Below are 113,923 nucleotides of genomic sequence, written 5' to 3'. Positions count from 1 at the left end.
ACGACACCTCGGGGCAGTCGGTCAGCACCGAGCAGGCGTCGAAGCCCGTGGTGATCGAGTCCCCGACGGCGGCGAGCGAGGCCGGGCGCACGTTCCACAGAGGGGTCGCGGAGGGTGACGGGCTCCGCGGCGCGGGCGTGCTCCGCCCGGCCCCGTCCGGGCCGGCGGTGCAGCCGGCCAGCGCGGCCGCGCCGACGAGCGCCGCCGCGCCGGACGCCACGGCGGCGCTGCGGATACGACGGCGTGACGCACGCTCAGGCATGCGGGTCTCCCCTCCGGTCGCCCAGGTGATGGTGCCTCCGGCACACCCCGGCACCCCCAGGTGGCGGGCCCGTGCTCCCTGGCGGGTGAATGATGAGCGAATCAAAGGCCCGGGACCGACGGTACGTCACACACCCGGCCCCGGCGCACGGTAGCTTTTCCCCGTCGACCCAGTGGCGAACTGTCCGGCCCGCGCATCCAGAAGGGTTCCGGTAAGTTACCTCTCGTCACATACTGTCCTTTTTCAGGAGATTCACTCCCGATGCTGTTTACTGATGACAACCTCGGGATGCGACCGGAACGAGGCGAGACGGGCGCGAGGCCGCTGGGGAAGGCGAACCTCGTCCCACACTGGAGGTCCCGGTGACGACACGTGGAGTCCTGTACGTTCACTCCGCACCGCGCGCGCTCTGCCCGCACGTCGAGTGGGCGGTGGGGGGTGTGCTCGGTGTGCGGGTCCAGCTCGACTGGATCAGACAGCCGGCCGCACCCGGCACCTGGCGGTCCGAATTCTCCTGGAAGGGCCGTGCGGGCACGGCCTCCGAGCTGGCCTCGGCGCTCCGCGGCTGGGACATGCTGCGCTTCGAGGTGACGGCCGAACCCTGCCCCCAGGCGGAGGGCGAGCGTTACAGCTCCACGCCCGGCCTCGGCATCTTCCACGCCGTCACGGGCATGCACGGCGACATCCTGGTCCCCGAGGACCGGCTGCGGGCCGCGCTGGCGCGCTCCGCACAGGGGGAGACGGACCTGGAGGCGGAGATCGCCAAGCTCCTGGGCAAGCCCTGGGACGACGAACTGGAGTCCTTCCGCCACGCCGGCGAGGGCGCCCCCGTGCGGTGGCTCCACCAGGTGGTGTGAACCGGGCCGTGCCCGGCACGGCCGTGCGAAAGGCCCGCCTCCCGATCGGGAAGCGGGCCTCCGGTACGTCCGGGACGTGCGGATCAGACGGACCGGAACGCCAGCACGACGTTGTGGCCGCCGAAGCCGAACGAGTTGTTGATCGCGGCGATCGGGCCCTCCGGCAGCGGACGGGGCTCGCCGCGCACGACGTCGGCGTCCACCGCGTCGTCGAGCTCGTCGACGTTGATGGTGGGCGGCGCCATCCGGTTGTACAGCGCCAGCACCGTCGCCACGGTCTCGATACCGCCCGCACCGCCCAGCAGGTGACCCGTCATCGACTTCGTGGCCGAGATGGCGACGTGGTCGAGGTCGTCGCCGAGCACCGCGCGCAGTGCCTTGATCTCCGCCACGTCACCCTGGGGGGTGGAGGTGGCGTGCGCGTTCAGGTGCACGACCTCCGACGGCTTGAGGTCCGTGGAGTCCAGCAGGTTCTGCATGGCGGCGGCGATCCCGCGCCCGGTGGGCTCGGGCTGCGCGATGTGGTGGGCGTCCGCGGACAGCCCCTGGCCGAGCACCTCGCAGTAGACCCTGGCGCCACGGGCGGCCGCGTGCTCCGCGGACTCCAGGATGACGACGCCGGCCCCCTCACCGAGGACGAAGCCGTCACGGGCGGTGTCGTACGGACGCGAGGCCTTCTCGGGCTCCTCGTTGCTCTTGGACATCGCCATCATGTTGGCGAACGCGGCGATGGGCAGCGGGTGGATGGCCGCCTCGGTGCCACCGGCGACGACGACGTCGGCACGGCCGGTGCGGATCATCTCGACGGCGTACCCGATGGCCTCCGCGCCCGAGGCGCAGGCCGAGACGGGGGTGTGGACACCCGCCTGGGCGTTGACCTCCAGGCCGACGTTGGCCGCCGGGCCGTTGGGCATGAGCATGGGAACGGTGTGCGGGGAGACGCGGCGTACGCCCTTCTCCTTCAGCACGTCGTACTGGTCGAGCAGGGTGATCACGCCGCCGATGCCGGAGGCGATGACCGAGCCCAGACGCTCGGGTTGGATCTTCTCGTCCTCACCGGCCTTGCCGGTGAAGCCCGCGTCGGCCCACGCCTCACGGGCCGCGATCAGCGCGAACTGCGCCGAACGGTCCAGCTTGCGGGCGAGGGGACGGGGCAGTACCTCGCCGGGGTCGACGGCCGCGAGGGCGGCGATCCGGACGGGCAGTTCGGCGAAACGTTCGCCCTCGAGAGGCTTGACGCCGGAGCGGCCGGCCATCAGACCTTCCCAGGTCGATGCGGAGTCGCCACCCAGCGGAGTGGTTGCGCCGATACCGGTGACGACCACGGTGCGATTGGTCGGGATCACTGGAAAATCTTCTCCACGTGTAGAGGGGCGTGAATCAGCGGCGCCACCGCCGGGTGGCGACACACGGACGGGCTGGGATCAGCCCTGGTGCTTCAGGATGTACTCGGCGGCGTCGCCCACCGTCTTGAGGTTCTTGACGTCCTCGTCGGGGATCTTGACGTCGAAGCGCTCCTCGGCGGCGACGACGACCTCGACCATGGACAGCGAGTCGACGTCCAGGTCGTCGGTGAAGGACTTGTCCACCTGGACGTCCTCGACGGGGATACCGGCAATCTCGTTGACGATCTCGGCGAGACCGGAGACGATCTCTTCCTGAGTGGCGGCCATGTTGGCGCTCCTTCGGTGTGTTTCTGCAGGGTTCGGGCGTACGGACCGGGAGGTCCGGGGTGCCTAGGGGAGGGTAACGACCGTCGCGGCGTAGACGAGACCCGCCCCGAAGCCGATGATGAGCGCCGTGTCGCCGCTCTTGGCCTGACCGGTCGCCAGGAGCCGCTCCATCGCGAGCGGGATCGAGGCGGCCGATGTGTTGCCGGTGGTTTCCACGTCACGCGCGACCGTGACGTGCTCCGGCAGCTTGAGCGTCTTCACCATCGAGTCGATGATCCGCATGTTGGCCTGGTGCGGAATGAAGACATCCAGGTCTTCCGGGGCGATCCCGGCCGCGTCCAGCGCCTGCTGGGCGACCTTCGCCATCTCGAAGACGGCCCAGCGGAAGACCGCCTGGCCCTCCTGCGTGATGGCCGGGAACTTGATCTCGCCGTTCTTGTCGAGCGGCAGTTTCGAGACGTCGCCGACGTGATAGTCGTTCCACGGCACGGTCTGCTTGATCGTGCCGGACTTGTCGCCCTCGGAGCCCCAGACCGTGGGACCGATGGCCGGCTCCTTGGCGGGGCCCACGACGACCGCGCCGGCGCCGTCGCCGAACAGGAAGGCCGTCGCGCGGTCCTCCAGGTCGGTGAGGTCGCTGAGCCGCTCGACGCCGATGACGAGGACGTACTCCGCCGAGCCCTCGACGACCATGCCCTTGGCGAGGGTCAGGCCGTAGCCGAAGCCCGCGCAGCCGGCCGAGATGTCGAAGGCGGCGGGCTTGCCCGCGCCGACCCGGTGGGCGATCTCGGTCGCGATGGCCGGGGTCTGCTGGAAGTGCGAGACGGTGGAGACGATGACTCCGCCGATCTGCTCGGGAGCGATCCCCGCGTCGGCGATCGCCTTGCCGGCGGCCTCCACGGACATCACGGCCACGGTCTCCTCGTCGGAGGCCCAGTGGCGGGTGGCGATGCCGGAGCGGGAGCGGATCCACTCGTCGGACGAGTCGATCGTTTCGAGGATCACCTCGTTGGGCACGACTCGGGTCGGCCGGTAGCCGCCGACCCCCATGATCCGTGCGTACGGGGCGCCCTTGCTGGGCTTGATCTTCGACATGCTCTCGGGCTCCTTAGGCGCCCGCGTGCTCGGAGATGAGCGCGCGGGCCGCGTCGAGGTCGTCGGGGGTCTTGAGCGCGAGGGTCTTCACGCCGGGCAGCGCACGCTTGGCGAGCCCGACCAGGGTGCCGCCCGGAGCCGCTTCGACGAGCGCCGTGACACCGAGCTCCTTGAAGGTCTCCATGCACAGGTCCCAGCGGACCGGGTTGGCGACCTGGCCGACGAGGCGCGTGATCACCTCGGCGCCGGTGGCGACCGTCTTCCCGTCGGCGTTCGAGACGTAGGTCACCGTGGGGTCGGCGACCTGGAGCTCTCCGGCGGCGGCGCGCAGCTTCTCCACGGCCGGAGCCATGTGGTGCGTGTGGAACGCGCCGGCGACCTTGAGCTCCACCACGCGGCGCACACCCTCGGGCATGTCCTGGGTCAGCGCGGCGATCTGCTCGGCGGTGCCCGCGGCGACGATCTGCCCGCTGCCGTTGACGTTCGCCGGGGTGAGCCCCAGCTTCTCCAGGTGCGCGACCGTCACCTCGGGATCGCCGCCCAGGAGCGCGGCCATGCCCGTGTCGGTGACCGCGGCGGCCTCGGCCATGCCGAGCCCCCGGGTGCGGACGAAGCGCAGCGCCGCCTCGTCGTCGAGGACGCCGGCGAGCGCGGCGGCGGTGATCTCACCGACGCTGTGGCCCGCGACGACGCCGGGCGAGGCGCCCAGCGCGGCGGCGGACAGGAGACCCGCGGCGACCAGCAGCGGCTGGGCCACCGCCGTGTCACGGATCTCGTCGGCGTCGGCCTTCGTGCCGTAGTGGGCAAGGTCGAGCCCGATGGCGTCGGACCAGGCCGCGATGCGGTCGGCGGCACCGGGGAGGTCGAGCCAGGGAGTCAGGAAGCCGGGCGTCTGAGCGCCTTGGCCGGGAGCGACGAGTACGAGCACCCTCACACTCTCTCTTGTGGACGGCTCCCGACGCCCGTGGGGACAGGGACGAAGAACCGTAGGGGGAATTGTTGAAGTCCGACAAAAGTCTAGGACCGAGTGTCCCCGGCGGCCAAGCGCCCCAGGATGAGGGCGATCCGCAGGGTGAACGCGGAGCGGACGTCGGAGGGTGACCAGCCGGTGACGTCGGTCACACGTCGCAGCCGGTAGCGCACGGTATTGGGGTGGACGAACAGCATCCTGGCCGCGCCCTCCAGGCTGCTCGCCTGTTCCAGGTAGACGCTCAGCGTCTCCAGGAGCGCCGAGCCCGCTTCCTCGAGTGGTCTGTAGATCTCCTCCACCAACTGATCACGCGCCGCCGGGTCTCCGGCCATCGCTCGTTCCGGAAGGAGATCGTCCGACAGGACGGGGCGCGGAGCGTCCTGCCACGCCGAGCAGGCCTTGAGTCCCGCCGCCGCGGCCTGCGCGGACCGGGTGGCCGCGAGGAGGTCGGGCACCACGGGCCCGGCGACGACGGGACCGGCCGCGTACGGGCCGATCAGCGACTTCGCGACGTTCAGCGGGTTGTCGCTGCCGCCCGCGATGACGACCAGGCGGTGCCCGAGCACTCCGGTCAGCACCTGGAGCTTGGCGTGCCGGGCAGCCCGCCGGATCGCCTCCACGGTGAGTTCGCTGTCCCCGTCAGGCGCGGTGCCGAGGACGACGCACACGTGCTCGGGGGAGTTCCAGCCGAGCGCCGCGGCCCGGGACACGGCCCCCTCGTCGGCCTCGCCGGACAGCACGGCGTTGACGACGAGCGACTCCAGCCGGGCGTCCCACGCGCCGCGGGCCTCGGCTGCCTGCGCGTACACCTGGGCGGTGGCGAAGGCGATCTCCCGAGCGTAGACGAGCAGGGCCTCCCGCAGCACCGACTCGTCGCCGGGCGCCGCGACCTCCTCGATCGCGGCCTCCATCACCTCGATCGTCGTCCGCACCATCTCGACGGTCTGGCGCAGCGTGATCGCCCGGGTCAGCTCGCGCGGCGCGGTCCCGAACACATCGGTCGAGATGGCCTGCGGGGTCTCCGGGTGCCGGAACCACTCGGTGAACGCGGCGATGCCGGCCTGGGCGACCAGGCCGATCCACGAACGGTTCTCCGGTGGCATCGCCCGGTACCACGGCAACGTCTCGTCCATGCGGGCGATGGCGTTGGCGGCCAGCCGGCCGGAGGACTGCTCCAGCCGCTTCAGGGTCGCGGCGTGGAGATGGGCGGCGTTCGCAGCGGGCTGCTCAGGATCGGGTCGGGACACGTACACAAGACTGCCTTATCGGAGCAGGTGCGCGGTGGGGTGGGGCCACGGCCGACCGCGCGGGGCTACCGTGGACGCGTGATGGACGTACGCCGCTCCGGGAGCCGCTTCCGCGGTGGGGACCCGGCCCCGGGTGTCTCCCCGGGCATCGAGACGCTGCACGCCTTCTCCTTCGGGCGCTTCTACGACCCGGACAATCTGCGTTTCGGGCCGATCCTTGCCTGCAACGAGGAGCGTCTCGCCCCGGGGGCCGGATTCGACGAGCACCCGCACAGCCACACCGAGATCGTCACCTGGGTGGTGGAGGGCGAGCTCACCCACCGGGACACGGCCGGTCACACCACCGTCGTACGGGCCGGGGACGTCCAGCACCTCAGTGCCGCGGGCGGAGTGCGCCACGTCGAACGCAACGACGGCGAAAGGCCGCTGACGTTCCTTCAGATGTGGCTGGCGCCGCTGTCGCCCGGCGGCGAGCCCTCGTACACCCACGTCGCCCGGATCGCCGACTCCACCCCGTACGCGCTCCCGGAGGCGGGCGCGACGCTTCACGTGCGGCGCCCGGAGGCGGGCGAGCGCACCGCCGTGCCGGACGCGGCGGGGGTGTACGTCCACGTGGTGCGGGGCGAGGTACGCATCGGCGGCGAGGAGCTGGGCGAGGGCGACTCGGTACGGATCACGGAGTCCCGGGGGCTGGGGCTGGAGGCGCTGCGGGACGCCGAGGTGCTGATGTGGGAGCTCGCCGCGGTGTGACACGGCGGCGTACGCGCGCCCCGGTGCCGGACCCGGTGTGCGCGCCGCCCCATCTCGGTCGCCCTTCCGCGGGGAGGGCCCGTTTCCCCTCCTGCCCGGCGTGTGGACGGCGAGCACGTCGCACACCGTGCCGGCCCCATCCCCCGGCCCCCGCGCGATCACCGAACCCGTGACGTCATCCCTCGTCCGGTCCCCTCAGGGTGTGGCTTCGTGGCCTGCTGTGACCTCGACCATGCAGGCGGCGCCCGCTCGGCCGGCGACGGCCGGGGGAGACCGTGTGGTTCGAGTGCGGTCAGCGGGAGGCGGCGAGTTCCGCCAGTACCGCGTCCGTGAACGGGGGCCACGCCTGCGTGGCCCAGGGGCCGAAGGCCCGGTCCGTCAGCGCCACGCAGGCCGCGCCCGCCGCCGGGTCGATCCACAGGAAGGTGCCGGACTGGCCGAAGTGACCGAAGGTCGCCGGGGAGGAGGACAGGCCCGTCCAGTGCGGTGACTTGGAGTCACGGATCTCGAAGCCGAGACCCCAGTCGTTGGGGTTCTGGTGGCCGTAACCGGGGAGTACGCCCTTGAGCCCGGGGTGGACGACGGTCTGGGCCTCCAGCACCGTGCGCGGGTCCAGCAGGCGCGGGGCCTGCACCTCCGCGGCGAACCGCACCAGGTCGTCCACGGTCGAGACGCCGTCCTTGGCGGGCGAGCCCTCGAGCGTCGTGGCCTCCATGCCCAGCGGCTCCAGGACCGCCTGGCGCACGTACTCCGGGAACGGGATCTCCGTCGCCTCGGCGATGTGGTCGCCGAGCACCTCGAAGCCCGCGTTCGAGTACAGCCTGCGGGTGCCGGGAGAGGCCGTGACCCGGTGCTCGTCGAAGGCCAGGCCGCTGGTGTGGGCGAGGAGGTGGCGGACCGTGGAGCCCTCGGGGCCGGCTGGCTCGTCCAGCTCCACGGCTCCCTCCTCGTACGCCACCAGCGCCGCGTAGGCCGCCAGCGGTTTGGTGACGGAGGCGAGGGGAAAGCGGTGTGCGGTCGGGCCGTGCGTACCGGCCACGCGGCCGTCCGCCCGTACGACCGCGGCCGCCGCGGTGGGGACGGGCCAGTTCTCGATCATCGCCAGGCTCTGCATGGGTACGAGCGTAAACGGAAGACGCCACCCGTTTGCGCTTGCTTGGAGTGCACTCCAAGGTTCTAGCGTGGAGGACATGACGGTGATGGAGAGCACTTCCGCACGGACGGACATCTGCGCGTCGGCTCCGCGGGCGCATCCGCGGCCCGCCGGGCAGGACCGCTACACCATCAGCGAGGTCGCCGCCTTCACCGGGCTCACCGCGCACACCCTGCGCTGGTACGAGCGGATCGGGCTGATGCCGCACGTGGACCGTTCGCACACGGGCCAGCGTCGCTTCACCAACCGCGACCTGGACTGGCTGGCCTTCGTGAGCAAGCTGCGGCTGACCGGCATGCCGGTCGCCGACATGGTGCGGTACGCGGAACTGCTCCGCGAGGGTGACCACACGTTCGAGGAACGGCAGCAGCTCCTGGAAGCGACCCGCCGGGACGTCCGGAACCGGATCGCGGAGCTGCAGGGCACCCTCGCCGTACTCGACTTCAAGATCGATTTTTATGCCGGCGCCCGCAGGACGCCGGAAAGGGGCCTGACGACATGAGCGAGAACACGCAGAAGATCGCGACCGTGGAGCTCGGCACGGGAGGCCCGCGGGTGGGGGTGCAGGGACTCGGCTGCATGGGAATCAGCGAGTTCTACGGCGACACCGACGAAACCGCGGCCCGGGACACCCTGGAAGCGGCACTGGAATGCGGCATCACCCTCTTCGACACCGCCGACGCCTACGGCCGCGGCGCCAACGAGAGGTTCCTGGCGCCGTTCGTCGGCGCCCACCGGGACGCGATCACGCTCGCCACCAAGTTCGGCATAGAGCGGACCGACGACCCGGGGTACCGGGGAGTGCGCAACGACCCCGCGTACATCCGGGAGGCCGTTGAGGCCAGCCTGCGGCGGCTGGACACCGACGTCATCGACCTGTACTACATGCACCGGCACGACCCGCGCGTCCCGCTCGCCGAGTCCGTCGGGGCGATGGCGGAACTGGTCGCGCAGGGCAAGGTCAAGCACCTCGGTCTGAGCGAGGTGACGGGCGCGGAGCTCCGTGAGGCGCACGCCGTGCACCCGATCGCCGCTCTGCAGTCCGAGTGGTCCCTCTTCAGCCGCGACGTCGAGCGCACCGCCGTTCCGGCGGCCGCCGAGCTCGGTGTGGCCCTCGTGCCGTACTCGCCGCTCGGCCGCGGCTTCCTGACCGGGGCCTTCCAGGACGCGGCCACGGACCTCGCCGAGGACGACTTCCGCCGGCACCAGCCGCGCTTCACGGGCGAGAACGCCAGGACGAACGCCGTCCTGCTGGAGCACATCCGGACGATCGCCGCGGCGCACGGGGCGTCGGCCGCCCAGGTGGCCCTGGCCTGGGTGCAGCAGCGGGCCCAGGTGCACGGGCTGACCGTGGTGCCGATCCCGGGCACCCGTAAGCGCGCCCGGGTGCTGGAGAACGTCGCGGCGACCCGGCTGACCCTGACCGACGACGAGCTCGCACAGCTGGAGCCCATCGCCGGACGGGTGGCGGGGGACCGGTACCCGGACATGAGCAGCACGTCGGCGGCGCGCGAGTAGGCGGTCGGCTCGAGCGGGGCGGCCGGCTCATGCGGGCCGCAGCGCGAAGACGGCGAACGCCGTCGCGAGGAGCCCGGCCGCGGCCCCGGCACGGCTGCCCTTCCCCCACGGAGCCTCGAACCTGCGGGCGTACCGGGAGATCAGTACCAGCAGGGCGGCGAACAACGGCATCCACGCCGGCCGGGCCAGGAGCCAGGCGGCCGAGTCCGGGCTCGTCGTCAGCCCGGGCACCGCACCGGCGAAGGACGCCGGTACGGCCGCGGCCAGCATCGCCGTCTGGTGCCAGCACAGGATCGTCATCGCCGACAGGTTGACCACCACCACCGGGGCCCACAGCGCGGGGCGGCGCAGCGTGCGGCCGATCCGGCCGTGCAGGAGGACCGCCGCGCCGCTCTGTGCCGAGGCCAGCGCGAGGACCAGCAGCGACGGCGGATGCGAGTTGGTCCGCGCCTCGCCGGGTACGCCGACCATCGACGCCGGGTAGTGCAGGACGAGCAGCAGCACGGCGAACAGGGCCGTGCCGCCGACGAGCAGCACGCGCGCGCCGCGCCGGGAAAGGCGTCCTTCGCCCCAGCTGACACCGAGCTGGTACGCGAAGAGCCAGCCCGGAAGGATGTTCAGCACCCCGAGCCACGACGGCACGGCCTCGGCGTACGGCCCGTAGCGCAGGAAGTCGACCACGGCTACCGAGCCGATCAGCGGTGCCGCCGCCCAGCCGCCGAGCCGTCGGGCCGCCCGCACGCACCAGGGCGTGAGGGCCGTGACCAGGGCGTACACCCCGACGAACCAGAGCGGCTGGATCACCAGCTTCGCCCCCGTACGCAGCGTGTCCCCGGGCACGCCGGCCGCGTACAGCACCGGGATCAACAGCGCCCACACGGCGGTCACGCCGAGCACCGGCCTGCCCAGGCGGACCATCCGCCCGCGCAGCCAGGCGCCGGTGGTGGACGTCCTGCGGTGGTAGGACAGCACGGAGGCGTAGCCGCCGACCAGGAAGAAGATCCCCAGCATCTGGAGCACCCAGCTCACCGGGGAGAACACGGCGAAGGTGGAGAGCGGGCTGGCGTTGTGCAGGGCCCCCGAACCGTCCAGGTGGAAACCGCCGAGCAGCCAGTGGCCGGCCGGGACGGCCACCAGGGCGAGGGCGCGCAGCCCGTCGACCGCGCGGTCGCGGTGCGCCGGGGTGCCCGCGTCGATCCGGGAGACCAGCCGCACCACGCTCATCGGGAGACCCCCTCGGCGATGGCGGCGAAGGCCCGGAGCGAGTCCGTGCCGGGAGCGAAGTACCCGGTGTGGCCCTCGGCGTCCCGCGCGGGCACCCGGCGCGCCCCGAACTCCTCGGCGGCCGGGTCGGGGCCGTGCCCCAGACCCGCCACCTCCACATGCGGTACGTCGTCGATCCAGTCGTCGGCGCCTTTGGCCGCCCAGACCCGGGCCCGGGTGTGCAGACCGGCCACGTCGTCGGCGCGCATCCCGGGAGAGCCGAGCACGACCAGGTCCGTGGCGCCGAGCCCGGAGGCCGCGAGCCCGCACACCACCGAGCCGTAGCTGTGGCAGAACACGACCGGCGCCGGGAGCCCGTCGGCCGTCAGCCCGGCGGTGAACCGGGTCAGCCGCTTCGCCCCCGCCTCGGCGAGACCGCCTCTCGCCGCGTCCAGGCCGAGACCCACCGGCGTGGTGTAACCGGCCCACGCGATCACGGCGTTGCCCGGGCCCGTCCCGGCGTACAGCGACCGCGCCATGCCCGCCGGGGTGCCGTACACGTCACCGCGCCGGTCGAAGGTCCCCGCGTCGATGTCCGACCCGGGCACCACCACGGACACGTGGCGCGCGGAGCGGAGGTCCCCGAACACCTCGGCGACCTGGCCGCGTCCTCGCGGGTCGAAGGCGAGGATCTGCCGTCCGGAGGCGGCGAGACGGGCGTACCGGGGGTCCGTGGAGGCGTGCAGCGCAAGGGAGTTGGCGCGGTAGCGGAGCTCCAGCGGCACGCCGTCCAGATTGCCGACCACCGACGGGTGCCGCTCCAGCAGTGCGTGCCGCTGATCCGCGCTCAACCCCCTGAAGAACCGGCCCACCTGCGCCGGTGTCGCGCGGCCGGGGTCGGGCAGAGCCCTGCCGAGCATTCCGTCGGCGCGCCAAGCGGCGCTGCCGGGCGGTGGTCCCGTCACCGCCCGCTGGGCGTCCCCGGACACCCAGCCGGCCGTCCCCGCCACCACTGCGGTGGCCAGTGCGAACCCGGCCAGCGTCCTCGCGAATCGGCGCATCGTGTCCTCCCCGTACGGCGTGCGCACACCGGCCGGTGTGCGGGGGAGGAAGGGAGGAAGACGGCGGCTTGCGGGGCGTCACCCTACGGAGCCAACCGTGGGCTGGTACCGGGGTAGGGGGTGTACGGGGGGACAGCTCTACGGCGCACCGGGGGCCAGCGGGGGACGGGGGGGAAGGGCGGGGTGGTACGGAGCAGCGGGGGAGCGGGTCCCGGGGCCGCGGGGGCGCGGAGAGGGCGCTGGGGGAGTGGAGAGTTGCTATCCGAGCCCGGGTGGCGGCGTGGAGGACGCGGGGCGGCCCCGCTTGCCGGGCGTGTGGGTGTCTGCGGGGCCAGGGCGTGTGAGGGCGAAGGTGGTGGTGAGGGTCGCGGACGCGGCGTAGCCCTACGCTTCTCCCGGGGCCACCAGTCCCGACTCGTACGCGAAGATCACGGCCTGCGCGCGGTCGCGCAGCCCGAGCTTGGCCAGCACCCTGCCGATGTGCGTCTTCACCGTCTGCTCGGCCAGCACCAGCCGCGCCGCGATCTCCTGGTTCGACAGGCCCCGGGCGATCAGTTCCAGGACCTCGGTCTCACGCGGCGTCAGGCCGCTCAGCCGCAGGGCCGGCCCGCCGGACGGTGCGGCCGGCCGCTGACGCGCGAAGTCCGCGATGAGCCGCCGCGTCACGGACGGCGCGAGCAACGCGTCCCCCGCCGCCACCACGCGCACCGCCGAGATCAGATCCGCCGGCGGGGCGTCCTTCAGGAGGAATCCGGACGCCCCGGCGCGCAGCGCCTCGTAGACGTAGTCGTCGACGTCGAAGGTGGTGAGCATCAGGACCTTCGGCCGGTGGACCACCCCCACCGCCGGACTCAGCAACTCGCGGGCGGCGGCCAGGCCGTCCATCTCCGGCATCCGGACGTCCATCAGGACCACATCCGGATGCACCGTCCTGCTCACCTCGACACCCCGGCGCCCGTCCGGGGCCTCGCCCACCACGTCGATGTCGCTCTGCGCCGCCAGCAGCGCGGCGAACCCGGCCCGCACCATGGCCTGGTCGTCGACGATGATCACACGGATGGTCACGGGTCCTCCGGGTTCACGGGTACCGGCGGCGGCTGGTCCGGCGGCAGCGGGAGCCGCGCGGCCACCCGGAAGCCCCCGTCCGGCAGGGGGCCGGTGTCGAGCGTGCCGCCGGTCAACCGTACGCGTTCGCGCATGCCGACCAGCCCGTGCCCCGTCCCCGACGCCTCCAGCGGTGAACCCGGCTCCCCCGCCTCGGCGTTGACGACCAGCACCGTCAGATGTCCGTCCCGCGCCGTGACGGACACCCGGGTCCGCGCACCCGGCGCGTGCCGTACGACATTGGCCAGCGCCTCCTGCACGATGCGGTACGCCGACAGGTCCACCGCCTGCGGCACACCGCCCCGCTCCACCGCCTCCCGTACGTCCGCCGCCAGCGACAGTTCCGCCGGGAGCCCGGCCCGGACCGTCGCCTCCACCAGCTGCTGCAGCCGGCCGAGACCGGGCTGGGGGGCCAGTTCCCCCCGGCTGCCGTCACTGCGCAGCACCGACAGCAGGCGGCGCATCTCGGCGAGCGACTCCCGGGCCCCGGCCGCGATCGACGCGAACTCCGCCCGCGCCTCGTCACCGAGTCCGTCGATCCGGTACGGAGCCGAGTCGGCCTGCACGGTGATCACCGACATGTGGTGCGCGACCACGTCGTGCAGCTCACGGGCGATCCGGGTGCGCTCCTCCAGCAGCGTCCGCCGCGCACGCTCGGCCTCACTGATCGTCTCCTGCTCGACGAGCAGACGCTGGGCCTCGCTCCGCTCCCGTACGGCGGCACCGATCACCAGCACCACCGCGCCGAGGACGGTCATCAGGAGCGCGCCGCCACCGCCGGCCTGCGACGGCACGAGGAGGTGCAGCAGCTGTCCGGCCACGCCCGTCACCAGCCACACGCCGATCAGGGTGCGCCTGCGCTCGCGCAGGCCGAGGGCGAGCAGCACGAAGAGGTAGCCGACCACGACCGGCGGGGGCCAGGGCCAGACGGCGTCCTCCCGCTCGGGCTGGACCAGCAGCGCGCCCAGGACATCGGAGGCGAAGACGATCCACCACGCCTGCAGCGGTCGGTGGGCCAGCATCAGCAGCGGCGCCGCCTGCCCGACGGCCAGCGCCCCGGCGACTCCGCCGGACACCCCGTAGTCGCCGGTCAGCACAGTGACGGTGACGGGGAGGAGGGCGGCGGTGAGGGCGACGACCGCCACGTAGGGCAGCGGCCGCAGCCAGCGCCTCGGGGAGTCGGCGAACAGCGGGGTCGGCGGATGGGATGCGTGCGTCAACCCGTGGGCGAGCTCGCGCAGATTGCGGTGGGCGGCGCTCAGCAGACCGTCGGCGGGCGGCGGGGGCCCGGCAGGAGAGGTGGCCATGATCGGGTCAGGGTAGGCGGGGGGCACCGTACCCGGCGTCATACCCAGGGACCGGTTCCCCGGCCCGTGCGCCGTACCGGGGTAGGGGGTGGCGGCGTCCGGCCGCCCCGGCTCCGGGCGCTCGCCCGCGGTGGTGGGCCGCCGTCCGCGGGGGTCGCCTACAGCTCCGCGAGCAGCTGGGCCTTCTTGGCGCTGTACTCGTCGTCCGTCACCAGACCGGCCTCGTGCAGCTCGCCGAGGTGCCGTATGCGCTCGGCGATCTCCGCCGGATGCGATCGCTGCGCACCCACGGCGACCGGCGCCGCCAGGACCGGTGCCGGCTGGGTCCTGCGTACGGCCTCCAGCACGGCGGCGGCGAAGGGCAGCGACTCGTGCACCGGCCCGTACCCCAGGCCGAAGACGACGGCGGCCGGGTCCTGGTCCGCCTGGGCGGGCCGTGCCGCCGGGCCGGCACTCGCCGTGTCCGCCCCGGGCGCACCCAAGCCGTCCGGGCCGGGCTCCGAGGCCGCCGAGCGCGGCACCAGACGCAGATAGCCCTCGAACGCCTCGGGAGAACGCCACTCGACCCCGCCGAGCTCCGCCACCGGGAACGTCTGGTCGCCCGCCTTCCACTTGGCGCTGGACGCACCTGTCCAGAACCACCGGAAGGAGACCCGGGTCCCGTCGAAGGCGGCCCGCCCGTCGTACGCCTTGAACTGCATCGGCGCGTCGGGGGCCGTGACCAGGAACCGGTCGGCAGGGAGGGAGGCGTCGGGTTCGAGTACGGCCCGCAGCTCTTCCGCGTAGTACTCGGCGAGCGTCCCGCGTTCGGCGGGGAGCACCAGGCGGTACGGGTCGCAGCTCTCCTTGAGCTGGCCCGCCGCGGCCTCCAGCAGCGGATCGGCGCCCGGTCTCGGCACCGCGCGCAGGACCACCGTGTCCCGCTTGCCCGGGGTCAGCGTCACCGACGACAACGCCGCGTACGGTATGCGGCGCTCCCGCAGGCTCTGGAAGAGCCTGGGCGTACGGATCCCCCGTTCGAAGCGGATGAGCACGGAGTCGGTGTCGAACTCCCAGGTGGCTTGATTTCCGACCAGCACATCACCCATGTACCTCATCGTATGCGGCACAGGCCCGCACGTCCCCCCTCGGTCACCGGCAATCCGGGTACGGCTGTTCGGCGTTCTCTACGCGCGTCGGCCTCTTCCTACGCCTGCCCGGCCGCCGGCTCGCCGGAGATCTCGCGGTGGCAGGCCTGGTCGGTGCTCGCACAGCTGACCGAGTCGTACGCTCCCACGCCGATGGCCGCGAAATTGCTGAGACTGCGTGTTCCCGGCTCGAAATAGCCGCTGTGCCCCATCGCCCCGCTCGCCGACAGAATGCGTGCGCCGAACCCCGGGTCGACCGGATCGGCACCGTGGCCGAGCCCGCCGACCGCCATGTTCGGCACGTCCTGGATCCAGTCGTCGCCGTCGCGCATCGCCCACACCCGGGCCCGGGTGTGCAGGGCGCCCACGCTGGCGGCCCGCATCCCGGGGCTTCCCGCGACCGCGATGTCGGAGACCCGGGAAGGCAGGTCGCGCGCGGCGAGGCCGCACAGCACGGAGCCGTAACTGTGGCAGAACAGCGTGACCGCCGACGTGCCGGGCAACGCGCCCACGAGGGCGTTGAGCCGCCCCGCCCCGACCGCCGCGAGCTTGCCCAGCGCGGCGTCCATCCCGATGCCGGCGGGCGCCGTGTAGTCGGCCCACGCGATGACCGCGGTGCGGGCGCCGGGACGGGCGGTGCGCTCGGCCCCGTACAGGGACCGCGCCATGCCGACGGGTGCCGCGTTCTCCTTGCTGCCGGTGCGCTCCAGGGTCAGCAGGCTCGTGTCGACGCCGGGGACGACGACCGAGATCCGCTGGGCCCGGTCCAGGTCACCGAAGACCTCGGCAGCGTGGCCCCGGCCGGCCGGATCGAAGGAGAGGATCTGCCGGTCACCGGCGAGCAGCGAACCGAAGCGCTGCACCCGTCGCAGGGCCTCCTCGCGGCCGTCGGGGGAGAGTCTCGCGTCTCCGCTCCGCGCGAGCTCCTCCGACTTCGCCCGCCGCAGTGCCTCCCGGTTGGCCCGGTAGCGCAGTGTCACGGGGGCACCGTTCAGATTGCCCACCACCAGCGGGTACTTGTCGGTGAGCGCGACCTGCTGCCCCGCCGTCAGCGTCCCGAAGAAGCGCGCGAGACGGTAGGCGGGAGCGTCCACATCCGGGAGCGCGTGACCGGCTATCCGGCCCTTCGCCCAGGAGGCGAGCGCGGTCTCGCGCGGTCCGGCGGAGTGCTGATGACGCACGGCGGTCCACCCGGTGGTCGCCAGCATCACGAACACGACCGCGATGGCGAGCACAGCGCGCCATGCGGTGAGCGTGGGGGAGGAGTCGAAGGAAGTCACTGCGCCCCACCCTAGGAGACGTCCGCGAGCCCCCGTCGCAGGGGTGACGCGGATCACCCGTCCGCAGGGAATCGGCCGTCGTTTTCTCACGCTGCGTGCACACCGCTCTCACGGTGAGCTGTGCCGACGCCCGGTCCGGCTGCCGGAAACCCGCCCCGGTGCCCGACTCGGGGCGAGATGCTGTGAGTTCGGCCATGACGGCACAGTGAGGCGTACGGCACAGCTGTGCGGTTCGCCTAAGCCGCGCGCCAGTTGCCCGACAGGGCAGGTCCGAGGTGGTCCAGGTGATGTTCGGTCAACTGGCGGAGCGCGTCGACACCGGCGTCCTGGCGTCGGCCCCAGAGCTGGCCGGCCAGCCGCATCACCCCGGAGAACGCGGCCACCGCCACCCTGGGCCGCGGATCGGCCTCCGGATCCAGCCCCTCACGCTCCGCGATCACCTGGGAGACCTGGAACTCGAGATCGACGCTGCGCCGCAGATGGGCGGCGAGCAGTGCGGGCGTCGATTCGATCATTCGGTAGGTACGCGCCTGGAGTTCGCCCGTGACGTCTCCCTCGGCGGCCTCGGCCATACTGTCCCAGGCGTGCAGCGCGGCCCGGCGCATGGCCTCGAAAGGGGGCTCGGCGGCGGGGCGTCGACGCAGCTCCGTGAGGAAACGCGTCTCCACCGACTCCTGGACGGCGAAGGCGACGGCTTCCTTGTTCGCGAAGTAGCGGAAGAAGGTGCGCTGGGAGACCTCGACGGCCTCGACGATCTCGTCGACCGTCGTCCGCTCGTACCCCTGGGCGGCGAACAGGTCGAGAGCGGCGTGCAGCAGGGCCTCGCGGGTGCGCTGCTTCCTGCGTTCACGCAATCCGGCGGGGGCCCCGCAGGGGAGCACCCCGGAAGTCTGCCTGCGCGTCACGTACCGGACCCCTTTCCGCCGCTTTGACCGGCTCAGCCTACCTGTGACCTACATGACAGTTACTGTCCTGTGAAATGGTTTGTTAACTGTCAGTGGCTGACACTAATCTCCAGCGCATGACTAGTCAGACCACTGTCGAGAAGGCGCCGCGGGAGCCCGAAGACACGCTCGTTCCCGCCCCGGTGAAAGGACTGCGCGGCCATCCCTGGCTGACGCTGTTCGCCGTAGCCATCGGCGTGATGATGGTGGCCCTCGACGGCACGATCGTCGCCATCGCCAACCCCGCCATCCAGCAGGACCTCAAGGCCTCGCTCGCCGACGTCCAGTGGATCACCAACGGCTACATGCTGGCCCTCGCGGTCTCCCTGATCACCGCGGGCAAGCTCGGTGACCGCTTCGGGCACCGCCAGACCTTCCTCATAGGCATCGCGGGGTTCGCCGCGGCCTCCGCGGCCATCGGCCTCTCCGACAGCGTCTTCCTGGTGATCGTCTTCCGGGTGCTCCAGGGCCTCTTCGGCGCCCTGCTGATGCCCGCGGCGCTCGGCCTGCTGCGGGCCACCTTCCCCGCCGAGAAACTGAACATGGCCATCGGTATCTGGGGCATGGTGATCGGCGCGTCGACCGCGGGCGGCCCCATCCTCGGCGGCGTGCTCGTCGAGCACGTCAGCTGGCAGTCCGTCTTCTTCATCAACGTGCCGGTCGGCGTGATCGCACTCGTCTTCGGTCTCGTGATCCTCAGGGACCACCGCGCCGAGAACGCGCCCAGGTCCTTCGACATCGGCGGCATCGTGCTGCTGTCGCAGGCGATGTTCTGTCTGATCTGGTCGCTGATCAAGGGATCCGAATGGGGCTGGGGCGACCCCAAGACCCTGGGCTTCCTCGGCGCCGCCCTGGTCCTCTTCGTCGTTTTCGCGCTCTCCCAGAAGAACGTCCGCGAACCGCTGATCCCGCTGGCGATGTTCCGCTCCGTGCCGCTCTCGGCCGGTGTGGTCCTGATGGTGCTGATGGCCTTCGCCTTCATGGGCGGCCTCTTCTTCGTCACCTTCTACCTGCAGAACGTGCACGGCATGAGCCCCGTCGACAGCGGTCTGCACCTGCTCCCGCTCACCGGGATGATGATCGTCGGCTCGCCGCTCGCCGGCGCCGCGATCACCCGCTTCGGTCCGCGGGTGCCGCTGGTCGGCGGCATGGTGTCCGTCGCGGTCGCCATGTTCGGCATGTCGCAGCTGACCATCGGTACCGGCACGCTCACCATGTCGCTCTGGTTCGCGCTGCTCGGCTTCGGCCTGGCGCCGGTCATGGTCGGTGCCACCGAGGTCATCGTGGGCAACGCCCCGATGGAGCTCTCCGGTGTCGCGGGCGGGCTCCAGCAGGCCGCCATGCAGGTCGGCGGCAGCCTCGGTACGGCCGTCCTCGGCGCGGTCATGGCCGCCCAGGTCGACGCGAAGCTCGACGACAACTGGAAGGCCGCGCAACTCCCGCCGGTCGACGCCGCGCAGCTGGACCAGGCGTCCTCCGCCATCAAGGTCGGCATGCCGCCGGTCGCGCCCGGCACCCCGCCCGAGGTCGCGGCGAAGATCGCGGGCGTCGCCCATGACACGTTCGTGTCGGGCATGAGCTCCGCCTTCATGGTCGCCGGAATCGTCGCGGTGGCCGCGGCCCTGGTGGCCACGCTCACCAAGCGTGGGGCGAACGCCGAGGCCGGCATGGGGGCCGGACACATCTGATCTCCCGCGCCCCGGAACGTGCGCCCCGGCGCACGCCCGGCGCACTATGCCACCGCAGCGTCAACACAGCGCACCCGACAGCCCCGCCTGACAGCACCGGCGGGGCTGTCGCCTATCAGGGTGGTCCGCCGGCCCGCCCCTTCCCGGCCCCCCGGTACGCAGGTCACAGTGCGGACATCGAAGTACTCGACCACGGGGGTAGATCCACCATGCGTACGACCGTTCTCGCCGCCACCCTGGCAGCCACCGCACTCGTCCCGGCCACCGCCCTGGCCGGCACCGCGCCCGAGGCCCACCACCGGCCCACCGCCGGGCAGGAGCGCCCCCGCAGCGCCCCGCACACCACCCCGGCGGGGCTCGCACCGTGCGGATCCGGGCAGCTCTGCCTCTGGGCGGAGCCCGACTTCACCGGGGCGGCACAGACCCACGAACTCTCCACCGTCGACATCGAGAGCTGCGTGCCCCTCGCCTCCGGCACCACCGCCCAGGCCCTCGTCAACCGCACCGGCCGGCCCGTCACCACCTTCCAGTCCGCCGAATGCGCGGAGACGGGCGAGTTCGAGACGTACCCCGGCGGCGGTACCTGGGTGCCGCGGTCCCCGTACACGGTGCGCGCCTTCAAGATCTGGGAGAGCTGAGCGGGCCGCAGGCGGCTGCGGAAAACGCCGAAGGGCGGCGGGACCGGTGAGGCCCGCCGCCCTTCGTGAGGAGCACCGCGTCGTTACGCGTCGCCCCCGGCCGCGCCCGGGTCGGCCGCGGCCACATCCAGGAGTGCGTACCGGTCGACGGCCGTCTTCAGCGCCGAACGATCGATCTTGCCCTCCTTGGCCAGCTCCGTGAGGACCGCCAGCACGATCGACTGCGCGTCGATGTGGAAGAAACGCCGGGCCGCCCCCCGGGTGTCCGCGAAACCGAAGCCGTCCGCGCCCAGCGACTGGTACGCGCCGGGCACCCAGCGCGCGATCTGGTCGGGCACCGCACGCATCCAGTCCGATACGGCCACGAACGGGCCCTCGGACCCGGAGAGCTTCCGCGTGACGTACGGCACGCGCTGCTCCTCCTCCGGGTGGAGCAGGTTGTACCGCTCCACCTCCACGGCCTCGCGGCGCAGCTCGTTCCAGGACGTGGCCGACCAGACGTCCGCCTTCACGTCCCACTCGTCGGCGAGGATCCGCTGCGCCTCGACCGCCCACGGCACCGCCACCCCGGACGCCATGATCTGGGCCGGGATGCTGCCCTTCTCGCCGCTGCGGTAGCGGTGGACACCCGCGAGGATGCCCTCCACGTCCACGTCGGCGGGCTCGGCCGGATGCTGGATCGGCTCGTTGTAGACGGTGAGGTAGTAGAAGACGTCCTCGTTCTCCTCGGGGGTCCCGCCGTACATCCTGCGCAGACCGTCCTTGACGATGTGCGCGATCTCGTAGCCGAACGCCGGGTCGTACGCGACGCAACCCGGATTCGTCGAGGCGAGCAGCTGCGAGTGGCCGTCCGCGTGCTGGAGGCCCTCACCGGTCAGCGTCGTACGGCCGGCGGTCGCCCCCAGGACGAAACCGCGGGCGAGCTGGTCGGCCATCTGCCAGAACTGGTCGCCGGTGCGCTGGAAACCGAACATCGAGTAGAAGACGTACACCGGGATCAGCGGCTCGCCGTGCGTGGCGTACGCGGAACCCGCGGCGATCAGCGATGCCGTGCAGCCCGCCTCGGAGATGCCGTCGTGCAGCATCTGCCCGGTCGGCGACTCCTTGTACGCGAGCAGCAGCTCACGGTCCACCGACTCGTACTGCTGCCCCAGAGGGTTGTAGATCTTCGCACTCGGGAAGAAGGCGTCCATGCCGAACGTGCGGTACTCGTCGGGCGCGATCAGCACGAAACGCTTGCCGATCTCCTTGTCCCGCATCAAGTCCTTCAGGACGCGGACGAACGCCATGGTGGTGGCGATCGACTGCTGACCGGATCCCTTCTTCGCGGTCGCGTACGCCTTCTCGTCCGGCAGTGGCAGAGGCTTCGCCCGCACGACGCGCGTCGGGACGTAACCGCCCAGACGCCGCCGCCGGTCGTGCATGTACTGGATCTCCTCCGAGTCGCGCCCCGGGTGGTAGTACGGCGGGTTGCCGTCCTCCAGCCGGTCGTCGGTGATGGGAAGGTGCAGCCGGTCGCGAAAGCGCTTGAGGTCCTCGGCCGTCAGCTTCTTCATCTGGTGCGTGGCGTTACGGCCCTCGAAGTTCGGGCCGAGGGTCCAGCCCTTGACCGTCTGCGCCAGGATCACCGTCGGCTGGCCCTTGTGGGCCTTGGCCGCCGCGTACGCCGCGTAGACCTTGCGGTGGTCGTGCCCGCCGCGGCCCAGGTGCAGGATCTGCTGGTCGGACATGTCCTTGACCATGTCGCGCAGCCGCGGGTCGTCACCGAAGAAGTGCTCGCGGATGTACGCGCCGGTCTCGGTCGCGTACGTCTGGAACTGGCCGTCCGGAGTGGTGTTCAGCTTGTTGACCAGGATGCCCGTGCGGTCCTGCGCGAGCAGCGGGTCCCAGGTGCGGTCCCAGACGAGCTTGATCACGTTCCAGCCGGCGCCCCGGAACTGCGACTCCAGCTCCTGGATGATCTTGCCGTTGCCCCGTACCGGGCCGTCGAGGCGCTGCAGGTTGCAGTTGACGACGAAGGTGAGGTTGTCCAGGCCCTCGCGCGCGGCGATGGAGAGCTGGCCGAGCGACTCGGGCTCGTCCATCTCGCCGTCGCCGAGATAGGCCCAGACGTGGGAATCGGAGGTGTCGGCGATGCCGCGCGCCTCCATGTAGCGGTTCATCCGCGCCTGGTAGATCGCGCCGAGCGGGCCCAGGCCCATCGACACCGTCGGGAACTCCCAGAAGTCCGGCATCGACCGCGGGTGCGGATAGCTGGACAGGGCGTGGGGCGCCTTGGACTTCTCCTGCCGGAAGCCGTCCAGCTGCGCCTCGCTCAGCCGGTCGAGCAGGAAGGCGCGGGCGTAGATGCCCGGGGACGCGTGGCCCTGGAAGAAGATCTGGTCGCCGCCGCGGCCGTCGTCCTTGCCGCGGAAGAAGTGGTTGAAGCCCACGTCGTACAGCGAGGCGGAGGACGCGAAGGTGGCGATGTGACCACCGACACCGATCCCGGGACGCTGGGCGCGCGAGACCATCACCGCCGCGTTCCAGCGGGTCGCGTTGAGGATCTTGCGCTCGATCTCCTCGTCGCCGGGGAAGAACGGTTCGTCCTTCGTGGCGATCGTGTTCACGTAGTCCGTGCTGCGCATCTCCGGCACGGCGACGCGCTTCTCCCGCGCGCGCTCGATGAGCCGGAGCATCAGGTAGCGGGCCCGCTCACGGCCTCGCTCGTCCACGGCGGCGTCGAGGGAGTCGAGCCATTCCTGGGTCTCTTCCGGGTCGAAGTCCGGGACCTGGCTGGGAAGGCCGCCAATGATGATCGGGGTGCGATCGGATCCGGAAGCCACGCTGTTCCTTCGCTGGTGGGTGATGCCCTGGGGCCTGTTTTTCGGGGAGCCTGCCCCCCGGGAGGGTGCTGTACGCCGCCTCCATCGTGTACCGCGAGGCCTTCGACGTCATCTCTACTGAGCGGTAACCACATGGTTCCCGGCCGCCCGATCCGGGCAAGGACAACAGCAGCGTGACGGCGCTCCGGCCCAAACCGCAACCATACGCCCAACCCGGCCAAGCGTTCCCAAAGGCTGTTCGACTCCGAATGGCGGACCGAAACGGCATAAGCTGAGGAAGGACCGTAAAGGGTCCGGACCCCGTTCCGGGCCCCCGTAGGAGACGTGCCGGAGCTTGCGGCGACGTGGCAGGGAACGTCACCGTATAGGCGGTCTCGGACACCGGGTACTTGCGCGATTCGCCGAGCCCGTGTGGACTACGGCCAGCGCCCCGCGTACGCGCGTGGCTGAAGCATTTTCCGAAACATGATCAGGAGGCAACCCGTGAGCGCGACCGCGGACCACGCGGAGGAACGGACCAACACGGCCGCAAGGCTTGGGTTCGAGCCCGGACAGGTGGTCCAGGAGATCGGCTACGACGACGACGTCGAGCAGGAGCTCCGTGAGGGCATTGAGGCCACAATCGGCCAGGAACTCGTCGACGAGGACTACGACGACGTCGCTGACGTCGTCCTGCTCTGGTTCCGCGACGAGGACGGCGACCTTACGGACGCGCTGGTGGATGCCATCGGTCTGATCGAGGACGGTGGGGCGGTCTGGCTGCTGACGCCCAAGACCGGCCGCGACGGATACGTCGAGCCGAGCGACATCAACGAGGCTGCCCAGACAGCTGGTCTCGCCCAGACCAAGAGCATCAGCGCGGGCAAGGACTGGACGGGCAGCCGTCTGGTCACCCCCAAGGGGGCCAAGGCCAAGCGCTGAACGATTCACCTCACCGAGGACCCCTGACGGCATCGCGCCGCCGGGGGTCCTCGCACGTCCGGGAGGCCCGGGTGGGCCTGCCCGGGCCTCCCGCCGGGCGCTGCGTAGGGTGGGTGACACCCGGACGGATCGGGCCGGGGAAGTGGTGACGTTTGCGAAGGGACGCGTTTTCATGGCGATCGAGGTAGGCACGCCGGCTCCGGATTTCGAACTGAAGGACAACCACGGACGCACCGTGAAGCTCTCCGACTTCCGCGACGGGAAGAACGTGGTGCTGCTCTTCTACCCGTTCGCTTTCACCGGAGTGTGCACGGGGGAACTCTGCGCGCTCCGCGACGAGCTGCCGCGGTTCGAGAACGACGACACGCAGCTGCTCGCCGTCTCCAACGACTCGATCCACACCCTGCGCGTCTTCGCCGAGCAGGAGGGCCTGGAGTACCCGCTCCTGTCCGACTTCTGGCCGCACGGCGAGGTGTCGCGGGCGTACGGCGTCTTCGACGAGGACAAGGGCTGCGCGGTCCGCGGCACCTTCGTCATCGACAAGCAGGGCGTGGTGCGCTGGAGCGTCGTCAACGGGCTGCCGGACGCCCGTGACCTCAACGACTACATCAAGGCCCTCGACTCGCTCTGACCGGATCCTCCGGACCGGGCCGCCCGGGAGCCCCCCCCCGGGGGCCGCCGTACAGCCGCGGCGGCCGTACGGGGATCTTCCGGTGCCGGTTCCGGGGGTCTCGCGGCGGCGCCCGGCCAAAAGCCTGTTTTGGTCGGGAACCGGTCACTAGGATCCAATCGTTGATCCGATGCCAACGCACGACGGGGGTGCTGGTGTCTGCCGGCCCTCTCAACACTTTTGGAGGACTCGTGGGAGTCAGCCTCAGCAAGGGCGGCAACGTCTCGCTGACCAAGGCCGCGCCGAACCTGACCGCGGTCATCGTCGGTCTGGGCTGGGACGCCCGCACCACCACCGGTGGTGACTTCGACCTCGACGCCAGCGCTCTGCTGACGAACGCCGAGGGCAAGGTGGGCAGCGACGGGAATTTCGTCTTCTTCAACAACCTCAAGAGCCCCGACGGCTCGGTCGAGCACACCGGCGACAACCTCACCGGTGAGGGCGAGGGCGACGACGAGGTCATCAAGGTCAACCTGGCCGCTGTCCCGGCCGACGTCGACAAGATCGTCTTCCCGGTCTCGATCTACGAGGCCGAGAGCCGCCAGCAGAGCTTCGGCCAGGTGCGCAACGCCTACATCCGCGTGGTGAACCAGGCGGACAACAGCGAGCTCGCGCGCTACGACCTGAGCGAGGACGCCTCGACGGAGACCGCCATGGTCTTCGGCGAGCTGTACCGCAACGGCGCGGAGTGGAAGTTCCGTGCCATCGGCCAGGGGTACGCCTCGGGTCTGCGCGGCATCGCGCAGGACTTCGGCGTCAACGTCTGACCACGAGGGACCGGGCGGTCGACCGCTCGACGGCCCCGCTCCACCGCGTCCGGCGCCGCACGACGTGCGGCGCCGGACGCGCACGCTCGAACGCACGTCCATCGAATCGGGGAGGACACACCATGGGCGTCACGCTCGCCAAGGGAGGCAACGTCTCCCTCTCCAAGGCCGCACCCAATCTCACCCAGGTGCTGGTCGGGCTCGGCTGGGACGCACGATCCACGACGGGAGCCGACTTCGACCTCGACGCCAGCGCACTGCTGTGCCAGTCGGGCCGGGTGCTCGGTGACGAATGGTTCGTGTTCTACAACAACCTCACCAGCCCCGACGGATCCGTCGAACACACGGGCGACAACCTCACCGGTGAGGGTGAGGGTGACGACGAGTCGATCATCGTCGACCTCCCCCAGGTGCCCGCGCACTGCGACAAGATCCTCTTCCCGGTCTCGATCCACGAGGCCGACAACCGCGGGCAGACCTTCGGCCAGGTCAGCAACGCCTTCATCCGTGTGGTGAACCAGGCGGACGGCCAGGAACTGGCGCGCTACGACCTCAGTGAGGACGCCTCCACGGAGACCGCGATGATCTTCGGCGAGCTGTACCGGTACGGCGGGGAGTGGAAGTTCCGCGCGGTCGGGCAGGGGTACGCGTCGGGGCTCCGGGGCATCGCTCTAGACTTCGGGGTCAACGTTTCGTAAAGCCGCGCACGGCGCGGGGGAGCCCCGTACTCAACCGGGGGAGACCCGTTACTTACACGATGGGGTAGCCAGTGCTTCTGAAAACCTTCGGCTGGTCGTTCGCGATTACCGCGCTCGGCCTGGTCGCAGCGGTGTTCTACGGGGGGTGGCAGGCATTCGGAGTCGTGGCGATCCTGTCGGTCCTCGAGATCTCGCTGTCCTTCGACAACGCGGTGATCAACGCCGGAATCCTGAAGAAGATGAGTGCCTTCTGGCAGAAGATCTTCCTCACCGTCGGCGTGCTCATCGCGGTCTTCGGTATGCGGCTGGTCTTCCCCGTCGTGATCGTGGCCGTCAGCGCGAAACTCGGACCCATCGAGGCGATCGATCTCTCCTTCAACAACCCCGACAGGTACAAGGAACTGGTGACGGACGCCCACCCGTCCATCGCCGCCTTCGGTGGCATGTTCCTGCTCATGATCTTCCTCGACTTCATCTTCGAGGACCGTGACATCCAGTGGCTGCGCTGGATCGAGCGCCCGCTCGCCAAGCTCGGCAAGGTCGACATGCTGTCGGTCTGCGTCGCGCTCATCGTCCTGCTGATCTCGGCCATGACGTTCGCCACCCAGGCGCACCAGCACGGCGGCGGCCACGCGGACAAGGCGGAGACCGTCCTCCTGTCGGGGATCGCCGGGCTGATCACGTACCTCGTGGTCGGCGGTCTCTCCGGGTTCTTCGAGAACAAGCTCGAGGAGGAGGAGGAGCGCGAGCACGAGGCCGAGGAAGAGGCCAGGAAGACCGGCAAGCCGGCCTCCGCGGTCGTCCTCGCGGGCAAGGCCGCGTTCTTCATGTTCCTCTACCTCGAGGTCCTCGACGCCTCCTTCTCGTTCGACGGTGTCATCGGCGCCTTCGCCATCACCAACGAGATCGTGCTGATGGCCCTCGGCCTCGGTATCGGCGCCATGTACGTCCGCTCGCTCACGGTGTACCTCGTCCGCCAGGGCACCCTGGACGACTACGTCTACCTGGAGCACGGCGCCCACTACGCGATCGGCGCCCTGTCGGTCATCCTGCTCGTCACCATCCAGTACGAGATCAACGAACTCATCACCGGCTCCGTCGGTGTCATCCTGATCGCCTGGTCCTTCTGGTCCTCGGTGCGGCGCAACAAGGCGATCGCCGCGGCCGGCGGCGACGGCGGCGACAGCTCGGACTCCAAGGCGGAAGTCCCTTCCGGGGTGTGACACGGCAGGTAATGAGGAACGCTCTCTCTGCGGGGCGGCCCACGGAGGCGGTTCCCCGGGAAGACCCGGTCCCGCCCCGTGGCCGCCCCGCTGGGGTCTGCGGGAGTCCGTGGGGCGGAATCGAGCGGTACCGAGGCGTGTGGGGGTTGGGATGGGCTTCTGGGACGGCCTGCGGCCGGGGCGGGCGGCACAGTTCGAGTCGGGTAACTCCGCGACGAGTTCCATCGTGCTCTCCCGGCGCAATGCCACGGTCTCACTCAAGAAGCAGGGGGCGCTGTCGGGAAACCTCCGCGTCAACCTGTCGTGGCGGATGCGCACCTCCGACATCGGGGGCAGGCCCCGGCAGAGCGGCCGGCTGCTGCGCCCGCTGAAGCTCTTCCAGCCCGACGTGGTGCAGGCCCACACCCAGGGGATGGTCAACGTCGACCTGGACCTGGGCTGCATGTACGAACTCACCGACGGCACCAAGGGCGTGGTGCAGCCGCTCGGCAACCTGATAGGGGACCTCCACGCGCCGCCGTACGTCCGGCTCAGCGGGGACGACCGCTTCGGTGCTCCGTCGGGCGAGACCGTCTATGTGAACCTCGACAAACGCGACGACATCAAACGGCTGCTGTTCTTCGTGTACATCTACGACCAGACCCCGGCGTTCGACCGTACGCACGCCAAGGTGACGCTCTACCCTGGCAACGGCCCCCGGATCGAGATCGAGTTGGACGAGCGCGCCCCGCAGGCCCGCTCCTGCGCGGTGTTCACCGTGGACAACTCCAAGGGCGAGATGGTCGTGCGGCGCGAGGTGAAGTTCGTGTACGGCTTCCAGTCGGAGTTGGACCGGATGTACGGCTTCGGTATGCAGTGGGGGCGCGGCTACAAGACACGGGCCTGAGTGACCGCCGTGAGGGCCGGCCGCGGCTCCGGCTCAGGACCGGAGGAACTGCGGACCCTGCGGGGGCAGCACGAAGTGCGGGTCGGCGGCCGGTGCCGCCGCGGCCGCGGGCTGCGGGTAGCCGTAGGCAGGCGGGGCCGGGGCGGGCTGCGGGTAGCCGTACGCGGGCTGCGGCGGCGAGGCGGGCTGCGGGTAGCCGTACGCGGGCTGCTGGTGCTGGATCGTGGCCTGCGTGTCCGGAGCCGGAACCGCGGCGGTGTCGGGTCCGGGCGCGGCCGCTGCGTCGGCCGGCGTGCCGGAGCCGGAGGTCTGTTCCTCCGTGGCCTCGGTCTCGTCGACGGAGATCCCGAACGCGGTGGCCAACCCGACCAGGCCGTTCGGATAGCCCTGTCCCACCGCGCGGAACTTCCAGCTGTCGCCGCGCCGGTAGAGCTCACCGCAGATGATGGCGCTCTCCTCGCCGGTCTCGGCCCTCACGTCGAAGACCGCGAGCGGTTCACCGTCCGCCGAGGCGGCGTCGTACAGCGATATGCGCAGGTCCCTGACGTGTTCGAAGGCCGCTTCGTCGCAGGAAGCGGCGATGACCACCTGATCCACGGAGGGGTCGAGCGCGGCGAGGTCCGCCTCGACGCCGTCCGTGAGCCCTTCGGGGGTGCTGCGCTTGGGCAGACGGCGCACCAGGCCCGACGGGTGCCGGGGCTGGTTGTAGAAGACGAAGTCCTCGTCGGAACGCACCCGGCCCGAGGCGTCGAGCAGCAGGGCGGAGGCGTCCACGTCCGGGACGCCGACGCCGGGTGTCCAGCGCAGCACGGCCCGTACGGCCATGGCGTCGAGAGGGACGTTCGAGCCCTTCAGCATCGCGTGCGTCATGCCGGTCATCCTGCCTGCTGGTGGGCCGCCCGGACAACGCGGGGGTCCGCATCAGTAGGCCAGGGGGGCGTCCGGGCGGGCACGCAGGCGCGCCGTGAACGGGGGGAGAAATGGCTGGGTCACCCGAAGTTCATACGGCCGGGGAACTACCGACACCTGTCCGTACGTACTATTACCGGCCATACGTTGTCCGGCCTCTCAGGCAGTACGGGGGAATCACATGCGTCATTTCGGGCACATCTCGCCCGACGCCCGGGAGGGTCTGTTCTTCGAGGAGCCGTGCGTATTCACCGCCGACTCCCCGGCCCGGGTGCTCTCGGTGGCCCTGGGTGCCACGCTCTACAGCCCCGCGACCCGGCCCCGACTGGCCGACGACGTGATCAAACTCGCCGGGCGGGGAGTGGTCTCCATGGTGCTCTGCCTGGAGGATTCCATCGACGACGCCGAAGTGGTGGGTGCCGAGGCGAATCTGGTCCAGCAGTTCGCCGAACTCGAGAGGCGGGCCGCCGCCGTGCCGCTGCTGTTCATCAGGGTGCGTGAGCCGGAGCAGATCACGGACCTCGTGAAGCGTCTCGGAAGTTCCGTCCAGTTGTTGTCCGGATTCGTACTTCCGAAATTCACGAGGGAGCGGGGAGAGCTCTTTCTGGAGGCCCTCACCACCGCCGAAATCGCGGGCGGTAGAAGGCTGTTCGCGATGCCGGTGCTGGAATCCCCCGAGCTGCTGCACCTGGAGAGCCGGCACGAAACCCTCCGGGGGATCGCCCGCACCGTCGACACGTACCGTGACCGGATCCTCGCGCTGAGGCTCGGCGTCACCGACTTCTGCTCGGCGTACGGTCTGCGCCGGGCCCCCGACATGACGGCCTACGACGTGCAGATCGTCGGCTCGGTCATCGGCGACGTCGTCAACGTCCTGGGACGGGCCGACGGCAGCGGGTACACCATCACCGGCCCCGTGTGGGAGTACTTCCGGCTCCAGGAGCGCATGTTCAAGCCCCAGCTGCGCCGCAGTCCCTTCATGGGCCGGGCCGAGGAACTGCGCACCGCCCTCATCGAGCACGACCTGGACGGGCTGCTGCGCGAGATCGAGCTCGACCGGGCCAACGGCCTGCTCGGCAAGACGTGCATCCACCCGTCCCACGTGATGCCCGTGCATGCGTTGTCCGTGGTCAGCCACGAGGAGTACAGCGACGCCCAGGACATCCTGCGGTCCGACCGGGACGGCGGCGGAGTGCTGCGGTCCGCGTACACGAACAAGATGAACGAGGTGAAACCGCACCGCGCGTGGGCCGAACGCACGCTGCAACGCGCCGAGGTCTTCGGCGTGGCGCGTGAGAACGTCGGCTTCGTCGAACTGTTGGCCGCGGGCCTGGCGGACTGAACGGGATCATGGGTGAGCACATTTCAGGCGTAATCAGCGAGAACGGCGAATCCGGTAATTCCGGCGTGGCCGGCGTGACCGGCGGCCCGGGTGTGCAGGGAGAAGAGGCAGTGGACGTGCAGTGGTCGGGTGACTGGGTCGCCGGGCGGCTCGGAGTGGAACTCGTCGGTGACGGGGAGCTCCGCGAACTGCTGGGCCTCGCCCTGCGCCGCAATCCCAAGCGGGCCCATCTGCTCGTGTCGAACGTGCTGGGCAAGCACGTACCGCAGCGGCCCTCCGTGGTCTACGGCGCGGGCTTCGAGCTCGGCGAGCGGGTACGGGACCTCCTGGGCGAGGCCGAGGCCCGCCGCGCGGTCGTCCTCGGGTACGCGGAGACGGCCACCGGCCTCGGGCACGCGGTCGCGGACGGCCTCGGAGTGGCCCCGTACCTCCACTCGACCCGCAGACCCGTCGACGGCGTCGCCCGGGCGGGCGGCTTCGAGGAGGCGCACTCGCACGCCACCTCGCACCTGCTGCTCCCCGAGGACCCCGGCCTGCTGGACGCCGCCGACCAGGCCACCCCGCTGGTACTGGTCGACGACGAGTTCTCCACCGGCAACACCGTGCTCAACACCATCCGCGCCCTCCACGGGCGCTACCCCCGGGACCGGTACGTCATCGTGGCCCTGGTGGACATGCGCTCCGAGGAGGACCGGGGCCGGCTCACCGGCTTCGCGCAGGAGATCGGCGCCCGGGTCGACCTGGTGGCCCGCGCGTCCGGCACCGTGCTCCTTCCGGACGGGGTCCTGGAGAAGGGCCGCGACCTGGTCGCAGCCCAGGAGTCGGCCCCGCCCGCCGCCGTGGAGGAACGGGCGCCCGAGGGCCCGCGCCCGGTGCCCGTACGCGTCGTACTGGACTGGCCGGCAGGTGTCCCCGACGGCGGGCGCCACGGCTTCACCCCCGTCCACCGCGCGGCCCTGGAGGCCGCCCTCCCGGCCATGGCGGGCAGGATCGCCGACGCGCTGGGTGACGCCCGGAGGGTGCTCGTCCTCGGCTTCGAGGAACTGATGTACGCGCCGCTGCGGCTCGGCACCGCCCTGGAGGACGCCACCACCGCCGAGGTGCGGTACTCCACCACCACCCGCTCGCCCGTGCTCGCCGTCGACGACCCCGGCTACGCCATACGCAGCCGCCTGGTCTTCCCCGCCCACGACGACCCCGCCGACGGGCCCGGCGAGCGGTACGCCTACAACGTCGCGGGCGCCGGATTCGACGCCGTCGTCGCCGTGGTCGACTCCACGGGCGACACGGCCGCCCTGCACGCCCCCGGCGGGCTGCTGGACCGGCTCCGCCCGCACACCGGCCGGGTACTGCTCGCCGTCGTCCCGTCGTACGTCCCGGAGCCCGCGCCTCCGCGCCATGGGCCTGCGGGCCCGTCCGTCGCGGAGCCCGTGCGCCCGTACGCCTCGCAACGCCGGTCCTCGTCCGCTCCCGGAAAGCAGAAAACCGCCATGCTGCCCGACCCCCTCAGGGGCCCCGCCTTCTCCTCCTACGCGGCGGACGACGTCGGCTGGCTGCTCCAGGACCTCTCGGACACCCCGCTGGAGGCCCCCACCGAGGAGCGCGAGGAAGCGATACAGAGCGGCGGGGCGCACTACGCCGAATCGCTGCCCGTCGAATACCAGCCCACCGCGCAGTACCAGGAGCTCTTCCGGGCAGCCCTGGACGCCTCGGCCGCCCGGATCGCCCGCGCCGTCGGCACGGTCACCGAGACGGTCCTCGCGGAACATCCCCGCGCCCGGCCCGGCTCGCACGGGGGAAGCCCCGACGCACGCCCCGTGCTGGTCTCCCTCGCCCGGGCGGGCACACCCGTCGGGGTCCTCATGCGCCGCTGGGCGCAGCGCCGCCACGGGCTCGACCTGCCGCACTACGCCGTCTCCATCGTCCGGGGGCGCGGTATCGACGCCAACGCCCTGCGCTGGCTGGCCGCCCACCACGATCCGGCGGACGTCGTCTTCGTCGACGGCTGGACCGGGAAGGGTGCCATCACCCGCGAACTGGCCGCCGCCCTGGCCGGGTTCGAAGGCTTCGACCCGGAGATCGCCGTACTGGCCGACCCCGGCGGCTGCGTACGGACCTACGGGACCCGCGAGGACTTCCTCATCCCGTCCGCCTGCCTCAACTCCACGGTGTCCGGGCTGATCTCCCGTACCGTGCTGCGCGCCGACCTGGTCGGGCCGAACGACTTCCACGGCGGGAAGTTCTACCGGGAACTCGCCGGCTCCGACGTCTCCGGTCTCTTCGTCGACACGGTCGCCGCCCGGTTCGACGAGGTCGCGGACGCGGTCGACGCCGAGGTCGGGAAACTGATCGCCTCCGACCGTTCTCCCACCTGGGAAGGGTGGGCCGCGGTCGAGCGCATCAGCGAGGAGTACGGCATCCATGACGTCAACCTCGTCAAGCCCGGCGTCGGCGAGACCACCCGGGTACTGCTGCGCCGGGTCCCCTGGAAGATCCTCGCCGACCGGCGGGCAGGCTCGGACCTCGACCACGTACGGCTGCTCGCCGAGCAGCGCGGTGTCCCCGTGGAGGAGGTCGACGGGCTCCCGTACACCTGTGTCGGGCTGATCCACCCGCAGTTCACCCGGGGTGCGACGGGCGCGGACGGCACGGCGGTGACGGGGAAGTGACCACGCCCGCCTTCCCGCCCGTGCCCGCGCGCCTCCCCGGGCAGACGCCTCCGGTGACGCTCGTCGCCAGCGACCTCGACCGCACCCTCATCTACTCGGCGGCGGCGCTCCAGCTGCCGATGCCGGACGAGCAGGCCCCCCGGCTGCTCTGCGTGGAGGTCTACGAGCACAAGCCGCTCTCCTACATGACCGAGCAGGCGGCCCGCCTGCTCGACGAGCTCGCCCGCACCACGGTCTTCGTACCGACCACGACGCGGACCCGGGAGCAGTACGGCCGCATCCACCTCCCCGGCCCCGCACCCCGGTACGCGATCTGCGCCAACGGCGGGCACCTCCTGGTCGACGGCGTGCCGGACCGGGACTGGCAGGGGCAGGTGGCGGCCAGGCTCGCCGACGAGTGCGCCTCGCTGGAGGAGGTACGGGCGCACCTGCTCGCGACGGCCGACCCGGCGTGGCTGCTCAAGGAGCGCGTCGCGGAGAACGTCTTCGCCTACCTGGTGGTCGACCGGCCCGCCCTGCCCGGGAGCTGGGTCAAGGAGCTCTCCGCCTGGGCGGAACCCCGCGGCTGGACCGTGTCCCTCCAGGGCCGCAAGATCTACGCCGTGCCCAAGCCGCTCACCAAGAGCGCCGCGATGTACGAGGTGGCCCGCCGCTGCGGCGCCACCACGACCCTGGCCGCGGGCGACTCGCTCCTCGACGCCGACCTGCTGACCGCCGCCGACCACGGCTGGCGCCCGGGCCACGGCGAACTCGCCGACAGCGGCTGGGGCGCACCCCACGTGGAGGTGCTCCGGCAGCGGGGTGTCGCTGCGGGCGAGGAGATCCTGCGCCGCTTCCTGCGTGCCGCCGACCCCGCGAGACCGGGACCTCCGGGGCCGGGGCGCTGAGCGGCCCGGCCCGGCGTCCGGGTCCGGGGTGCTGGGAGCCTTCCCGGGCCGAGGTGCTGCGGGACCGGGACGCAGCGGATCGGTGCGCAGCGGATCGGTGCGCCGAGGGGGTGGGTCAGCCGCAGCAGCCGCCTCCGCAGCAGCCCCCGCCACCGCCCGCCGCCGGTGCGGGGGCGGACACGGACGCGGCGGAGCCGCCCACGGCCACGGTGGAGAGCAGTTTCACGGTGTCGTCGTGCCCGGAGGGGCAGGAGGCCGGCGCGGAGGACTCGGCCATCGGACGGCTGACTTCGAACGTCTCGCCGCAGGGGCGGCAGCGGTACTCGTAACGAGGCATGGCGCCAGATTAATGCGGGCTCCCCCCGGCGTGCCCCCGGTCAGGGCCCCTTCCGCCGGACCTCCGGCATCTCCGGATACCTGCGGCGCTCCTCGAGCGCGACCTGTTCGGGGTGGCGGGCACGCCAGTACGGGTTGTCGTGGGGCAGGCCGCCACTGACCCGCCCGTACATGCCGAAGATCATCAGCATCAGCCCCACCACGAAGCTGAACAGCACGTTCTGCATGTGGAAGGCCAGGAAGTTGAGCCCGCTGTCCAGCAGCGCCAGATTCACGAAGCCGCTGACGAGGAAGGCGACGCCCAGCACCATGTTCAGTGTCGAGGCGAAGTTGCCGCCGATCACCATGCCGGCGAAGAGCAGCAGTCCGACGCAGATGGACAGGACGCTGAGCGCGCCGTTGGTGTTCAGGCCCGCCACCCTGTCGCCGCCGGTGTCGAAGAAGCCGATGTTGTCGGTCAGCCCCAGGATGCCGAAGGCGACGAGCACGAGCCCCATCAGGCCCGCCCCCGCGCGGTAGACCTGGCTGAGCCGGTGGTCCACGGGTAGGTGTTCGTCCAGGCGGGTGACCTCACGCCGCCAGCCCCTGGGCAGGCCGCGGGTGGCACGGCGGTCGGTCGGATGCCTGTCCGTGGGGCGCCTGTCCCCCGCATGCGTGGTGTGTGTGACGTGTGTGGCCATGCCGGCCTCCTCCGGCCGTGTCCGGCCGTATGTCATGCCTCGCGCCGGGCCGCGCCTGCGGCCGGCTCCCGAGCGGTGTGCCCGGCCTACGGCCGTGACCGGCGGCCTGGGCGCCTGGGTGCCTGGGTGCCTGGGTGCCAGCCTTCGCCGTCCTCCGGGCTGTCACCCACCTGAGCCTTGCGGCGGCGGCACCCGGCGGCGGCTGTAAGCCCCGCGTATGCGTATGCGTATGTCCAGGATCGGTTCATCGGGGGCGGGGTACAACCGGACGGCGGGCCTCCCGACCGGAGCAGCCTTCCGGTCGGGGTGCCCGCCTCGGCGGCGTGTGCCTGGCCGGCCGGCCGAGCCGACCGGCCGGTGTCCGGGTCTTCCGGTGGTGCTCGGCCATGCGGGGGTGCGCACGGCCGGTGCAGGCTGCCGAGGCCGGCGTACGGGTGTCCCCGCCGGTGACCGCGTATCGGGTCGGCGCCCGGGGCCGCATGTCGGCTCGGAGCCCGGACGGTCAGCCGGGCGAGGCTTCCTCGGCCTTGCCCGGCCTCTCGGCTCGTACGGCCCTTGCCCGGCCCTCTCGGCTCCTACCGCCGCGTTCGGCTCTCGGCTCGTACGGCGTTGCCCCGTCTGCCCGTACCCCCGCGTGCGCGGCCTCTCACGCACGTAGGCGGCCCTGATCGGTCTGCCTGCCCCTCCTGCGGTGCCCGGCTCCTCAACCGCCGCCGGCCCCCGCGCCACCGCCCAGGTCCTCACGGATCGCGGTGACCACGCGGGTCGCCGCCTGCCGCACCGCCTCGGTCTCGGTGAGGAAGTGCCAGTAGTCGGGATGCCGCCCCTCCAGTCCGGCGATCGCCCGGTCCAGCCGGGCGACCGAGTCGTCCAGCGGGCGGGCGTGGCGCGGATCGGGTGTGTTGCGGCCGGCCATGGCCAGCCGCTGGGCGTCCCGGATCGCGAACCGGGTGCGGTCGATCTCCGCCTGCGGGTCCTTGGCGACGGCGTCCAGGCGCCGCAGCCGGTCCCCGGCGGCGGACACCGCCTCGTCGGTCGCGTTGAGCAGGGCACGGACCGTGCTCAGCCGGGCCGTCGCATCGGCCCAGCGCTGCTCCGCCCGCGCTGCGGCGGCCTCGACCAGCTTCTCCTCGGCCTGCCGGACGTTGACGGCGGCCTGCTCGGGAACCGGCTGCAGGTCCTGCCAGCAGGCGGCCGAGAAGCGGCGCCGCAGCTCGCTGAGCACCGGCTCGACCTGCCCGGCCCGGGTCGTCAACGCCTGCGCCCGGGTACGCAGACTGACCAGCCTGCGGTCGATCTCGGCCGCCCGCTCCGGGAGCCGATCGGCTTCCGCGCGCACCGCCTCGGCGTCGCGCAGCACCAGGTCCGCGCGCTGCAGCGTCTCCGCCACGCCGTGGCGTCCCGCACCCTGGTTCAGCTTGGTCAGCTCGGGAGCCAGTGCAGCCAGCCGGGCCGCGAGATCTTCCGCGCGCAGTCCGGACGCCCTCACCGCGTCCAGGGCGTTGCTGGCCCCGAGCAGAGCCTGCCGGGCGCGCTCCACGGCGGGGGCGAGCCGTGCGAGCTGAGTCTCCGCGCTGCCGAGCAGCGGCCCGAGACCCTCGGCGAACCGGTCCAGCTCGCCCTTCACCCGCACGAGCTCGTCCTTCGCCCGCGTCAGCTCGGTCCTGGCACCGGCGGCCACCGACGGTTCCAGATCGTCCCGGTCCAGGTCGTGGGCGTCCACCGCGGTGATGTAGTTGTGGCTCACCTCGTCGATGCGCCGGCCGAGCGCGGCGAAGTCCTCCGCCGCGCGGCGGGCGCGGGGAGAACCGTCGACGGCGGTGATCGTCTCGACGGAGATCCTGAGATCGCGCTGGGCGGTGTCCAGCTCGTAGAAGGCCTCGGCCGCCGCGTCCTTCGCCGCCTGCGCGTCGGCCCGCTGGTTCTCACCGCGGCCCCCGAACCAGCGCCGCGTGCCCCCGCCGGCGAAGGCGGCAGGCAGCGCGGCGGCGACGATCAGCGGAACCGGGAGCAGCATCAGCACCACGACGTCCTTGACGGCGCGATTCCCACTCGCTTTCGCCCGCGGCCGCGCGTGTGTCGCCGTCACATCCCTCTCCCGTGCCGATTCGCCCTGCCCGGTTCATTCTCCCACCGGTAAGGACGAACACACGGGTCGATTAGTTCGCACTTCGGACAGTGACTTCGCCGTTGTCGCTGCGCGCCTTCACCACGCGCGGGCTGGTGTCGCTCCGCGGCACGTCCACGGATACGTCCCCGTTGTCGGCCGACGCGGACACCGCGTACGGTCCCGTGCCCGACGGCAGGTCGACCGTGACGCGCCCGTTGTCGCTGGAGGTGTCCACCAGCTTCGGTGCCCGGGTGAAGGAGAGGTCGATCGTCCCGTTGTCGGAGCGCGCGATCACGGAGGCCCCGGAGACCCGCTCGGCCACGACGGAGCCGTTGTCGCTCTCCAGATTCAGCGGCCCCTCCGAGTCGCGTACCCGCACCGCACCGTTGCTGGACGAGAGCGTCAGCGGGGTGGTGAACCCGGAAGCGGTGATCTCGCCGTTGTCGCCGTCGACGGAGAGGGAGAGGCCCCGGGGGACCTTCACCTGGTGGTGGGAGGCGCAGTTGTTGATCACCGCGCGGCACGTCACACGGAGCGTCAGCGTGTCGCCGTCGAGCGTCCACACGGGATCAGGACCACTGCCGAACACGACCCACCCGTCGACACGGCGGGTCACCTCGATCCGGTCCACATCGGCCGGCACGAGTTCCAGACTCGAGTTCTCGGAAGCGATCGTGAGCGTCTTCCCGCTGAAGGCGAACGACTTGTGCTCCCGGGGGGCGTCCTCCACATCGGCACTGCCGCAGCCGCTGAGCCCGGCGACGAGAAGGAGGGTGCCCCCGGCAGCCGCGAGTGCGGTGGTGCGGTTACGGATGGTCATGGTGATCGAGTCCCCCTGCTGTGACGCCGCCGATGAGTCCTCACCGTACGTACACCGCACCCCCGGAACGATCCGGCCGGCTACCGTCCCGGGGGTAGGGATATCCCCCGTATCCACGGGCCGAGCCCGGTGACCGCCCGCCCGGCGACCGGATTGCGGCGGGGGGTCGGGAGCCATGTAATCTGTTCCTTCATCCACGGGTGCGTAGCTCAGGGGTAGAGCGCTGCTCTTACAAAGCAGATGTCGGCGGTTCGAAACCGTCCGCGCCCACCAGCACAAAGACCCCCAGCCGATCATGGCCGGGGGTCTTTGACATCCACCTCTGACATCAACGGGCGCGGTCACCCACGGTCGGGCCGCTGCCGCTCCCACATGCGGTCGAGGTGACTCACGGCCTCGCGCTGCACGTCCTGGGCGACGTGGGCATAGATGTTCACCGTGACCGCGATCCGACGGCGCCCGGATCTCCGTCACGAGGCGGGCGGGACGTCTGCAGCGGTCAGCAGAGTCGCGCATCCGTGCCGGGCATCGTGCAGCCGGATCACGCGAAGCCCGGCCGTCCCTGCGGCACGGGTGAACGAGCGAGACCGCAGTTTCCCCGAGGCATTCCCGTGGTTCCGCTTCCTGCCGCAGAAGACGGTTCAGGAGTTCCTCGTCGAGTTCATGGAGACCGCACGCGCTGCCTCTGATGGCTCCAGCAAGCTGACCAGTCCGGAGGCGGGCGACTTCGGGGGCGTCGAGCCGCCGGAGGCACCTGCAGATTGAGCAAGAAGAGGGGGCCTCCGGGCGCTCGGCGACCTGGTCTTTCGCAGGGCGCGGTGCGGTCCGCCAGTCCTCGACGTCGCAACCTCGGGAGGCGTGGGCCGGTGAGGGCCGGGTAGTCGGCAGCGGAAGCCGAGCAATCGGGTCATCGAGAGAAAGCAGGGTGAGTGCCATGTCCTCCTCCCTCGTCGAGACCGTCGACATCAAGGCCCCGGTCGCCGTCACCTGGGCCCTGTGGAGCGATGTCACCCAATGGCCGAAGTTCCTGAGCCACGTCCGGCGGGTCGATCCGATGGACGAACGCCGTTTCTCCTGGCAGCTCTCGCTGCCGGGCGCGGAGAAGAGCTTCGTCGCCGAACTCACCGAGGTCGTCCCGCAGGAGAGGATCGCCTGGAAGACCATCGAGGGAGTCCACCACGCCGGTGTCGTGACCTTCCACCGGCTCGACGATGCGTCGAGCCGGATCGCCCTGCAGATCGAGTACGACCCGAAGGGGTTCGTGGAGCACGTGGGCGCGCTCACCAACCTGGACTCGACGCTGGCCAACTACGACCTGGGCGAGTTCAAGAAGCTGGCCGAGACCACGGCCGCCGGCGAAGACCCCAGGGGGCTTTGAGCCGCGGCCCCGGGGCCGCGCGAGGCGCGGGTCGCGGGTCGCGAGGCGTGCGGAGGTCCGTGCGAGCCGTACCCGGGATACCCGCGACGTTCGGCGCCCGCCTCCACGTTCCCCCCGCGAGGGCCTCGCGGCGTTCTGCGCTCGCCCCGGGTCCCCGCGAGGGCCTCGCGGCGTTCCGTGCCCGCCTCCGCGTTCCTCCGGCGTCCCCCCGGCGTTCCGTGCTCGCCCCCGGGGTCTCCCCGGCCGCTTCCGGGATGCGTCGCGGCAGGCGGCGGGAGAACGTGGAGGCATGGCCGAGCATCCCCCTGTGATCGTGCATCCACCCTCACCGACCGGTGGGCGGCGTGTGACCGTGCGTGGGCGGATCGTCGGGCTGGCCCACGGGCGGGGTGAGGTGGCGTCGCTCCTGCGGCGGGCGGGGCTGGCCGAGGGCGTCGAGGAGATCGACCTGGACCAGCCGGATCTGATCGAGTGGCGGGGCGGTGACCTCGACACCTGGGGGTGACGTCCATGAGCCGTCGTCGAGCGTCCCGGGACCCTGCCCCGCCCTCCGCGCGCCTGTCCTGGGGATGCTGCCCGGCCGGCCGGGGCGCCCCGGCGCGTCGCGGCGGACGCTGACGCGTTGATCCTCGACCGGGTCACAGGTCGGGCGTCCACCCTCGGTCGGCCGCCCACCCGGGGCGGGCGGAGTCCCGGCCGGAGGGCCGCGGCCTGCGGGTGCCGGCAGCCGGTCAGCCACCGACTGCACGCCTTCCTCACGGTCCTCTCCACCGTGGGCGGGGCGTCGTACGAGCGGGCTGTGCCATGACCTGGCGTGTCACCCGAACGGCCGCGTCCGGGTCGTGCCGGGGCGGCGCGTCGCGCAGGGTCGGTGTTGCCCGTCGACCCGCCGGGCGCTCGTCCGCCCGAGCGGAGGTTCCCATGGCTCAGTCAGCCCCCCGACCCGGTACCACCTCGCCGACCGGGGCCGGCCGCGACTCCCCGTGGGCGGTCGGCGGCACCATGTTCGCCGGTGTTCTGCTGCTCGTGGAGGGCGTCCTCGCCGTTTTCACGGGCATCGCGGGTATCGCCACCGGCACCGTGTACGCACGCGTCGGCGACTACACGTTCAAGTACAGCGTGTCCGGCTGGGGGTGGATCCACCTCGTCCTCGGTGTGATCCTGATCCTCGTCGGCCTGGGCATTCTCCGCGACGTCCCGGGCGCCCGCGTGGCGGGCGTCGGGCTGGCCGCGTTGAGCATCGTCGCCAACTTCGTCTGGCTTCCCTACCAGCCGGTGTGGGCAGTCGTCTCGATCGCCCTCGACACCTTCGTGATCTGGGCCCTGTGCACGGCGGACCGTTCGAAGGCTCCCCTCTGACGTGGGCGGCGGACGCGCCCGCCCGGGCCGCCCCGACACCTCGGCGGCGCTGGCCGCCGACGCGTACGTCTACGGGTCACCGCTGGTCCGGCAGCTGTCCGCGGTGCGGGCCTGCCTGCGGGAGGGCTGCGGAGGGCTGGGCCCCGCACCGTTCAACGACTTCGCCCACGCCGCCGGGCCCGCCACCCCCGGCACGGACGTCCCGTCAGCCGCGAGTGACGCCGTCGCCGCGCTCGCCCAGCTCGACCTCTCCGGCGGTCCCGTCCGCCTCCACGTACCGGACACCGGCGGGGCGTACTACGTCCTGCAGTTCGTGGACGCGTGGACCAACGCGTTCGCCTACATCGGCCGCCGCGCCACGGGCACGGGCGAGGGGGACTGGCTTGTCGTGCCGCCCGGCTGGTCCGGCACGGTGCCCGACCAGGTGTCCGGCGTGATCGACGCGCCCACCTCCGTGGTCTCCGTGGTGGGCCGCATCGCCTGCGACGGGCCCGCCGACCTGCCCCGGGTCCGGGCGCTCCAGCAGGAGTTCACGCTCACCCACCTGGGCGACCGGGCCCACCGCACCGGACTGCCCGCGCCCGATCCCGCCGTCCCCGCGGCCCTGCGATTCTTCGAGCAGCTGCGGATGTGGATGGCGGACTTCCCGGCGGCCGACGCCGACCGCGCCTACGAGGACCGCTTCCAGCCCCTGGGCCTCCTGGAGGAGGGCGTCTCCCCGTACGTGTCGGCCTCCCCCGGACTCGTCCGTACGCTGACGCGGGGCCTCTGGCTGGGCAGGGCGCGGGTGGCGGAGGCGGCCCGGCCGGCAGAGGGGACGGGCCGGGCGCCCGGTTCCTGGGCCATGCACCCGCACCTCTTCGACTACAACCTGGACCGCACCGGTGTGGGCACGCTCGCTTCGCCGGAGTGGAAGATCCCCGACCGGGAGTCGTCGTACCTGGTCCGGGCGATCGCGGCGCGGCAGGAGCTCTGGGGGGCGCACGGGTACGAGATGGTGTGCGCGCAGACGTACCGCGACGCACGGGGGCACCGGCTCGACGGGGCCCACCGTTACGCCCTGCGCTTCCGGCGGCCGCCACCGGTCGACGGCTTCTGGTCCGTGACGATGTACGACACCCCGGGGCACCGCCTCGTCGCCAACGAGGCGGACCGGTACGCCATCGGGGACCGCACACCCGGACTCGTCCACGACGCCGACGGCTCGCTGACGCTGTACCTCGGTGCGGAGCGGCCGACGGACCCCGCGCAGGCGGCGAACTGGCTGCCGGCGCCCCTCGGGGGCTTCCGGCCGGTGATCCGGCTCTACCAGCCCGGCCAGGCGGCTCTCGACGGCGGCTACGTCCTGCCGCCCGTCGAGCGCATCCGGTGAACCGGGGCTCCTCCGGCCGGCCTCGGCGACCCGGTGTCCGGGCGCGTTGTCGGTGGCGCGGGCCACACTGGAGGCATGTGCCGCAGCATCAAGACACTTCGCCCGCCAGTCATCCCCGAAGAGGCCACGGAGGAGGAGATGAGAGCCGCCGCCCTGCAGTACGTGCGCAAGGTGTCGGGCTTCCGTGCCCCCGCCGCGCACAACCAGGAGGTCTTCGACCGGGCCGTCGACGAGATCGCCGAGGCGACCCGGCGGCTGCTCGACGGCCTGGAGGTCCGGGGCGCCGCCCGGGTCAGGGAGGGGACCGGCTGAGGGAGAGCCGGGAGAGGCGCCGCGTCCGGGACCGCCCGGGGGACCTGCGGCCGGACGCCGCGGGTCCTCGGGCGGGCCGCCCTGGAGTCAGGTGCCCGCCGGGATCCCTGCGGGGGCCGGCTGCACGCCGGGGGAGGGCCGGCGGATGACGACCGCTGCCAGGGCGCCGGCCACGAACAGGGCGAGGACCGAGACGGCCGTACCCAGCCACGTGGCGCCGAGCCACTGGCCGCCGAAGTAGCCGAGGCCCACGCTGTACCCCGCCCAGGCAAGCCCCGCCAGGGCCGACCAGGGCAGGAAGTCCTTGGCCCTGCGGTGGGCCGCGCCCGCGCCCAGCGACACGACCGAGCGGCCGGCGGGGGCGAAACGGGCGATGACCACGAGCACGCCACCGCCGCGGCTCAGGGCCGCGCCGAGTCGCTCCTGCGCCGTGGTGAGGCGGCGTGAGCGGGCGATGGCCCGGTCCAGCCGCTCCCCACCACGCCAGGCGAGGCGGTACGCGACGAGGTCGCCCAGCACGGAGGCGGTGGCCGCGCAGAGCGTCAGCACGAGCAGGGAGGGCACTTCACGGGTGACCTGACCGGCAGCCGCCGTGACCGTCGTCGTGCTCGCCGCGGCGGCGGTGGCCGCCGTGATCACCAGCACCCCGCTGGGCAGGACGGGCAGGAAGACGTCCAGGAGCACCGAGAGGGCGACCACCGCGTAGATCCATGGGCTGCCTGTCAGCGCACCCACACTCTCCAGCACTTTCTACTCCCCGTTCCCGTGTCACCGTGTCAACGCCGCGACGTCGCAGGGGAGCGGCAGGAGCGGCAGGGCCAGCGGTCCAGAATACGCCTCCGGTCCACCGGGGATTCGCCCGATGGTGGGCGGTGTCGCGCAGGTCACGCGCGCCCCGGAACGCCGTACGCCCCGGTATCCGGGACGGCGTGCCGGGGCGTACGGGAGCGGGGGTGCTGGGCAGGTCAGGCCCGAACGGCGGGGGTCTGCCCGGGGGGCGGGCTTCGCCGCGGGACCGGGGTGCCGTCGGCGGGCTGGATCACGCGCCTACCGGCCGGCCGGGCGGAGCCTGCCGGTGAGCGCTCCTCCCGTTTGCAGCTTCCTGCACCGGGGGGAAGCCGCTCACCCGTTCCCGGTGAGCGTGCGCTCCAGAACCGTCTCCAGCTGCGCGCCCGCCGGCCCCTTCCTGGCCTGTACCAGGGTGAGCGCGGCTTTCCGGCCGTGGAGCGTGAGGGTCATCAGCTGGTTGCCGAACCAGGGGCCACCCGTCTTCCGCCAGTGCATCGCCGGGGCCCCGGCCCGCCCGTGCAGGGCCAGCACGCGCCCCAGCCACCGGCCCGCCCGGCTCCAGCCGAAGCGGAACCCGGCCCGGACGTACGCCGGGATGGAGTTGTGCACGGGAGAGCAGGTCAGCTGCAGGATGCGCGCGCCGGGAGCGCCGCCCGGGGCGGACGCGGGCCAGCGGGGCTCCGCGATGTAGGCGTGGTGCACGTCGCCCGACAGCACGCATATGGTCGCCGGTGCGTCCGGGGCGCACCCCGCCTCGCGCAGCAGTTCCGACAACTGCCGGAACGACGCGGGGAAGGCCGCCCAGTGTTCGAGGTCACCGGCGCGCCGCACCTTCTCCCCGACACGCGCCCAGCGGCCGTCGGGACCGCCCCGCTCGCCCCGGCACAGGGCGGCGTTCCAGGCCTCGGCGTCGTGGACGAGGGGTGGCAGCAGCCACGGCAGCGAGGTGCCGATCAGCAGGTGGTCGTAGGCGCCCGGGTCGCCCAGGACCTCCTCGCGCATCCACCGGGCCTCCTCGGCGTTGATCATCGCGCGACGCTGTTCGTCGAGGACGCGGGCCGCCCGGGTGTCCACCATCAGCAGCCGTACCCGGCCGAAGCCGCGCCGGTAGCTCCACCGCGTGTGCGTGGGGTCCGCATCCGCGGCGACGGCGTGCCGGCGCAGGGTCTCCGTGGCGTCCGGGGCGGCACGCACGGCGGCGTACAGCGGATCGGTGGCCAGGTCGTCGGGGGAGAGGTTGCCGAGGTGCTGGTAGACCCAGTACGACATCAGTCCGCTGACGATCCGCTCGTGCCACCACGGTGTGCGCCGCATGTCCGCGAGCCAGGCTCCGCTGGTGTTCCAGTCGTCGACCACGTCGTGGTCGTCGAAGATCATGCAACTGGGGACCGTGGAGAGCAGCCACCGCACGTCCGGGTCGCGCCAGGACTCGTCGTAGAGGTACGTGTACTCCTCGTAGTCCGCGACCTCCGCCCCCGGTGCCTCGGCCAGGTCACGGCGGGCCGCGAGCCGGTGCCGCGTGGCCTCCGACGTCTCGTCCGCGTACACCTGGTCGCCGAGCAGGAGGAGGACGTCGGGGCGTGCGGCGTCGGGGTCGGCGGCGAGCCGGGCGGCCAGGGTGTCCAGCGCGTCGGGGCCCACGGGGTCGTGCTCCCGGGCGGGCGGCGCCGCCCAGCGGCAGGAGCCGAAGGCGATCCGCACCGGACCGGCCGGCTCCGACCCCGGCGGGTCGGCCACGGCGGGGGTCGTGATCGTGCTCGCGGGGAAGCCGGAGTCCTCCGGCGGCCAGACCTGGAGACCGTCGAGCAGTACCTCGTAGGCCGTGGTCGAGCCGGGGGTCAGGCCCGTCACCACCACCAGCGCGTAGTGGTGCCCGCCGACCGCGAAGGTGGGCGAGGAGCCCGACGCCCCGTCCGCGCAGCGGACCTCGGCCGTGCAGGCGCGGCTCGTCTCCACCCAGACGGTCGCCCGGGAGCCGGACTCCCAGTCGACGTACCGCAGCAGTGGTCCCAGGCGCAGCCCAGCCATGTGTGCCCTCCTCGCGTCGCCGTGACCGGTGGTTCCGTAGGGTACGGAACGACGGAGGAGGGCGGGGCCTTCCGCCGGGCGGTCTCACCGTGCGGGCACGGGGTGGGCCGGGAGGCGGACGGGCGGGTCCCCGGCGGTCAGCAGCCGTTCAGCACGGACTGCAGCGCGCTCTTCTCGGTGGAGTCGACACTGAGGCCGTAGTAGTGCTTCACGTGCACCCAGGCGCGTGCGTACGTGCAGCGGTAGGCGGTGCGGGGCGGCAGCCACTCGCCCGGGTCCTGGTCGCTCTTGGCCTGGTTGACGTTGTCCGTGACCGCGATGAGCTGAGGGCGGGTCAGGTCGTTGGCGAAGGACTCGCGCCGGGCCGTGGTCCAGCCGCTCGCCCCGGATCGCCACGCCTCGGCGAGCGGGACCATGTGGTCGATGTCGAGGTCGGAGGCGGCCGTCCAGGTGGCGCCGTCGTACTGCGAGTACCAGCTTCCGCTGGTCGCGGCGCAGGCGGAGTCCTGGACGACGTTCGTACCGTCCCGCTTCAGCACCACCTCCCGGGTGTTGCAGGCGCCCGACTGCGTGATCCAGTGCGGGAACTTGTCGCGGCTGTAGCCGGTCGAGGAGCCCTCGGAGGAAACCGTGAGCTCCCCCAGATACGTACGGGCGGTCGCGGCGCTGACCGGCGTGGGCATCGCGGCCTGGGCGGTCGGGGCCGTGAGGAGCCCGGTGGTGGCTGCGAGGGCGGCGGAGGCGGCGACGACGGCTATGCGACGCGCGTAGATACCGGACATGCGAACTCCCTTGACGTGGGGGGAAGCCGAGCGGACGACCGGCGGCGGGGCCATCGTGTCGGCGCAGGGTTTCCGCCGCGTGGTCGTCAGGTAACAGAGTGGCGACATGCGCACGTCACTTCAAGAGGTGGGGCCATGGCTCTGACGTTCCGTCCGAAGTCCGTTCGCGCACACGAACTGACAAACCCACAGATTCATCCGCACGGAGGAGTCTGCGGTGACGCGGGGACGGTACGGGGCCGATCGGCTGGTTCCGTGTCGAACCAGGCTCACCCGAGCGGGAGTTCGGGGGCGCGAACGGCGGGTGGTGCGGCCCGGCGGGCCCCGCCGGGCCGTGCTGTGCGGGTGACGCTCGCCGGAACCCGGCGGCCGGTGGGTGTGGAGGCCGACGGGTTACCGGGACCGCTCGACCGGGACCGCTCGACCGGGACCGCTCGACCGGGACCGCTCGACCGGGGGTGCCCGGCCGGAGGGGGCCTGCGGCCTGCTGGTGACGGCCGGGACCCGGGTCGTGGGGTTCGTCGTCCTGGCCGGCGGAGGCGGTGGTGCGCTGTGACCGGCCGGAGGGGGCCGCGGCCTGCTGGCGGCCGGGACCGGGGTCGTGGGGTTCGTCGTGCTGGACGGGGAGGCCGGTGGGTCGCTGTGACCGTCCGGTCGGCGCGCCCGCCCGCCCGGCCGGAGGGGGCGACGTGCCGGTGCGGGGCCCGGTCGGGACCAGGTCTGCAGGTCCGGGTCCGCAGGGGGTCCAGGTCCGGCCTGGGGCGGGCTCAGGCCCGGGATCCGGTCCGGGCGGCGGTGTGTCATCCTGCCGGGCGCCTTCGCGGGCACGCTACCGGGCGGCGTCCCGCCTCTGGGGGTGGGGGTTGCCGGGCGGCTGTTCGTACCGGTGGCGCCGAATGCGGTGCGGACGTCGCGCCGGAGCCGAGGACTCGGGGGTGGGCCCGCGGTGGCGGTGCGGGCGCCCGGGTGCCGCTGCGGGCGGGAGCGGGGCGGGCCGCCCTCAGCGGCCGGCGACGTGGAGACGGAGCGAACCGTCCGCGAGGGCCTCCACCCGGAGCTGCGTCAGGTCGTCGACGTGGGCGTCGGGGGCGAGGGCTGCGGCGCGGGGGCCGACACCCACGATCCGCATGCCGGCCGCCCGGCCCGCGGCGATGCCGGCCTCGGAGTCCTCGAACACGACGCAGTCCGCCGGGTCGAAGCCCAGCTCGGCCGCGCCCTTGAGGAAGCCCTCGGGGTCCGGCTTGCTGGCACCGACCGACTCGGCGGTGACCCGTACCTCCGGCATCGGCAGCGCGGCGGCCGTCATCCTGGCCCGGGCGAGCGCCTCGTCGGCCGACGTCACCAGGGCGTGCGGGAGTGCGGCGATCGCGGCCATGAACGCGGCCGCGCCGCCGATGGGCACGACGCCCTCGGTGTCCGCCGTCTCCTCGGCGAGCAGCTCCCGGTTCTCCGCGTAGTTCTGCTCCATCGGGCGGTCCGGCAGCAGGACGGCCATCGTGGCGTACCCCTGGCGCCCGTGGACCACCTTCAGGGCCGCCTCGGGGTCCAGCCCGTGCCGCAGCGCCCACCGGCGCCAGCAGCGTTCCACCACCGCGTCGGAGTTGACGAGGGTGCCGTCCATGTCCAGCAGGAGGGCGCGGGTTTCGAGGACGGTGGCCGACATCGGCAGGCTCCAGGGCGCGGGGGAGTGCGTAGGGGCACACGGGTGCGCGCTGGGCGGCACGCGGTGCCGTTCCGGAAAGGGCGGCGCCCTCGGGAACAAGCAGCCCCGCCCGCCGGTCAGGGAGAACGGGCGGAGGCTACTTTGTTCCATCACGATACAAAAACGGGGGGCGGAACGCCAATCACGCAGGCCCGAGCCCCTTCCGTCCCTCTCGGAGCCGACGGATGGAGCCCCTCGGGGTGGACCCTCAGCCCCGAGGCCCGCTCCTTCCGGCCCTTCGGGTCGGGCCCCGGCCCCGGAGCGCACTCCCGGGCCGGGGAGCGGTCTCGCGCACCCGGTAGCCGGAACGGTCGCTCAGGACCGGCGCCCCGTTCCCGTCGTCCGTGCCTCCAGCGCCCGGCGCGTCTCGGGCCCGTAGACGCCCGGCGGATCGCTCCGGACCGAGACCCACTGCTGGAAGTCGGCCACGGCGTCCTCCACCCGGCCCGAGTACTCGGCGTCGGCGGGCCCCCGGTAGACCCAGATCTCCTGCATGCGGCGCTGGAGCTCGGCCACCTCGGGCCCGCTGTCACCGCGCCGCAGCGTGGTACCCGCTTCCGGGGCCGGCGGCGTGGGCGTCGCGGTCACGGCGAGCTCCGACGCGGAGGCGGTCGCCGAGGGCGGTGGCGACGGCGTCCCGGACGTGCCGGCCGAGGGTGACGCCGACGGGCTTCCCGACGGCGAAGGGGAGGCGGATGCCGACGCCGACACAGACGCGGAGGCCGACGGGGGTGCGGTGGGCGAGGGTGGGGCCGAGGGCGCCCCGGACGCGGACGGGGCCGGCCCGTCGCTCGCGTCCGGGATGCTGCTCGTGAGCTCGGGCAGGGCCTCGTCCTCCTGGTCCCCGTCGCCGAACAGGCCGCCCGCGAACGCCGCCGTCCCCACCACCACGGCCACGGCCGCCCCCACGGCGACGGCCGCGAACGGCCGCCGGCGGCGGGGCCGCACGGGGTCGGGTCCGGTGCCCGCGTAGACCGCCGCGGTAAGCCGCCGGGTCTCGTCCACGGCGGCGGGGCCGGCCGACGGGTCCCGCGCATCCGTCGCGCCACCACCACCCGCCGCCTTGTCCCCGCCCGGGGCGGGGGCGCCCAGGAAGAGCGGCATCGTCGTGGCCGCGTCGGGCAGGGGGTGGTCCGGCGCGTCGTCGCCCGCCAGCGTCACGTACGGCCTGATCCGCAGTGGGTCGAAGTCCTCCGCCGCGGCCGTCTCCGCCGACCGCGCGGCCCGGTACTCCTCACCGGCCGGGCGGTCCGCGCGACCCCCGCAGACGCACCCGGGCCCCGCCCCGGCCTCCGGTCTCGCACGCTGCTCGCCGCCGCACTCCGGGCACATATGTCCGGTCATCGTGGGTTCCCCTCCCCTTTGAACTGCCTGCGATTATGCAGGCCGCCGCGGGCGGCCCGACGCCCGCACCGCCACTCGGCAGGCCATAACCGGGCACAACCGCCAGGATAGGGGTGAAGCGGACCCGAGGAGATGCCCATGGCCCAGCAGCTGAGCCCTCCGCCCCTGGACCCGGGCGAGGGACGGTCCCGGCGGAGTGTCCTGGTGGCCATCGGCGCGCTGCTCCTCGGCATGCTGCTCGCCGCACTCGACCAGACCATCGTGTCCACCGCGCTGCCGACGATCGTCAGCGAACTGGGCGGACTGGACCATCTGTCCTGGGTGGTGACCGCGTACCTGCTGGCGGCCACCGCGGCGACCCCGCTCTGGGGCAAGCTCGGCGACCAGTACGGCCGCAAGAGGCTCTTCCAGACGGCCATCGTCATCTTCCTCATCGGCTCCGCCCTCTGCGGCATGGCCCAGAACATGCCGCAGCTCATCATCTTCCGCGCGGTCCAGGGGCTCGGCGGCGGCGGGCTGATGGTCCTGTCGATGGCGATCGTCGGCGACATCGTCAGCCCGCGCGAACGAGGCAAGTACCAAGGGCTGTTCGGCGCGGTGTTCGGCGTGACCAGCGTCCTGGGCCCGCTGCTCGGCGGCTTCTTCACCCAGCACCTCAGCTGGCGCTGGGTCTTCTACATCAACCTGCCGCTGGGCATCGTCGCCCTGCTCGTGATCGCCGCCGTCCTGCACATCCCGATCCGCCGCACCCGCCACACCATCGACTACCTCGGCACCTTCCTCATCGCCGCCGTCGCCACCTGTCTCGTCGTCGTCGCCTCGCTGGGCGGCACCACCTGGGCCTGGGGGTCCGCCCGGATCATCGGTCTCGCCGTGCTCGCGGCGGTCCTCCTCGCGGGGTTCGTCGCGGTCGAGCGGCGGGCCGCCGAACCCGTGCTGCCGCTGCCCCTGTTCCGGCTGCGGACCTTCAGCCTCGTCGCCGCCATCAGCTTCGTCATCGGCTTCGCGATGTTCGGCGCGATGACCTACCTGCCGACCTTCCTCCAGGTGGTGCACGGCATCACACCGACCCTGTCCGGTGTGCACATGCTGCCGATGGTGTTCGGCCTGCTCATCACGTCGACGGCCTCCGGCCAGATCGTCAGCAGGACGGGCCGCTGGAAGGTCTTCCCGATCGCCGGCACAGCCGTCACCACCATCGGTCTGCTGCTCCTGCACCGGCTCACGGAGACCAGCACCACCTGGGAGATGAGCGTCTGCTTCTTCGTCTTCGGCGCCGGTCTCGGCCTGGTGATGCAGGTCCTCGTGCTGATCGTCCAGAACGCCGTGAGTTACGAGAACCTCGGGGTCGCCACCTCGGGGGCGACCTTCTTCCGGTCCATCGGCGCCTCGTTCGGCGTGGCGGTCTTCGGCACGATCTTCACCAACCGGCTCACCGGCAAACTCGGCGAGGCCCTCGCCGGCCGGGCGCTCCCGCCCGGAGTCGACGCCGGGGCCCTGGCGGCGGACCCCCGGGCCGTCGGCCGGCTCCCGGCGGACCTGCGCTCCTCGGTCCTCGGCGCCTACTCCACCGCGATCACCGACGTGTTCCTGTACGCGTCCCCCGTCGTCCTCGTGGCCTTCCTCCTCGCCTGGTTCCTCAAGGAGGACCCGCTGCGCGGTTCGGTGACGGCGCCCGACCCGAGCGAGACCCTGGCGTCCAATCCGGTGCAGCGCTCCTCGTACGACGAGTGCGCCCGCGCCCTGTCCGTACTGGCCACGCGCGAGGGACGCCGGGACATCTACGTGAAGATCACCGCCCGGGCCGGGTACGACCTGCTGCCCGCGTCCAGCTGGCTGCTGCTGCGCATCAAGCGGCACGGCGCCGTGGAGCCCGCGCGACTGGCGGAGGTCGCCCCGGTTCCGCTGAGCAAGATCATCGCGGCGGCCCGCGAGGTGGAGGGGCGCGGTCTCGTCCGGCGCGAGGGCGTGCTGCTGGTGCTCACCGACCGGGGGGCCGAGGCCGTGGTGGAACTCGCCCACGCCCGCGAGGAGTCGCTGGCCGAGCTGCTGGGTGACTGGTGGGGCCCGGATCGGCCCACCGACCTGGTCCACCTCGTGACGGAGCTCACCGCGGAGGTGAGCGGGTCCAGCAAGGAGCGGCCCCATATGCCCGAACCGCGGCGCGACCACTCGGCCTGACCCCTGGGCAGCCCGGCACCCCGGCACGGGCTGCGGGACCCGCCCGAGGCGCGGCGGGAGCACGGCCCCGCGCGCCCGGACCCGCCCGGCTCACAGCTCCTTGGCGAACCAGTGGTCCGCGTACGGCCCCCGGTTGAACGCCGGCACCTCCTCGTACCCGTGCCTGGCGTACAGCCCCCGCGCCTCCACCAGGTCGTTGCGGGTGTCGAGTCGCAGGCGCCGCACGCCGAAGGCCCGCGCGGCGCTCTCGGCCGCCGCCAGCAGCAACCCGCCGCCCCCCGTGGCCCGGTACGCGGGGCGCACGAACACCCGGGTCAGCTCGGCGGTCGTCCCGTCGACCAGGAGCAGCCCCGCACAGCTCGCCGGCTTGCCGTCGTAGCGGCCGACGAAGAACTCCCCGGTGGGCGGGGTGAGCCGTTCGACGCCGTCACCGGCCAGCCCCTCGTCGATCTCCCGCGCGGTGGCGGGCCGTTCCCAGTAGCGGCTCGCCACCTCGTCGTAGTAGTCGCGACGCAGCAGCGCCGCGTCCGGGGTGTCGAAGTGTTCGGGGGCGACGGTCCACATCATCCGGCCATTCTGGTCCCGGCCCGATCGTGCGCCGAACGAATTGACGCAGGGTGCGCGGGCGGCAGCCACCAGGGCCACCCACCGCGGCCACGACACCCTCCGGGAGCGTGGAACCGCTGCGTCAGGTCCCGGCGCACACCCGGCCGGACCCCTGGACGGATCATCCGGTTGTCCGCCCGCCCGCCCGCGCGATACCGGCCGGGCGCCGGTGTCGCGCGGGCGGTCCCGTGCCGGAGCGGGGTGACAGTCAGGTGAAGAGGGGGTTGATTGTGTCTACCCCAAGGGGCAGTGCGAGGCTTCATCCGCACACCCCGGGTCGGAGGGACAGTGCACGGAACGGTGGGAGGGGCGGCGCGGCGTGACAGATGCGGAGCGCAGTGTGCGGGGGAACGTGGCGACGGACCCGGGGGCGAGGGCCGCGGCGGTCCGTGCCGCCCTGTGGGTGCTCGTGGCCGCACTGGCGGTACGGCAGGTGGCGGTGGTGCTGCGGCGGCCGCCCGGCGAACGCCTGACCGACCTGGAGACCTGGACCGGGGAGGACGGCTTCCTGCACGTCGCCGGGTCGCTGTACGACCCCGGCAGGTTCACCGGGTCACCGTTCGCCGGGCTGGTGCTGAAACCGCTGACGGCCTCGGCCGAGCAGGCGCTGGGCGTCGCGTGGACCTTCGGATCCCTGCTGCTCGTCGCCGTCCTCGGCTTCGTGGCCGTGCGGGCGCTGCCGGAGCCGGTGAGCCGGCGGACCACCTTCCTCGCGGCCCCCGTGGCGATCACCCTGCTGATGGTGTCGCTGCCCGTGCGCAACACCCTGCACCTGGGCCAGACGAGCATCCTGCCCGTCCTGCTGGTGCTTCTCGCCTGTTTCGTGGCGCGCGGTGAACGCCTTGCGGGCGTGCTGACCGGGATCGCGGCCGCCCTGCAGCCGACCATCCTGCTCTTCGCCCTCCTGCTGTGGCTCACCGGGAGACGCCGGGCCGCCGCGACGGGCGGAGCGGCCTTCGCCCTCTGCACGGCACTGGCCTGGGCGGCGATGCCACGCGACTCCTGGACGTACTGGATCCACCACGTGGCGGGCGCCGGTCTCGGCGCACGTCCGGACGCTCTCGCCAACCAGTCCCTGCACGGGGCGCTGCTCCGCCTCGGGCTCGAAGGGCCGGCCGAGATCGCGCTCTTCCTGGCGCTGGCCGTCACCGTCACCGTGCTCGGGCTGCGGCGGGCCGTACGCTACGCACGGGACGGGCAGCTTCTCCTCGCGGTCGCCGTCACCGGCTGCGTCGCCGTCGCCGTCTCGCCCACCGCCTGGCAGCACCAGTTGCTCTGGGTGCTCCTGGCGGTCGTCGGCCGGGTCGGCACCCGGGCCTCGGACCGGCCGGTCTGGCCGGCCGTCGTGGTGCTCGTGCTGACCCTGCCCGGGAAGATGCTGCTGCCGAACGTCGGCGCGCTCCTGCCCCTACGCGACAACGCGCTGCTCATCGTCGCCCTCGGCGCAGCCTGCGCGGTGCCGTTCCTGCCGCGTACCTCGCCGTACTGGCAGCAGCCGGTTCCGGCCGACCACGCCCGGCCGGTCGCGTCCCGCTTCGGCCGGGTGCCGTTGCTGCCGTTCTGGCGCCGGGTGCTCAGCCGCCCGAACCTGCTGCTGGAACTCCTGCTCATCAGGGTCGTCTACTCCGCGTACGCGAAGGTCCGTCTCGCGGCGACCGCCGGCCGCCCCACCGCCGAGGAGCACGGGCGGCAGGTCCACGGCCTCGAGCAGTGGCTGCACATCGACATCGAGCACTGGGTCAACCACACGGTCGTCGGCATCGGCTGGCTGCGCGAGTTCTTCGACTACTACTACTCGACGTTCCACTTCATCGTGCCGCTCGCCATTCTCGGCGTGCTGTACGTGCGGCGGCCGACGGACTACCGCTGGGCCCGCAGTTCCATCGGCTTCGCCACGATCCTCGCCCTCGTCGGCTTCTGGCTCTACCCGCTGGCCCCGCCGCGGCTCATGCCCGGTCTCGGCTTCATCGACACCGTGCACGGGGTCCAGGACTTCGCCAAGCCGGACTACGGGACCCTGACGACGGTGACCAACCAGTACGCGGCGATGCCCTCGCTGCACTTCGGCTGGTCCCTGTGGTGCGGGGTGGTGATCGTGCTGCTCGCGCCGAAGGGGTGGATGAAGGCGCTCGGCCTGCTGCACCCGCTGTTCACCGTCTCCGCCATCGTGGCGACGGGCAACCACTGGGTGCTGGACGCGGTCGGCGGGGCGGTGGTCGTCGGCCTGGGCTTCGGACTGACGTACGTCCTGTCCGGGCCCCGGAGGCTCCAGGTGGTGCTGGTGGCACAGCGGCCGGCCCCTCGCGAGGAGCGGCTGGGGAGCGCTGAGCCACGGGGCCACGCCGGGGAGCCGGCCGCGGAACCGGTGAGCCGGGCCTGACATCCGGGACGCGTCCCCGGGCGCCCTGGGCGGCCCCCGCCGCCGGATCCGCCGTGCCCGCCACTTGGAGGGCTCAGCCCGGGGAGGGGCCCAGGGCCCAGGCGGCCACGGACAGCGTGACCAGTGACACGACCGTGGACGCCACCACGGAGTCGCGGGCGAGCGTGGTGTCCAGGCCGTACTCGCGGGCGTAGAGGAACGCGTTCTGGGCGGTCGGCAGCGCCGAGCACAGGACCACCGCCAGGAGCTGGTGTCCGGGCAGGTCCATGAGCAGGGGGCCACCGACGGCGTAGACGACGGCCGGGTGCACCAGGGTCTTCAGGGCGACCACCGCACCCAGCTCCGCACGGCTGCCCGGCGCGGAGACCGTCCCGTCCGGGTCCGGGCTCCGGTGCAGCGACAGGCCGAGTGCGATCAGGGCCGTCGGCACGGCGGCGGCGCCCAGCAGGTCGCAGGTACGGCCGAGGGCGGCGGGCAGCCGCAGTCCGGCCGCCGAGACGGCGACCCCCAGCAGGGAGGCGAGGATCACGGGGTTGCGGACCGGCATGGTCAGCGTGCGGCGCAGCCCCACCCACCGGTGCGGGCGCCCCCGGTCCGTGCCGGTGTCCAGCAGGGTCAGGATCACCGGCGACATGACCAGCACCTGGAACAGGATGACCTGGGCGACGAACGACGCGTCGCCGAGGACCTGGACGGCGACGGGGACACCGAGGTTGGCGGAGTTCACATACCCCGAGGCCATCGATCCGATCGCCCCGTCAGCCCTCTTGCGGCCGAAGAAGCGCCGGACCACCAGCAGTCCCACCACCGAGACGAGGACCGATCCGGCGCCGAACGCGAGCAGCGAAGGATTCACGAAGGAGCGCAGGTCCGCCCGGGAAACCATCATGAACAGGGCCGCGGGCATGGCCACGTGGAAGACCAGCCGGCCGAGCACCGCCTCCGCCTGCTCCCCCAGCAGCCGCCCGCGCCCGGTCGCGTAACCGACGGCGGTCAGCGTCCAGATGGGGGCGAAAGCGGAGAGCAGGGCGTGCATGCGCCCCATGATCCCCGCGCCCCGGGGCCTCCGGCGGGCCGGGTACCGGAAGGGCCGGTGACCGGTCGGGCCGGTGACCGGTCGGGGCGTCAACGGGCCCCGGAGGCCTCCGAGGTGTCCGCAAGGGCTTCAGGGCCGGTCGCCGGGGCGTCCGCGGGGGCCTCGAAGGTGGCCCGGGCGTCGAAGGCGGCACGGCGGGTGGCCCGCCGCAGCGCCCTCAGCAGCGTCGGGGCGACGGCGAACGTCAGGACCACGGTGAGGACGGCACGGCCCAGGTCCCAGCCGAGCGAGGTGGTCGCGCAGTACGCCAGGAAGCGGACCAGGTTCTCGTGCAGCGGGTCACCCGCCACGAAGGAGATCCCGGAGCCCTGCCCCGGCACGAACGTCCAGCCGTAGAGGTTCATCACCGTGCCGTACGCGAACGCGGCCACGAAGCCGTACGCCCCGAGCATCATCAGTTCCCCCCGGCCGCGCAGCCTCTGCGCACCGGGGAGCAGCCCGGCGCCCATGGTGAACCAGCCCATCGACAGCATCTGGAACGGCATCCACGGCCCCACGCCGCCCGTGAGGAGCGCCGATGCCGACATCGTCACCGCGCCGAGCACGAAGCCGAATCCCGGCCCCAGGACCCGGCCGCTGAGGACCATCAGGAAGAACATCGGTTCCAGACCGGCCGTCCCCGCGCCCAGCGGGCGCAGTGCGGCGCCGACTGCGGCGAGGACGCCCAGCATGGCCACGGCCTTCGCGTCCAGGCCCGCATCGGCGATCGTCGCGACGACCACCCCGACGAGGAGCACGAGGAGGACGGCGAACAGCCACGGCGCGTCCTGGGCGTGATCGCGGCCGAAGTCGGCGTCGGCCAGCAGCGGCCAGCCGAAGGAGAGCACACCGACCACGCCGACCAGGACGAGCGCGGCGACGGCCCGGGGGCCGAGGCGCACGGGCCGGGCCGTCACGCGGGCACCTCCAGGGCGTCGCGCACCTGTCCCACGGTCAGCCACCCCTGCGGTGCGAGGATCTTCGCCGTCTGCGGGGCGAACGCGGGGGAGGAGACCACGACCTGACGGGTCGGGCCGTCGGCGACGACCTCGCCGTCGGCGAGGATCACCACCCGGTGGGCCAGTTCCGCCGCCAGTTCCACATCGTGCGTGGCCAGGACGACGGCACGGCCCTCGGCCGCCAGCCGCCGCAGCACACCGACGAGCCGTGCCTTCGCCGCGTAGTCGAGACCGCGCGTCGGCTCGTCCAGCAGCAGCAGCGGGGGCTGGGCGGTGAGCACCACGGCGAGGGCCAGGGCGAGGCGCTGGCCCTCGGAGAGGTCGCGGGGGTGGATGCCGTCCGGCACGCCGGGGAGCAGTTCCCCGGCCAGGGCCCGGCACCTGCCCGCCGGGACCCCCGCGTCGGCGTCGGCCGCCGCGCACTCGGCGGCGACCGTCTCCGCGTACAGCAGGTCGCGGGGCTCCTGCGGTACGAGCCCGACCCGGCGCACCATGGTGCGCGGCGGCGTACGCGACGGTTGCAGGCCGCCGACCAGGACGGAGCCGGTGGCCGGCTCGACCATCCCGACGAGAGCCGTCAGCAGGGTGGACTTACCGGCCCCGTTACGGCCCATCAGGGCCACGATCTCGCCCGGCGCGACGGACAGCGTCACCCCGCGCAGCGCCTCCACCCGGCCGCGCCGCACCCCGAGCCCCTCCGTCCGGGCCACGACACCGTCCGCCGGCACCGGCTCGGCCGCGGCCGGGCGGCGGCCGAAGAGCCGGCCGAGCAGGCCGGGACGGGCGGCTGCGGGAGCGGGGAGCGGGGCGAGGGCGCCCGCCGACGGCTCCCGGGCGGGCGGCTCGGTCCCGGCCAGGCGTTCGCGGAGGTCTCCCGCCCGGCGCCGGGCGTCCCGTACCGACAGCGGCAGGGGCTCCCAGCCCGCCAGGCGGCCCAGGGCCACCACCGGCGGGCGGACGGGCGACAGCGCCATGACGTCCGCCGGCGTGCCCATCACCGGGGCGGCGCCGGGCGACGGGAGCAGGAGGACCTGATCGGCGTACTGCACCACCCGCTCCAGCCGGTGCTCGGCCATGAGCACGGTGGTGCCCAGGTCGTGCACCAGTCGCTGGAGCACCGCCAGCACATCCTCGGCCGCGGCCGGGTCCAGGGCGGACGTCGGCTCGTCGAGGACCAGGACCTTGGGGTGCGGGGTGAGGACCGAGCCGATCGCGACGCGCTGCTGCTGGCCACCGGAGAGCGTGGAGATCGGCCGGTCCCGCAGCCCGGCCAGACCCAGCAGGTCCAGCGTCTCCTCGACGCGCCGCCGCATCACGTCGGGGGCGAGACCCAGCGACTCCATACCGTAGGCGAGTTCGTCCTCGACGGTGTCCGTGACGAAGTGGGAGAGCGGGTCCTGGCCCACCGTGCCGACGAGATCGGCGAGTTCGCGCGGTCTGTGGGTGCGGGTGTCCCGGCCGTCGACGGTGACCCTGCCGGTCAGCAGGCCGCCGGTGAAGTGCGGCACGAGGCCGGAGACGGCGTTCAGCAGAGTCGACTTGCCGACTCCGGACGGGCCGACGACGAGGACGAGCTCGCCCTCGGGAACCGTGAGGTCGACCCCGGACAGGGTGCGGCGGGCGGCGCCCTCGTACTGCACGGAGACCTGTTCGAACCGGATCACGTGGTCTCCTCGGAAGCGGATGTGGGAGCGGGAGTGGAAGGCGGGAGGGAAGGGGCGGCGGGCACGGGTGCCACCGCGGCGGGCAGCAGCCCGACCAGCACCGCGGCGGCCGGCCAGAGCGGCAGCACGGGCGCGGTCAGCGGCACCACTCCCGGGTGCAGGGCCCCCGGGTCGACACCGGCCGCCCGGATCATCGCCGCCGCGACGGCCACCCCCGAGCCCGCGACGAGCCAGGCGCGTGCCCCCCACCGGTCGGGGCGGTAGCGGGTGCGGACCGAGCGGCGGCCGCCCAGCCTGAGCCCGGCCAGGGCCGCGGCCAGGCCCGCCAGCAGCAGCGGCAGCCCGTACAGCGCCCCTCGCGCCGCCAGCAGACCGTACGTCCCCACGCACACGCCCAGCAGGCCGCCGAGCGTCAGGACGGCCGTGGTGTGCCGGACGGCGGGCGGCACCGGGGCCGTACGCCCGTACCCGCGGGCGTCCATCGAGGCCGCCACCGCGACCGACCGCTCCAGCGCGCCCTCGATCACCGGCAGACCGATGCGGAGCACCGCGCCGATGCCGCCGGTCGGACGGCCGCGCAGCCGGCGGGCCGTCCGCAGCCGCAGCACGTCGGCGACCAGGTGGGGGGCGAACGTCATCGCGACGACGACCGCGACCCCCGCCTCGTACAGGGCGCCCGGCAGGGACTTCAGCAGACGGGCCGGGTCGGCCAGGGAGTTCGCCGCACCGACGCAGATGAGGAGCGTGGCCAGCTTCGCCCCGTCGTACACGGCGAAGACCACCTGCTCGGCAGTGACCCGGCCGCCGATCCGGATGCCCTGCGCCCAGCCGGGCAGTGGCAGTTCGGGGAGCGTGAGCAGGAGGTGCGTACCCGGCACCGGTGAGCCGAGGACGACGGAGAAGACCAGCCGCACGCCGACGACGAACAGCCCCAGTTTGACGAACGCCCCGTACGAACGGGCCCACGGCGCGTCCGTACGGCGCGCGGCCACCACGTAGCCGGCCACGCCCACCAGCAGGCCGAGCAGCAGCGGGTTGGTCGTCCGGGAGGCGGCGGTGGCGAGGCCGAGCGCCCACAGCCACCAGGCCCCGGCGGGCAGGGCGTTGGTGCGGGTGGCCTCGGGTGCGCGCAGCGCGCGGTGCGGCCGGGCCGGGCCGGTGGAGCGGGTCATCGGCGGCGGCGGGCCCGCACCACTGCGGCGACGCCGAGGAGGAGCACCGCACCGATCCCGGTGAGCACCCCGGCCGACGGGCCGACGCCCTCGTCACCGGAGTGCTGCGCGGAGGCGGAACCCCGGCCGGAAGCGGCGTCCCCGGGTCCGGGGTCCCCGGAGGCGGCGACGGACCCGCCGGACCCGGAGTCGCCCGCGACCTGCTCGCCGCACCCCGAGGTGGGATAGCCGGATATCGCGCAGAGCATCGCCGAACTGTCGTACCGCAGCGGTTTCGCCACCGCGGCCAGCGCCTCGGCCGTACTCGCCTGCGGCGCCACCCGCGCGCAGGCCGTGCGCGGCGCCGGCGGCCGCTCGCCGTCCGGGGCGTCTGCCGCGGTGCCGGCGTCGATGACCAGCGCGACCCGCTTGAGGCCGTCCTTCGCCGGGGTGCCCGCGCAGATCTCCCCGAAGGCCGGGGCGTGCCGCGGGCGGGCGGCGTCCTCGGAGTCCTGGCTCACGGAGAAGCGGAAGCCCTGCACGGACCCGTCGTCCGGCCGGAACAGGGACGGGCCCTGCGTGGCGTACGTCCAGCCCCGTCCGCCGTCGCCCTCCCAGAACGACCAGTAGCGGTACCCGGCCGCCTGCGCGTTGCCGGCCACCAGCACCGTCAGGAGGGCGGCGCCCAGGACGGCGCTCAGGAACCCCGCACCCGGTGGACGCCTCACAGCTGCTGGTTCTTCCGGCGCCCGCTGAGCAGGAAGCCGATGCCCGCGCCGAAGGCCAGGCCGATGCCGACGAGCCACCAGACGCCCAGCCCGCCGTCGTCGCTGGTGGTGTCCCGCGGCTTCTGCTCCGTCGCGGTCGGCGAGGGCACGGCGGTGGCGGCGGGCGCGGGACCCGTCGCGTTCAGCTGCCCGACGAGGTCCACCCCGCCGAAGTCACGGGCGTCGTTGCCGGTCGCGTGCGCGGCGAGCACCAGCTGAGCGGTGGCGGCCGGGCCGCCCGCCGCGGCCCAGGTCTTCGCGTTCTTCTCCAGGTACGCGACGGCTCCGGCCGCCTTGTCCTTGTGGCCCGACGCCGCCAGCGCGACGACCGCGTCGGCGGTGTTGCCGAAGTCCGGCTGCGGCGCGGTGTCCTCGGCGCCCGGCATCGGCGGCAGGTCCAGGTGCCCCGTCCCGGCGAGCGCGCCCGCGAGGTAGGAGGCGCCGTTCTGCGCGGACTGCTCGGCGGTGAGGTCGCCGCCCTTCACACAGGTGGGGTCCTTCACCGCGTTGGAGTTCCCGGCGGCCATGCCCTTGCCCATCGCGCCGAGCACCGCCGCGGCGGTGGCGTCCGCGTTGGCGGTGAGCTTGCCGTCCTTGTCCGGCTGGTACGCGAACGCACCGCCGTCCTTCCCCCCGCAGGGCAGTGCGAAGGTCTGCAGCGCGGTGTACGGCGTCCTGCCGTCCTCGGTGGTGACCTCGGCGACCGGTACGCCGGCACGGGCCAGTGCCCCGATCACGACGGCGGTGGAGTTGGCGTCGCTCGGGCCGCCCGGGTTGTAGCTCCAGCCGCCGTCCTCGTTCTGCACGGACTTCAGCCAGCTGACGGCGTTGGCGACGGTCTCGCCGCGCCCGCCCAGCTCGACCAGCGCCTGGACGGCGGCGGCGGTGGCGTTCGTGTCGGCCACCGTCTTCGCGTCACAGGGGACGGACGCGTCGCGGTACGAGGGGAAGGCGCCGCTGTCGCACTGCTGGCCCACGAGCCAGTCCACCGATTTCGCGGCGGGGGTGACGAGTTCGATCTTCTGCGCGAGGAAGGCGAGCGACTGGCGCCACACGCCGTCGTACGTCGGGTCCGCGGTGCCGTAGAGGCCGGGCGGAAGGGCCGCCGGGGAGGACGGGGGCGGGCTCGGCGCGGCGACCGCCGCGGGGGCGGCGGCCGTGGCTGAGAGCACGGCGGTGATCGCGAGCGCTGCCGCGCGGCGGCGTACGGTCATGGCGGGCTGGGCCTCTCCTGCGAGGACCGGGCACGGGCACACGGATGCACCGGGCTCCGGCCCCGTATACCTCGACGGTGCCGGCCGCCGGGGCTCCGGCGGCACGAGCCGGTCACGCTCACGCACGGGGCATTCCGGCTCGTCACCTACGTGGTGACTCACGGCTGCGGGCCAGCGCCGGATTCGCACCGGCTTCCCCCCGTACGGGCATGATGACGACCCGCCCACTCTACCGGGGCGCTCCCGGCCCTCCCGTGGCGGACGGCCCGCCGCATCGACGGGAGGGCTTCCCAGCAGGTCAGAGCCGTGCCAAACTCCGGCGGGGAGCACACGGGCACCCGCCCGTGGAGAGGGACGAGCCGGGCGGAAAGCAAGCTGTGCGCAGAAGTGGGACGGCGGCCGCGACCGCCGTGGCGAGTGTGTTCGTGACGGTGACCACGGTGGCGGGCTGCGGCCTCGCCGACGGGAGCGGGGCCGCGCCGGGGCCCTCGCCGTCGCCCTCGGCGCCGTATACCAGGGAGACGGCGGCCGCGGAGATAGCGTCCGTCACCGAGGCCTCCGGACTCCGCGGCGGTGACACCTCCACCGCGGGCGCGCCCAGGGGCTCGTGGCGCGCGTGCGTCGCCCCGTGGACGGCCCAGGCTCCGGCCGCGTACGCCGCCGAGGCGTTCGAGGCGACGGTGAAGAGGCTTCGCCAGCACGACTGGGAGATCGTCTCCAGCCACGCGGAGCGGGACGTCACCTTCCGCACCCTCGTCAAGCGGAACTGGAAGGTGTACGCCCGGCACTACGCACCGCCGGGCCCGGACGGGGAGCAGACCGTGGCCTTCACCGCCGTGGAGGACGGCTGCGCGCTGCCCGGGCCCGTACGGGGCGCCTACACGGATCCGGCCTGACAGCCCGAGTCGGCGATCACGAAGTACCCCGCCGGTGACTCCCGGAGCGTGTGGGTGACGAACACGTTGTACAGGCCCATGTTCTGCCCGGACCCGTTCGCGTAGACGTAACCGCCCGAGGTCCGGGCCCGCCCCGCCGTCACGTGCGCGTAGTTCGTCGCGGTGAAGCACGCGGCGGGGGCCGTCCCGCCCGACGTCGTCGCGGTCACGGCGGGGGAGAGGGCCCCGGCCGTGCCGGAGGAGTCCGCCGCCGCGACGGTGTAGCGGTAGGAGGTCCCCGCGCCGAGCCCGGTGTCGGTGAACGCCGTGGAGGTCGTGGACGCCACCTTCGCGCCGTCGCGGTAGACGCTGTACGACGCCGCCTGCCCGACCGCGTTCCACGCCAGTGAGACGCTGCCCGACGTGACCCCGGTGACCGCCAGACCGGAGGGGGCGGGTAGTCCGCCGCCCGGAGTGCCCCGGTCCAGACCCCAGAACACGCCCGTGTGGTAGGTCGAGCAGATGGTGTCCAGGAAGTACGCGGCCGTCGAACCGCACTGCCCCGTACCCGATCCCGGGTCTACGGGCAGGCCGTGACCCATGCCGGAGACCGTGTACGTCTCCACCGCGGGCCGGCCGGAGGCGTCGTCGTAGACGCTCCGCGTGGTGTTGCCGGGCAGGCTGCTCGTGCTGGACGGGGTCTGCCCGATGCCCCAGACGTCGGTCCACTGGTCGCGCAGTGCCGTGGCGTTGGCCGGGTACACCGTGTAGTCGGAGGTGCCCTGCCAGATCGCGACCCGGGGCCAGGGGCCGGTCCACCCCGGGTAGGAGTTCCGCACCTTGTCGCCCCACTGGGACGGCGACAGCTTCTGCGGGCCCGTCTGGCAGCCCGAGGCGGCGGCCTGGCTGGTGGCGCACTGTGCCGGCAGGCCGGAGGCCACCGACCCGCCCGCGAACACGTCCGGATAGGCGGCGAGCAGATCGGCGGTCATCCCGCCGCCGGCCGACAGCCCGGTGACGTACACGCGGCGGCCGTCGGAGCCGTACGTCTGCTTCGCGTACTCGACCATCTGCACGACGGACGCCGCCTCGCCCCTGCCGCGGGTGTCCTCGGCCGGGTCGAACCAGCTGAAGCACGACAGGGAGTTGTTCGCCGACGTGGTCTGCGGGAAGACGACGTCGAAGCCCCACAGGTCGGCGTACCCGGCCCAGCCCGAGTGCGCGTAGTACGCGTCGGCGGTCTGGGTGCAGCCGTGCAGCGCCACGACGAGGGGCGCGCCCGCCGGCAGGCCGTCGGGCGTGTACGCGAACATCTGCAGGTTGCCCGGGTTGGTCCCGAAGTCCGTCACCTGCCGCAGGCCGGTGGCGGCCGGGGCCGCCTGAGCGGCGGTGGCGGTGACGGGACGCGCGGCGAGCAGGGCGAGCAGGCCGCAGACGGCTACGGAGGCGACGCGCCTGAACAGGCGTCGCAGGATCGGTGGGCGCACGGTGGGGCCTCCCTCGTGGACGTGCGTGACTGCTGCCGGAACCTACGAGTCCGGGCAGGAGCCGCCCATGTGCCGGGCGGACATCCGCCGCGAGCCGCTGTGTGCGGCGCTCCTCTTGCGCCCTCCCCGGGGCCCCGGCCGCGCCGGGAGCCGTCCGGCCGCCACCATGTACGCCACCACCACACCGGGGCCCCCGGGTGTGTGCACCGGCCCCGTGTGATGTGGGCGGTGACGTCCTTACGGTGACGCCCATGGAGACTTCCGGTACCCCCCAGCACGTACCACTCGCCCCCTCCGCCCTCGCCGGACGCACCGCCCTGGTCACCGGGGCGGCGAGCGGCATCGGCCTGGCCTGCGCCGAGGCGCTGGCGGCCGCCGGCGCCCACGTGCAGGTGGTGGACAAGGCGGGCGACGCCGCCAGGAGCCTGGCCGAACGGATCGGCGGAACCGCGTGGGTGGCCGACCTCTCCGTCGCGGAAGCGGTCGACCAACTGCCCTGCGACGCGGACATCGTGGTCAACAACGCGGGGCTGCAGCACGTGGCTCCCGTGCACGCGTTCCCCCCGGACCGCTTCGCACTGATCCACCGCGTCATGGTGGAAGCACCCTTCCGCATCTTGCGCCGCACACTGCCGGGCATGTACGAACGCGGCTGGGGCCGCGTCGTCAACATCTCGTCCGTGCACGGGCTGCGCGCGAGCCCCTACAAGTCGGCCTACGTCTCGGCCAAGCACGCACTGGAGGGGCTCAGCAAAGTGGTCGCACTCGAAGCGGCACCGCACGGGGTGACGAGCAACTGCGTCAGCCCCGGCTACGTCCGCACCCCCTTGGTCGAGAACCAGATCGCCGACCAGGCCCGCAGCCACGGCATCTCCGAGCAGGAGGTGGTGGGCCGGGTGCTGCTGGAACGCAGCGCCGTGAAGTCGCTGATCGAGCCCGGCGACGTCGCCGGGGCCGTCCTGTGGCTGTGCGGCCCGGGCGCGGCCCACGTCACCGGCAGTTCCGTCGTGATGGACGGCGGCTGGACCGCCCACTGACCTCCCCACCCGCTCCCGGAAGAATCGCTGGCCGCCATGTCCCCACCGCCCCCGTCCGCCGCGCCCCTGCTGGCCCGCCTCCTCGACCTGCTCGCCGACGACGCCCCCGCCGAGGACCTGGGGGCCGTCACCTCGGAGGCCAGGGCCGCCGGAGTGCCCGCCGCCGAACTGGCCGAGGTGGAGAGGGCGGCCGCCACCGCCCTGCGGATCAGGGGCGCCCTGCGCCAGCACCGGCGCAGGGAACTCCAGCTCACCGCCCTCTTCGACACGGCCGGAGACCTGGCGGCCTCCCGGGACCTGGACGACGTGCTGAAGGCGATCGTGCGGCGGGCCAGGATGCTGCTGGGGACCGACACCGCCTACCTCACACTCCCCGACGAGGAGGCCGGGGACACCTACATGCGGGTGACCGACGGCTCGGTGTCCGTCCTGTTCCAGCGGCTGCGGCTCGAACTGGGCGAAGGGCTCGGGGGATTGGTGGCGCAGACCGCGAGCCCGTACGCGACCCCCGACTACCGCACGGACGAGCGCTTCCGCCACACCCGCAACATCAACGCCGGGGTGCTGGACGAAGGCCTCGTCGCCATCCTGGGCGTCCCCCTCCTCCTCGGCTCCAGCCGGGGCGGCACCGGGAAGGTCATCGGCGTCCTCTTCGCCGCCGACCGCGCCGCACGCGTCTTCAGCCCGGACGAGGTGGCGCTGCTCTGCTCGCTCGCCGCGCACGCCGCGATCGCGATCGACACCGCCCGGGCCCTGGACGACACCCGTAGCGCCCTCGCGGAACTCGCCTCGGCCAACGCGGAACTCGCCGGGGCCAACGCCGCCGTACGCGCCCACTCCGCCGCCATGCAGCGCGCCGAGGAGGCCCACGACCGGCTCACCGACCTGGTGCTGCGCGGCGGGGACGTGAAGGACGTCGCCGTGTCCGTCGCCGGGCTGCTCGACAGCCCCCTGACCATCCACGACCCGGGCGGGCGCCCGCTGGCCGCCGTACGGCCCGACGCCTCCGGGTTCGCCGCCGACAGCATGGACGCCGGATGGCTCGCCGGGACCGCCGAGGAGTCCCGCCACGGGGCCCGCGCCGTCCACCGGGACGGCCGCTGGATCTGCGCGGTGCTCGCCGGCCAGGAACTCCTCGCCAGCCTGGTCCTGCACCGGCCGGACCGGCTGGACGACTCCGACCGGCGGCTCTTCGAGCGCGCCGCCGTGGTCACCGGACTGCTCCTGCTGCTGCGCCGCACGGTCGCCGAGACCGAGAACCGGATCCGCGGCGAGCTCATCGGCGACCTGCTCGGCGACCCGGAACGCGATCCTGCCGGGCTCGCCGAGCGGGGCCGCCGACTGGGCATCGACCTGGACCGCCCGCACCTGCTGCTCGTGGCGGAGGCGGCGGCCCGGGAGAAGCTCGGAGGCGCCGCCCTGCGCTACCTGTTCGGCGGGGACATCCGCGGGGTGAGCGCCGAGCACGCGGGCACCGTCGTGCTGCTGATCGACTGCGACGGCCGCTCCCCGGCGTCCGCCGACGCCGCGGGAGACGCCGCGCGCGCCGCGGCCGTCCAGCTCGGTCACCTCGTCCAGACGCCCGTCACCGTCGCCGGCACGGGGCCGGCCGCCGGGGTGCGCGCACTCGCCGCCGCCTACGAGGAGGCCGCCCGCTGCCTGCGCGCCATGCGGGTGCTGGGACGGGAGGGTCAGGGGGCCTGCGTCGGCGAACTCGGCTTCCTCGGCGTGGTGCTGGGCAACGCCAAGGACGTGGACGGCTTCGTGAACGCCGTGCTGGGACCGCTGCTGCGCTACGACGAACGGCGGGGCACGCACCTGGTGCGGACCCTGCGGGCGTACTTCGGGGCGGGGGGCAGTCTGATACGGGCCAAGGACGACCTGCACGTGCACGTGAACACGGTGGTGCAGCGCCTGGACCGGGTCCAGGTGCTGCTGGGCCGCGACTGGAACGCACCCGACCGTGCGCTGGAGCTCCAACTCGCGCTCCGTCTGCACCTGTTGTCCGAAGGCCGGGCGGGTGGGCGGGAGGACGGCCGGGTGGGCTGAGCCCGGCCGGCCGCTCCCGTCAGCGAGCCGCCGCCCGCAGCACCGCGCGGGCGACCTCGCCGGCCCCCGTGTCGCCCGTCAGCACGGTGTAGTGGTTGACGTCCTCCACGCACACCGCCCGGACCGCCGTGCCGGGCAGGCCGGCCGCCGCCAGCCGGGACTCGTCGTACAGGCCCTGCTCCTCGTTCATCAGGCCCCGCCGGGCCCACAGCAGCTCCGTCCCTTCGGGGAGTCCGCGTACCGCCGAGAGCACCTCCGCACCGAACAGGCCGACTCCGTCCGTCCGGACCGCCTCCAGCCGGCAGCCGGAGCGCAGTGCGGGCTCCTCGCCCGTCAGATCGCGCTGGATGTAGGCGTCCACCTCGGCCGACCAGGCGTCACCCCCGAACGCCGGGTGGGCCCGCCAGAACGAGCGGTACGCGTCCCGGTCGGCGAACGTCATCGACAGCCGGTCCATCGCCGGGCCGATCACGGCCGTCATCAGTTCGTCCGCCGACAGGTGCGTGGGTGCCGGGAAGCCGAACCCGCCGTCCACCAGCACCGGCGGCCCGAAGCGTCCCGGATGCCGTACGGCCGCGAGCGCCGCCACGAAGGCCCCCATCGAGTGGCCCGCCAGCACCACCCGTTCCCGGCCGAGCGCCCCGGCGAGCGCGGCCGTGTCGTCCGCGTGGGCGGTGATGCCGTACGGGCCGGGCAGTGCCGCGCTGTCGGCCCGTCCGCGCAGGTCCGGGGCGACCAGGGTGATCCGGCCGTCCAGCATCCGGGCCACCGGGCCCCAGGAGAGCGCGTTGGCGGTGATGCCGTGCAGGGCCACGGCGACGGGGGCGTCCGGATCGGCGGCGGGCCAGCGCAGCGCGGCCAGTTCGCCGCCGGCGACGGGGACGCGTATCTCCTCGTACGGGGTCATCGGTTCTCCTCACGGATCCTGCGCAGGCGGGAGGGCAGGCGGGCCAGGCCGCCGGGCAGCAGGTGTACCACGGCGACGAACAGCACACCGAGCAGGAACAGCGGCTGGGAGAGCGGCACCCGCAGGACGGCCGGCAGGCCGGCGACCGCGCCCGACCCGGCGAGGTCGCCGAGCCGGTGGTCGGCCCAGGTGTACAGGATGCCGCCCACCATGGGGCCCCAGCGGGTGCCGGAGCCGCCCAGGACCACCATGACCAGCAGGGACAGGGTGAAGTCCGAGGTCGTCGTCTGCGGGGTGGAGCCGCCGGTGAGGAGCAGGTGGACGAGCCCGCCCACCGCCGCCAGCGCCCCGGCCAGGACGAAGGCCGTCAGTTTGAAGCCGTACGGTCTCAGGCCGAGCACCTCGACCCGGCGTTCGTTCTCCTTGATGCCCTCCCAGACCCGGCCGGTGGGGGAGCGGACCGCCCATCGGACGACGCCGAGGGTGAGGACGAGGTAGGCCAGGGCGATCCAGTACAGGTTCGCGGTGTGGTCGATGCCGACCAGCCAGGACGGCAGCGCCTCGGCGGGCGCCGCCCTGCCCTCCTCGCCGCCGGTCCATCCGCCCGGGTTGCGGGAGACCAGGAGGGAGCCGGCCTGGGCGAAGGCGAGCGTCACCATGGAGAAGCCGATACCGGTGACCCGCAGGCTCACCGACCCCAGCAGGAGGGCCAGTACGGTCCCGGAGCACAGCCCGAGGACGGCGGCGACGGCGAACGGCAGGCCCGCCTCCAGGAGGAACACGTTGGTCGCGTAGCTGCCCGCCGCGAAGTACAGGGCGTGCCCGAAGGAGAGCAGCCCCGTCCGGCCCAGCAGCAGGTCGTACCCGGTGGCCAGGGCTCCGAACATCAGGCAGGTGGCGAGGAGTTGCAGGCTCCCCGGACTGCCGACCGGGCCGTCCAGGAGGCCGGGCAGGGGGAGGGCGCTGTAGGGGGCGACGGCCAGCAGCAGGAGGACGGGGGCGGGCCACCAGCGCAGCAGCCGGCTCCCGGTGCCCGGTGCGGGGGCCGTAGCGGCGGCGGGTGTGCCGTCCGTGCGGCCGGGTGTCCGAGTGGCGGTGCTCACGCGAGCCTCCCTGTCAGTCCGCGCGGCCGGACGAGCAGCAGCACGGCGAGCAGGACGACGACGGCCAGGTCGCCGAGGCCCGCTGCGGTGTAGTAGTTGGCGAACTGCTGGACCAGGCCGATGACGACGGCCGCGACCGCGGCGCCGGTCACCGAGCCCATGCCGCCGGTGACCACGACGACGAACGCGAAGATCAGCAGCGAGGTGCCCTGCCGGGGGTCGACCGAGCCGAAGTACAGCCCGCCGAGTGCCCCGCCCAGGGCGGCGGCGCAGCCACCGATCGCGAAGACGAGCGTGAACGCCGTGCGGACGTCGATACCGAGTGCCGTCACCATCGCCCGGTCCTCCACGCCGGCCCGGACGACCAGCCCGTGCCGGGTCCGGCCGAGGAAGAGGCGCAGGGCCAGCAGGACGACGGCCGCCGCGACGATCAGTACGAGCCGGTTGACGGGCACGTCGGCGCCCAGCAGCCCGAAGGTGCCGGAGAGGGCCTCGGGCCCGGGGAACGTCCGGGCGTCCGAACCCCAGACGCCCGACAGCAGGGCGGGCACCGCGAGCCCCACCCCGACGGTGGCGAGCACCTGCTCGCGGGGCCGGGTGTAGAGCGGGCGTACGACGGCCAGTTCCAGCACCACGGCGGCCAGCGTGCCCACCGCCGTACCGAACAGCACGGCCAGGACGAAGCCCCCGCCGCCCGGGCCCGCGCCGGGCAGGTTCCCGGACGCCGCCCACCAGGTGCCGTACGCGCCGATGGAGAGCAGTGCCCCGTGCGCGAAGTTGAGCACGTCCATCAGCCCGAAGATCAGGGAGAGTCCGGACGCGATGAGGAAGTAGAGCGCCCCCAGACCGAGACCGGTCATGGTGAGCAGCACGATGGTGGACATCAGGAATCCGCCTCCGCGGTGTGTGGGGCGAGCGGGCCCTGGCCCACGCCGAGCAGCCCGCGGGTCGCCTCCGCGTCGTCCAGCAGCCCGCCCGCCGGTCCCTGGTGGGCGGTGCGGCCGTCGGCGAGCACCACGCAGTGGGTGGCGAGCCGGCGTACGACGGCGAGGTTCTGCTCGACGAGGAGCACGGGGACCGCCTCGGCGGCCCGTTCGAGGACCTGGGCGACCTCGGTGACGACCCTGGGGGCCAGGCCCTTGGTGGGTTCGTCGGCGATGATCAGCCGGTTGCTGTTCAGCAGGGTGCGGCCGATGGCCACCATCTGCTGCTGGCCGCCGGAGAGGGTGCCCGCCACCTGCCGGGCCCGCTGCTTCAGTTCGGGGAAGAGCTCGTGGACCAGGGCGTAGGAGGGCGTGCCCGCGCCGGGGCGTTCGGCCAGCCGCAGGTTCTCCGCCACCGTCAGGCCCGCGAAGATCCCGCGGTCCTCGGGGGCGTAGCCGATGCCGCGCCGGACCAGGGCGTGGGTGGGCAGCGCCACGGTCTCCTCGCCGTCGAGCCGCACGCTGCCCGCGCGCGGGACGAGCCCGAGGACGCCGCGTACGGTCGTGGTCTTGCCGGCCCCGTTGCGGCCGAGCAGCGCCGTCACCCCGTGCGGGGCGACGTCCAGGTCCACTCCGTGCAGGATGTGCCGGCCACCGATGAGGACCCGCAGGTCCCGCACGGCGAGCAGGGCGTGCGGCGGTGTCACAGTCCCTCCCCGAGGTAGGCCTGCTGGACGACGGGGTCGGCGGTCACCGCGGCGGGGGTGTCCAGGGCGAGCAGCCGGCCGTGGTGCATCACGGCGAGCCGGTCGGCCAGTCCCAGCAGGACGTCCATGTGGTGCTCGACCATGAGGACCGTGCGGCCCTCGTCGCGGTGCAGCGTGCGGATGAGTTCGGTGAGCGCGGGGACCTCCTCGGCGCTCACCCCGGCCATCGGCTCGTCCAGCAGCATCACCCGGGGCTCGGTGACCAGCAGCACCGCGAGCTCCAGCTTGCGTTTCTCGCCGTGGGAGAGCTCCGCGGCCCTGGCCGCGGCCCGGTGGCCGAGTCCGGTGCGCTCCAGCACGCCGTCGACCTCGGCGGTGTAGGGGGCGGCGCGCCGCCACAGCCGGTACGAGCCGCCGCCGCACGCCTGCGCGGCCAGCCGGACGTGTTCGGCGACGGTCATCTCCGGCCAGAGGCTGGAGGTCTGGAACGTCCGGCCGATGCCGAGCCGGGCGCGGGTGTGCACGGGCAGCGCCGTCAGGTCCGTGCCGTCCAGGGCGAGGGTGCCCTCGGAGGCCGGGACGATCCCGCTGATCAGGTTGAACAGGGACGTCTTGCCCGCCCCGTTGGGTCCGATGAAGGCCAGGAACTCGCCCTCGCGCACGCCGAGGGTGACGTCCCGCAGGATGGACGCCCCGCCGACGCGCCAGCCGAGCCCGTCGAGCCGCAGCACGGGTGCCCCCGTCCGCGCTCCCTCGTCCCGCGTGGTGGTGGTGCCGGATGTGCTCACCGGTCAGCCCGCCGAGGGCTTCGCGGGCGGCGCCACCTTGTCCATGGGCAGGCTGTCCACCAGCTCGGGCCGGGCGGTGGCCCCCCTGCCGTTCAGCCGGGCCACGAACATCGGCTGGATCAGGGCGTGGTCCTCGGCCCGGACCTGCGTCTCGCCCTTCACCCCGTCGAACGTCCAGCCCTCCAGGGCCTTCACCATGGCGGCGGTGTCGGTGGCGCTGCCCTCCTCGACGGCGCGCACGATCATCTGCGCCGCGGTGAAGCCGTCCACGGTGAACAGGTCGGGCGTGCCGCCGGCCTCGCGGACGCCGTCGAGCATCGCCTTCTCCACCGCGTTGCCGCCGCCCGCGCCGGGGAAGTAGTGGGCGAGGAAGGAGACCTTCGCGCCGGCGGCCCCGAAGACCGGGTACGAAGCCGTCCCGGCCAGCCCGGTGACGACCTTGCCCGCCGTCAGCACGCCCTGCTGGTCCAGCGCGGTCCACAGCGCGGGGGCGGTGGCGCCGGCCCAGGCGACGAAGACCAGGTCGGGCGCGCCCGCCTTGACCTGCCGGGCGAAGGGGGTCAGGTCCGTGGCGCTGGGCGGAGCGAGCACGGACCCGACGGTGGCGCCCCGGGCGCCCAGGACCGCCTTGACCGCGGCCACGTTGGCCTGGCCGAAGGTGGAGTCCTGTGCGAGGACGGTGACCTTCTTCCCGGCGGCGTCGCCGAGCATGGCGCCCGCGGTGAGGATGTCCTGGTAGGACTGCCGGCCCGAGCGGAAGGTGTAGGTGTTGATCCCGGTCACCGCGTCCGTGGCGGCCGGGCCGTCGACGTACAGCACCTTGTTCTGGGCGGCCAGCGGCGCCATCTGGAGGGCGACGCCGGAGTCGGTGGTGCCCGCGAGCACCTTGTAGCCCTTGCCGATCAGGTTCTTCGCGGCGGCGACGGCCTTGCCGGGGTCGCCCGCGTCGTCCTGCTCGGTGACCTCGATCGGGTGGCCGCCCGCCTTGCCGGTGCCCTTCGTCGCGTGGTCGAGGCCCGCCATGAAGCCGTCGCGGTACTGCTTCCCGTACGCGGCGAGCAGGCCCGTGCGGGAGTAGACCAGGCCCACCTTGACGGCCTGGTCCTCGCCGGACGCCGGGTCGCCGCCGGCCTGCCCGGCGGCGGTGCATCCCGCCAGGAACAGGCCGGCGGCGGCCAGCACGGCCGCTGTCGTGAGTCTGTGCTGGACGGTGCCTACGGCTCTGCGACGCATGGTGACCGGCTCCTCGGCGTGGTTCGGGGATGTCGGCCGAACCGTACGAACACCGCCGCACCCTCGACATGGTGCAGGGCACCTCACCTGCGCCGGTGCCGGTGTGGGCGCCGCACATGGGCACCCCTCAGCCGGTGCCGGCGGGCCGCGGGCCGATCAGCCCGCACACCGTCTCGATGTCCCGTCCCACCTGCGCGATCGACTCGCGTCCCGAGAGCCAGGTGATGAGCGCCGAGTGCCAGGTGTGCTCGATGACGCGCACCACGGACAACTGCTCCTGCGTGGGCTCGGCCAGCCCCATGGCGTCCAGCACGATCTTCGTCGTCAGCCGCGAGACGGCCTCCACCTCGGCGCTCGCGCCGCGGTCGGCGAAGGTCAGCGCGCGCACCATGGCGTCCGCCAGGTGGGGGTCGCGCTGGAGCGCCCGGAAGGCCCGCATGAGGGTCTCGGCGACCCGCCCGGCGGCGTCGTCTCCGGTGGGCGGGTGCCTGCGGAGCGCCCGGCGCAGGTCCTGGAGCTGGTCCTCCATGAGCGCGACCAGCAGGTGGATCTTGGAGGGGAAGTAGCGGTACAGCGTGCCGAGTGCGACCCCGGCGGCCTCCGCCACCTCGCGCATCTGCACGGCCTCGAACCCGCCCCGGCAGGCGAGTTGGGCAGCGGCCCGCAGAATGCGGCGGCGGCGAGCCTCCTGACGTTCCGTCAGGGGGGGCTCGGCCCGTCTGGCTTCGGCTGTCATCCGTCCCATCCAAGGCTTCCGGCCCCCGGCGCCGGGGAGTCCGTGACGTCCGCGCCGGGAATCCGTGCGGATCCATGCGGAGGCGTCCGTCCGCCGGGCTCCGCGCCGGCGGGACGGGAACGGGTTCCCTGTCCGGTGGGCGGGCGGCCCCCGGGCGTACGGAGTGCGGCAGGGCGCCCCCGTGGCGCGAATCACCTGATCCGGCCGTCACACCGACGCTACCTGCCGGTAGATTCGGTGGTTGTTGAACGCACCAGTCTGAAACTTGTTCCAGATTAGCGCGACCGGTTACGCTCCGGCGAAAACGCAGTGAGAAGGGGGCCGAGTGTGACCGCTGAGGCCATAGAGACGGGCCCCTTCGCGGGCGGCGGCGCGCCGGAGACCGTCGGGGAACGGCCGTTGCGGATCGCGCTGCTGACGTACAAGGGGAACCCCTTCTGCGGCGGCCAGGGCGTCTACATACGCCACCTCGGCCGCGAGCTGGCCCGGCTGGGCCACCGCGTCGAGGTGATCGGCGCCCAGCCCTACCCCGTACTCGACGAGGGCGTCCCGCTCACCGAACTGCCCAGTCTCGACCTGTACCGCCAGCCCGACCCGTTCCGGACCCCGGGACGCGGCGAGTACCGCGACTGGATCGACCTCGCCGAGGTCGCCACCATGCGCACCGGCGGCTTCCCCGAGCCCCTGACCTTCAGCCTGCGGGCCCGCCGCCATCTCCAGGCCCGGCGCGGGGACTTCGACGTCGTCCACGACAACCAGACGCTCGGCTACGGACTCCTCGGCGACCTGGGCGCCCCCCTCGTCACCACCATCCACCACCCCATCACCGTCGACCGGCAGCTCGACCTCGCCGCCGCCGCGACCAGGGCCCGGCGGCTGTCCGTACGCCGCTGGTACGCCTTCACCCGCATGCAGAAGCGGGTCGCGCGCCGGCTGCCGTCCGTCCTCACCGTCTCCGGCTCCTCCCGGCAGGAGATCGTCGAGCACCTCGGGGTACGCCCCGAACGCGTCCGGGTCGTCCACATCGGGGCCGACACCGACCTCTGGTCACCCGACCCCTCGGTCGCCGAGGTGCCCGGCCGGATCGTCACCACGTCCAGCGCCGACGTGCCGCTCAAGGGCCTCGTCCACCTCGTGGAGGCGCTGGCCGAGGTCCGTACCGAGGTACCCGGGGCACATCTCGTGGTCGTCGGGAAGCGGGCCGAGGACGGACCCGTCGCCCGGGCCGTCGAACGTCACGGACTCCACGGCGCCGTCCAGTTCGTCAAGGGCATCAGCGACGCCGAGCTCGTCGACCTGGTCCGCAGCGCCCAGATCGCCTGCGTCCCCTCGCTGTACGAGGGCTTCTCGCTGCCCGCGGCCGAGGCCATGGCCACCGGGACCCCCCTCGTGGCCACCACGGGCGGCGCCATCCCCGAGGTGGCCGGCCCCGACGGCGAGACCTGCCTCGCCGTGCCGCCCGGGGACGCCGGCGCCCTGGCCGCCGCGCTGGGCCGGCTCCTCGGCGACCGTGAACTGCGCACCCGGCTCGGCGCGGCCGGCCGCGCCAGGATTCTGGCCAACTTCACCTGGGCCAGGGCCGCCGCCGGCACCGCCGAGCTGTACCGTCAGGCGATCGCAGCCCGGGGAGCGCGCAGATGACCGCGCCCGTGGCGTGTGCGACCCCCACCCCCGACCGCGAAGGCAGGCCCCCGTGCTGACCGTCGACTTCACCCGCTTCCCGCTCGCCGCAGGCGACCGGGTGCTCGACCTGGGCTGCGGCGCCGGCCGTCACGCCTTCGAGTGCTACCGGCGCGGCGCCCAGGTGGTGGCCCTGGACCGGAACGGCGAGGAGATCCGCGAGGTCGCGAAGTGGTTCGCGGCCATGAAGGAGGCGGGGGAGGCACCCGACGGCGCCACCGCCACCGCCATGGAGGGCGACGCCCTCAACCTGCCGTTCCCCGACGACTCCTTCGACGTCGTGATCATCTCCGAGGTGATGGAGCACATCCCCGACGACAAGGGGGTGCTGGCCGAGATGGTCCGCGTGCTGCGGCCCGGCGGCCGGATCGCGATCACCGTGCCCCGCTACGGCCCCGAGAAGGTCTGCTGGACGCTGTCCGACGCCTACCACGAGGTCGAGGGCGGCCACATCCGGATCTACCGTGCCGACGAACTGCTCGGCAAGATCCGCGAGGCCGGGCTCAAGCCGTACGGCACCCACCACGCGCACGCCCTGCACAGTCCCTACTGGTGGCTCAAGTGCGCCTTCGGGGTCGGCCGTGACGGCGAGGACGCCGCCCTGCCGGTACGGGCGTACCACAAGCTCCTGGTCTGGGACATCATGAAGAAGCCCCTGGCCACCCGGGTCGCCGAACAGCTGCTCAACCCCGTCCTCGGCAAGAGCTTCGTGGCGTACGCGACCAAGCCGCACCTTCCGAAGGCCGATGCGTGAGCACGCCCGAGAGGACCGAACACCTCGTCCTGCCCGGCGTCCTCACCGCCGCGCAGGCCGTCGAGACCGTGGCCGCCCTGCTCGCCGAGCAGCGTGAGGACGGTGCGCTGCCCTGGTTCCGCGGTCACCACCTCGACCCGTGGGACCACACGGAGACCGCCATGGCCCTGGACGCGGCCGGTGAGCACACCGCCGCCGCCCGCGCCTACGCGTGGCTCGCCCGGCACCAGAACGAGGACGGCTCCTGGTACGCCGCCTACCAGGACGGCGACCCGGAGCACCCCACCGACCTCGGCCGCGAGACCAACTTCTGCGCCTACGTGGCCGTCGGCGTCTGGCACCACTACCTCGCCACCGGCGACGACGCGTTCGCCGACCGCATGTGGCCGACGGTCTACGCGGCGATCGAGTTCGTCCTGCGGCTCCAGCAGCCCGGCGGTCAGATCGGCTGGAAACGGGAGGCCGACGGCACCCCCGTCACCGACGCCCTGCTGACCGGCTCCTCCTCCGTCCACCACGCGCTGCGCTGCGCCCTGGCGCTGGCCGAACAGCGCGAGGAGCCCCAGCCCGACTGGGAGCTCGCGGCCGGAGCGCTCGGTCACGCGATCCGCAGCCACCCCGAGCGGTTCCTCGACAAGAGCCGCTACTCCATGGACTGGTACTACCCGGTCCTCGGCGGGGCGGTCACCGGGCCCGACGCCACCCGGCGGATCAAGGCCGGCTGGGACCGCTTCGTCGTCCCCGGTCTGGGTGTGCGCTGTGTCGTGCCCAACCCGTGGGTGACGGGCGGCGAGAGCTGTGAACTCGCCCTGGCGCTCTGGGTCATGGGGGAGTCCGACCGGGCGCTGGAGATCCTGCAGTCCGTCCGGCACCTGCGCGCCGAGGGCGGCCTGTACTGGACGGGGTACGTCTTCGAGGGCGAGCGGGCCGTATGGCCGGAGGAACGCACCACCTGGACGGCCGGTGCGCTGCTGCTCGCGGTGGCCGCGCTCGGAGGGGACGAGGCGACCACCGCGGTGTTCGGCGGCGAGCGGCTGCCGACCGGCCTGGAACCCGCGTGCTGCCGGTAGGGCGCGTCTCGAAAGTCCCGTCCGCCCGGCGACGCCTGGCACGCACACTCGCCGCGTTCTCGGGATCGCCCCGGTACACCGGTATCGAGGCGACCCTCCGCCTTGCGATCGCCCGCACCGGACGCCGCCGGGCCCGCCCTCCGGGCAGACGACGCCACTTTCGGAACACGCCTTAGCTCGCTCCGCGACCGGTACGGCGTCCGCCGGTCCTCAGCGGCGGATCCGGCCGGCCACCGCGTGACCGACGAACAGGTAGACGACGGCGGCCAGACCGTACCCGGCGACGACCCGGGCCCACGCCGCGTCGAACGTGAACAGATCGTACGACCAGCCGGCCAGCCAGCGGGCGGAGTCCTGGACGAACTGCACCAGTTCGTTGGCCCGGTTGGCGTCGAGCAGGTACATCAAAATCCACAGAATGATGATGAACGCCATGATGTCCGCGACCACGGCGATGACACGTGCGGCGGTACTGCTTCCTGTGCCTGTTCTGGGAGACATGCTCTCCGGATTGCCGCTCCACGGTGAGTGAAACCCGTACGGGCCGCGCCGCCCGACGGCCGGTCCCCGCACGGGCGGACCCGGCCGGAAGTCCCGCGGCCCGTCACCGGCCCTGAGAGGTCCGGCCGGTGCGGCTCCCCGCGTCCCCTTCCGGCGCGGGGCGGACGCCGTCCGGCCGGGTACGGAGGCCCCGGAACGCCGCCGGCCCCCCGCCCGGAAGGGGCGGGGGGCCGGCGGCCGGACGTGTCAGCCGCGCTGGATGCCCGTGGTGTCCTGCAGCACGCCGCGACGGCCGTCCTGCGTCTGGGCGATGAGCCCCGGACCGCGCTGCTCGACGGCCAGGTACCAGGTACCGGGGGCGAGTTCGGCGATCGGGTTCGGGGCGCCGTCCTCGCCGTACAACGGACGGGCCACCGGCACCGCGAACCAGAAGGGCGTGAAGTCCCCGGCCGGCGCCGCCTGCTGCGCCGACTGCTGCGGCGCCTGCTGGGCCTCCGGAGCGCCGGGCTGGCCACCGCCGTACGGCTGGGGCTGGCCCGGCTGTGCGCCGTAGGGCTGCTGGGCGCCCGGGTAGCCGTAACCCTGTCCGGGCTGCTGGCCGTACGGCGGCTGCACCGCCTGGGCCGGGCGCGGGGCGCCCACGAGCGGACCCTTGAGGGCGGGGACCAGCGGGCCGGCGACAGCGCCGCCGGCCAGCACGACGGCGGCCAGCAGGCCGAGGATCAGACCGGCGCCCGCGTCATTGGCGTCGATGATCGTCCAGAACGCCGTCCAGAGCGAGAACACCGTGAACGCGGCGCCGAACTGGGCGAGTTCCAGTCCGGCCACCTTGCGGCCCGGCATGGCGCGGGCCACGATCAGCAGCGCCGCGCCGATGATGCCGGCGAGGTAGATGCTCATCAGGAGCGAGAGGGAGTCCCAGGCGTTCGCGCTGTATGCGGAACAGTCGACACCCGACGGGCAGTCGAAACCGGAGAGGTCGAGGAAAGAGGCGATGAACAGCACGACCGCTGCTCCGATCACCACGCCGTCGCCTCGAGTGAGGGAGCGGATATTCACGTGAAGGTCCTTAGTCGGTCGTCTCGTCGGGGCGGTCGTCGATGCCGTCTGTGCGGCGGGTACGGCGCGAAGCTCGGGGGCGACTCCCCATCGTAGGGATGAATCTATCGTCTGCCCGGGCGGGTTGTGTCCCTGACCGGACCTCCGACGGGCCGCCCCGGGGTCGCCGCCCCCACCGCTCGACTACGGGCTGTCCCGCACTTCACGGCGGGCGCGCGACGACAGCTCCGGCACCTCGCCGCGTTGTCGGAACGTCCCCATGGATCCGGTACGCGGACATCCCTCCGCCGTGCGATGCGCCGCATCCGACGCCGCGCGCTGATCCACCGGGAATGGCGGGACACCCCTACCTCTCCAGATAGCTGCTGACACCTTCGGCGATACCGAGAGCCGCGCTCCGGCGCCAGTCCGCGCTCATGAGCAGGGCGGCGTCCTTCGGATCACGCATATTGCCGCATTCGATGAAGACTTTGGGCACGGTCGACAGATTCAGACCGCCGAGATCGTCTCTGGTGTCCAGCCCGGTAGGAGCGCCGACGTAATTGGAAGGGGCGCTTCCGGTGACCCGTACGAAATTCCCGGCGATGCGCTCGCCGAGATCACGCGAGGCGGCCACGATCCCCGCTGTGTCCGCGGCGCCTGCGCGCACCTTCGCGGGAAGGATCACGTGGAAGCCCCGGTTGCCGACCGCCGAACCGTCGGCGTGGACCGAGACGACGGCGTCGGCGTGGGCCTCGTTGCCGATCCGGGCCCGCTCGTCGACGCACGGCCCGAACGGGCGGTCGTCGTCCTGGGTGAGGACGACCCGCGCCCCCCGCGCCTCCAGCAGCGTGCGCAGCCGGCGCGAGACGTCGAGGGTGAACCCGGCCTCCGCGTAACCGGAGTCGGTGGACGTGCCCGTGGTGTCGCACTCCTTGTGCCCGGTGCCGATGTCCACCTGGCGGTTGATCTCGCGGGTGTGGTCGCGGTTGCGGGGGTTGTGGCCGGGGTCGATCACCACGGTCCTGCCCGTGAGCGGGCCACGCGGCAGCGGCTTCGCGGACGCACCGCCGCCGGACGGGGAGGCCGTGGGGCCCGGGGGTGCGGTGGACGCCGGCGCGGAGGCCGGGGCCGGCCCGCCGCCGGGGAGGGGCCCAGCCCGGCCGGCCCCGCCGTCGTCCGCGCATCCCGCGGCGGTCAGGCAGACGGCTGCCAGGACCGCCGTGGCCGGCCACGCCCGCCCGAGGGCGCTCGTGAGCTGCGGGGGAGATGAGCTGTCGTCGTCACGCACGTCGTGATGCTATCCGTGCCCCTCGGACGCCCGCCCCCGAACGCCGCAGGACCCGCAGCGAGTCCGTCACCGAGATCTCGGTGAACGCGCCGGACTCCAGGGCGCGCCGGTGGATCCGGTAGGGCGCCTGCCCACCGTCGGCCGGGTCGGGGAACACGTCGTGGATGACGAGCAGCCCGCCCTCGGCGACCTTCGGGGCCCAGCCCTCGTAGTCGGCGTTCGCGTGTTCGTCGGTGTGCCCGCCGTCGATGAAGACGAGGCCGAGCCGCCCGCCCCACACGGCGGCGGCCTGCGGGGAGCGTCCGACGAGCGCCACCACGTGCTCCTCCAGACCGGCCGCGTGCAGCGTCCGGCGGAAGGTGGGCAGGGTGTCCATCCGGCCGACCTCGGGATCCACCACCGACGGGTCGTGGTACTCCCAGCCCGGCTGCTGCTCCTCGCTGCCCCGGTGGTGGTCCACGGTGAGCGCGGTCACCCCGGCCGCCCGGGCGGCGTCGGCGAGCAGGATCGTGGAGCGCCCGCAGTAGGTGCCGACCTCCAGCAGCGGCAGCCCGAGCGCGCCGGCGTCGACGGCCGCCGCGTACAGGGCGAGCCCTTCGTGCACCGGCATGAAGCCCTTGGCGGCCTCGAACGCGGCGAGAATCTCCGGCGTGGGCCCGGCAGCGCACTCGACGGCCACGGGGTTCCTCCTGGTGGGACGGTGGATCGGGACGGCGCCCCATCGTGCCGTACGCCCCCGCGGCACGGGTCGGCGGGGGCGTACGCGGACGGGACCCGGCCGGGCGGCTCCCGGCCGCCGCTCACCGCGCGGGAGTCCGGCGCTCCGTGGCGCTGACCGCGGCCGCGGCCCGGTCCCGCTCCGGCGCGGGCCGGGCGGCGGACGCCGCGTCGTCCGCGCTGCTCGCCAGCAGCACGGGACGGGCGGGCCGCTGCGAGGGCAGGAACGCGGCCAGCAGCAGGCCGGCCAGCACGGCACCCGTCGCGATCATGAAGGAGGTCCGGAAGCCGTCCATGGTCGGCACCTCCACGGCGCCCATCCGCGCCGAGGTGTTCGCCAGCACCATGCCGATCACCGCGCTGGACAACGAGGTGCCGATCGAACGCATCAGCGTGTTCAGGCCGTTGGCCGCGCCGGTCTCCGACGCGTCGACCGCGCCGATGATCAGGGCGGGCAGCGAGGAGTAGGCGAGCCCGATGCCGGCCCCGAGCACCACCGCGATCACCACGGTCTGCCAGGCGGCACTCATCAGCCCGAGCCCCGCCCCGTAGCCGACCGCGATGACCAGCATGCCGAGCATCAGGGTGGCCTTGGGCCCGCGACGGGCGGAGATCCGGGCGTACAGCGGGGCCACGAACATCATCGTCAGGCCCAGCGGTGCCACGCAGAGGCCCGCCACGACCATCGACTGCCCGAGCCCGTACCCCGTGGACGCGGGCAGCTGGAGCAGTTGCGGCAGCACCAGGGACACGGCGTAGAAGGCGACCCCGACCATGATCGAGACCAGGTTGGTGAGGAGCACCTCGCGGCGGGCGCTGGTGCGCAGATCGACCAGCGGCGCCGGGCTGCGCAGCTCGAAGAGGCCCCATGCCACCAGGACCAGCAGCGACGCCGCGATCAGCCCGAGGGTCAGGGGCGAGGTCCAGCCCCAGTCCCCTCCCTTGGTGACGGGGAGCAGCAGGCAGACCAGGCCGAGGGAGAGCCCCAGTGCGCCGACGAGGTCGAAACGGCCCGGGGCGCGCAGGGCGGACTCCGGTACGACGAGGACGGTCAGGGCCATGGCCACCACCCCGAGCCCCGCCGAGGCCAGGAAGAGCGTGTGCCAGTCGGCGTGCTGGGCGATGAGCGCGGCGGCGGGCAGGGCGAGTCCGCCGCCCACCCCGATCGACGAGCTCATGAGAGCTATCGCCGAACCGAGCTTCTCGCGCGGCAGCACGTCGCGCATGATGCCGATGCCCAGCGGTATCGCGCCCATGGCGAAGCCCTGGAGGGCACGCCCCACGATCATGACCACGAGATCGTCGGTGGTGGCACAGACCAGCGACCCGATCACCATCACGGCGAGGCTGGCCAGCAGCATCCGGCGCTTGCCGTACAGGTCACCGAGCCGGCCCATGATCGGGGTCGAGACGGCTCCGGCGAGCAGGGTGGCGGTCATCACCCACGTCGCGTTCGCGGGGTCGGTGCCGAGCAGCGCGGGCAGGTCCTTGATGACGGGGACGAGCAGTGTCTGCATCACCGCGACGGTGATCCCCGCGAACGCGAGCACGGGGACGACGCCACGGCCCTGTCGTGGCCCGGTGGGTTCCCCGGTGAGCTGTCCGGTCGTCGTCCGTTGCATACGTAGGGCCTCCGAGGGCGGGGAAGGAAAAATCGGCCGGACATGCGGGAACGCGGCCGACGGGCCGCCCGTGCGCCGGGGCACGGGCAGCACCGGATCGCCGCGTGCGGGCGGCGCCGGCCACGAACTGTGTGCACGCTGAACGCTTCCGTACACGCGCGGTATTCCGGTGAACGGACCGGAAACGGGCGCGGTCCGCGGCAGGGAGTCCTACGTCGCCGGTCCCGGTCCCCTACCGTCCGCAAACCGATGTACCGGGCACGGGTCGCCTGGGAGGATGGCACCCATGGTTGACGTCTCCACGCCCACACGGCTGCCCGCCCGATCGAGAGCCCGCACCTGGGCCGTGGTGGTGGCGGCCTGCACCGGCCAGTTCCTGGTCGTCCTCGATGTGTCCGTCGTCAATGTGGCGCTGCCCTCCATGCGGAGCGATCTCGCACTGAGCGCCCCGGGGCTGCAGTGGGTCGTCAACGCCTACTCGATCGCCTTCGCCGGCTTCATGCTGCTCGGCGGGCGGGCCGCCGACATCTACGGCCGCAAGCGGATGTTCCTGACCGGCCTCGGCCTCTTCACCGCCGCCTCGCTGGCCGGCGGACTCGCCCAGGAGGGCTGGCACCTGCTGGCCGCCCGTGCCGCGCAGGGGCTGGGCGCCGCCGTCCTCTCCCCGGCGACCCTCACGCTCCTCACGGCCGCCGTCCCCGAGGGCGCGGCCCGATCGAGAGCGATCGGCACCTGGATGGCCGTCGGGGCGGGCGGCGGGGCCGCGGGCGGGCTGATCGGCGGCGTCCTCACCGGCGCCCTCTCCTGGCGCTGGGTCCTGCTCATCAACGTGCCGGTCGGCGCCCTCGTCCTGGCCGGTGCCGCACTGTGGCTGGCCGAGGGCCGGGCGGGCGACCGCCGCCGCGTCGACCTGCCGGGCGCGGTCCTCGTCACGGCGGGCCTCGCCTCGGTCGCGTACGGCATCGTGCAGACCGAGGCCGCCGGCTGGGGGGCCGCCGCCACCCTCGGGCCGCTGCTCGGCGGACTCGCGCTGCTCGGTGTCTTCGTCCTCGTCGAGGCGCGCACGGCGGCCCCGCTGATGCCGCTGCGCGTTCTCGGGGTGCGGGCCGTCTCGGCGGCCAACGTGTCGATGCTGATGATGGGTTCGGCGACCTTCTGCATGTGGTACTTCATGACCGTGTACTCCCAGAACGTGCTGGGATACACGCCGTTGGAGGCCGGCCTCGCCCTCATGCCGAGTTCGGCCGCCGTCGTCGTCGCCTCCAAGGCCGCACCCCGCGTCATGGCACGGACCGGCGCCAAGGCCCTGGCCGTGACCGGCTTCCTGGTCACCGCCGCCGGCTTCGGCTGGCAGTCCACGATGGGCGAGCACGGCTCGTACCTCACCGCCGTCTGCCTCCCCGGCGTCCTGATGATGGCGGGAGCCGGACTGGCCTCCACCCCGCTGGCCACGCTCGCCACCTCCGGCGCCGCACCCGGTGACGCCGGCCTCGTCTCCGGGCTCGTCAACACCTCCCGCACGATGGGGGGCGCGCTGGGTCTCGCGGTGCTCTCCACGGTCGCCGCGGCACGCACGGGGGGCTCCACCGCGGCGGCGGACATCACGGCCGGCTACGCGGCGGCCTTCCGCACGGCCACCGGGGTGCTGCTGGCAGGAGTGGTGCTGATGCTCGTGTGGCTGCCGGGACGAACTGAGCGCCGGGCGGGGGCGCACCTGAGCGGAAGCGCGGAGGAATCGGAGCGCACGGACGCCGTGCCGGCCCACCCGTCGAAGGACCCCTCCCGCTGACCGGCGGTCCCGGAGTGCCGTACCCGGCCGCCTCGACGGTGCGCGCGGCGGCGTCGTCCGCGACTGCGGCCCGGCGAAGGACGCCACGGCCGGGACGAGGGGGCGGCCCCGGCAGCGGGGCCCCTGACGGCCGTCCCCGGTGACCGATGACGTCGTCCGGACGACGAGGAGGGCCGTCACAGCAGGCTGTGACGGCCCTCGTGTGCGAGCGGCGAGGTTCTAGGCCGCCGCGCTGCCGCTCCCCTGGGAGGGACGCCGATGGCGTCCGTGCGGCTGCGCGGCGGTGTTCTCCGCCGACGCGCCCCCTCGGTGTTTTCCGGAGCCGCCGGCGTCGGCCCGTTCCGCGTCCGCTGTCGGCGGGCGCGTCCGGGTCGTGTCGGTTCGGACCTCAGACATGTGGACATTCTCCCCGTTGAAATCGCCTACATGGGTGCACCGGGCCCGCCACCGCCACCCGACGCGGTCACCGTCGGTACCGCACGGAACGGCCGCGTAGCCCGGCCCGGAGTTTATCCAGTCGCCGTGCGGCCGGTCAGCGGCGCCTGGCCGAGCGGGACCGGCCTGCACACGGGGGGAGAGCCCGCCGGTGGACGTCCCGTACCGTGCGCGGCCGGCCGGCACGTCTCTTCCCCCGGTGCCTCGACCCGGGCCACGGCGCACGGCACACCCTCCTGCGCGTACGGCAGGTGGAGCACCCCTTCCCGCGTCCAGAACCCCGTCCCGGTCAGCCATCCTTCCGGCGCGGCGCACAGGTGGAGCCGGCGCCCCTGCGGGCGCCAGAGCCCGATCCAGCTGCCCGCCGGCCCGTCCATCCGCAGCGCCACCGCGCAGCTCTCGGGCATCAGCATCCGGCCCGGCTGTACGGCGAACGGCGTCACGGTCACGTCCGGGGGGTGCAGGCACTCGGGGAAGCGCACCGGCAGACAGCTGCCGAGCACCCCCCAGCCGAGGCGGTCGTGTCCCGGCGCGTCCGAGCGGATCAGCAGCAGTCCGCTGTCCGGGTCGGCCAGCAGCAGCCGGTCGTTGCTCTCCGGCGCGATCTGCAGCAGCGGTGTCACCACGCCGCCCCGGCCCAGGTCCACGGCGACGGCCTTCACCGGACCGCCGCCCGGCAGCCGCCGGTCCAGGGCGAGCAGCCGGCCCTCCCGGTCCAGCCATGAGCCACCCGAGCAGAGGCCCGCTACGTCGGCGACGTGTTCGGGTCCGTCGGCGCCGGTCACGAGCCAGACCGCGGTGGAGCGCCGACCCGGGAGCAGGGCGTAGGCGCTCATGCCGTCGGGGGACGGAGGGAGGAGGACCGGTGCTTCGCACGCGAGGGAGCCGAGGGAGAGTTCGCCCGTTCCCGGCCCGGTCGGGTAGAGGAGCGAGAACGCGTGACGGTCGGCCACCCGCCGCCGGATCAGGACCCGTCCGTCGGCGAGGGGCAGCACGTCGGAGTCGGCCTCCTCCGGCTGGTCGAGGGGGAGGGGTACGGCGTAGGGCTCGGGGCCGTCGAGGCTCCACCGCTCGGTGAACCAGGCCGGATCGCCGCTCTCCCCGGCGGCACCGTTCCCGGCTGCCGTCGTGAGCCGGGCGGCGTAGGAGTGGTCGGCGGCGAGGGTGAGGGCCGGCGGGACGAGCCGCGGGGGCGGGACGGGCCGGGCGTGCGCGCCGGCTCCGGCCGCCCCGGGTGCGGACCGGGCCTGGGGCGCGGACGCTTCCCGGGGTGTGGGCCCGGCCTGCGGGGCGTCCGCGTCCCGGGGTGTGGGCCTGGGCGTGGCCTCTCCCGGCGGGCTCTGCTCGGCCGTCCGGGGCGGAGGGCCGGCCGGCGCGAAGGCCACCGGCCTGCCGAGCGGGCCGTGCTCCGGATGTTCACCCCCGAGCACGCAGGACGCGCCGGCCTCGATGGCTCCAGGAGTTGCCACGGCTCCTGGGACGCCGACGGCTGCGGGGAACGCCACGGTTGCCGGGGTCCTGAGGGCTCCGGGAGTTGCCGCGGTTGCACGGGCGCTGACGGCTCCGGGGGTTACCGCGGCTGCTGGGGTCCTGACGGCCCCGGGGGTTACCACGGCTCCTGGGGTTCCGACAGCTCCGGAGGTCGCCGCGGCTCCTGGTGCCCCGACGGCTCCCCGGGCCGCGAAGGCCTTACCGAACAACCCTGTTGCACCGGTACCGGCACCGGCACCGACGGCCCCGCCGACGTCCGCCGCCGTGGCCGCAGCGTCTGCCGTGGCGATCCCCGCGCCGCCGCCGACGGGCTGCGATCCTGCCGTCCCGATGTAGGCGGCCGCCCCGGCGGGCATCGTCGCCGCGCGGGACCAGCCGCCTCCGCGCGCCCTGCCGCGCACCCCGGCGGTCCCGTGGGACCGGCCTCCGTCGGACAGGTCCGACCCCCGGTGGGCGAGGGGTTCGCCGGGCCCGGCGGGTGCCTCCGGTTCCGCGGGCCCGGGCGCGAGGTCCACCGTCGGGGCGGCCTTCGCGGCCCCCGTGGTCCCGTTCTCGGCAGTACAGACAGTCATGGTGCGGTCACCTCCGGCCACCGAAGCTAGTTTTCGCACTTCCTGCCGGACAACGCGAGACATCGCACTTCACACATACGGGTGGCGGTGTCCCGGTTTGCCTGAAGAGGAGGGGGTGCCTGTGCTGACGGTGACACGTGTGAAAGGTTAGCCTTCCCTAAGAATTTCCTGCGAGAGTCCCGAACTGGAGCGAATGATGTCCCTTCGACGCCGCGGTACCGCCGCAGTCGGCCTGGCGGTGGCTGCCGCTCTTTCCCTGTCGGCCTGCGGTGGTGACGACACGTCGGGGGGCTCCACCTCGGCCGACGCCGGCGGCGACAGGAAGGCGGCCGTCGCCACGGGCGGCAAGGACTTCGGCGACGCCGCGAAGAAGACCGCCGGGTACGGCACGGACGCGGCGGCCGGCGAGTTCCCCCGCACGGTCACCCACGCCATGGGCAGCACCGAGATCAAGGCCGCGCCCGAGCGCGTCGTCGTCCTGGACGTCGGTGAGTTCGACAACGTGGTCTCGCTCGGAGTGAAGCCCGTGGGTTACGCGCCGTCCGAGGGGGACGCGGCCATCCCGTCGTACCTGGAGAAGGACGCGGGCGAGCCGAAGAGCGTGGGCACGATCAACAGCCTGAACCTGGAGGCGATCGCGGGCCTGAAGCCCGACCTGATCCTGGGCAGCCAGCTGCGCGCCGCCGACAAGTACGACGAACTCTCCAAGATCGCGCCGACCGTCTTCTCCATCCGCCCGGGCTTCACCTGGAAGGAGAACTACCTCCTGAACGCGGCAGCGCTCGACAGGACCGCGAAGGCCAAGGCCGAACTCACCGCCTACGAGGCGAAGGCCAGGAAGCTCGGCGAGGACATCGGCCCGGACAAGCCGACCATCTCCATGGTCCGCTACCTCCCCGACCGGATCCGCCTGTACGCGAAGGCCTCCTTCATCGGCACCATCCTGGAGGACGTCGGTCTGCCCCGGCCCGAGAACCAGCAGATCGACGACCTCGCCACGGAGATCAGCCCGGAGAACATCGACCAGGCCGACGCCGACTGGATCTTCACGGGCGTCTACGGGGACGCGAAGGCCACCCAGCGCGACACCGCCCGGGCGAACCCCCTGTGGAAGAACCTCGACGCGGTCAAGGCCGGCCGGGCCAAGGACGTCCCGGACGAGACCTGGTACCTCGGCCTCGGGGTCACCTCGGCCGACCTGGTGCTGGACGACCTCCGCGCCGACCTCGTGAAGTAACGGTTCGTGTCCGACCGGAGCCCGCCCGTACGGGCTCCGGCCGGCGGGGGCGGCGGGGCACGGCGGACAGGTAGCCTTTCCCCCGTGCCCCGTCTGTCTGAAGTCATCGCCGAGCTCGACGCCCTCTGGCCTCCCGAGCGGGCCGAAGGCTGGGACGCGGTCGGCACGGTCTGCGGCGACCCCGAGGCGGAGATCGACCGGGTCCTCTTCGCCGTCGACCCCGTCCGGCAGATCGCCGACGAGGCCCGCACGCTCGGCGCCCAGCTGATCGTCACCCACCACCCCCTCTACCTGCGCGGTACGACGACGGTCGCGGCGACCACCTTCAAGGGCCGGGTCGTGCACGACCTCATCCGGCACGGCATCGCCCTGCACGTCGCGCACACCAACGCCGACACCGCCGACCCCGGGGTCTCCGACGCCCTCGCCGCCGCGCTGGACCTGCGGGTCACCGGCCCGCTCGTGCCGGACCCCGGCGACCCCGAGGGCCGGCGCGGACTGGGCAGGATCTGCGAGCTCGACCACCCCGAGACCCTCCGCGCGTTCGCCGCCCGCGCCGCCGCCCGGCTGCCCGCCACCGCGCAGGGCATCCGCCTCGCGGGTGACCCGGACGCCGTCGTACGGCGTGTGGCGGTGAGCGGCGGCTCCGGCGACAGCCTCTTCGACGCCGTACGCGCCGCGGGCGTCGACGCCTTCCTCACCGCGGACCTGCGCCACCACCCGGCCTCCGAGGCCGTCCAGCACTCGGCGCTCGGCCTGGTCGACGCCGCGCACTGGGCCACCGAATGGCCCTGGTGCGAGCAGGCCGCCGCGGAACTCGACGCGATTTCCGACCGCCACGGATGGGACCTGCGGGTCCACGTCTCGAAGCAGGTCACCGACCCCTGGACCACCCACCACTCTTCTGGAGCCCCCAACTGAACGCCGCGCCCGCCGACCAGATCCGACTCCTCGAAGTCCAGGCCCTCGACGTACGTCTGTCGCAGCTCTCCCACAAGCGCACGTCCCTGCCCGAGCACGCCGAGATCGACGCGCTCAGCAGCGACCTCGCCCAGCTGCGCGACCTGCTGGTCGCCTCCCAGACCGAGGAGAGCGACACGACCCGCGAGCAGACCAAGGCGGAGCAGGACGTCGACCAGGTGCGCCAGCGCGCCGTGCGCGACCAGCAGCGGCTCGACTCCGGCGCCGTCTCCTCCCCGAAGGACCTGGAGAGCCTGCAGCGCGAGATCACCTCGCTCGCCAAGCGCCAGGGCGACCTGGAGGACGTGGTCCTCGAGATCATGGAGCGCCGGGAGTCCGCGCAGGAGCGTGTCGCCGAACTGACCGAGCGCGTCAGCGCCGTCCAGGCCAAGGTCGACGACGCGACCGCACGCCGGGACGCGGCGACCGCGGAGCTGGACGCCGAGGCCGCCACCGTCGCCAAGGACCGTGAGGTCGTCGCCGGTGCCGTCCCCGCCGATCTGCTCAAGCTGTACGACAAGCTGCGCGCCCAGCAGGGTGGCGTCGGCGCCGCCCGGCTCTACCAGCGGCGCTGCGAGGGCTGCCGCCTGGAACTGAACATCACGGAGGTCAACGACGTGAAGGCCGCGTCCCCCGACACCGTCCTGCGCTGCGAGAACTGCCACCGCATCCTCGTCCGCACCGCGGAGTCGGGCCTGTAATGACGGCTCCGCGCCAGCTGGTCGTCGAGGCCGACGGTGGCTCCCGGGGCAACCCGGGACCCGCCGGCTACGGCGCGGTCGTCATCGACCCGGCCGAGGCCGTGACCCTCGCCGAGACCGCCGAGTACATCGGCTTCGCGTCGAACAACGTCGCCGAGTACAAGGGCCTGATCGCCGGTCTCGAGGCGGTGAAGGAACTCTTCCCGGACACGCCCGTCCAGGTCCGTGTCCGGATGGACTCCAAGCTGGTGGTCGAACAGATGTCGGGTCGCTGGAAGATCAAGCACCCCGACATGAAGCCGCTCGCGGCGGAGGCCGCGCGCATCCTGCCCGCCTCCGCCGTCACGTACGAGTGGATCCCGCGCGAGAGCAACAAGCACGCCGACCGGCTGGCCAACGAGGCGATGGACGCGGGCAGGCGGGGTGAGCGGTGGGACCCGGCCTCCTCGGCGGCCGGCCTGGAGAGACCGCGTACGCCGGCGCACCCCGAGCCGCCCTCGGGTCCGCCCGGGGACGCCGTCGCGGGTGCCGCGAAGGTCCGGGCCGCGATGGCGGCGGCGCGGCCGGGGGCGGCCCGCCCCCCGGTGGTCACCCCGCAGGTGGGCTGGGCGAGCGCACCCGACCTGGGCGCGCCCGCCACCTTCCTCCTGCTCCGGCACGGTGAGACGGCCCTCACCCCCGAGAAGCGGTTCTCCGGCAGCGGCGGCGGTGACCCCGAGCTCTCGTCCACCGGCCGCCACCAGGCCTCCTGTGCGGCGGAGGCCTTCGCCGCACAGGGCACGGTCCAGGAGATCGTCAGTTCCCCGCTGCGCCGTTGCCGCGAGACGGCCGCGGTCGTGGCGGACTCCCTCGGCCTGGAGGTCCGTGTCGAGGAGGGCCTGCGCGAGACGGACTTCGGAGCGTGGGAGGGCCTCACCTTCGCCGAGGTGCGCGAGCGCTACGGCCCTGATCTGACCGCCTGGCTCGCGTCCGCCGACGCGGCTCCCACGGGCGGCGGCGAGAGCTTCGCCGAGGTGGCCGAGCGGGTGTCGGCCGCCCGCGACCGGCTGATCTCCCGCTACACCGGGCGCACGGTGCTGCTGGTCACGCACGTAACCCCGATCAAGACCCTGGTCAGGCTGGCGCTGGGCGCCCCGCCGGAGTCGCTCTTCCGCATGGAGTTGCTGCCCGCCTCCGTCTCGACGGTCGCGTACTACGCGGACGGCAACGCCTCCCTCAGGCTCCTCAACGACACCTCGCACCTGCGGTGAGGTGACGGGCCGGCCGCCGAGGCGTCAGCCGCGCAGGGCCGACGCCTCGGCGGCCAGGCGCTCCACCCGGGGCCAGTCCTTCGCCGCCAACGCGTCGGCCGGAACCATCCAGCTCCCGCCCACGCAACCGACGTTCGGCAGGGCGAGGTACGAGGACGCGGAGGCGGACGAGATGCCGCCCGTCGGGCAGAACCGGGCCTGCGGGAGCGGTGCGGACAGGGCCTTGAGATAGGCCGTGCCGCCCGCCGCCTCGGCCGGGAAGAACTTCATCTCCGTGACGCCGCGCTCCAGCAGCGCGACGACCTCCGACGTCGTCGAGACCCCCGGCAGGAACGGCACGCCGGCCGCCTTCATCGCGTCCAGCAGGGTGTCCGTCCAGCCCGGGCTCACCAGGAAGCGCGCCCCGGCCCCGACCGTCTCGCGCACGTTCCGTACGGATATCACCGTGCCGGCGCCCACGACGGCGTCCGGCACCTCGGCGGCGATCGCCCGGATCGCGTCGAGCGCGGCGGCGGTGCGCAGCGTCACCTCGATCGCGGGCAGCCCGCCCGCGACGAGTGCGCGGGCCAGGGGTACCGCGTCGGCCGCGTCCTCCAGGACCACGACGGGGACGACGGGAGCGAGGTCCAGCACGGAAGCGGACACGGCGGCGGGCGCGGAGGAGGTCATGCGGGACATCCTGCCGCGTGAACGGCACAGTACGCAACGAGCGTTGCGCATGCTGCAATGAGTCAGTGGATCTCGGTGACCACCACGTCGAGGGCCCACGCCCGCCCGGCCCGCTCCGGAGCCCGCGCCTCCACCACGTAACCGAGACCGCGCAACACCTCCACCAGCTCCGCCGGCCCCTTCGGCCGCGCCCCGGACGTCAGCAGATCGCGGACCATCCGCCCCTTGGTCGCCTTGTTGAAGTGGCTGACCACCGACCGTTTCTCGACGCCGTCCACCACCTGTGACTGCAGCACCCGCACGCTCGCCGTACGCTCCGCCACCTCGCCCACCGGCTTCCACGCCCCGGTGTACGCGGACGACCGCAGATCCAGGACGAGCCCGTCCCCGGCCGCCTCCGGCATGACGGCGGCCATCGGGCCCCGCCAGTACGCGCCGAGGGCGCCCAGTCCGGGGAGCTTCACGCCCATCGAACAGCGGTAGGAGGGGATCCGGTCGCCCACCCGGACGGCGCCCCACAGCCCGGAGAAGACCAGCAGCGACTTCCCCGCCCGGCGCCGGGCCGCCGCGTCCAGCGTGGCGAGGCCGAGGGCGTCGTACAGCACCCCCGTGTAGATCTCCCCGGCCGGCCGGGTCGCGGCCGTGCGCAGCTCCGCGTTCTTCGCGATCTCGCCCCGCAGCCCGTCGCTCAGGCCGAGCACCTCGCGGGCCTTCTCCCCGTCGGCCAGGCACAGCTCGACCAGCTCGTCCAGGACGGTGGCACGGGCCCCGGCGAGGCCCGGCAGGGACAGGGACTCGAGCTTCAGGGGGGCTCCGCGCCCCGGTGCGGCCTTTCCTTCGGAGGGCGGCAACAGCACGAGCACGGGGGTTCTCCTTCACACGCGGCACGGGGCCCCGCGTGCAGGAGGCCCCGGGGCAAGGGTACGGCGGCCGCCTGGTCGGGCCGCCGACGTCCGGCAGCCGTCCGGGACGCCCGGTCCGGCGGGTACCATGGTCCGCACGGCAGACGAGCCGGGCGGACGGCCGCGTGGGGATCCCCGGATCCTCCCGAGGAACGTCCGGGCTCCACAGGGCAGGGTGGTGGCTAACGGCCACCCGGGGTGACCCGCGGGACAGTGCCACAGAAAGCAGACCGCCCGGGACCTCGGTCCCGGGTAAGGGTGAAACGGTGGTGTAAGAGACCACCAGCGCCTGAGGCGACTCAGGCGGCTAGGTAAACCCCACCCGGAGCAAGGTCAAGAGGGACCGCCGCAAGCGGTCCTGCGCGAACGTCCGAGGGCGGCCCGCCCGAGTTCGCGGGTAGACCGCACGAGGCCGGCAGCAATGCCGGTCCTAGATGGATGGCCGTCTCCCCGGCCGCCGCGAGGCGACCGGGCGACAGAACCCGGCGTACAGCCCGACTCGTCTGCCGCCACCAGCGGCTTCGCCGTGAGAAGGGCTTCCGGCCTGCGCCGGAGGCCCTTCCCGGTTTTCCTGGGCCGGCCGCTTCGGGCGGCACAAGGTCCCTCGAAAGTCCCTCGGGCGACGCTGGAAGTCCCTGGGCCGATGGCGCGCCGGGCAGGACGGCCCGCAGTCCGTCACGCCTCGTTCTCCGTGTGGAGGATGTGCCGCCCTGGCTGCCCAGGCCCGCAGGCTCTGTCCTCGCGTGGGCGGTCCGAACCGGTTCCGGTGGAAGAACACGTGGTAGCTGAACACCTGCCGAAGCCGGCGGACGAGCGCCCTGCTCCGGATGGCGTGGCCGGCCGCGTGCCTGCCCCGTGCGCCGGAACCACGCCCGCTCCGGGCTCGCAGTACCTCGCGGACGCCGGAGCGGGCTGTTCGAGTATCGGGGCCACCGATGGTCAGCGCACGGTGAGCAGGACGGCCCGCCCATGCTTGTTCATGTAGCTGAAGAGCTTGGCGATGTGGGTGGGGTGGAGCTTGATGCAGCCGTTGGACTTGTAGTCATGCACGCCCTCCCAGCGCTGCGGGCTGTCAGCTCCGTTGCGCGGGCCCTGCTTCCTGCCCTTCGTCATCTCGCTGTGGATGAAGAGCGCGGTGCGCTTGACCTTGCCGGTGCGGCATTTCGTGTCAGGCAGGCCGATGGCGTAGCCCTTGATCTTGCCGTTCCGGCCGGTCTCGAAGGAGGTCGGCTTGTACCTGCCGTTGGGAAGCCACCCGGCATCGGAGGTGCAGTCGTCCCGGTAGCTCTTGCCCATCTGCGTGTAGTCGCCCTTTTCCTTGTCGTAGTCGGCGGCCGTTCCCAGTCCAGACCCAGCCCGGTACGTGGCGATGTGACTCCTTCCGTTCCACAGCTGCAAAGTCGAGTTGGACGGGTCCTTCGCGTTCTTCACGAACACGAGGGCCACGTGGGACGCCGCACCGGCGGAGTGCTGATCCGTGGGTGCACCAGCTGCCGGCGGTGCCATCGTGGTGACCACTCCGGTGGCCAGTACGGCCGTGGCCGCCGTCGCCGCGATAACGCTCTTGAGATTGTTCATGGAGTCAGCTCTCCCTATTTTCTTCGGCCCGCGTCGGGGGCGGCGACCGGACGCTCCGTACCGCCGGAACCGACTGTGCCGTAGCCGGATCGGGAGAACATCAGTGCAAGCGAGTCGGCTATGTGCAGCGCAACGTGCACCTCCGTAACCTGTTGTTTCTTCGTTGCACTGCAACGAAGAGTCCCGTCGGGAGGGAGCCGATGACCGAGGAACCAGGGGATGAGTTCGCGAACCTCGCACGTGGCCTCGTGCAGGCACTGGACGCATGGGCAGCGTGTGTGAGGGAGCCGATCTCCAAGGACAGGCCGACACGGAAAGTATTGATCAGGGCGCTGGAGCAGGAGCGGGCTGCAGCAGAGTGGGCGTCGCGTGCGCCGATCGACGGGCCGATGCTGTCGTACTGGCTCCGCGGCGGTAGGCAACTCCTTCCCGGCACCAAGCACAACCGGTTACCTGGCGTGGAGGACAGTGCGGCTGTCGCACGAGCATTGGAATTGCATGCCCCCGACAATTCTAAGCGGTTGCCCATGATCGGCCGGGAGATCGCCGATCTGGGGCACAGGCTTCAGGAGACAGATGGACGCGGTTGGCGCCGCCGGGTCGGGGAGAGCGGATATCTGCATTCGTCCGGGCAGGTCCGCTCAGGAGGACCTGCCGGACCTTCCGCGGTCGCGAGCAAGGCTGATGAACCAAGCCCTCAAGGCCCCGTCGCGCTCCCGGTGAACGTGGAATCGACGGCTCCTGTCGAGCCGGAACCCGCCGGGCTTCCGGCGGTCGAACCCGTCACCACCGCCGTCTCACTCGGGGCACATGGCGCAGCAGTCTCGTCAGGGGCGGAAACCGGCGTGATCGGGACGGCGGGAATCACCGACCGGGCGAGGCGCCCGGCCAGGAAGAGATGGATCGGGGTGGGGGCACTCACTGCCGCAGCCGCCGCGTCCATCGGCCTGTGGGCGTGGCCCGGCGACGAGGAGCCGACCGCGACTGGCGTGGTTCCGGACACGTCGGCGTCACCGCGTGCGAAGGCCATAGGGGTCGGCGGTTCCGACGCTGTCACCTCCGCTGTGCCAGGCGGCCTCGACGGGAACTACCGATGCGGGAAATCGCGCAGCGCGGGCACGGTGATGTGGAAGCCGTGCTTGATCGTCACCCACGAGGCGAAGATGGCCTTCCTCGTCCAGTTCACCAACATCTCGGGCAAGCCGATGACGGTGAAGGCGAAACTCGCCTACGTCCAAGCAGCCGTGGAACAGACCTGCCCCGCTCCCTGGGGAACCTCGGAGACCATCACAGTCCCGGCCGGGGCCACTCGAATCAGCCCGCTCGACACCTGCACCGCTGCACTGACACCTTCTCAGGCATTCCAGACCAAAGCCTGGGTAGTGCCGCGTGATGCGACACAGTGGGCCTATCGGGAGCACTCGCCAACCTTGCACGTGCAAGAAGCCGGCAATCCGGTGTGGGCCGACCAAGCCTGAGGGCTGTCCCGCAATTGCCGGCGGGCGCGCGACGACAGCTACGGCACCTCGCCGCACCGTCGGAACGTCCATATACATCGAGTATGCGGACGTTCCTCCGCCGTGCGATGCCCCGTATCCGACGCCGCACGCTGATCCACCGGGAATTGCGGGACAGCCCTTCGGCGGAGCTTTTGGTCCGTCAGGACCGGCTCAGCCTCGCAGTTCCGTGACGGTTGAGTTTCGCTCGGCCGGAAGGGCGGGGAGTCGACGCTCCTTCGAAGCCGACGGGTCCGGGAGGGTCCGGCCCAGGCGGGCGAGCGGGGACAGGGCCAGCACGGCGGGGGAGAGCAGCAGCCCCGAGGCCGTCACCAGGAGGCCCGTACGCGACCCCCACTCCTGGGCGAGGAAGCCGCCGAGGAGCGATCCGAGCGGGGCGAGTCCCATACCGGCGAACGAGATGGTCGCGGCCGCCCTGCCCTGCATCTCGTCCGGGGTGAGCGCCTGGCGGACGGCCATCACCGTGACGTTGACCAGTTGACCGAAGGTCCCGAACACGAGATTGACGGCCACGAGCGCCGGCAGCACCACCGCCGGCGGGCCGTGCAGCGCGGGCACGCACAGCATCACGCCGTCCCCGAGCCCGGCCGCAGCCACCAGCACCACCCCGTGTCCGAACCGGCCGGGAAGGCGGGCGGCGAGCAGCGAACCCAGCAGCGCGCCCGGCCCGGTGGCCGCGAGCGCCAGGCCGACCGCCGTACCGGACAGCCCCAGCCGGCCGGTCAGGAACAACAGGTAGAGCGTCATCGTCGCCGCGAGGAAGAACTGGTAGGCGGCCGACGCGAGACCGATCGCGCGCAGTGCGGAGTCACCGGCGACGAAGCGGACCCCCTCGCGGATCTGCCGCAGGACCCGCGGGGATGCCTCGGGGACCCTCTCGTCACGGCGGATCCTCCGGAGGGTGAGGAAGGACCCGGCGAAGAACACCGCGCCGGACGCCACGGCGGCCGGCGCGGACAGCGCCGAGACGAGTACGCCTCCGAGCGCCGGGCCACCGATCTGGGCCACCGAACGGCTGCCCTCGAGCGCGCTGTTGCCCGCGACCAGCTGGTCACGCCGCACGAGCCGTACGAGGGACGCCTGGTAGGCCACGTCGAAGAACACGGACAGCACCCCGACCGTGAAGGAGGCCACCAGCAGAGCCGGAAGGGCGAGCAGCCCCAGCAGGCCCAGGGCGGCGGTGCCGCCGAGTACCAGGGCCCGGCCGAGGTCGGCCAGCATCATCACCGTGCGGGTGCGCCACCTGTCCACCCAGGCGCCGGCCGGCAGCGACAGCAGGAGGGCGGGCGCCTGCCCGACGGCCCGCAGAACGCCCAGTTGGCGGGGGTCCGCGCCGAGCGCGAGCACGGCGACGAGCGGCAGGACCAGCAGACCGACGTGCTCGCCGAACTGGGAGGCGGTCTGTCCCGCCCACAGCCGGCGGAAGTCGCGGTCGCGACGGAGGCCGGACGGTACGGGGGTACGGGGGCGGGGCACGGAAGCGGACGGCACAGCAGTCCCTCGGGTCGCCGAAGACGGATCCGCCGTCCCGGCACGCGTGGGGCGCTCCCCGGGACAGGCAGGGAGGATCGCTGTGCCGCGCGACGGGGGCAGCACGCGATGACGGGCCGCTCGCGGCCCAGGACGTCAACGCGCGCTCGGACGACCGGGCATCTCCCACTCCTGACGAGGATCGGCACGCGGTCCGTGCGTCACGGACCTGGGGGCTGTCGTGCGGATGAGGCCGGGCTCGCGGCTCCGTCGCCGGGCCCCGGCCCGCTCCGCGGGAGGAGCCGGCCGAAGCCGCTACCGGCCCGCTCCGCGGGAGATGCTAGCCGAGCCCGTACCCGCTCGCCGGTCCTTTTCCGGCGCCGGCCATCCGGCCCGTCAGACGACCGGCGGGCGGCCCAGGCGGGTCATCCGCCAGACCGTGCGCCAGCGCATCGGGCTGCGCACGCCGCACGGGGTGCGGACTCCCTCGGCGAAGCCGCCCGCCCAGGCGCGCAGGCCGCTGGCCGACCGGGTGCGGGCGGCGGTGAGCAGGATCCAGGTGCCGAGGTAGGCGGGGATCAGGGGCAGCGGCAGGTTGCGGCGGGCCAGCCAGACGCGGTTGCGGGCCGTCATCCGGTAATAGACCGCGTGCCGGGCCGGGGACGTCTTCGGGTGCTGGAGCAGCAGACCCGGTTCGTACACGATCTTCCAGCCCGCGTCGAGGGCCCGCCAGGACAAGTCCGTCTCCTCGTGGGTGAAGAAGAACTCGGCGGGCCACGGCCCGGTCTCGGCGAGCATCTTCATGGAGAGGGCGTGGCCGCCGCCGAGGAAGGCGGTGACCGGGCCCCCGCGCATGGGGTCGCCGGCGCGCAGGCGGGGGACGTGGCGGCGCTGGGTCTCGCCGTGCTCGTCGGCGATGCGGAAACCGACGATGCCGAGGCGGGGGTCGGCGGCGTAGAGGTCCCGCACCGTGCGGAAGACACCCTTGTCCACCAGGAGTCCGTCGTCGTCCAGCTCGATCACGACGTCCACGTCACCGAGTTCGGCGAGCCTGGCCAGGGCGGCGTTGCGGCCGCCGGGGCAGCCGAGGTTCTCGTCGAGCTCGATCGTCGTCACCCCGCCGGCCAGGCCGGTCAGGCCCGGGAAGGCGCTGTAGTCGGGGAGCGGTGAGCCGTTGCCGACGACGACGACGCGGGCGGGGCGTACGTCCTGCATGGCCACGGACGCCAGCAGCGCCTCCACCTGCTGCGGGCGGTCTCCCATGGTGACGACGGATACGCCGATGCGTGGTTCGGACAAGGTTCGGTACTCCTGAGGTTCGGCGGCAGCGGTGCTTCGACCGGTCCGCGGTGCCCGCGATCGTAACGTCCCGCTGTTCACCCGCCGGTGGTGGCCCGTCCACCGGAGGGCCGGTCCACGTTCGGTTCGCGCCGGGGGCGGGCGGGTGGTGGTGCTGAGCGCCATCCTGCCGGGCGCCCGCCCCGCGGCCCGCGCACGACTCGCTCCGGCTCGTGTCCGGTCGCCCCGGCTCCGGGCCGCCGGCGGCGGTGCGGCGCCGCGCCCGGCTCACCCGGTGGAGGTCCGTGCTCCCCGCCGGACCAGGGAGGCGCCGGCGAGCAGGGCGCCGGCCAGGACGATCGCCGCGTTGACGAGGACCGCCGTCGAGACTCCGGACAGCACCGCGTCCGGACCGGTGGCGCCGCCCGTCCGGGCGGTGACGACCGCGCTCATGACCGGGATGCCCATCGTGATGCCGACCTGCTGCGTCATCGTGGCGAGACCGGTGGCCAGGCCCTGCTCCTCGTCGGGGATCCCGGAGGTCGCGGTGACCATGAAGCCCACGATCACCAGCATGTTGCCGACACCGCCGACGAAGGTCGCTGCCAGCAGGAGGGTGATCCAGCCGCCGGAACTGCCGAGCGCCACGAGGGAGAGGGTGGCGACGGCCTGGACGGCACCGCCCAGGACGATCGTGCGCCGGGTGCCGAACCGGCCGATCGCCCGGCCGCCGAGCATGCCGCCGGCCACGGTGCCGATGCCGAGGACCCCGAAGGCGAGCCCGGTGGCGAGCGGGGAGTAGCCGAGGACCTCCTGGAGGTAGAGCGTGAGCAGGAAGACCAGGGACGTCTCCGTGACGAAGGCGATCAGCCCGGCGGTGTTGCCCCGGACGACGGTGGGCCGCTTCAGGACGCGCAGGGGGACCAGGGGCGCGGCCGCCCGCTTCTCGACGAGGAGGAAGGCGGCGAGGAGCGCCGCGCCGGCGAGCAGCGCGGCCGGGGTGGTGGGCGAGGTCCAGCCGCTCTCGCCCGCCTGCGTCAGGCCGAACACCAGCAGCAGCAGGCCGCCGGTGACGGTCACGGCGCCCGGCACGTCGAGCTTCGCCCGCACGGCGGGCCGTGAGTCGGCGATCACGGACGGGGCGAGCGCGACGACGAGCGCGGCGACGGGGACGTTGATGAGGAAGGCCCAGCGCCAGGAGAGCAGATCGGTCAGCAGTCCACCGAGGACGGCTCCCGCCGTGAAACCCGCCGACATCAGGGCACCGTTGAGGCCGAGGGCACGCTCGCGCAGCGGTCCTTCCTTGAACGCCGTGGTGAGCAGCGCGAGCCCGGCCGGGGTGACGGCCGCGGTGGCGAGTCCCTGGAGCACGCGGGCGGTGAGCAGCATGCCCGGTGTGGTGGCGAGCCCGCCCAGGACGGAGGAGAGGCCGAGGACGGCCATGCCGCCGATGAACAGGCGCTTGCGGCCGAGGAGGTCGGCGATCCGGCCGAACAGCAGCGTGAAGCCGGCGGCGGCGAGGGCGAAGGAGGTGGCTATCCACTGGAGGTGGGCGAGGGAGAAGCCGAGACCCTTGCCGACGGCGGGCAGGGCGACGTTCAGGATCGAGAAGTCCACGGCGATCATGAACTGTGCGCCGAGGAGGAGGACGAGGACGAGCTTCTGGCGGCCGGTCATGCGGGGCGAGTTCGGGGGCGCGAGTGGCGCCGCGGTGGGGGCCGTTCCGGACGTGGACATGGGGGCTCTCCCTGAGGGGTGTTTTAACGGACCTGTGGTTCCGTTAAGGTGGAGTCACCGTAGCAGGGGATGGGCAGCTAATGGAACTGGAGACCCGTTATGGAGGCTGAGGGAATGGGCGGGGCGGAGAACGCCGGAGGAGCGGAGCCGGGCATGGTCCGCCCCGGCGGGCGCACGGCCCGCGTGCGGGAGGCCGTCCTGCGGGCGGCCGGTGACGCGCTGGTCGAGTACGGTTTCGACCGGCTCGACCTCGCCGACGTCGCCCGCCGCGCCGAGGTCGGCAAGACGACCGTCTACCGGCGCTGGTCGACCCCGGCGGGCCTGGTGGCCGACCTGCTCACGGACATGGCGGAGCAGTCCGTGCCGCGTACGGACACGGGCTCGCTGGACGAGGACCTCCGGGCCAACGCCCGGCTGGTCGTGCGGACGCTGACCGACCCGCGTCAGGGGGCCCTCTTCGCCGCCGTGATCGCCGCGGCCACCTGCGACACCCGCACCGCCCAGGCGCTGCACCACTTCTACGCGGTGCGTATCGAGGAGTGGTCGGGCTGCGTCGAGGCCGCGGTCCAGCGCGGTGAGCTGCCCGCGGGCACCGACGCCGGCGAGGTGATCCGGGCCGTCTCGGCGCCCCTGTACTACCGGCTCCTCGCCAGCGGTGACCCCCTCGACGACGCGGCTGCCGACCGGGCCGCCCAGGCCGCGGCGGTGGCGGCGCGGGCCGGCGTGCACGTGATCTGACGGAGCGGTCGGCGGGAGACGGTTGACCTCTCGTGCACTCCAACCCGTAGCTTCTGCGCCCATGGACACGGAGACGAACTGGCGGACGAGGGTGCTGGGCGGCAGCGGGATCGAGGTCGGCGCGCTGGGCCTCGGGTGCTGGGCGATCGGCGGAGAGTGGTCGGCGCCGGACGGCAGCCCGCTCGGCTGGGGCCGGGTGGACGACGAGGAGTCGGTGGCGGCGGTCCGCCAGGCACTGGAGCTGGGGGTGCGCTTCTTCGACACGGCGGACGTCTACGGCGCCGGGCACAGCGAACGCGTGCTGGGCCGGGCGCTCGCGGGACGCCGGGACGAGGCCGTCGTCGCCACCAAGTGGGGCAACCTGTTCGACGAGCGCACGCGGGTGATGGACGGAGCCGACCGGTCGCCCGCCTACGCCCGTGAGGCACTCGTCGCGTCCCTGCGCAGGCTGGGGACCGACCGCATCGACCTCTTCCAGCTGCACCTGGGCGACACCCCGCCCGAGGAGGCGGCCGCACTGCGCGAGGCCTGCGAGGGCTTCGTCGCCGAAGGGCTGATCCGGGCCTACGGGTGGAGCACCGACGACCCCGAGCGCGCGGCGCTCTTCGCCGAGGGCGCGCACTGCGCCGCCGTCCAGTACGCGTGCAACGTGCTGGAGGACGCTCCCCGCATGCCGGACCTCTGCGAGGAGCGGGGTCTGCTCGGCATCGTCCGGAGCCCCCTGGCCATGGGCCTGCTGACCGGAGGGCGCGACCCGGTCCGGCGGGCGGCGGCCGGGGACATCCGGTCCGACCCGCCCGCATGGCTGCACTGGTTCCGGGCGGGCGGCGTCCCGTCGGCGCACTGGGCCGCGCGGGTCGAGGCGATCCGGGAGGTGCTGACCGCGGACGGCCGCACCCTCGCCCAGGGCGCCCTCGGCTGGCTGTGGGCCCGCAGCGGTCGGGCGGTGCCGATCCCCGGCTTCCGTACGGTCGCCCAGGTCGAGGAGAACGCGGCCGCCCTCGCCCACGGCCCGCTGCGGCCCGGTCAGCTGGCGGAGATCGCCGGACTGCTCGCACCGTAGCCGTAGCCGTAGCCGTAGCCGTGGGCCGGGTCAGGAGATCCGGGTGCCCGTACCGCTCACCCGGATCCGGGCGTCCCCCGGGCGCAGTTCGACGGTGAGCGTGCCGGGGCGGCCCATGTCCTCACCCTGGTGCAGGGTGAGGACCGCGTCGTCCGCGACGAGCCCCAGCTCGCGTGCGTACGCCCCGAAGGCGGCCGCCGCCGCACCCGTGGCCGGGTCCTCGACCACGCCGCCGACCGGGAACGGGTCGCGGACGTGGAAGACCGAGGCGGACGCGCGCCGGACCAGCTGCACGGTCGTCAGGTCGAGCCGGTGCATGAGCGCCTCGAGGCGGGCGAAGTCGTAGGACAGGTCCGCCAGCCGTTCCCGGGTCGCGGCCGCCAGCACCAGGTGGCGGGCGCCCGCGTAGGCGATGCGGGGCGGCAGGTCCGGGTCCAGATCGGCGGCCGGCCAGCCCAGGGCGGCCAGGGCCTCCGTCACCTCCTCCGGGGCCACGTCCATGACCCGGGGCTCGACGCTGGTGAGCGTCGCGCGGAGTTCGCCGTCCGTCCGGGCCACCGTGACCGGGACCGTACCCGCGGGGGTGCGGAACAGCAGGTCACCCGGGCCATCGCGTTCGGCCAGGGCGAGGGCCGCCGCGACCGTGGCGTGGCCGCAGAAGGGGACCTCGGCCTTCGGGCTGAAGTAGCGGACCGTGTGACCGCCCCGGCCGTCCGGCTCGGTGAGGAACGCCGACTCGCTGTACCCGAGTTCTGCGGCGATCGAGAGCATCGCCGCGTCGTCGAGCCCCGAGGCGTCCAGGACGACCCCGGCCGGGTTGCCGCCCGCCGGGTCGGCGGAGAAGGCGGTGTAGCGCAGGACGTGAGTGCGGGAAGGTCGGCTCATGTCGCTGGACAACCGAGGGCGGGGCGGGCGCATTCCCCCGGCTCGCACCGGCCAGTCCCCCCGCCGCCCCCGTGCCCGGGACGACCCGGGGTCCGGGACCCCGGGCCGCCCCAGGCCGCCGCGTGCCCCCCAGCACGCGGCGGCCCGTCACCGCGGTCAGTGGCAGGCCTTGACGCCGCTGCCCTTCGTCCAGGAGCAGGAGTCGAGGAGGGTGCCGCCGGGCCTGATGAGCCGCGCCTTGTCCCCGGTGTTGTTCCAGACGTACGAGCCGCGGCCCCAGTAGACGTGGGCCCCGGCGTTCCTGCCCTTGCCCGTGTGGACGCGGACCGTCTTGCCGGCGGCGATCCTGTAGCTGCCGAAGGTGTACGTGTAGCCCGTGTTGTCCTTCAGCTTGTAGCCCTTGAGCTGCAGCGTGGTCCGGCCGTTGTTGTGGATGTCCACGTACTCGGCCACGAGGGACGCGTTCGTCCTGGTGTCCTTGCCGGGGCTGTCGTACTGGATCTTCCCGAGGTGCAGGCCCCCCTGGTGCGAGGCGGCGGAAGCGGGAGCCGTGGCGAGGAGCGAGCCCGCGAGCGCGGCGGCTGCCAGGGCGAGGGGCGCGGCGGAGCGTATGTGCATGCGACGTGGTCCTTCTGTGTGTTTCCGGTGAAGGTCAGCAGCATACGGGGAGTACCCCCGCGCCGTGTCCGTCGCGCGGAAATCGGCAAACTCCGTCGTCCTGGGGGGTGTTCGGGGACGCGCACGGGCGGCGGACGCGGTGGGGGTCAGCCCCGGCCGACGTACGGCATGGCCGTCGCCATGACCGTCGCGAACTGCACGTTGGCCTCCAGCGGCAGCTGCGCCATGTGCAGGACCGTGCGGGCCACGTCGTCCGCCGCCATCACCGGCTCGACGGCCGTCTCGCCGTTCGCCTGGAGGATCCCGCTCCGCATCCGCTCCGTCATGTCGGTCGCCGCGTTGCCGATGTCGATCTGCCCGCAGGCGATCCGGTACGGACGCCCGTCCAGGGACAACGACTTCGTCAGGCCCGTCAGGGCGTGCTTCGTCGCCGTGTACGCCACCGAGTGCGGGCGGGGCGCGTGCGCCGAGACGGACCCGTTGTTGATGATCCGTCCGCCCTGCGGGTCCTGATCCTTCATCAGGCGGTACGCCCCCTGCGCGCACAGGAACGCCCCCGTCAGGTTGACGTCCACCACCGTGCGCCAGTCCTCGTGGGCGAGGTCCTCCAGGGGCGTGCCGGCCGGGCCGAACGTACCCGCGTTGTTGAAGAGCAGGTCCAGCCGCCCGAAGCGCTCCCGTACCCCGGAGAAGAGGGCCGCCACCTGGTCCGGGTCGGTCACGTCGGCGGGGACGCACACCGCGGTGCCCGGCCCGGCCGCGGCGGCGGTCTCCTCCAGCGGCAGGGGCCGCCGCCCCGCCAGGACCACCGTCCAGCCCGCGCCCGAGAGAGTGAGGGCGACGGCCCTGCCGATGCCCGATCCCGCACCTGTCACCACAGCGATCGACTGCTCGGAGTCCATGGCCCGGCAGCGTACGCGAGGCCGGGCGGCGACCGGCACCCGGTGCTCATCGCACCGCCATGAGGGCGATGTGTACCCGCCAACGGTACGTCGTCGCCGCGCATTCCAATGCCTCTGACAACATCCGGCAGGGGAGGGGCACATGACACCCGCACAGATCACCCGCACGCCCGGCGACCGGCACGGGCACTCCGCCGAGTTCCGCGAGGCTGCCCGGCGCCTCGGGTCCGGCGTGGGCCGCCGCCGTTTCCTCACGGTCACCGGCGCCGCAGCGGCCCTGGCCTTCGCCGCCGGCCTGCCGGCCGCAGGCAGCGCGAGCGCCGCCGAACTCGACGCCCGCCGGATCACCGAGGACCCCTTCACCCTGGGTGTGGCCTCCGGGGACCCGCTGCCCGACTCGGTCCTCCTGTGGACGAGACTCGCCCCCCGCCCCTACGACGCCGACGGCGGACTGCCCGCCGACCGCGTCCAGGTCCGCTGGGAGATCGCCCGCGACGAGCGCTTCCGCCGCGTCGTCCGGCGCGGCTCAGCCACCGCCCACCCCGAGTTCGCGCACAGCGTCCACGTCGACGTCGACGGCCTGGACTCCGACCGGACCTTCTACTACCGCTTCCGCGCCGGCAGCTGGATCAGCCCCACCGGCCGCACCCGCACCGCGCCCTCCCCCGGCGCCCGCAACGGCTCGATGACCCTGGCCGCCGTCTCCTGCCAGGCCTACCACGACGGCTACTTCACCGCCTACGGGCACCTCGCGTCCGAGGACGTCGACGTGGTCTTCCACCTCGGCGACTACCTCTACGAGTACGCGGTCACCGCCACCGGAGGCGCCCGCGGCTACACCGACCGCGTCCTGCCGGCCCACTTCGCCCGCGAGACGATCACGCTGGACGACTACCGGATGCGGTACGGCCTCTACAAGTCCGACCCGGACCTGCGCGCCGCCCATGCCGCGCACCCCTTCGTCGTCACCTGGGACGACCACGAGACGGAGAACAACTACGCGGGCGACACCCCCGAGAACGACGTCCCGCCCGAGGAGTTCCTGCTGCGCCGGGCCGCCGCCTACCGCGCCTACTGGGAGAACCAGCCGCTGCGCGCCCCGCAGCGGCCCACCGGCCCCGACATGCGGCTCTACCGCCGGCTGCGGTTCGGCCGGCTCGCCCAGTTCGACATCCTCGACACCCGCCAGTACCGCAGCAACCAGGCGTACGGAGACGGCTGGAAGATCCCCGGACCGGAGTCCGAGGACCCGGCGCGCACCATGACGGGCGCCGCCCAGGAGCGCTGGCTGCTCGACGGCTGGAAGACGTCCCGCGCGCAGTGGAACGTCGTACCCCAGCAGGTCACCTTCGCCCAGCGGCGCGACGTGCCGACCGACGCCTACAAGCTCTCCATGGACTCGTGGGACGGCTACCCGGCCTCCCGGCAGCGGATCATGGACGGGGCCGAGGCCGCCGGGATCGAGAACCTGATGGTGCTCACCGGAGACGTGCACGTCGGCTACGGCTTCGACCTGAAGAAGGACTTCGACGACCCGGCCTCCCGGACCGTCGGCACGGAGATCGTCGCCACCTCGGTCTCCAGCGGTAGGAACGGCTCCGAGAAGCCGGCCAACTGGGACAACCTGACCCGGGCCAACCCGCACATGAAGTTCTACAACGGCCGCCGGGGGTACGCCGTCGTCGAACTCCGCGAGGACCGGGCGCGCGCCGACTTCCGCACGGTGGCGGCGGTCACCACGCCCGGCGCGCCCCTCACGACGGCCGGATCCTTCGTCACCGAGGCGGGGAACCCGGGGCTCACCCCGGCGTGACCGGGCCCGGGCCCCGGCACCGAGGGGCCCGGCCCGGCGTCAGCGCCCGTCCGCCGGATAGCGGACGCCGATGCGGTCACGGACCGCGTCGAGCGTCCGCATCACGGCGAGCGAGCCGTCCAGCGGCACCAGCGGGGACTCCGTCTCGCCCGCCAGGACGGACCGCATCACCTCGACCGCCTCGTACTGCATGCCCGACAGTCCCTGCGGGCCGGGGCCGGTGGTGACCTCCTCGGGCTCCCGGCCCGGCCGGTGCAGGACGAGACGCTCGGGGTGGAAGAAGCCCTGCGGGAAGTCGATCCGCCCCGCCGTGCCCGTCACCGAGGCGATGGTCGGCAGGTCGCCGACGATCGAACAGCTCAGCAGCGCCGTGGCACCCGAGTCCCAGCCCAGCAGCATCCCGGTGTTGAGGTCGACGCCCTCCGGGGAGAGCAGCGCGTCCGCCTGCACCCGGTCCGGCTCACCGAGCAACAGCTGGGCGAACGACACCGGGTAGACCCCGAGGTCCAGCAGCGCACCGCCGCCCAGCGCGGGGTCGCGCAGCCGGTGCCCGGCACCGAAGGTGCCCGCGAAGCCGAAGTCGGCCTGCACCGTGCGGATCTCGCCGATGGCCCCGTCCCGCACCAGCTCGGTCATCCGGCGGATGACCGGATTGCAGTAGGTCCACATGGCCTCCATCAGGAAGAGGCCGTGCTTCCGGGCCAGGGCCACGAGCTCCTGCGCCTCCCGCGCGTTGAGCGTGAACGGCTTCTCGCACAGCACGTGCTTGCCGGCCTCCAGGGCGAGGGCGGCCGCCTCCCGGTGCGCGGAGTGCGGGGTGGCCACGTACACGACGTCGATGTCGTCGTCCGCGACGAGCTCCGCCCAGCTGCCGTAGGCCCGCTCGATCCCGAACCGTTCGGCGAACGCCTTCGCGGAGCCCTCCGTGCGGGAGGCGACCGCCACGACCTCGGCGCCCGCGTCCTTCACCGCCAGCAGGTCCGCCGTGAACGTCGCGGCTATGCCGCCCGTCGCCAGAACACCCCAACGCACCGTCCCGCTCATGCCCGCACGCCCTCACGCAAAAAGGTTCCGACCACTACGACTGACCTGAGAGCATAGATGCGGATTCAACGAAGCGGAGACGAGGATGCCGGACAGCGGCGTGAGCCGGGCCCAGCGAGCACAGCACGAAGAGCAGCCATCCCCACGCACACCGACCGGCCCCGCCCCGGCCGCCGCACGGCGGGCCGGACTCCTGGTCACCCTGGTACTCGGCGGACTCACCGCCCTGCCGCCCCTGTCGATGGACATGTACCTCCCGGCGCTGCCGGCGGTCACCGACGCGCTCCACGCCCCGGCGGCGACCGTCCAGCTCACCCTGACCGCGTGCCTCACCGGCATGGCGCTCGGTCAGCTGGTCGTCGGACCGATGAGCGACCGGTGGGGACGCCGCAGGCCGCTGCTCCTCGGCATGGCCGTCTACGTCCTCGCCACCGTGATCTGCGCCTTCGCGCCCTCCGCCGAACTGCTCATCGGTTTCCGCCTGGTGCAGGGCCTGGCCGGCGCCGCCGGCATCGTCATCTCCCGGGCCGTGGTGCGCGACCTCTACGACGGGATGGAGATGGCCAGGTTCTTCTCCACCCTGATGCTGATCTCCGGAGTCGCCCCCGTCATCGCGCCCGTGATCGGCGGGCAGGTACTGCGGTTCACCGACTGGCGCGGCATCTTCGTCGTGCTCACCGGCGTCGGCCTGCTCCTCACCTTCGTCGTCTGGAAGTGGCTGCACGAGACGCTTCCCGAGGCGGAGCGGCACACCGGCGGGATCGGCGAGGCCCTGCGGACCATGCGCGGCCTGCTGGCCGACCGGGTCTTCACCGGCTACATGGTCGCGGGCAGCCTCGCCTTCGCCGCGCTCTTCGCCTACGTGAGCGCCTCGCCCTTCGTCATGCAGGAGATCTACGGGGCCTCGCCGCAGACGTTCAGCCTGCTCTTCGGGATCAACTCGATCGGGCTGATCACCGTGGGCCAGATCAACGGCAAGGTGCTGGTCGGCCGGATCAGCCTGGACAAGGCCCTCGGGTTCGGACTCGCCGTCATCTCCCTCGCCGCGATCGCCCTGCTGCTGATGACGGCCGGTGTCTTCGGCGACGTGGGCCTGCTGCCGGTCGCGGCGGGACTCTTCGTCCTCATGTCCGCCATGGGGCTGGCGATGCCGAACACCAACACCCAGGCGCTGATGCGCACCCGGCACGCCGCCGGGTCGGCCTCGGCGCTGCTCGGCACATCGTCGTTCCTCATCGGCGCCGTCGCCTCGCCGCTCGTCGGCATCGCGGGGGAGGAGACGGCCGTGCCCATGGCCGTGGTCCAGGTGGTCTGCGCGCTCTCCGCCGTGGCGTGCTTCCTGCTGCTGTGCCGGCCCTGGCAGCGCGCCCCGCAGGACAGGGCGGTGGCCGGGTAACCGCACGGGACGGGTGCGGACCGCCGGCCTGCGGAGAGACGGCCCACTGCGCCTACAATTCGGCGGTGAACGCCACCCTCCCCACCGCGGAAGCCCTGCGCTCCGCCCTGGCCGAACTCCTCGACGGGCTGCCGCCCGCGCAGGCCGCGCAGGCCGTCGACCGGCTCATCGCCAGCTACCGCGGGACCACCCCCACCGACGCCCCCGTCCTGCGCGACCGCTCGGACGTCGCCGCGTACGCCGCGTACCGGATGCCCGCGACCTTCGAGGCCGTACGGGCCTGCCTCGCCGCACTCCGCGCGGCCGCGCCGGACTGGGTGCCCGCCACGCACACCGACGTCGGCGGGGGGACGGGCGCGGCGACCTGGGCCGTCGCCGGCGCCTGGGAGCAGGGGCCCCGGACGACCGTCCTGGACTGGGCCGAGCCGGCCCTCGCCCTCGGCCGTGAGCTCGCCGACGCCTCCGGCATCCCCACGCTGCGCGCGGCGTCCTGGCAGCGGGCCAGGATCGGTGACTCCCAGGAGCCCGCCCCCACGGACCTGGTCACCGTCAGCTACGTACTCAAGGAGCTCACGCCCGGGGACCGGACCGCGCTGGTGGACTCCTGTGCCGCGTCCGCCCAGGCCGTGGTGATCGTGGAGCCCGGCACACCGGACGGGTACGCCCGCGTCATCGAGGCCCGCGACCGGCTGATCGCCGCCGGGATGACCGTCGCGGCGCCGTGCCCGCACAGCGGCTCCTGCCCCATCGAGCAGGGCACGGACTGGTGCCACTTCTCGGCGCGGGTCAGCCGCTCGTCGCTGCACCGCCGGGTGAAGGGCGGCTCGCTGAGCCACGAGGACGAGAAGTTCAGCTACGTGGTGGCGACCCGCTTCCCCGCCGGTCCGGTGGAGGCCCGGGTCGTCCGCCGGCCCCAGATCCGCAAGGGCCAGGTGCTGCTGGAGCTCTGCACCAGGGACGAGGGACTGCGCCGGGCCACGGTCACCAAGCGGCACGGCGAGCTCTACCGTGCCGCCCGGGACACCGCGTGGGGTGACGCCTGGCCGCCGCCCGGGGACGGCTGAGGCGCCCTCCGTCTCCGGGGGACGCCTCAGCTCGGGGGCGCGCTCTCCCCGGCCCGCAGCTCCTGGGTGCAGCACTTCACACTGCCGCCGCCCTTGAGCAGTTCCCCCAGACCCACCGGCACCGGTTCGAAGCCCCGGTCCCTCAGCGGATCGAGGAGCCCCACCGCCTCCTGGGGGAGCAGGACGTGGCGCCCGTCGCTCACCGCGTTGAGGCCCAGGGCCGCGGCGTCCGCCTCCTGGGCGATCAGCGCGTCCGGGAAGAGCCGGGCCAGCACGGACCGGCTGCCCGGCGAGAAGGCGCCCGGGTAGTACATGATCTCGTCGGCCGCGTCGTCGAGCACGCACAGCGCCGTGTCCAGGTGGTAGTAGCGCGGGTCCACCAGATCCAGGCCGATCACCGGACGCCCGAAGAACTCCTGCGCCTCGCCGTGGGAGAGCGGGCTGGACCGGAAGCCGCGCCCGGCCAGGAGGTAGGAGGCGGTGACGGCGAAGTCGCCCTCGCCCTCGTTGACATGATCCGGTTCACGGATCTCGGTGAAGCCGTTCGCCCGGAACCACTCGCGGTGGGCCTCCGCCTCGGCGTACCGCTCCCGGTAGGCGAACCGGGCGCCCAGCACCCGGCCGTCGACGACGGTCGCGCCGTTGGCGGCGAACACCATGTCGGGCAGGTCGGGGCGGGGCGTGAGCAGCTCGACGGTGTGGCCGAGTGCGCGGTAGCGGTCGCGCAGGGTCTCCCACTCGGTGACCGCCAAGGGCAGGTCCACGGGTTTCGAGGGGTCCATCCACGGGTTGATGGAGTAGGTGACCTGGAAGTGGGCCGGGGCGCACATCAGGTAGCGATGAGGGGTGGCGTCACGGGGCAATGCGGGCTCCTCGCGAACGGCAGCCTGAGCTGCGGAACGGTGGGATGCGCACGGGTCTGTGCGTGCCTTCATGGTGCGCCCCGCCGGCCGATGGCGCAGTGATCCGAACGGGTGGTTCCCCCAGGACTACGGGCGGCCCGGCAAGACGATACGTACCGGAGTGCCGGCTTGTAGATTGGCGGCATGGCACCGCACAAGGCCCCGGACTCCAGCCGCCGCAGCGAACGCTCGCGCCGGGCGATCTACGACGCCGCGCTCGCCCTCGTGGGCGAGGCCGGCTACGGCAGGACGACGATCGAGGGGATCGCCGCCCGCGCCGGGGTCGGCAAGCAGACCATCTACCGCTGGTGGCCGTCGAAGGCCGCGGTCCTCATGGAGGCCTTCCTCGACCTGGCGGCCCGGCAGGCCGAGGCCGCCGGGGACGGCGCCTCCCCGGGCCTCCCGGACGGCGGGGATCTGGCCGCCGACCTGAAGGCCGTCCTGCGGGCCACCGTGGACGAGCTGAACGACCCCGTGAGCGAGGCGCCCACCCGCGCACTGACCGCCGAGGGCATCATGGATCCGGCCCTGGCCGCCCAGTTCGTGGAGAAGCTGTTCGAACCCCAGGCGCAGTGGTACGTCACACGGCTGCGCGCGGCCCAGGAGACCGGCGAAGTGCGGGCGGACATCGACCCGCGGATCGCGCTGGAGCTGCTGATCGCCCCGCTCACCCACCGCTGGCTGCTGCGGACCCTCCCGCTGACCCACGCCTACGCCGACGCGGTCGTCGACCACGCCCTGCGGGGCCTGTCGGCCGGAACCTGAAATAAACTCACCCCTCCCCGGCATTCCGTAGGCAGGAACCGGCCCCCGGGCACCGGCTCGGGCACCCCGCTCCGCGACTCCGGCCCCCGGGGGAGCAGGATGGTGGGACCATGGAGTCAGTACCGCTGAGGTGAGGGGATAGATGGGCGCCGATTCCGGCCGTTATCGCGGCACAGAGAGCAGGATCTCCCAGTGGCTGCGCCGACGGCCCAAACCGCAGCCGGAGGCCGACGAAGCGGCCCGTCTGGCCCTGCTCCTCGCTGTCGCGGACGCGGGAATGCCGATCTCACCCGCCGCGCATCCGTCCGGTTACCGATGTTCCTGCGAGCGTGTCGGCTGCCCGACGCCCGCCCGGCACCCCCTCTCCTTCGCCTGGCAGACGCAGTCCACGACCGACCGCGACCAGATCGAGCGCTGGGCCGCGGGACAGCCGCTGGCCAACTTCATCACCGCGACCGGCATGGTCCACGACGTCCTCGACGTCCCGCTGACGGCGGGGCACAGTGCCCTGGACCGGCTCACCGCCGCAGGCGTCGACGTCGGCCCGGTCGCCCGGTCCGGCGAGGACCGGATGCTCTTCTTCACCGCCACGCGCGGGACGCCCGAGGACGAGGACGAGTGGTGGCCGTGCGAGCTCGACTGCCATCCCGAGACGATGGACGAGCGTCCGGGGATGCGCTGGCACTGCCGCGGCAGCTACGTCCTGGTGCCGCCCGCGAGCCTTCCCGGTGACCAGGACGTGCGGTGGATCCGCGGCCCCGAGCATCCGCTGCCCGATCCGCTGACCCTGCTGGAGATCCTCACCGACGCCTGCGCGCAGTACGCGGACACGGCCGACGCGAGCGACCTCGACCACGACGCCGTGGCCTGGCCCACGAGCCGTTGACGCCCCCACCGGGGACGCTGTCACCGTGCCTCGCCGGCGGCCGGTGGAGCGGTGCGCGCCCGCGCCACCGCCCGGGAGCGCCCCGGAGGATACGGCCGCGATTCGACAGTCCCGTCCGCCCGGCGACGCCCGGCACGCGCACGCGCCGCGTTGTCGGGATCAGCCCGATACATCCAGTACCGGGACGACCCTCCGCCGTGCGATCGCACGCACCGGACGCCTCCGGTCCTGCCCTTCGGGCGGACGACGCCACTGTCGAGACACGGCCTACGAGCCCTTCGCCGCGACGAGCCCCGGCAGCCGGTTCAGCACGCGTACCTTGCCGTCCTGGCCACCGGCCCCCCGCTCGGGTATGTACACCAGCTGGCTGGAGACCCGCTCCTTGGTCAGCGTGCTCTTCACCTCACCCGTCAGCAGGGCCTGTACGTCCGCCGTGACCGTCGGCCGGAGCCCCTTCGCGGCCGTCTGCCGTTCGAAGTGCCTGCTGCTGAAGAAGACCAGCGCCCCGCCGTCCTCGGTGGTCAGCCCCAGCGGGGCGAACGTTCCGGAAGCCAGCGGCTGGTCGACGTACTGGAACGAGAAACCGGCCTTGCGGGAGTTCTTGCGCGCGTCCCGCCAGCCGGAGGTCGTCGCACCCGGCGCGAAGACGTCCGGTGTGCCGTCCTGGAGGTACGCCGTGTAGGTCGCGCTCAGGTCCGCCGGAGGGGTGGCCAGGGCCTCGTCCGTGTCCGCCGAGGGGAGGGGCTGGGCGAAGCCGTCCGCGTCCGCACGGAACTTCGGCACCTCGGACGGGGCCACCACCGCGAGGTACGCGGCCTTCCACGGCGTCTTCGGCCCGGTGCGGACGAACGCGAGGAGCCAGCGGGTGTCCAGCTTCCCGCCGTCCTGGTCGCGGTTGGAGTCGGTGTCCGCGAGGAACCAGCGCGGCCAGCCCGCCTTCCTGGGGATGGTGAAGGAGGCGTCGGACAGCTCCAGCGGCCGGTGCGCCGCGTTGCCGTCCGGACTGTTCTTCCGGCGTGCGGTCAGGCCGGCCTGGTTGATGGCCCCGAGCGACCCGGTCACCCGGTCCGCGTCCAGCGCCGGGTCGTACGCCTCGTCCGCCTTGTTGTACGCGAGGGTGAAGTCCTCGAGGGCCTTGGCGGCCTCAGCCTTCGTCGCCCCCGGCACGACTTCCCGTTCGCCGTGCACCGTCACGCAGCCGCTCGCCGTCACGCTCAGCACCGTCGCCGTCGCGAGCCCCGCCGCCAGTCGACCCAGCCTTCTCATCCGTTGCCTTCTGCGCCTTCTGATCCGTCGTCCGCACTGACCGCCTGAACCCTACCGGGGCGAGGAACAGCACGAGCGTGGGGATGAGATAGAGCGCCCACACCGTGACCTGGAGCACGGTCGGATCGGGCTGGAAGTTGAAGACCCCCTTGAGCAGCGTTCCGTACCAGCTGTCCGGCGGGACCGTGGCGGAGACGTCGAACGCCTTGCTCCCCAGACCGCCCAGGAAGCGGGCCTCCTGGAGGTCGTGCACCCCGTAGGCGAGCACCCCGGCCGCCACGACGACGAGCATGCCGCCCGTCCAGGTGAAGAACCTCGACAGGTTGATCTTCAGCGCGCCCCGGTAGAACAGCCAGCCCAGGACCACCGCGGTCGCGATGCCCAGCAGCACCCCGATCAGCGGCGACGAGGAGCCCTCACCGCTCGCCCGCACCGACGCCCACACGAAGAGGGCGGTCTCCAGGCCCTCGCGGCCCACCGCCAGGAACGCGGTGGCGACCAGGGCGCCCGTGCCCATCTCCAGTGCCGCGTCCAGCTTGCCGTGCAGTTCCTTCTTCAGGTGCCGCGCCGTCCGCCGCATCCAGAAGACCATCCAGGTCACCAGCCCGACGGCGATGATCGAGAGCGAACCGCCGAGCATCTCCTGCGCCTCGAACGTCAGCTCCTGGGAGCCGAATTCGAGCGCCGCCCCGAAGGCCAGCGAGATCGCGCAGGCGATGGCGATGCCGGTCCACACCGGGCGCAGCGCGTCGCGGCGCCCGGTCTTGACCAGGTACGCGACGAGGATGCAGACGACGAGGCTGGCCTCGAGGCCCTCGCGCAGGCCGATCAGATAGTTGCCGAACATGCGGGTCCTTCCACGGTGTCGGTCATGCGGCCGGTGGTGTCGGTCATGAGAACAGCGCCCTGCCCCACCAGTCGTCCCGGTCACGTACGCCCGGTGGAACGGCGAAGACCGCCGAACCCACGTGCTGGATGTACTCGTTGAGCGCGTCGGCCGCCGCGAGGCTCCGCTGCACCGGGATGAAGCCCTTGCGGACGTCCCGCTGGTAGGCCAGGAAGAACAGTCCCGCGTCGAGCCTGCCCAGACCGTCCGTACCGTCGGTGAAGGAGTAGCCGCGGCGCAGGATCGTCGCCCCGCCGTTGGTGTCGGGGTGGGCGAGCCGTACGTGGGCCGTCGGCTTCATCGCCTTCAGGAACGGCTCGTCGTGCTCCTTCGACTTCCCGACCGGGGCGCCTTCGCCCTTGTCGCGGCCGAAGACGTCCTCCTGCTCCTGCAGGGGCGCGCGGTCCCAGGTCTCGATGTGCATCCGGATGCGCCGGGCCACGAGGTACGAGCCACCGGTCATCCAGCCGGCGCCCTCCTTAGCACCGACCCACACGTGCGCGTCCAGGGCGGCGGTGTCCGTGCCGGAGACGTTCCGGGTGCCGTCCTTGAAGCCCATCATATTGCGGGGCGTCTGGGCGTCCGGCGTCGTCGAGGACGTCTTGCCGAACCCCAGCTGCGACCAGCGGATCGCCGTGCGCCCCATGCCGATCCTGGCGAGGTTGCGGATCGCGTGCACCGCGACCTGCGGGTCGTCCGCGCACGCCTGTACACACAGGTCGCCGCCGCTGCGGGTGGCGTCGAGGTTGTCCCCGGGGAACTTCGGCAGATCCACCAGCGCCTCGGGCCGCCGCCCCTCCAGCCCGAACCTGTCCCGGGCGAACAGGGACGGCCCGAAACCGAGGGTGAGCGTCAGCCGGGACGGCCGAAGGCCGAGGGCCTCGCCGGTGTCGTCCGGCGGTGCCTCC

102 protein-coding genes, 1 tRNA gene, 1 other RNA gene, 1 pseudogene and 1 riboswitch (2 of these 106 only partly in view) are annotated in these 113,923 nt (G+C 73.0%); of the genes and pseudogenes, 44 read left to right on the top strand and 61 right to left on the bottom strand.

Annotated elements, in window-relative coordinates; translation table 11 throughout:
- Positions 1–262, bottom strand: partial view of an SGNH/GDSL hydrolase family protein gene (locus tag BA175_RS19215; protein WP_069172669.1) — the 5' portion only. It extends 653 nt beyond the left edge of the window; 262 of the gene's 915 nt are visible here — the first part of the coding sequence; it begins with the start codon at positions 260–262; its stop codon lies off the left edge, out of view.
- Positions 263–624: 362 nt separating this feature from the next.
- Here BA175_RS19215 and BA175_RS19210 point away from each other — a divergent pair, with 362 nt between their 5' ends.
- A complete protein-coding gene (locus BA175_RS19210; RefSeq protein WP_069172668.1) occupies positions 625–1,119 on the top strand; it encodes a DUF3145 domain-containing protein in 495 nt (164 codons plus the stop codon).
- An 83-nt stretch (positions 1,120–1,202) separates the two neighbouring features.
- Here BA175_RS19210 and fabF read toward each other — a convergent pair whose 3' ends face one another.
- The 5 genes from fabF to BA175_RS19185 all read right to left on the bottom strand — a co-directional run bounded on the left by fabF (position 1,203) and on the right by BA175_RS19185 (position 6,104).
- Positions 1,203–2,465: a beta-ketoacyl-ACP synthase II gene (gene fabF / locus BA175_RS19205; protein WP_069172667.1), complete on the bottom strand. Its 1,263-nt coding sequence runs from the start codon at positions 2,463–2,465 to the stop codon at positions 1,203–1,205.
- A 78-nt stretch (positions 2,466–2,543) separates the two neighbouring features.
- Complete coding sequence (locus BA175_RS19200) at positions 2,544–2,792, bottom strand: acyl carrier protein (protein WP_069172666.1); 249 nt, start codon at positions 2,790–2,792, stop codon at positions 2,544–2,546.
- 63 nt (positions 2,793–2,855) lie between these two features.
- Positions 2,856–3,887 carry a ketoacyl-ACP synthase III gene (locus BA175_RS19195; protein ID WP_069172665.1) on the bottom strand — a complete coding sequence of 344 codons (1,032 nt, stop codon included), beginning with the start codon at positions 3,885–3,887 and terminating at the stop codon, positions 2,856–2,858.
- A 13-nt stretch (positions 3,888–3,900) separates the two neighbouring features.
- On the bottom strand, positions 3,901–4,815 hold the full coding sequence (locus BA175_RS19190; protein ID WP_069172664.1) for an ACP S-malonyltransferase: 915 nt from the start codon (positions 4,813–4,815) through the stop codon (positions 3,901–3,903).
- Between the two features lie 89 nt (positions 4,816–4,904).
- The gene (locus BA175_RS19185; RefSeq protein ID WP_175420866.1) at positions 4,905–6,104 is read right to left on the bottom strand and encodes a PucR family transcriptional regulator; all 1,200 of its coding nucleotides are present in this window, start codon (positions 6,102–6,104) and stop codon (positions 4,905–4,907) included.
- Positions 6,105–6,185: 81 nt separating this feature from the next.
- Between BA175_RS19185 and BA175_RS19180 the strand changes: the two genes are divergently transcribed.
- Entirely contained in the window at positions 6,186–6,854 is a 669-nt protein-coding gene (locus BA175_RS19180; protein ID WP_069172662.1) for a pirin family protein, read from the top strand.
- 292 nt (positions 6,855–7,146) lie between these two features.
- Here BA175_RS19180 and BA175_RS19175 read toward each other — a convergent pair whose 3' ends face one another.
- On the bottom strand, positions 7,147–7,968 hold the full coding sequence (locus tag BA175_RS19175) for a serine hydrolase domain-containing protein (protein WP_069172661.1): 822 nt from the start codon (positions 7,966–7,968) through the stop codon (positions 7,147–7,149).
- A 76-nt stretch (positions 7,969–8,044) separates the two neighbouring features.
- Here BA175_RS19175 and BA175_RS19170 point away from each other — a divergent pair, with 76 nt between their 5' ends.
- Positions 8,045–8,509: a MerR family transcriptional regulator gene (locus tag BA175_RS19170; RefSeq protein WP_069173114.1), complete on the top strand. Its 465-nt coding sequence runs from the start codon at positions 8,045–8,047 to the stop codon at positions 8,507–8,509.
- Complete coding sequence (locus BA175_RS19165; RefSeq protein WP_069172660.1) at positions 8,506–9,525, top strand: aldo/keto reductase; 1,020 nt, start codon at positions 8,506–8,508, stop codon at positions 9,523–9,525. The genes BA175_RS19170 and BA175_RS19165 overlap by 4 nt, the downstream gene beginning before the upstream one ends.
- A gap of 27 nt (positions 9,526–9,552) precedes the next feature.
- Here BA175_RS19165 and BA175_RS19160 read toward each other — a convergent pair whose 3' ends face one another.
- From BA175_RS19160 to BA175_RS19130, 7 genes are all read right to left on the bottom strand, one after another.
- Positions 9,553–10,749, bottom strand: coding sequence for an acyltransferase family protein (locus BA175_RS19160; RefSeq protein WP_069172659.1), 1,197 nt, complete (start codon positions 10,747–10,749; stop codon positions 9,553–9,555).
- Positions 10,746–11,789 (bottom strand): alpha/beta hydrolase, encoded by a 1,044-nt coding sequence (locus BA175_RS19155; RefSeq protein WP_069172658.1) that lies wholly within the window; start codon positions 11,787–11,789, stop codon positions 10,746–10,748. The genes BA175_RS19160 and BA175_RS19155 overlap by 4 nt, the downstream gene beginning before the upstream one ends.
- Before the next feature lie 384 nt (positions 11,790–12,173).
- A complete protein-coding gene (locus BA175_RS19150; protein WP_069172657.1) occupies positions 12,174–12,854 on the bottom strand; it encodes a response regulator in 681 nt (226 codons plus the stop codon).
- Entirely contained in the window at positions 12,851–14,200 is a 1,350-nt protein-coding gene (locus tag BA175_RS19145) for a sensor histidine kinase (RefSeq protein WP_107407609.1), read from the bottom strand. Before BA175_RS19145 ends, BA175_RS19150 begins: the two co-directional genes overlap by 4 nt.
- 158 nt (positions 14,201–14,358) lie before the next feature.
- Positions 14,359–15,288, bottom strand: a complete 930-nt coding sequence (locus tag BA175_RS19140) for a DUF4429 domain-containing protein (protein ID WP_069172655.1) — start codon at positions 15,286–15,288, stop codon at positions 14,359–14,361.
- Positions 15,289–15,386: 98 nt separating this feature from the next.
- The gene (locus tag BA175_RS19135; RefSeq protein ID WP_069172654.1) at positions 15,387–16,607 is read right to left on the bottom strand and encodes an alpha/beta hydrolase; all 1,221 of its coding nucleotides are present in this window, start codon (positions 16,605–16,607) and stop codon (positions 15,387–15,389) included.
- A 236-nt stretch (positions 16,608–16,843) separates the two neighbouring features.
- Positions 16,844–17,512, bottom strand: coding sequence for a TetR family transcriptional regulator (locus BA175_RS19130; protein ID WP_069172653.1), 669 nt, complete (start codon positions 17,510–17,512; stop codon positions 16,844–16,846).
- 239 nt (positions 17,513–17,751) lie between these two features.
- On the opposite strand from BA175_RS19130, the gene BA175_RS19125 reads away from it, so the two are divergent.
- Both BA175_RS19125 and BA175_RS19120 read left to right on the top strand, forming a co-directional pair.
- Complete coding sequence (locus BA175_RS19125) at positions 17,752–19,239, top strand: MFS transporter (protein ID WP_438947356.1); 1,488 nt, start codon at positions 17,752–17,754, stop codon at positions 19,237–19,239.
- Between the two features lie 209 nt (positions 19,240–19,448).
- Positions 19,449–19,877, top strand: coding sequence for a peptidase inhibitor family I36 protein (locus BA175_RS19120; RefSeq protein WP_069172651.1), 429 nt, complete (start codon positions 19,449–19,451; stop codon positions 19,875–19,877).
- 83 nt (positions 19,878–19,960) lie between these two features.
- Here BA175_RS19120 and aceE read toward each other — a convergent pair whose 3' ends face one another.
- Complete coding sequence (aceE, locus tag BA175_RS19115) at positions 19,961–22,702, bottom strand: pyruvate dehydrogenase (acetyl-transferring), homodimeric type (protein ID WP_069172650.1); 2,742 nt, start codon at positions 22,700–22,702, stop codon at positions 19,961–19,963.
- A gap of 483 nt (positions 22,703–23,185) precedes the next feature.
- Here aceE and BA175_RS19110 point away from each other — a divergent pair, with 483 nt between their 5' ends.
- From BA175_RS19110 to BA175_RS19085, 6 genes are all read left to right on the top strand, one after another.
- Complete coding sequence (locus BA175_RS19110; protein ID WP_056784969.1) at positions 23,186–23,623, top strand: DUF3052 domain-containing protein; 438 nt, start codon at positions 23,186–23,188, stop codon at positions 23,621–23,623.
- 172 nt (positions 23,624–23,795) lie between these two features.
- Entirely contained in the window at positions 23,796–24,254 is a 459-nt protein-coding gene (locus BA175_RS19105) for a peroxiredoxin (protein WP_069172649.1), read from the top strand.
- 230 nt (positions 24,255–24,484) lie between these two features.
- Positions 24,485–25,060 carry a TerD family protein gene (locus BA175_RS19100; RefSeq protein ID WP_069172648.1) on the top strand — a complete coding sequence of 192 codons (576 nt, stop codon included), beginning with the start codon at positions 24,485–24,487 and terminating at the stop codon, positions 25,058–25,060.
- A 122-nt stretch (positions 25,061–25,182) separates the two neighbouring features.
- A complete protein-coding gene (locus tag BA175_RS19095) occupies positions 25,183–25,758 on the top strand; it encodes a TerD family protein (protein ID WP_069172647.1) in 576 nt (191 codons plus the stop codon).
- Between the two features lie 71 nt (positions 25,759–25,829).
- Positions 25,830–26,981 carry a DUF475 domain-containing protein gene (locus BA175_RS19090; protein ID WP_069172646.1) on the top strand — a complete coding sequence of 384 codons (1,152 nt, stop codon included), beginning with the start codon at positions 25,830–25,832 and terminating at the stop codon, positions 26,979–26,981.
- A gap of 151 nt (positions 26,982–27,132) precedes the next feature.
- Entirely contained in the window at positions 27,133–27,867 is a 735-nt protein-coding gene (locus tag BA175_RS19085) for a TerD family protein (protein ID WP_069172645.1), read from the top strand.
- A gap of 33 nt (positions 27,868–27,900) precedes the next feature.
- On the opposite strand, the gene BA175_RS19080 is transcribed toward BA175_RS19085, so the two are convergent.
- Entirely contained in the window at positions 27,901–28,737 is an 837-nt protein-coding gene (locus tag BA175_RS19080; protein WP_438947341.1) for a TerD family protein, read from the bottom strand.
- Between the two features lie 220 nt (positions 28,738–28,957).
- Between BA175_RS19080 and BA175_RS19075 the strand changes: the two genes are divergently transcribed.
- The 3 genes from BA175_RS19075 to BA175_RS19065 all read left to right on the top strand — a co-directional run bounded on the left by BA175_RS19075 (position 28,958) and on the right by BA175_RS19065 (position 33,674).
- Positions 28,958–30,118 carry an HpcH/HpaI aldolase/citrate lyase family protein gene (locus tag BA175_RS19075; protein WP_069172643.1) on the top strand — a complete coding sequence of 387 codons (1,161 nt, stop codon included), beginning with the start codon at positions 28,958–28,960 and terminating at the stop codon, positions 30,116–30,118.
- Positions 30,119–30,228: 110 nt separating this feature from the next.
- Positions 30,229–32,787 (top strand): phosphoribosyltransferase, encoded by a 2,559-nt coding sequence (locus BA175_RS19070; protein WP_069172642.1) that lies wholly within the window; start codon positions 30,229–30,231, stop codon positions 32,785–32,787.
- A complete protein-coding gene (locus tag BA175_RS19065; RefSeq protein ID WP_254667916.1) occupies positions 32,784–33,674 on the top strand; it encodes an HAD family hydrolase in 891 nt (296 codons plus the stop codon). The genes BA175_RS19070 and BA175_RS19065 overlap by 4 nt, the downstream gene beginning before the upstream one ends.
- Before the next feature lie 115 nt (positions 33,675–33,789).
- On the opposite strand, the gene BA175_RS19060 is transcribed toward BA175_RS19065, so the two are convergent.
- The 4 genes from BA175_RS19060 to BA175_RS19045 all read right to left on the bottom strand — a co-directional run bounded on the left by BA175_RS19060 (position 33,790) and on the right by BA175_RS19045 (position 37,620).
- Positions 33,790–34,011 (bottom strand): FmdB family zinc ribbon protein, encoded by a 222-nt coding sequence (locus BA175_RS19060; protein WP_069172641.1) that lies wholly within the window; start codon positions 34,009–34,011, stop codon positions 33,790–33,792.
- A gap of 40 nt (positions 34,012–34,051) precedes the next feature.
- Positions 34,052–34,690, bottom strand: coding sequence for a DUF4383 domain-containing protein (locus tag BA175_RS19055; protein WP_069172640.1), 639 nt, complete (start codon positions 34,688–34,690; stop codon positions 34,052–34,054).
- Positions 34,691–35,393: 703 nt separating this feature from the next.
- Positions 35,394–36,779, bottom strand: a complete 1,386-nt coding sequence (locus BA175_RS19050) for a hypothetical protein (RefSeq protein ID WP_069172639.1) — start codon at positions 36,777–36,779, stop codon at positions 35,394–35,396.
- Between the two features lie 70 nt (positions 36,780–36,849).
- Complete coding sequence (locus BA175_RS19045) at positions 36,850–37,620, bottom strand: DUF4097 family beta strand repeat-containing protein (RefSeq protein WP_069173112.1); 771 nt, start codon at positions 37,618–37,620, stop codon at positions 36,850–36,852.
- A 198-nt stretch (positions 37,621–37,818) separates the two neighbouring features.
- On the opposite strand from BA175_RS19045, the gene BA175_RS19040 reads away from it, so the two are divergent.
- Positions 37,819–37,893 (top strand) — tRNA-Val (locus BA175_RS19040).
- A gap of 68 nt (positions 37,894–37,961) precedes the next feature.
- Here BA175_RS19040 and BA175_RS32305 read toward each other — a convergent pair.
- A pseudogene (locus BA175_RS32305) lies at positions 37,962–38,204 on the bottom strand (tyrosine-type recombinase/integrase); the annotation flags it as partial.
- Here BA175_RS32305 and BA175_RS19035 point away from each other — a divergent pair.
- The 6 genes from BA175_RS19035 to BA175_RS19010 all read left to right on the top strand — a co-directional run bounded on the left by BA175_RS19035 (position 38,194) and on the right by BA175_RS19010 (position 42,041).
- Positions 38,194–38,385, top strand: coding sequence for a hypothetical protein (locus BA175_RS19035; RefSeq protein WP_069172638.1), 192 nt, complete (start codon positions 38,194–38,196; stop codon positions 38,383–38,385). The pseudogene BA175_RS32305 and the gene BA175_RS19035 sit on opposite strands and share 11 nt — an antisense overlap.
- Before the next feature lie 169 nt (positions 38,386–38,554).
- Positions 38,555–38,998 (top strand): SRPBCC family protein, encoded by a 444-nt coding sequence (locus BA175_RS19030; protein ID WP_069172637.1) that lies wholly within the window; start codon positions 38,555–38,557, stop codon positions 38,996–38,998.
- Between the two features lie 289 nt (positions 38,999–39,287).
- The gene (locus tag BA175_RS19025; RefSeq protein ID WP_069172636.1) at positions 39,288–39,503 is read left to right on the top strand and encodes a hypothetical protein; all 216 of its coding nucleotides are present in this window, start codon (positions 39,288–39,290) and stop codon (positions 39,501–39,503) included.
- Between the two features lie 416 nt (positions 39,504–39,919).
- Positions 39,920–40,357, top strand: coding sequence for a DUF7144 family membrane protein (locus tag BA175_RS19020; RefSeq protein ID WP_069172635.1), 438 nt, complete (start codon positions 39,920–39,922; stop codon positions 40,355–40,357).
- A 1-nt stretch (position 40,358) separates the two neighbouring features.
- The gene (locus BA175_RS19015) at positions 40,359–41,729 is read left to right on the top strand and encodes a DUF1254 domain-containing protein (RefSeq protein ID WP_069172634.1); all 1,371 of its coding nucleotides are present in this window, start codon (positions 40,359–40,361) and stop codon (positions 41,727–41,729) included.
- A gap of 75 nt (positions 41,730–41,804) precedes the next feature.
- Positions 41,805–42,041, top strand: a complete 237-nt coding sequence (locus BA175_RS19010) for a DUF2277 domain-containing protein (protein WP_069172633.1) — start codon at positions 41,805–41,807, stop codon at positions 42,039–42,041.
- Between the two features lie 87 nt (positions 42,042–42,128).
- On the opposite strand, the gene BA175_RS19005 is transcribed toward BA175_RS19010, so the two are convergent.
- The 5 genes from BA175_RS19005 to BA175_RS18980 form a co-directional block, all read right to left on the bottom strand.
- Complete coding sequence (locus tag BA175_RS19005; protein ID WP_069172632.1) at positions 42,129–42,788, bottom strand: DedA family protein; 660 nt, start codon at positions 42,786–42,788, stop codon at positions 42,129–42,131.
- 375 nt (positions 42,789–43,163) lie between these two features.
- Positions 43,164–44,858 (bottom strand): alkaline phosphatase D family protein, encoded by a 1,695-nt coding sequence (locus BA175_RS19000; protein WP_069172631.1) that lies wholly within the window; start codon positions 44,856–44,858, stop codon positions 43,164–43,166.
- A 137-nt stretch (positions 44,859–44,995) separates the two neighbouring features.
- On the bottom strand, positions 44,996–45,640 hold the full coding sequence (locus BA175_RS18995) for an HNH endonuclease family protein (protein WP_069172630.1): 645 nt from the start codon (positions 45,638–45,640) through the stop codon (positions 44,996–44,998).
- A 1,000-nt stretch (positions 45,641–46,640) separates the two neighbouring features.
- The gene (locus tag BA175_RS18985; protein ID WP_069172628.1) at positions 46,641–47,303 is read right to left on the bottom strand and encodes an HAD-IA family hydrolase; all 663 of its coding nucleotides are present in this window, start codon (positions 47,301–47,303) and stop codon (positions 46,641–46,643) included.
- Positions 47,304–47,657: 354 nt separating this feature from the next.
- A complete protein-coding gene (locus BA175_RS18980) occupies positions 47,658–48,686 on the bottom strand; it encodes a peptidoglycan-binding domain-containing protein (protein WP_069172627.1) in 1,029 nt (342 codons plus the stop codon).
- Positions 48,687–48,824: 138 nt separating this feature from the next.
- Between BA175_RS18980 and BA175_RS18975 the strand changes: the two genes are divergently transcribed.
- Positions 48,825–50,867, top strand: coding sequence for an MDR family MFS transporter (locus BA175_RS18975; protein WP_069172626.1), 2,043 nt, complete (start codon positions 48,825–48,827; stop codon positions 50,865–50,867).
- Between the two features lie 90 nt (positions 50,868–50,957).
- Here BA175_RS18975 and BA175_RS18970 read toward each other — a convergent pair whose 3' ends face one another.
- Positions 50,958–51,434 (bottom strand): GNAT family N-acetyltransferase, encoded by a 477-nt coding sequence (locus BA175_RS18970; protein WP_069172625.1) that lies wholly within the window; start codon positions 51,432–51,434, stop codon positions 50,958–50,960.
- A 358-nt stretch (positions 51,435–51,792) separates the two neighbouring features.
- On the opposite strand from BA175_RS18970, the gene BA175_RS18965 reads away from it, so the two are divergent.
- Positions 51,793–53,853, top strand: a complete 2,061-nt coding sequence (locus BA175_RS18965) for a bifunctional glycosyltransferase 87/phosphatase PAP2 family protein (RefSeq protein WP_069172624.1) — start codon at positions 51,793–51,795, stop codon at positions 53,851–53,853.
- Positions 53,854–53,926: 73 nt separating this feature from the next.
- Here BA175_RS18965 and BA175_RS18960 read toward each other — a convergent pair whose 3' ends face one another.
- From BA175_RS18960 to BA175_RS18935, 6 genes are all read right to left on the bottom strand, one after another.
- Positions 53,927–54,889, bottom strand: a complete 963-nt coding sequence (locus BA175_RS18960) for an AEC family transporter (protein ID WP_254667915.1) — start codon at positions 54,887–54,889, stop codon at positions 53,927–53,929.
- Positions 54,890–54,978: 89 nt separating this feature from the next.
- Complete coding sequence (locus tag BA175_RS18955; RefSeq protein ID WP_069172622.1) at positions 54,979–55,845, bottom strand: ECF transporter S component; 867 nt, start codon at positions 55,843–55,845, stop codon at positions 54,979–54,981.
- Positions 55,842–57,551 carry an ABC transporter ATP-binding protein gene (locus BA175_RS18950; RefSeq protein ID WP_069172621.1) on the bottom strand — a complete coding sequence of 570 codons (1,710 nt, stop codon included), beginning with the start codon at positions 57,549–57,551 and terminating at the stop codon, positions 55,842–55,844. Before BA175_RS18950 ends, BA175_RS18955 begins: the two co-directional genes overlap by 4 nt.
- A complete protein-coding gene (locus BA175_RS18945; protein ID WP_069172620.1) occupies positions 57,548–58,723 on the bottom strand; it encodes a cobalt ABC transporter permease in 1,176 nt (391 codons plus the stop codon). The genes BA175_RS18950 and BA175_RS18945 overlap by 4 nt, the downstream gene beginning before the upstream one ends.
- Positions 58,720–59,430, bottom strand: a complete 711-nt coding sequence (locus tag BA175_RS18940; RefSeq protein WP_069172619.1) for an SCO2322 family protein — start codon at positions 59,428–59,430, stop codon at positions 58,720–58,722. The genes BA175_RS18945 and BA175_RS18940 overlap by 4 nt, the downstream gene beginning before the upstream one ends.
- The gene (locus BA175_RS18935) at positions 59,427–60,683 is read right to left on the bottom strand and encodes a prenyltransferase/squalene oxidase repeat-containing protein (RefSeq protein WP_069172618.1); all 1,257 of its coding nucleotides are present in this window, start codon (positions 60,681–60,683) and stop codon (positions 59,427–59,429) included. Before BA175_RS18935 ends, BA175_RS18940 begins: the two co-directional genes overlap by 4 nt.
- A gap of 127 nt (positions 60,684–60,810) precedes the next feature.
- Positions 60,811–60,882: riboswitch (cobalamin riboswitch) on the bottom strand.
- 178 nt (positions 60,883–61,060) lie between these two features.
- On the opposite strand from BA175_RS18935, the gene BA175_RS18930 reads away from it, so the two are divergent.
- Positions 61,061–61,579, top strand: a complete 519-nt coding sequence (locus tag BA175_RS18930; RefSeq protein ID WP_254667914.1) for a hypothetical protein — start codon at positions 61,061–61,063, stop codon at positions 61,577–61,579.
- Here BA175_RS18930 and BA175_RS18925 read toward each other — a convergent pair.
- Positions 61,561–63,045 carry an extracellular catalytic domain type 1 short-chain-length polyhydroxyalkanoate depolymerase gene (locus BA175_RS18925; RefSeq protein ID WP_069172617.1) on the bottom strand — a complete coding sequence of 495 codons (1,485 nt, stop codon included), beginning with the start codon at positions 63,043–63,045 and terminating at the stop codon, positions 61,561–61,563. The genes BA175_RS18930 and BA175_RS18925 overlap by 19 nt on opposite strands.
- A 251-nt stretch (positions 63,046–63,296) precedes the next feature.
- Between BA175_RS18925 and BA175_RS18920 the strand changes: the two genes are divergently transcribed.
- Both BA175_RS18920 and BA175_RS18915 read left to right on the top strand, forming a co-directional pair.
- The gene (locus BA175_RS18920; protein ID WP_069172616.1) at positions 63,297–64,082 is read left to right on the top strand and encodes a 3-hydroxybutyrate dehydrogenase; all 786 of its coding nucleotides are present in this window, start codon (positions 63,297–63,299) and stop codon (positions 64,080–64,082) included.
- A gap of 36 nt (positions 64,083–64,118) precedes the next feature.
- Positions 64,119–66,131: a helix-turn-helix domain-containing protein gene (locus BA175_RS18915; protein WP_069172615.1), complete on the top strand. Its 2,013-nt coding sequence runs from the start codon at positions 64,119–64,121 to the stop codon at positions 66,129–66,131.
- A 19-nt stretch (positions 66,132–66,150) separates the two neighbouring features.
- Here BA175_RS18915 and BA175_RS18910 read toward each other — a convergent pair whose 3' ends face one another.
- From BA175_RS18910 to BA175_RS18880, 7 genes are all read right to left on the bottom strand, one after another.
- Positions 66,151–67,038: an alpha/beta fold hydrolase gene (locus tag BA175_RS18910; protein ID WP_069172614.1), complete on the bottom strand. Its 888-nt coding sequence runs from the start codon at positions 67,036–67,038 to the stop codon at positions 66,151–66,153.
- On the bottom strand, positions 67,035–68,141 hold the full coding sequence (locus BA175_RS18905; protein ID WP_069172613.1) for a branched-chain amino acid ABC transporter permease: 1,107 nt from the start codon (positions 68,139–68,141) through the stop codon (positions 67,035–67,037). Before BA175_RS18905 ends, BA175_RS18910 begins: the two co-directional genes overlap by 4 nt.
- Entirely contained in the window at positions 68,138–69,025 is an 888-nt protein-coding gene (locus BA175_RS18900) for a branched-chain amino acid ABC transporter permease (protein WP_069172612.1), read from the bottom strand. The genes BA175_RS18905 and BA175_RS18900 overlap by 4 nt, the downstream gene beginning before the upstream one ends.
- Positions 69,025–69,771, bottom strand: a complete 747-nt coding sequence (locus tag BA175_RS18895; RefSeq protein ID WP_069172611.1) for an ABC transporter ATP-binding protein — start codon at positions 69,769–69,771, stop codon at positions 69,025–69,027. Before BA175_RS18895 ends, BA175_RS18900 begins: the two co-directional genes overlap by 1 nt.
- Entirely contained in the window at positions 69,768–70,559 is a 792-nt protein-coding gene (locus BA175_RS18890) for an ABC transporter ATP-binding protein (protein ID WP_079159678.1), read from the bottom strand. The genes BA175_RS18895 and BA175_RS18890 overlap by 4 nt, the downstream gene beginning before the upstream one ends.
- A gap of 3 nt (positions 70,560–70,562) precedes the next feature.
- Complete coding sequence (locus BA175_RS18885) at positions 70,563–71,792, bottom strand: substrate-binding domain-containing protein (RefSeq protein WP_069172610.1); 1,230 nt, start codon at positions 71,790–71,792, stop codon at positions 70,563–70,565.
- Positions 71,793–71,919: 127 nt separating this feature from the next.
- Positions 71,920–72,528, bottom strand: a complete 609-nt coding sequence (locus tag BA175_RS18880; RefSeq protein ID WP_069173109.1) for a TetR family transcriptional regulator — start codon at positions 72,526–72,528, stop codon at positions 71,920–71,922.
- 327 nt (positions 72,529–72,855) lie between these two features.
- Between BA175_RS18880 and BA175_RS18875 the strand changes: the two genes are divergently transcribed.
- The 3 genes from BA175_RS18875 to BA175_RS18865 are packed head-to-tail and all read left to right on the top strand — an operon-like array spanning position 72,856 to position 76,032.
- Complete coding sequence (locus BA175_RS18875; protein ID WP_069172609.1) at positions 72,856–74,169, top strand: glycosyltransferase family 4 protein; 1,314 nt, start codon at positions 72,856–72,858, stop codon at positions 74,167–74,169.
- 52 nt (positions 74,170–74,221) lie between these two features.
- The gene (locus tag BA175_RS18870; protein WP_069172608.1) at positions 74,222–74,962 is read left to right on the top strand and encodes a class I SAM-dependent methyltransferase; all 741 of its coding nucleotides are present in this window, start codon (positions 74,222–74,224) and stop codon (positions 74,960–74,962) included.
- On the top strand, positions 74,959–76,032 hold the full coding sequence (locus tag BA175_RS18865; RefSeq protein WP_069172607.1) for a prenyltransferase: 1,074 nt from the start codon (positions 74,959–74,961) through the stop codon (positions 76,030–76,032). The genes BA175_RS18870 and BA175_RS18865 overlap by 4 nt, the downstream gene beginning before the upstream one ends.
- Before the next feature lie 210 nt (positions 76,033–76,242).
- On the opposite strand, the gene BA175_RS18860 is transcribed toward BA175_RS18865, so the two are convergent.
- From BA175_RS18860 to BA175_RS18840, 5 genes are all read right to left on the bottom strand, one after another.
- Positions 76,243–76,533 carry a hypothetical protein gene (locus BA175_RS18860; protein ID WP_069172606.1) on the bottom strand — a complete coding sequence of 97 codons (291 nt, stop codon included), beginning with the start codon at positions 76,531–76,533 and terminating at the stop codon, positions 76,243–76,245.
- Between the two features lie 246 nt (positions 76,534–76,779).
- Positions 76,780–77,592 (bottom strand): DUF5336 domain-containing protein, encoded by an 813-nt coding sequence (locus tag BA175_RS18855; protein WP_069172605.1) that lies wholly within the window; start codon positions 77,590–77,592, stop codon positions 76,780–76,782.
- Between the two features lie 346 nt (positions 77,593–77,938).
- Positions 77,939–78,862, bottom strand: coding sequence for an N-acetylmuramoyl-L-alanine amidase (locus tag BA175_RS18850; protein ID WP_069172604.1), 924 nt, complete (start codon positions 78,860–78,862; stop codon positions 77,939–77,941).
- A complete protein-coding gene (locus BA175_RS18845) occupies positions 78,855–79,472 on the bottom strand; it encodes a class I SAM-dependent methyltransferase (RefSeq protein ID WP_438947355.1) in 618 nt (205 codons plus the stop codon). The genes BA175_RS18850 and BA175_RS18845 overlap by 8 nt, the downstream gene beginning before the upstream one ends.
- A gap of 190 nt (positions 79,473–79,662) precedes the next feature.
- The gene (locus BA175_RS18840) at positions 79,663–81,201 is read right to left on the bottom strand and encodes an MFS transporter (RefSeq protein ID WP_069172602.1); all 1,539 of its coding nucleotides are present in this window, start codon (positions 81,199–81,201) and stop codon (positions 79,663–79,665) included.
- 277 nt (positions 81,202–81,478) lie between these two features.
- On the opposite strand from BA175_RS18840, the gene BA175_RS18835 reads away from it, so the two are divergent.
- Positions 81,479–82,990: an MFS transporter gene (locus BA175_RS18835; protein ID WP_107407595.1), complete on the top strand. Its 1,512-nt coding sequence runs from the start codon at positions 81,479–81,481 to the stop codon at positions 82,988–82,990.
- 509 nt (positions 82,991–83,499) lie between these two features.
- Here BA175_RS18835 and BA175_RS18830 read toward each other — a convergent pair.
- Positions 83,500–84,810: a hypothetical protein gene (locus tag BA175_RS18830; protein WP_438947353.1), complete on the bottom strand. Its 1,311-nt coding sequence runs from the start codon at positions 84,808–84,810 to the stop codon at positions 83,500–83,502.
- A gap of 874 nt (positions 84,811–85,684) precedes the next feature.
- Here BA175_RS18830 and BA175_RS18825 point away from each other — a divergent pair.
- The 4 genes from BA175_RS18825 to BA175_RS18810 all read left to right on the top strand — a co-directional run bounded on the left by BA175_RS18825 (position 85,685) and on the right by BA175_RS18810 (position 89,636).
- Positions 85,685–86,725, top strand: coding sequence for an ABC transporter substrate-binding protein (locus tag BA175_RS18825; protein WP_069172601.1), 1,041 nt, complete (start codon positions 85,685–85,687; stop codon positions 86,723–86,725).
- 84 nt (positions 86,726–86,809) lie between these two features.
- A complete protein-coding gene (locus tag BA175_RS18820) occupies positions 86,810–87,646 on the top strand; it encodes a Nif3-like dinuclear metal center hexameric protein (RefSeq protein WP_069172600.1) in 837 nt (278 codons plus the stop codon).
- Positions 87,643–88,386, top strand: a complete 744-nt coding sequence (locus BA175_RS18815) for a zinc ribbon domain-containing protein (RefSeq protein WP_217493225.1) — start codon at positions 87,643–87,645, stop codon at positions 88,384–88,386. The genes BA175_RS18820 and BA175_RS18815 overlap by 4 nt, the downstream gene beginning before the upstream one ends.
- A complete protein-coding gene (locus tag BA175_RS18810) occupies positions 88,386–89,636 on the top strand; it encodes a bifunctional RNase H/acid phosphatase (protein WP_069172598.1) in 1,251 nt (416 codons plus the stop codon). Before BA175_RS18815 ends, BA175_RS18810 begins: the two co-directional genes overlap by 1 nt.
- A 24-nt stretch (positions 89,637–89,660) precedes the next feature.
- Here the strand turns inward: BA175_RS18810 and eda are convergent, their stop codons facing one another.
- Both eda and yaaA read right to left on the bottom strand, forming a co-directional pair.
- Positions 89,661–90,305: a bifunctional 4-hydroxy-2-oxoglutarate aldolase/2-dehydro-3-deoxy-phosphogluconate aldolase gene (eda, locus tag BA175_RS18805; protein ID WP_069172597.1), complete on the bottom strand. Its 645-nt coding sequence runs from the start codon at positions 90,303–90,305 to the stop codon at positions 89,661–89,663.
- A 62-nt stretch (positions 90,306–90,367) separates the two neighbouring features.
- Entirely contained in the window at positions 90,368–91,168 is an 801-nt protein-coding gene (gene yaaA, locus BA175_RS18800) for a peroxide stress protein YaaA (protein WP_069172596.1), read from the bottom strand.
- Between the two features lie 144 nt (positions 91,169–91,312).
- Here yaaA and rnpB point away from each other — a divergent pair.
- An RNA gene (rnpB, locus tag BA175_RS18795) (RNase P RNA component class A) lies at positions 91,313–91,713 on the top strand.
- A gap of 433 nt (positions 91,714–92,146) precedes the next feature.
- On the opposite strand, the gene BA175_RS18790 is transcribed toward rnpB, so the two are convergent.
- The gene (locus BA175_RS18790) at positions 92,147–92,785 is read right to left on the bottom strand and encodes a L,D-transpeptidase family protein (RefSeq protein ID WP_069172595.1); all 639 of its coding nucleotides are present in this window, start codon (positions 92,783–92,785) and stop codon (positions 92,147–92,149) included.
- Between the two features lie 200 nt (positions 92,786–92,985).
- Between BA175_RS18790 and BA175_RS30915 the strand changes: the two genes are divergently transcribed.
- Positions 92,986–94,263: a hypothetical protein gene (locus tag BA175_RS30915; RefSeq protein ID WP_139131405.1), complete on the top strand. Its 1,278-nt coding sequence runs from the start codon at positions 92,986–92,988 to the stop codon at positions 94,261–94,263.
- A 192-nt stretch (positions 94,264–94,455) separates the two neighbouring features.
- On the opposite strand, the gene BA175_RS18780 is transcribed toward BA175_RS30915, so the two are convergent.
- The 3 genes from BA175_RS18780 to BA175_RS18770 form a co-directional block, all read right to left on the bottom strand.
- On the bottom strand, positions 94,456–95,793 hold the full coding sequence (locus BA175_RS18780; protein ID WP_069172593.1) for an MFS transporter: 1,338 nt from the start codon (positions 95,791–95,793) through the stop codon (positions 94,456–94,458).
- Between the two features lie 375 nt (positions 95,794–96,168).
- Entirely contained in the window at positions 96,169–97,071 is a 903-nt protein-coding gene (locus tag BA175_RS18775; RefSeq protein WP_069172592.1) for a glycosyltransferase family 2 protein, read from the bottom strand.
- A gap of 267 nt (positions 97,072–97,338) precedes the next feature.
- The gene (locus BA175_RS18770) at positions 97,339–98,787 is read right to left on the bottom strand and encodes an MFS transporter (RefSeq protein ID WP_069172591.1); all 1,449 of its coding nucleotides are present in this window, start codon (positions 98,785–98,787) and stop codon (positions 97,339–97,341) included.
- A gap of 99 nt (positions 98,788–98,886) precedes the next feature.
- On the opposite strand from BA175_RS18770, the gene BA175_RS18765 reads away from it, so the two are divergent.
- On the top strand, positions 98,887–99,525 hold the full coding sequence (locus tag BA175_RS18765) for a TetR/AcrR family transcriptional regulator (protein WP_069172590.1): 639 nt from the start codon (positions 98,887–98,889) through the stop codon (positions 99,523–99,525).
- 61 nt (positions 99,526–99,586) lie between these two features.
- Positions 99,587–100,588 carry an aldo/keto reductase gene (locus BA175_RS18760; RefSeq protein WP_069172589.1) on the top strand — a complete coding sequence of 334 codons (1,002 nt, stop codon included), beginning with the start codon at positions 99,587–99,589 and terminating at the stop codon, positions 100,586–100,588.
- Positions 100,589–100,618: 30 nt separating this feature from the next.
- On the opposite strand, the gene BA175_RS18755 is transcribed toward BA175_RS18760, so the two are convergent.
- The 3 genes from BA175_RS18755 to BA175_RS18745 all read right to left on the bottom strand — a co-directional run bounded on the left by BA175_RS18755 (position 100,619) and on the right by BA175_RS18745 (position 102,993).
- Positions 100,619–101,473: a PhzF family phenazine biosynthesis protein gene (locus BA175_RS18755; RefSeq protein ID WP_069172588.1), complete on the bottom strand. Its 855-nt coding sequence runs from the start codon at positions 101,471–101,473 to the stop codon at positions 100,619–100,621.
- Positions 101,474–101,629: 156 nt separating this feature from the next.
- Positions 101,630–102,091 carry a lamin tail domain-containing protein gene (locus tag BA175_RS18750; protein WP_069172587.1) on the bottom strand — a complete coding sequence of 154 codons (462 nt, stop codon included), beginning with the start codon at positions 102,089–102,091 and terminating at the stop codon, positions 101,630–101,632.
- Between the two features lie 146 nt (positions 102,092–102,237).
- Complete coding sequence (locus BA175_RS18745; RefSeq protein ID WP_069173108.1) at positions 102,238–102,993, bottom strand: SDR family oxidoreductase; 756 nt, start codon at positions 102,991–102,993, stop codon at positions 102,238–102,240.
- Between the two features lie 142 nt (positions 102,994–103,135).
- On the opposite strand from BA175_RS18745, the gene BA175_RS18740 reads away from it, so the two are divergent.
- Positions 103,136–104,806 carry an alkaline phosphatase D family protein gene (locus BA175_RS18740; protein WP_069172586.1) on the top strand — a complete coding sequence of 557 codons (1,671 nt, stop codon included), beginning with the start codon at positions 103,136–103,138 and terminating at the stop codon, positions 104,804–104,806.
- Between the two features lie 39 nt (positions 104,807–104,845).
- On the opposite strand, the gene BA175_RS18735 is transcribed toward BA175_RS18740, so the two are convergent.
- Positions 104,846–105,850 carry a Gfo/Idh/MocA family protein gene (locus tag BA175_RS18735; RefSeq protein WP_069172585.1) on the bottom strand — a complete coding sequence of 335 codons (1,005 nt, stop codon included), beginning with the start codon at positions 105,848–105,850 and terminating at the stop codon, positions 104,846–104,848.
- Between the two features lie 85 nt (positions 105,851–105,935).
- On the opposite strand from BA175_RS18735, the gene BA175_RS18730 reads away from it, so the two are divergent.
- Positions 105,936–107,246, top strand: a complete 1,311-nt coding sequence (locus BA175_RS18730; protein ID WP_069172584.1) for a multidrug effflux MFS transporter — start codon at positions 105,936–105,938, stop codon at positions 107,244–107,246.
- 65 nt (positions 107,247–107,311) lie between these two features.
- Positions 107,312–108,310: a small ribosomal subunit Rsm22 family protein gene (locus BA175_RS18725; protein ID WP_069172583.1), complete on the top strand. Its 999-nt coding sequence runs from the start codon at positions 107,312–107,314 to the stop codon at positions 108,308–108,310.
- Between the two features lie 26 nt (positions 108,311–108,336).
- Here BA175_RS18725 and ddaH read toward each other — a convergent pair whose 3' ends face one another.
- The gene (gene ddaH, locus BA175_RS18720) at positions 108,337–109,245 is read right to left on the bottom strand and encodes a dimethylargininase (protein WP_368073319.1); all 909 of its coding nucleotides are present in this window, start codon (positions 109,243–109,245) and stop codon (positions 108,337–108,339) included.
- Between the two features lie 111 nt (positions 109,246–109,356).
- Between ddaH and BA175_RS18715 the strand changes: the two genes are divergently transcribed.
- Positions 109,357–109,977 carry a TetR/AcrR family transcriptional regulator gene (locus tag BA175_RS18715; protein WP_069172582.1) on the top strand — a complete coding sequence of 207 codons (621 nt, stop codon included), beginning with the start codon at positions 109,357–109,359 and terminating at the stop codon, positions 109,975–109,977.
- Positions 109,978–110,119: 142 nt separating this feature from the next.
- Positions 110,120–110,863 carry a bifunctional DNA primase/polymerase gene (locus BA175_RS18710; protein WP_069172581.1) on the top strand — a complete coding sequence of 248 codons (744 nt, stop codon included), beginning with the start codon at positions 110,120–110,122 and terminating at the stop codon, positions 110,861–110,863.
- Positions 110,864–111,130: 267 nt separating this feature from the next.
- Here BA175_RS18710 and BA175_RS18705 read toward each other — a convergent pair whose 3' ends face one another.
- The 3 genes in view from BA175_RS18705 to efeB are tightly spaced (at most 43 nt apart) and all read right to left on the bottom strand, a layout consistent with a single transcriptional unit that may run on beyond the window.
- On the bottom strand, positions 111,131–112,120 hold the full coding sequence (locus tag BA175_RS18705) for a hypothetical protein (protein WP_175420887.1): 990 nt from the start codon (positions 112,118–112,120) through the stop codon (positions 111,131–111,133).
- Complete coding sequence (gene efeU / locus BA175_RS29780; protein ID WP_079159675.1) at positions 112,008–112,976, bottom strand: iron uptake transporter permease EfeU; 969 nt, start codon at positions 112,974–112,976, stop codon at positions 112,008–112,010. The genes BA175_RS18705 and efeU overlap by 113 nt, the downstream gene beginning before the upstream one ends.
- A gap of 43 nt (positions 112,977–113,019) precedes the next feature.
- Positions 113,020–113,923, bottom strand: the 3' portion of a protein-coding gene (efeB, locus tag BA175_RS18700; protein ID WP_079159715.1) for an iron uptake transporter deferrochelatase/peroxidase subunit. Its footprint extends 398 nt past the window's final position; 904 of the gene's 1,302 nt are visible here — the last part of the coding sequence; its start codon lies beyond the right edge, outside the window; its stop codon occupies positions 113,020–113,022.

The organism is Streptomyces griseus (assembly GCF_001715295.1).
Taxonomy (GTDB): Bacteria; Actinomycetota; Actinomycetes; order Streptomycetales; family Streptomycetaceae; genus Streptomyces; species Streptomyces griseus_G.
This window is presented reverse-complemented; position numbering and strand designations above follow the sequence as displayed.

Coding starts and splice junctions, on each gene's coding strand:
- BA175_RS18825 (WP_069172601.1), top strand. CDS start 85,685: ATGTCCCTTCGACGCCGCGGTACCGCCGCAGTCGGCCTGGCGGTGGCT.
- BA175_RS19000 (WP_069172631.1), bottom strand. CDS start 44,858: ATGGCTGGGCTGCGCCTGGGACCACTGCTGCGGTACGTCGACTGGGAG.
- BA175_RS18860 (WP_069172606.1), bottom strand. CDS start 76,533: ATGTCTCCCAGAACAGGCACAGGAAGCAGTACCGCCGCACGTGTCATC.
- BA175_RS18735 (WP_069172585.1), bottom strand. CDS start 105,850: ATGAGCGGGACGGTGCGTTGGGGTGTTCTGGCGACGGGCGGCATAGCC.
- BA175_RS19195 (WP_069172665.1), bottom strand. CDS start 3,887: ATGTCGAAGATCAAGCCCAGCAAGGGCGCCCCGTACGCACGGATCATG.
- BA175_RS18960 (WP_254667915.1), bottom strand. CDS start 54,889: ATGCACGCCCTGCTCTCCGCTTTCGCCCCCATCTGGACGCTGACCGCC.
- BA175_RS18985 (WP_069172628.1), bottom strand. CDS start 47,303: ATGTCGGCCACCGTCCTCGAAACCCGCGCCCTCCTGCTGGACATGGAC.
- BA175_RS18750 (WP_069172587.1), bottom strand. CDS start 102,091: ATGCACATACGCTCCGCCGCGCCCCTCGCCCTGGCAGCCGCCGCGCTC.
- BA175_RS18710 (WP_069172581.1), top strand. CDS start 110,120: ATGGGCGCCGATTCCGGCCGTTATCGCGGCACAGAGAGCAGGATCTCC.
- BA175_RS18910 (WP_069172614.1), bottom strand. CDS start 67,038: ATGACCCCGTACGAGGAGATACGCGTCCCCGTCGCCGGCGGCGAACTG.
- BA175_RS18770 (WP_069172591.1), bottom strand. CDS start 98,787: ATGTCCACGTCCGGAACGGCCCCCACCGCGGCGCCACTCGCGCCCCCG.
- BA175_RS19165 (WP_069172660.1), top strand. CDS start 8,506: ATGAGCGAGAACACGCAGAAGATCGCGACCGTGGAGCTCGGCACGGGA.
- BA175_RS18885 (WP_069172610.1), bottom strand. CDS start 71,792: ATGCGTCGCAGAGCCGTAGGCACCGTCCAGCACAGACTCACGACAGCG.
- BA175_RS18945 (WP_069172620.1), bottom strand. CDS start 58,723: ATGACCCGCTCCACCGGCCCGGCCCGGCCGCACCGCGCGCTGCGCGCA.
- BA175_RS19085 (WP_069172645.1), top strand. CDS start 27,133: ATGGGCTTCTGGGACGGCCTGCGGCCGGGGCGGGCGGCACAGTTCGAG.
- BA175_RS18880 (WP_069173109.1), bottom strand. CDS start 72,528: ATGACAGCCGAAGCCAGACGGGCCGAGCCCCCCCTGACGGAACGTCAG.
- BA175_RS19200 (WP_069172666.1), bottom strand. CDS start 2,792: ATGGCCGCCACTCAGGAAGAGATCGTCTCCGGTCTCGCCGAGATCGTC.
- BA175_RS18845 (WP_438947355.1), bottom strand. CDS start 79,472: ATGCCGGTGCACGAAGGGCTCGCCCTGTACGCGGCGGCCGTCGACGCC.
- BA175_RS18790 (WP_069172595.1), bottom strand. CDS start 92,785: ATGAACAATCTCAAGAGCGTTATCGCGGCGACGGCGGCCACGGCCGTA.
- BA175_RS18810 (WP_069172598.1), top strand. CDS start 88,386: ATGACGGCTCCGCGCCAGCTGGTCGTCGAGGCCGACGGTGGCTCCCGG.
- BA175_RS19030 (WP_069172637.1), top strand. CDS start 38,555: ATGTCCTCCTCCCTCGTCGAGACCGTCGACATCAAGGCCCCGGTCGCC.
- BA175_RS19145 (WP_107407609.1), bottom strand. CDS start 14,200: ATGGCCACCTCTCCTGCCGGGCCCCCGCCGCCCGCCGACGGTCTGCTG.
- BA175_RS19175 (WP_069172661.1), bottom strand. CDS start 7,968: ATGCAGAGCCTGGCGATGATCGAGAACTGGCCCGTCCCCACCGCGGCG.
- BA175_RS18765 (WP_069172590.1), top strand. CDS start 98,887: ATGGAGGCTGAGGGAATGGGCGGGGCGGAGAACGCCGGAGGAGCGGAG.
- efeU (WP_079159675.1), bottom strand. CDS start 112,976: ATGTTCGGCAACTATCTGATCGGCCTGCGCGAGGGCCTCGAGGCCAGC.
- BA175_RS19080 (WP_438947341.1), bottom strand. CDS start 28,737: ATGACGCACGCGATGCTGAAGGGCTCGAACGTCCCTCTCGACGCCATG.
- BA175_RS18995 (WP_069172630.1), bottom strand. CDS start 45,640: ATGTCCGGTATCTACGCGCGTCGCATAGCCGTCGTCGCCGCCTCCGCC.
- ddaH (WP_368073319.1), bottom strand. CDS start 109,245: ATGAAGGCACGCACAGACCCGTGCGCATCCCACCGTTCCGCAGCTCAG.
- BA175_RS18980 (WP_069172627.1), bottom strand. CDS start 48,686: ATGACCGGACATATGTGCCCGGAGTGCGGCGGCGAGCAGCGTGCGAGA.
- BA175_RS18970 (WP_069172625.1), bottom strand. CDS start 51,434: ATGATGTGGACCGTCGCCCCCGAACACTTCGACACCCCGGACGCGGCG.
- BA175_RS18835 (WP_107407595.1), top strand. CDS start 81,479: ATGGCACCCATGGTTGACGTCTCCACGCCCACACGGCTGCCCGCCCGA.
- BA175_RS18915 (WP_069172615.1), top strand. CDS start 64,119: ATGTCCCCACCGCCCCCGTCCGCCGCGCCCCTGCTGGCCCGCCTCCTC.
- BA175_RS19095 (WP_069172647.1), top strand. CDS start 25,183: ATGGGCGTCACGCTCGCCAAGGGAGGCAACGTCTCCCTCTCCAAGGCC.
- BA175_RS19025 (WP_069172636.1), top strand. CDS start 39,288: ATGGCCGAGCATCCCCCTGTGATCGTGCATCCACCCTCACCGACCGGT.
- BA175_RS19105 (WP_069172649.1), top strand. CDS start 23,796: ATGGCGATCGAGGTAGGCACGCCGGCTCCGGATTTCGAACTGAAGGAC.
- BA175_RS19045 (WP_069173112.1), bottom strand. CDS start 37,620: ATGACCATCCGTAACCGCACCACCGCACTCGCGGCTGCCGGGGGCACC.
- BA175_RS18920 (WP_069172616.1), top strand. CDS start 63,297: ATGGAGACTTCCGGTACCCCCCAGCACGTACCACTCGCCCCCTCCGCC.
- BA175_RS19155 (WP_069172658.1), bottom strand. CDS start 11,789: ATGCGCCGATTCGCGAGGACGCTGGCCGGGTTCGCACTGGCCACCGCA.
- BA175_RS18760 (WP_069172589.1), top strand. CDS start 99,587: ATGGACACGGAGACGAACTGGCGGACGAGGGTGCTGGGCGGCAGCGGG.
- BA175_RS18935 (WP_069172618.1), bottom strand. CDS start 60,683: ATGACCGTACGCCGCCGCGCGGCAGCGCTCGCGATCACCGCCGTGCTC.
- BA175_RS18740 (WP_069172586.1), top strand. CDS start 103,136: ATGACACCCGCACAGATCACCCGCACGCCCGGCGACCGGCACGGGCAC.
- BA175_RS19180 (WP_069172662.1), top strand. CDS start 6,186: ATGGACGTACGCCGCTCCGGGAGCCGCTTCCGCGGTGGGGACCCGGCC.
- BA175_RS19170 (WP_069173114.1), top strand. CDS start 8,045: ATGACGGTGATGGAGAGCACTTCCGCACGGACGGACATCTGCGCGTCG.
- BA175_RS19020 (WP_069172635.1), top strand. CDS start 39,920: ATGGCTCAGTCAGCCCCCCGACCCGGTACCACCTCGCCGACCGGGGCC.
- BA175_RS19010 (WP_069172633.1), top strand. CDS start 41,805: ATGTGCCGCAGCATCAAGACACTTCGCCCGCCAGTCATCCCCGAAGAG.
- BA175_RS19055 (WP_069172640.1), bottom strand. CDS start 34,690: ATGGCCACACACGTCACACACACCACGCATGCGGGGGACAGGCGCCCC.
- BA175_RS30915 (WP_139131405.1), top strand. CDS start 92,986: ATGACCGAGGAACCAGGGGATGAGTTCGCGAACCTCGCACGTGGCCTC.
- BA175_RS19125 (WP_438947356.1), top strand. CDS start 17,752: ATGATGGTGGCCCTCGACGGCACGATCGTCGCCATCGCCAACCCCGCC.
- BA175_RS18730 (WP_069172584.1), top strand. CDS start 105,936: ATGCCGGACAGCGGCGTGAGCCGGGCCCAGCGAGCACAGCACGAAGAG.
- BA175_RS18975 (WP_069172626.1), top strand. CDS start 48,825: ATGGCCCAGCAGCTGAGCCCTCCGCCCCTGGACCCGGGCGAGGGACGG.
- BA175_RS18840 (WP_069172602.1), bottom strand. CDS start 81,201: ATGCAACGGACGACGACCGGACAGCTCACCGGGGAACCCACCGGGCCA.
- BA175_RS19120 (WP_069172651.1), top strand. CDS start 19,449: ATGCGTACGACCGTTCTCGCCGCCACCCTGGCAGCCACCGCACTCGTC.
- BA175_RS19160 (WP_069172659.1), bottom strand. CDS start 10,749: ATGAGCGTGGTGCGGCTGGTCTCCCGGATCGACGCGGGCACCCCGGCG.
- BA175_RS19140 (WP_069172655.1), bottom strand. CDS start 15,288: ATGGGTGATGTGCTGGTCGGAAATCAAGCCACCTGGGAGTTCGACACC.
- BA175_RS18715 (WP_069172582.1), top strand. CDS start 109,357: ATGGCACCGCACAAGGCCCCGGACTCCAGCCGCCGCAGCGAACGCTCG.
- BA175_RS19060 (WP_069172641.1), bottom strand. CDS start 34,011: ATGCCTCGTTACGAGTACCGCTGCCGCCCCTGCGGCGAGACGTTCGAA.
- eda (WP_069172597.1), bottom strand. CDS start 90,305: ATGACCTCCTCCGCGCCCGCCGCCGTGTCCGCTTCCGTGCTGGACCTC.
- BA175_RS18900 (WP_069172612.1), bottom strand. CDS start 69,025: ATGTCCACCATCGTGCTGCTCACCATGACCGGTCTCGGTCTGGGGGCG.
- BA175_RS18755 (WP_069172588.1), bottom strand. CDS start 101,473: ATGAGCCGACCTTCCCGCACTCACGTCCTGCGCTACACCGCCTTCTCC.
- BA175_RS19075 (WP_069172643.1), top strand. CDS start 28,958: ATGCGTCATTTCGGGCACATCTCGCCCGACGCCCGGGAGGGTCTGTTC.
- BA175_RS18745 (WP_069173108.1), bottom strand. CDS start 102,993: ATGGACTCCGAGCAGTCGATCGCTGTGGTGACAGGTGCGGGATCGGGC.